The sequence below is a fragment of the uncultured Winogradskyella sp. genome, assembly GCF_947495255.1.
Classification (GTDB): domain Bacteria; phylum Bacteroidota; class Bacteroidia; order Flavobacteriales; family Flavobacteriaceae; genus Winogradskyella.
In genome coordinates, this window is the sequence record NZ_CANLYI010000004.1 from 288,358 (window position 1) to 403,700 (window position 115,343).

A 115,343-nucleotide genomic window follows, 5' to 3' on the forward strand; every position below is an offset into this window, starting at 1 on the left:
TATAATGACTGTACATCATTGGTAATTGTTTTGTTCATTACGTTCGCGAAAGCCACAGGGTTTACTACTTCGCCAGTAGAGTAACTTGGATATCCATAAACGTTACCATTCTTATCTGTTAATAAAGGTACATTGTTGGCTGTAGCGTTATCTAATACTGATTGTGGTACATCATCTAAACTGTCATAAAGCACAGGAGTTAAAGGGTCAATTATTAGCATATTTTGAATAACACCTCTCGTGTCGCTATTTTCTTGAATACCAAACCTATCAGAGAAAGAATATGTTGCATTTACACCTACCTCTAAGAATTTTGTTAGCTCACTTTTAAAGTTAAATCTAAATGTTTTTCTTTTATATGAAGAATTCTCTTGTCCTAAAATACCCTCTTGTTCTAAGTGACCCATAGATCCATAAAATGATGTTTTTTCATTTCCTCCAGAAATATTTAAATCATAACGGGTTAATGGCGCTTTATCGAAAGTAGAGTCTATCCAATCTGTGTCATATCCGTTATCTACAACAGAGCTTATACCTGCTTCATTCATATATTGTACAAATTGTGAAGCATTCATTAATTCCATATCAGTATTAACAAACTGCGTACCCAATTGCGTACTAAAACCAACTTTGATTTCACCGTTGCTACCTCCTTTAGTTCTAATAATTACAACACCATTAGCACCTTCTGTACCATAGATTGCAGCAGATGCAGCATCTTTTAAAACTTCCATACTTGCGATATCACTAGGAGCTAGAGTTGCTATTGATGACGATTTCATACCATCTACAATATATAATGGCTCAGACGACCCACTAGAACCTCCACCACGTATACGAATTTGAGCACCTTGACCAGGAGAACCAGATGAAGAGGTAACGGTAACACCAGATGTTCTACCTTGTAATACTTGTTCTACACGTTGATTAGAAGAACTTTTAATTTGTTTAGAATCTATGCTAGAGATGGCACCAGTTACTAAACTTTTTTTCTTGGTTCCGTAACCAACAACAACAACTTCTTCTAAAGAATTTTCATCTTCAATTAAAGTAACGTTAATAACGGATTGGTCTCCTACCACTATTTCTTGAGTAATGTAGCCTAAATAGCTAACTACCAATATGGCAGTCGAAGAGACGTTGTCAATGGTGAAATTTCCATCAAAATCTGTGGATGTTCCATTGGTGGTACCTTTCACTATAATGCTCGCGCCTGGAAGTGGCATGTCAGCACTATTTACTTTTCCTGTAACTGTTTGTGCCTGGGAAAAGACACCAAACAGAATGGTTAAAGTGAAAAATAATTTTTTGAGTAGTTTAAGCTTCATAAAATTGTTTGTTTTTAATTGTTAGTTTATTAGTTATTTAGTTTAAAAAATAAAAACTGCTAAAAAAATGATAAAGCAAATGATTGCAGTAATGAGAATTAACTCGCTAAAGAGTTTCCATTTAGATTTTTTAATTCCCATTAAACAAATGTTAAAAAAATATTAATTTATTAGTATTAATTTTAGAGCATCTGATGTAAATTTTGATGCGTTTTGGTATAAAAACCCTTTAAATTCAGCAAGTTTCTATTTTGTTGCAACATTTTTAATAGTATAATAACAGATTGGTATTTATTCGTAATTCGTAATTTTTGATGGGTTAAAATATGGAATTGACAGAATGTTAATATTTTTTACGGTGAGATAATTAGAGAAAAACGTGTCTTGTTTTGAAAGAATTTAAGATTGTTTATGTTCAATTTCTTTTGGTAAAATACCGAAGTAACTTTTAAAACATTTGGTGAAATATGAAGGAGACGAGAATCCTACTTTATAACAAACCTCGCTAATATTGCTATTACCCATTTCTATCATTTGTTTCGCTTTAAGAAGTCTGATATTTCGTATAAATTCGTTTGCAGTTTGATTGGTAAGTGCTTTAATTTTTCTGTAAAATTGACTTCTACTTAAATTTAGTTGCGAGGCGAGAGATTCTACATTTAAATCTGGATCTCCAATACTTTCGTTTATATAGCTTAATACTTTTTCAATAAACTCTTTATCCATTGAGGTTGTATTATTAGTTTCTACATCACTAATAACATTAAAGTATTTATTAAAAATTAATTGTCTACTTGTAATGAGTTGAGACAATCGAAGTTTTAATAGTCCCATATCAAAGGGTTTTACCATATAGGCATCAGCTCCGTTTTCAATACCTTCCATTCTGTTTTCAATTGTGGTTTTAGCAGTAAGCATTAACAATGGAATATGGCTTGTTTTAATGTCGCTTTTAATGTGTTTACAGAATAAGAAGCCATCCATCTCTGGCATTATAACATCTGTCATTATAATATCTGGAAGGAATTCTTTTGCCATCTGTAAGCCTTCTTTTCCATTTTTAGCTAACAGAATTTTGTATTGGCTTTTTAATTCGTTTTTTAAGTAATTTCTTAATTCAGTATTATCTTCTACAATGAGTAAGGTGTGAGAACTTAAGTTTGTTTCTTCACCTGCATTACTAGTAGATTCCGTGTTTGTTTTAGGAATGAAAAAGCTTTCTTCTTTTACTTGGTCTTCTACTTTTTCTGTTAGTGTCTCTTTTTCACTAAAATAGGCGTTTCCAGCGGGTAATATTATAGTAAACGTTGTGCCTGCACCTACCTCACTAGTTACTTTTATTTTTCCTTTATGTAATTTAACAAAGTTCTGTACCACTTCTAAGCCAATACCTGTGCCACCATAATAGGTTTTGTTTAAATTATCTACTTGGTAAAAGCGTTCAAATATATTAGCGATTTGTTCTTCCTTTAATCCAGGTCCAGTATCAGAAATTGATATTTCTATGGCTTTAATTTTCTCTTTGTCATTAGCTAAAGGTAAATCTACCAAGTCCTCTTTAGAGGAAATATCTATTGTAATTGCGCCACTTTCTGGTGTAACCTTAAATGCATTTGATAATATATTAAAGATTATTTTTTCTAACATGCCTTCATCTGCATAAATCGAAATGTCTTGTACGTCAGTATCAATGCTTAGATGGATATTTTTAATAAAAGCTTCTTCTTTAAAATAACTAGTTACATTTTTTGTAAATGACACTAGGTTTAATTCTCTTACTTTGATTCTTACTTTATCTAAGTCGAGTTTTCTAAAATCTAGTAATTCGTTAATTAATCTATAGAGTCTATTTGTGTTTTTATGAATTGTGTTGTGTTTATTTTTAACCCGATCAGGAAGATTATGGCTATCATTTTTAATTATATCTTCAAGTGGACCAATAATTAAGGAAAGGGGTGTTCTAAACTCATGAGATATATTTGTAAAAAACTGAAGTTTTTTTTCATTAAGCTCTTTTTCTAAAAGCCTATTGTTTCTTTCGTTTAATACAAGTTGTTTGTCTTTAATTCTATTTCTAGTTATTCTGTTTAAAAAATATAAACCTAAAAGAAATAAAAGAATATATGATAATATTGCCCAAACCGTTTTCCACCAAGGTGGTAAAATTGTAATTTTTAAATTCAAAGAAGACTCATTCCAAACACCATCATTGTTAGCCGCTTTTAGTTTAAAAGTATAAGTGCCAGGATCTAAATTAGTGTAAGTTGCGCTTCGTTTTTTACCAACATAATTCCAAGTTGTTTCATAACCTTCTAAATAATAAGCGTATTCATTTTTTTCGGGTCTAGTATGGTTAATACTCGAGTATTCAATTGTGAAAACAGACTGCCGATTTGTTAGTGTAATATCTTCGGTTTTAGAAATAACTTTTTTTAATGGAGAACCTTCCTCATTTGGAAGCATACTTTCGTTAAATAATTTAAAATCGGTAAAGTAAGATGAGGGTAAACTTTTATTAATCTTTATATCAATAGGGTTGAAGTAATCAATGCCTTGAAAATTTCCAAAATATAACAGACCTTCTTTGTCTATAAATGCAGAATTTATATTGTAGTCGTTTGATAATAGCCCATCATTAGAGGTATAGTTTGTAAATGTATTTGTTTTTATATCTAGCTTTGTGATACCAGAATTTCCAGCTATCCATATATTTCCATCTGCACTTTCTTCAATGCAGTTTACATTTTCTTCAACTAAGTTGTTTAATTTATTATACCACGTAAAGGTATCATCAAGTGGACTGTATTTACACATACCAGCTCCTCTTGTTCCTACCCAAATATTCTTATCTGAACTTTCAAAAAGAGATAAAATATTATCTGAGCTGTTGTGGTTATTAAAGTTTTTAGGCAATTTTTCGCGCATTGAAATCACTGAGAGTTTTCCGTTAGTTTCCTTTATAATTTTATAAAGGCCTATTTCTGTACCAATCCATATATTATCGTCGCTGTCAATTATTACTTTTCTTACTTCAATATTAGATAATCTATTTGCTGCAAATTCCCCAGAATTGTAATGTGTAAATTGTTTGGTTTTTGGATTGTATGAATGTAATCCGTTTGCGTAAGACCCTACCCAAATAATACCTTCTGAATCTTCAGCTAGTGTTAGGATAGTATTAGAGTTTAAATTGTTGACATTATTTTCTAAGTTATAATTGACGAATTTCTCCGCCCCCTTTTTTAAACAAAACAATCCCTTGTCCCAACTACCAGCCCAAATGTTTTGGTTACTATCAATTAATAAGGCTTCGATATAATCGCTGGTTAACCCTAGTTTTTCTTTATTACTTGAGTTAAAATGAGTAAATATATTTGTTCGTTTATCTAAAACGTCAATCCCACCACCATCCATGGCAATCCATAATTTATCGTTCTCATCTTGGTCAATGCCAGTTACAGAAACATGTTGTAGCGAATTTGGATTTTGAGAAAGGCTATTTATTTCATTAAACTTATCGTATAATTTATCGTAAACAGAAACACCTTTGTTATAATAACCAAGCCAGATTCTCTCATTGTTGTCAGTGTATAAAGACCAGATAGAGTTAGATAAAATACTATTGTTGTCTGTTTTGCTTGCTTGGTAATTGTTTAAAATATTACCATTATTATCAATGTGATAAAGACCATCATTTTCAGTACCGCATAATAACGTACCGTTTTTTAGATCTACAAGAGATAAGAATTGATTTGTTGAGAAATAAAAATGATTGATTGTAAAAAAGGACGAATTATCAGAGTTTTTAGTGGTGCTAATTTTAATTAATCCTTCAGTTTCTGTACCTACCCAAATATTATTTTGCTCATCTATAATTAATGACTCTATGGAGTTTTCTACATAAACATCACCTTGTTGGGTATTAAAAGCAGAAGGTTTTATGGTATTTGTATGATAATCATATTCTTTAAGACCTCTATCTGTAGCTGCATAAACCTTACCGGATTTATTAATTTGAATTGCTTTTACATTCAGCGGAATAGATTCTATGGATTCTTTGCTTATAACACGTTCTATTGTGGTGTTTTCCAAATTCATTTTAAACATGCCAGAGTTAAGCGTGCCTATAAAAAGATTACCCTTGTCATCTTCCATTAAGCTGTTAATGGAAATGTTTAATTCATTGTTTAAATTAAATGATGATTTAGGTATGCGTTTAAAACAATCGTTTTCACGGTTGTAATAATTTAGTCCGTTGTCGGTTCCGAACCAAAGTCTGTTTTTGCTGTCTAAATAAGAACTTTGAACTAAACTACTACTTAAAGAGGTAGAGTCATTTATAATATATTTATAAGATTCATAGTTAATACCATCATAACGATATAGGCCAGCACCATTAGTGCCTAACCATATGAAACCCAAATCATCTTGAATAATAGTGAAAATACCAACCTTAGAAATTCCTTCTTTTATGCTGACAAAATCATACTTTTGAAAAGACTCTTGAGCCCAAGAAACATGGGAATTCAAACATAAAAAAACTATAAAAAAACAATACCTTATTCTCATGTTTAATTTTATTTCTCGGGTGAGATTTATCCAAATTTACAGTTTTATTTTACATAAATAACAGCCTTTATTTAGCTTTTCTTCCAAAAGTCTTCAATCTCTTCAAGCGACTTTCCTTTGGTTTCAGGAATATATTTATAAGTCACATAAACAATGATAAGAATGAAGGCAATGAAAATAAAATAGGGTAATGAACCATTCCAAGGAGAGGCATTATTTAAATCGCTTCCCATCACCACCGGAAATGATTGAGATACTAAGGCATTTGCAGCCCATTGTGCTGCAACAGCAACAGACATCGCTACACTTCTAATTTTATTTGGGAACATTTCTGATAGTAAAACCCACACTACTGGTCCCATTGATAGGGCAAAAGAGCCAATAAATATTAATACACCTAGTAGTGATATTATTCCAACTGATTGCTGTTGTAGGCTAATACCTAAAAGTAGAAAACCAATAATCATACCTACAGAGCCAATATATAGTAATGGTTTTCTGCCAAATTTATCTACGGTAAACATGGCAACAAACGTGAATATTAAATTAACAAAAGCTAATAGAATTTGTTGTACTAGTATGTCTTCTTTTCCAAAGCCAAGAGCTTTTTCAAAAATATCTGCACCATAATATAGCACAGCATTTATTCCTGTAAATTGTTGTAACACTGATAATGCAGTTCCAATAGCTATTATTCCTATTATGGCTTTAGATAGATAATTGGTTTTAACTTCTGTGTTATCTTTACTTAAAGAACTTTTTATTTCTTGTAGCTCTTTACTAGCTTGACTCTCTTCGTGTATTTTAGAAAGAACTTCTAACGCTTCTTTTTCTTTTCCTTTTAAAACTAACCAACGTGGACTTTTAGGAACAAAAAATAAGAGTATTAAAAATAAAGCACTAGGAATTAACTCTGACCAAAACATACGTCTCCAACCAAATTGAATATTATCTGCTTCAGATAAATTATTACCAATAAAATAAGTTGCTAAAAAGACAATAAAGAAACCAATAACGATGGCTAATTGATAATAAGTCACCATTTTTCCACGTATATCACTAGGTGCAATTTCTGCAATATACATTGGTGCATTCATTGAAGCAATACCAATACCTAGTCCTCCTAAAATTCTAAAGAAAACTAAAGTTGAGACAGTTTGCGGAAACAGTTCTGGTAAGCCTGATCCAAATGCGGAAATAGAAAATAAAATGGCAGAGATAATTAAGGAATGTTTTCTTCCTAATTTTATACTTAAAGGTCCTGCGGCAATTGCGCCAAAGAGGCAGCCAATAAGTGCACTGCTTACAACCCAACCTTTCATGCCATCGGTGAGAAGAAAATATTTACTTAAATAGAATTGTGCTCCATTTATAACTCCAGTATCATAACCGAATAATAATCCACCTAGCGCAGAAACTGCAGTAATTAATAATAAAAAAGATTTTTTAGACATATAAATTGGCTTTGTAATTTGTTCTGTATTTTTTTACTAAATGTAATTCCATATAAGAATAGAAGTATTATATAAATCGAGCAATAAATGAAACAAATGAAGCACATTGCATTTTATAAGGATTACATAAACGATATACAGTTTTAATTTCTCTTTTTTTTCTAAATAAGTATGAGATGTGAGTTGTTTTATAACTGAGAATACATTAATTAATAAAGTAGTATCCTCAATATATTAAAGCTGAATTATTATTTCTATAATTATAGTAGTCACAATTTATTTTCTGTGTAAAAATCGAGGTGTTGATTTTTTAACTACAAAATATTCGTTATGTTTGATAGGATATAACGCTTAAATTAATATGATTTCAGTAAAAAACGCATTAGATATTATTGATAGTTTTCCTAAAATTTATACTTCAGAAAAAGTAAACCTTCAAGATGCGCTTAATTTGGTTTTGTTTGAAAATGTTTCATCGCCTATTAATATGCCACCATTTAGACAATCTGCTATGGATGGCTATGCAATTAAATATTCAGAACAAGAAAAATATACTGTCGTTAAAGAATCAAAAGCTGGTGATTCTGGTAATCACTCTTTAAAAGTAGGAGAAGCTGTTCGGATTTTTACAGGAGCTTTAGTGCCAGATGATGGAGATACTGTTGTGATGCAAGAGCATGTTGAGCGTAATGGTGATTCTATTCTAATTCAAAAAATGCCAGAACAATTTGCAAATATTCGCAAAACAGGAGAGCAGATTAAAGTTGGAGAAATTGCATTAAAAAAAGGAACAAAACTAAATGAAGCCGCAATTGGTTTTTTAGCCTGTTTAGGTATAACAACAGTTACGGTTTATAAAATACCAAAGGTAACTATTTTGGTTACTGGTAACGAATTACAAAAACCAGGAACAGATTTAGAAATCGGAAAAATATACGAAAGCAATTCTGTAATGCTAAAAGCAGTATTGCAAAAATCGGGAATAAAAGACGTCGAAATCATCGCTGTAAAAGACGATTACCAAGAGACTAAAACGAGTATAAAAAATGCTTTAGAGATAAATGATATCCTATTAGTTTCTGGTGGAATTTCAGTAGGCGATTACGATTTTGTAAAAGAAGCCTTATTAGAAAACAAAGTGGAAGAGTTGTTTTACAAAATCAACCAAAAACCGGGAAAACCTCTGTGGTTTGGTAAAAAACAAAATACTTATGTATTTGCATTACCAGGAAATCCGGCTTCTGCTTTAACCTGTTTCTATATTTATGCACTTCCATTAATAAGAAAAATGTGTGGTTATAAGAATAATCACTTACAAAAGGTAATAGCAAAAAGTAAATCAGTTATAAAAAACCCATCTCAAAAAACGCTGTTTCTAAAAGCGAATTTAGAAGGCGAATTTGTTGAGGTGCTTCAAGGTCAAAGTTCAGCGATGTTATACACCTACGCAATGAGTAATGTGTTGATTTGTGTAGCGTCAGAAACTGCTGAAATTAAAATAGGAGAGGAAGTTACATGCATAAAATTAGAAATGTAATGGATATAAAATCTAGACTTTGGATAGAAAAAGATGGCAAACCATTTATTGGTTATGGACGCATAAAATTATTGAAAGAAGTAGATAAAACGGCATCCATAAGTGCAGCTGCAAAAGCGTTAAAAATGTCTTATAAAAAAGCATGGAATTTACTCAATGATATTGAAACGTTAGCTACACAGCCTGTTTTAGTAAAAAATATAGGTGGAAAAAATGGAGGAGGAACACAGGTTACGGATTATGGTAAATCATTAATTGTTCAATTTGAAACCTTAAACGAAAACTGCATTAACTTTTTAGAAAACGAATATAAAAAGTTGGAATTATGAATGTAATGACACCAGAAATATGGGTCTTTTTTTCTGTTGCTTTAATAGCTATTGCTTTTCTGTACGCGAGCGTTGGTCATGGAGGAGCAAGTGGATATATTGCATTAATGGCAGCATTTTCATTTCCGGTTGATTATATAAAACCGACTGCTTTAATCTTAAATATTTTTATATCTGGAATTTCATTTTGGTATTTTAAAAAGCATAATCATTTTAAATGGACATTATTTTATCCATTTGCAATAGCATCTATGCCTGCTGCTTTTCTAGGTGGTTATATTACAATCGATGCACAATTGTATAAAATAATTTTAGCTATTTTTTTATTGATAGCTATTTTTAGAATTCTTTTTTCTTCAAAAGAAACTAGAGAAAATAAAACAGATTTTAAAATCCCTTTGGCCTTAGTTATTGGTTTTTTAATCGGCTTGTTTTCTGGTATGATTGGTATTGGTGGAGGCATTATTTTAAGTCCAATTATTATCCTTTTAGGTTGGGGAAATATGAAAGAAGCTGCTGCAGTTTCTGCACTATTTATTTTTGCAAATTCCATCGCAGCAATCGTAGGTTATTCCTTTAATCATACTATTGAAATGGATTCTTTTAAATTAATACCAATTGCTCTTGTTGGAGGTTTTTTTGGTGCTGTTTACGGAAGTCATAAAATCCCGAATACAGTTTTAAAATACATACTTGCATTTGTTTTATTAATCGCTTGTTTTAAATTAACACTGCTATAAATGAGTACTCAAAACAACATGTCAGTATATATTTTGTGTGGAGGTTTAAGCTCTCGGATGCAAGAAGAGAAAGGACTTGTTCTATTTAAAGGTAAGACTTTTATAGAATATATTTTAGAGGCTGTTCTTCTTGTAAGTACAAACATATTTTTAGTAACTAAAAATGATACATATAAGCAGTTTGGCTACCCTTTACTTGCCGATGTTTATGAAAATAAAGGTCCTGTTGGTGGTATTTATTCGGCTTTAAATCATTCGGAAAATACGTTTAACCTTATATTAAGTTGTGATATTCCTAATATTAATACAGCGGTTTTACAAACGTATTTGTTAGATAATAATAATGGTAACGCTATAACTTATTTAAAAGATGACGAGCAAGAATATCCATTAATTGGTGTTTATTCCAAGACCTTAACACCTTCATTTAAAGAGGCAATTTTAGCTGATAGATTAAAGCTTTTAAGCCTTATAAAATCATTAGATTATAAAACGATTCAGATAAAATCTAAAGACAAAAATGCCGTTAAAAATATAAATACAAAACAAGAATTAATCGCTCTAAGCCAATTAAAATAATGACAGAAACCATAAAACGACCTAAAGTTGTATTAGTTGGCGCAGGACCAGGAGATCCAGAATTGCTAACACTAAAAGCGGTCAAAGCACTTAAAAAAGCAAAAGCTGTTTTGTATGATGCTTTGGTTAATGAATCTATTTTAGAGCATGCACCAGACGCAGTAAAATTATTTGTAGGAAAACGCAAAGGTGAGCATGCATATTCTCAAGATGAGATTAATGATTTGTTAGTTGAGTATGCTGAAAAACACCAATATATTGTTCGATTAAAAGGTGGTGATCCTTTTGTTTTTGGAAGAGGAAAAGAAGAAACAGATTACTTAGAGTCTTTTGGGATTAGAACCGCAATTATACCAGGAATCACGTCTGCAATTGCTGTACCTGCAGCTATTGGTATTCCCGTAACACAACGAACGGTTACCGAAAGTTTTTGGGTAATTACAGGAACAACATCAAATAGAAAAATATCTGAAGACATAAAGCTTGCAGCCAAATCTTCTGCTACGGTTGTTATTTTAATGGGAATGGGGAAATTGGCTGAAATTGTTTCCATTTACAAACAAAACAATCGCGATAACCTTCCTATTGCAGTAATCCAAGATGGCACAAAAGAGGAAGAGAACTCAGGAGTTGGTACCATAAGTACTATCGAAAAAATTGTAGAAGAAAAGCAGCTCGCTAGTCCAGCGATTATCATTATTGGTGAGGTAGTCAATGGACATAAAAGTGCTCTTACTTATTTTAAAGAATCGTTTATGGAAGACGATTTTATTTATCAAAATTTAAACATAAATCCTTAATATGGAAAGAAACGAATTATACCCAGTATTTGTAAAAGTACACCAACTCAATGTCTTAATTGTTGGTGGAGGAAACGTTGGTTTAGAAAAACTATCTTTTCTTTTAAAGTCTAGTCCAAATGCTAATGTAGAAGTAATTTCTATTGAGTTTATGGAAGAGCTAATAGACTTGGCAAGCAAACATCCAACAGTAAAACTTACTGAGAAAGCTTATGATATTTCAGATTTAGAAAAAAGACATATGGTTATTGGATGTACCGATAATCTCGATGTGAACTTACAAATAAACAGAGAAGCCAAGGCCAAATATTTATTAGTAAACATTGCAGATACACCAGACCAATGCGATTATTATTTAGGAGGTATTGTAACCAAAGGTCATGTTAAGATAGCAATTTCTACAAATGGAAAGTCACCAACTACAGCAAAGCGAATTAGGCAGTTTTTAGAAGATGTGATTCCAGAGGATGTAAATGAAATGGTGCTTAATCTAAACGAATTTAGAAAATCAATTAAAGGAAACTTTGAGGAGAAAGTAGAAAAAATGAATCAGGTTACAAGAGACTTAGTAAACAAAAAAAAGTAATATGGCTGTTATAAAATATTATGGTGCAATTGCCGAAGAAACGAAATGCAGCGAAGAACAAATGGCTGTGTCAGATTTAAAGATTTCAGATTGTATGGCGCTTTTAAACAAAAAGTATAATCTTAATGCTTTTGAAGTTTCTATAGCGTTGAATCAAAATTTAGTAGAAATAGATAGTACAATTAAATTAAATGATAGTGATGAATTAGCATTACTACCACCATTTGCAGGAGGATAATTTTGGAAAGATATAAAAGACAAATACAATTGCCACAAGTAGGTAAAACAGGACAACAAAAACTTAAAGAATCAAAAATTTTGGTTGTTGGAGCTGGAGGTTTAGGTTGTGCTATTTTGCCATATTTAACTGCTTCTGGAATTGAAAATATTGGAATAATTGATGGTGATACCATTGAAGAAACCAACTTGCAACGTCAAATTTTGTATACAGAAAAGACGATTAGTCAACAAAAGGTTGTCGTCGCAAAACAACAATTAGAGGCTTTAAATTCTAATGTCAAAATTGAAATTTATAAGTGTTATTTACTTGGTAAAAATGCTTTAGAAATTTTCAAAAATTATGATATTATAGTAGACGCAACAGATAGTATACAAACGCGATATCTTATAAACGATGCATGTATTATTACTAACAAACCTTTTGTTTATGGTTCTGTTTATAGGTTTGAAGGACAGATTTCTGTATTCAATTATAAAAATGGCCCAACCTATCGTTGCTTATTTAAAAACGATAAAGCCAACACAACAAATTGTGAAACAGTTGGTGTTTTAGGTACAACAGTTGGTTTAATCGGTATGCTTCAAGCTAATGAAGTCATAAAAATGATATTACAAATTGGAGAAGTATTATCCGGACAATTACTTGTCTATAACGCATTAAATAACACACAGAATTGTATAAATTTCAATAAAACAGAAACAAATATAATTGATGAAGCTTTTTTTACTTCAACATATAAGAGTCATAAAATAGAAGATATTTCTTTCAACAAAACTATTTTAGAAAAAGCAACATTTATAGATGTAAGAGAGTTGCACGAAACGCCTAAAATCGAATTACATAACAGTATGCAAATACCTTTATCTGTTTTAAAAATTAGTGTAAAAGATTTGGATAAAAATAAGCCTTATGCTGTTTTCTGTCAAAGTGGAAAACGAAGTTTAGAAGCGATTAAAATATTAAAAGAGTACCAATTTAGTAATGTAAAGAACATTTCTGGTGGTGCGCTTAGCATTCAAAAAAGTATTGAAAATGAAGAGCATATTTATTAAAGGAGCTATACAGCCAGCATTTATAGCAGATTCTATTGCAAAGCACCAAACCAAACACAGTATTGGTGCGCACAATATTTTTTTAGGACAAGTAAGAGCAGATGTCATTAATGATAAAACGGTTGCTGCAATAGATTTTACGTGTTATGAGGAAATGGCGAATTCTATATTAGAAGATATTAGAGAAAAAGCATTTAAAACATTCAATTTAACCTGTATGCATATTTACCATAGTTTAGGTGAAATTAAAGCAGGTGAGGTTTGTTTTTTTGTATTTGTTTCTGCAAAACATAGTAAGGAAGTTTATGCAGCAACAGAATATTTGGTAAATATTGTAAAAAAGAAAGTGCCCTTATTTGGTAAAGAGATTTTTGAAGACGACTCACACCAATGGAAAGTTAATAAATAGAAGCAATGGTAGACATCACACATAAAATTAAAACACTCAGAGTAGCAACTGCAGAGGCAACGGTAAAAGTAAGCAAGCAGGAAACAATAGATGCACTAAACAACAATTCTGTACCAAAAGGGAATGTGTTTGAAATGGCAAAAACAGCAGGTTTATTTGCAGTTAAAACGACTCATAATGTCATACCAGATTGCCATCCTTTACCAATTGAATTCACTGCAATCACTTATAAAATTGAAGGTTTAGATGTGAAAATTAGCCTAACCATAAAAACCATTTACAAAACAGGAGTTGAGGTAGAAGCTATGCATGGTGCTTCTGTTGTCGCATTAACCATGTATGATATGTTGAAACCTATTGATAAGAAAATTGAAATAGGAAATATAAGATTGGTAGAAAAAAGTGGAGGCAAAAGTAGTTTTAAAACAAAGCATAGGTCGCAATTAACAGCAAGTGTTATTGTGTGTTCAGATTCTATTTCTGAAGGCAAAAAAGAAGATTTTGCAGGAAAAGCAATCATTGAAAAACTGAAGCAAAGTAATATTGAAATCAGTAATTATGATATTATTCCTGATGAGATAGAGGATATAAGAAACAAAGCAATGTCTTATTCTGAAACGTCAAATCTTGTCATATTTACAGGTGGAACAGGTTTATCATATAGAGATGTTACACCAGAAGCTTTAGAGCCAATTTTAGAACGACGAATTCCTGGTGTTGAAGAAGCAATAAGGAGTTATGGACAAGACCGAATGCCTTATGCTATGTTATCTAGAAGCGTTGCCGGAACAATTGGAGATAGCCTTATTTTGGCTTTGCCAGGTTCTACAAAAGGAGCAAAAGAATCTATGGATGCTGTTTTTCCGCATCTCACACATGTTTTTAAAATATTAAAAGGACAACAACATTAATAATGCAAAAACAAGACAACATTTTAACAGATACATTAGGTAGAAAACACAATTATCTAAGAATTTCTTTAACCGAAAAATGCAATTTGCGTTGTACATATTGTATGCCTTCTGAGGGTGTGCAATTAACACCGAGACAACATTTAATGAATGCAGATGAGGTTTATAAGATTGCAAAAGTGTTTGTTGCAAATGGTGTCGATAAAATTAGATTAACAGGAGGCGAACCATTAGTTAGAAAGGATTTTAAAGAAATTTTAAAGCGTTTAGAGACCTTAAAAACAACACTTTCTATTACTACTAACGGAATTCTAGTAGATAGATTTATTGACGATTTTAAAACCTATGGATTAAAAAACATTAATCTTAGTTTAGATACATTAAGTAAAGAGAAATTTCATCATATCACAAGGCGAAATCAATTTGATAAAGCCTATAATAATATGCATTTATTAATTGAAAATGGTTTTAAGGTAAAGCTAAATATTGTGCTGATTAAGGGATTTAATGATAATGAAATTGTTAATTTTATTAAACTTACGAAGGATTTACCTGTAGTAATTCGGTTTATAGAGTTTATGCCATTTGATGGAAACAATTGGAATAAATCAAAATTGGTTACACAAAATGAAATCCTAGAACAAACAACTAATTATTTTGGAGCTAATGAATTAATAAAGTTAGAAAACGAAAAAAACTTTACCTCTAGAGATTATAAAATTTCGGGTCATAGAGGTGAATTTGGTATTATAAGCTCTGTGAGTAATCCGTTTTGTGATGGATGTAATAGAATACGTTTAACCGCAAACGGGAAGGTTAAAAACTGTTTGTTTTCCAATAACGAAACAGATATTTTAACCGCATTCAGAAATCAAGAATCTATTGAGGAGTTGATAGCAAAAGCTATTTACAAAAAACTTCCAGTTCGCGGAGGAATGAATAGTTTTGAACAATTAAATGACCCAAAACAACACTCTAATAATAGAAGTATGATTACTATTGGAGGATAAGAGTTTAGTTCAGTTTCTTAATGAAAATTTTCTTTTCAAAATGAGATTTTGGTGCTTCACAAAGCGAACACGTATAAGTATCTTCTAAATCTTTAAAGGCTGTGTTTGGTTCAATATTTTGAGTGATGTCACCATACTCTAGGTTGTAAACCGTTAAGCAATCTTTACATTGATATACCTCAATTTCAATTTTTTCTTCAGCAACTTCTAAGGGTTCTAGTTCGTCAGCTTCAGAACCTAATTGTTCAAAATAAAGTCTACTTAATTCTAACAATAAACTTGGTAATTCAGCTTTGTCAACTTCTTGCACATGTATAATGTAATCTCTAGTATTTGGGTCGAAATTTTTAGCGTATAAGAGATTATACGTGTCTCGTATTTTAAAATCTTTGAGACCAGTTGGTGGTGTGTTTTTTTCAATCACAATAGAAGTAAAATAATAGGCTTTTTTTGCATATTCAGTTATCCCAAAGGTTAAGCCGTAAGTACTAATGTCATTGGTGTCAAAATAATCTACTAAATACTTTTTAAGCTTTAATGCGTCATCATTGGCTACTGGTAAATGCCAATTTAATTCTAGCATAGAGTGCCTAACATTGATTCCATATTTACCAAGAAATTTTTCCCAATGTAGTTTAGCGCTAACAGGAATGTCTTTTACAATAAATGATTTCCAAGGCGTGATTGAGATTTTACCAATTTTACAATCAGAACATAAATCGCACATTGCTTTTAAAAAGTCTAAATCATATCTATTATTTCTCCAATATAAACCTAACCAATATTTATCGCTACCAATTCTATTCATGCCTTCATAATAAGGAAATGGATGAAAAGGCACATGCAAAGGTTTGTCTATAGTTATGTTATTGGTCTGAATAGCATCATTAACCAAATCAAAAATCATTTCTACAGATTCAGGTTCTTCTTTTAATAAGTTTTCTATAACAGTTGCTACATTTGCCATATCCCAACTATAAATTAAAACTGGATAAACTTCCATTTTCCCCCAAAAAGGTAATCGAATATAAAGATACCAATAGTCTTCTTGTTCTGAGGCAATAAAATTTAGGTGTCCTGTAAATAATGGTACTAGTCTTTGTTTTGGGTCAGTGATATTAATTTTTAAATTATGAGTGTCTTTAAATTGTTCTAGCACATATAAATATTTATCTCCTGTAAGCCACGATGTACTTGGAAATATATCTGCAGAGACATAAGATGACATTATGTTTTCCGTGTTATTTTTTATAGGATTAACAACTTGAAAACTTTCAATCATATTAGTTTCATCATCATTTAAATCATCAGGAAACAAGATATCTTGTCTTGATCCAAATGAAATAATATCTGAACCCAAATCTTCTGCAGATTGGCAGATTAATTTTAATTCAGCAGGAGATAAAACACCACCTTTTATTATCAATCGCGTTAATTTGTTAATCATACTAATTCTTTTTGGGTATTAAGAATTTCTCTTACTTCTGTTTTACAGCTACCACAGCCTAAACCTGCACCTGTTTGTTTACATAAATCCGTAAAATTTGTGCAACCGTTTGTTATGGCTTCTGTTAAATTGCCTTCACCAACTTGGCTACAAGAGCAAATAAGTTTTCCTATTACTGGTTTGTCGTTAGAGGCACCTCTTAGTAAAGAATCGCGTTTATCTGATAATTCAACCTTACTTTCAATAAGTCCTTTAAATTCTGCAAACTCATTTTTGTCACCTACTAAAACAGCTCCAACTAGTAAATCATCTTTTACAATACATTTTTTATAATAACGCTTGCTCATGTCTGTGAAAATGATTTCCTCGTAACCCGTATCATTTTCTGGTACAATAATATTACCAATACTGCATAAGTCTAAGTCGCTAAATTTTAAAATATTCATGGCTACAGAGCCTTTGTAAATACTACTAATATCACCAAGTACAAAGTTTGCTAAAATCGATGCCTGTTCTTCTGCGGCAGAGGTTATACCTAATAAAGTACTTCTAAATTCAGCTATTTCTCCAATTGCAAAAATGTTTGGGTCTGAGGATTGTAAATGCTGATTTACTTTAATACCACGACCACAAGCAATTCCGCAAGATTTAGCGACTTCAATATTTGGTCTTGTTCCTATAGCGTAAACAATGGCATTAGATTTAAATGCTTTTCCACTTTTTAAAGTCACACCAAGTTCATCGGTATCTTCATCATTAAAAACAGTACTCACTTCGTTAGAAAAGTAAACTTGTATACCTAGTTCTTGTACATGCATAGCAAGTAATTTACTAGAGAGTTGATCAAGTTGTCTTTCCATTAGTCTTGATCCTCTTTGAATAATGGTGATGTTTATATTTTTATGCTTTAAAGCGGCAGCAAGTTCTAATCCTAATAATCCACCGCCAACAATAGTAACATGTTGCTCGTGAGCTGGCAGATGAGTTGCACTTAAGTAAGATTTAAATCTATCTGCATCTGTTTTGTTTCTTAGTGTAAATCTACCAGGTAATTCTAGTTGCACATCATTAGGAACAAAAGCACGACTTCCTGTTGCTAGAATAAGTTTATCATAAGGGTATTCTTCTCCGTTATTATCAATAGCGATTTTATTTTTTCTATCAATTTCAACAATAAAAGTCTTACCGAATAATTCTATTTTGAGCTTTTCTAACTCAATATCTTTAATTTTTTGTAATTGTTCCCATGATAATTCCTCAGTAACATATTCAGGCAATAAAACACGATTGTAAAATGGATTATCTTCTTTAGAAAAAACACTTATTTTATCGTTTTCATTATGGTCACGATAGTTTTGTACAAACCTAAAAGCAGCAGCGCCAGCACCAACTACTATAATTTTTTCTTCAGTTTTTTTGTATTTAGAAACGGAAACGCGAGTGTATTTAAAATCGGGTTCTTTTGATATTGGGTCAACAAGAGTATTGGTTAAATTATTTGCTCGGTTTAAGTCGCTTTGCAATTGTTTTCCCCAATGCATAGGTAAAAACACAACACCTAGCCTAACATTTTTTGTCAGTTTAGCGCGCACTCTAACAATACCATTTCCACTCTTTACTTCAACAACATCACCATCTTTAATTTTATTAACATAAGCATCTGCATTGTTGATTTCTAAAACAGGACTAGAGTAATGGGTTTTTAATCTCGAAACCTTACCTGTTTTTGTCATGGTATGCCATTGGTCTCTAATTCTACCTGTTGTTAGTATTAAAGGGAATTCTAAATTAGGATGTTCAGATGTGTTCTTTATAATGGGAGGAATATTGAATATCGCTTTTTGAGATGGTGTATAGAATTTTTTATCTTCAAAAAGCCTTGGTGTTCCCCTGTGTCCCGCTGAAGGTACTGGCCATTGAAAAGTGCCTTCATTTTTTAATCTCGAATAATTAAGGTGAGAAATATCAATATTTGAACCTTTAGTCATGGCACAATATTCTTGATAAATTTCGCTCGTAGAGTTATAATTAAAGCCGTTAAAACCCATTCTTTTTGCAAAATCACAAAGTATTTCTACGTCTGGTCTTGCTTCTCCTGGTGCTTCAATAGCTTTTGGTAAATATGAAATCCGTCGTTCAGAATTAGTCATTGTTCCTTCTTTCTCTAGCCATGCTGCTGCAGGAAGTACTAAATCTGCATAGTCTACCGTGTCTGCATTTTTTGAAATATCTTGAACAACGACAAACTTTGCATTTTTTAGCGCTTTCTCAATACGATGAGAATTGGGCATGCTCACCATTGGATTGGTACAAATAATCCAAATAGCTTTCATTTTACCGCTTTCTAATGCGTCAAACATTTCTGTTGCAGTCAGTCCAGGTTTTGGTGATATTTTATCTACATTCCAAAAATCCGCAACGTCATTTCTATCTTTTTCATTTAAAAGGTCTTTATGAACAGCTAGCAAATTTGCCATGCCTCCAACTTCTCGTCCACCCATTGCGTTTGGCTGACCGGTTAAAGAAAAGGGTCCCGAACCTGGTTTTCCTATTTGGCCAGTAATTAGTGATAAATTTATTAATGAGAAATTTTTATAGGTACCAATAGCGCTTTGGTTAAGTCCCATGGTCCACATGCTTATAAAACCAGTAGCATTGCCAATCATTGATGCTGCTTTTTTTATTTCCTCTACCGTTATTCCGCAGATTTCTGCAGATTCCTTAAGTGAAGTTGCTTGTACGTGTTTTTTGTATTTTTCAAAATCTTCGGTATGATTCTTAATGAAGTTTTTGTCTATCTTCTTCCTGTCAATTAAACGTCTTCCGATGGCATTATTAAGTACAATATCAGTTCCTGGAATAATCTGAAGATGCAAATCTGCAAAGTTAGCAGTGTCCGTTTTTCTTGGGTCTACAACTATGACTTTAACATCAGGATTTTTTTCCTTGTGCATTTCTAATCTTCTAAAAAGAATAGGATGACAGTAAGCTGGGTTTGCTCCTGTAATAAAAAAGCAATCCGCTAATTCAATATCTTCATAAGAAATTGGTACAGAGTCTTCACCAAATGCTTTTTTATACCCAACAACTGCTGAGCTCATGCATAACCTAGAGTTGGTGTCAATATTGTTAGTACCTAAAAACCCTTTTGTAAGCTTATTGGCTATGTAATATTCTTCGGTAAGGCATTGTCCAGAAACATAAAAACCAACGCTGTCTGGTCCGTATTTATTAATAATAGATTTAAAAACTCCAGCCGCACGATCTAGAGCAGTATCCCAAGAAACGCGTTCGTGAGGATGTGAGCGACTCCAACTCATTTGTGGGTATAAAAGTCTGTCTGAAGTGTCTTTTGCTACATAATGAAGATTCATACCTTTAGAGCAAAGCATACCTTTGTTTACAGGATGTTCTTTATCACCTTCAACAGTTATGTTGTTGTTTAAATCTTTCTTAACGATGATTCCACAACCTACACCACAATATGAACAGGTTGTTTTTATTTGATTTTGATGCACAAGACTTAATTTAATTATTTGTAAATTCAATTAAGATTTGATAGCCAATTTTGGTAGTCTTAATAGAGTTTAATGTTTATAAAAATAAGTATTAGTACGTAGTTTTTGTGTTAAATACTAGGTGTTTTTTTAAGGTTTTGTTAATATAGCAACGTAAGTTTGTTATTTTGGTTATTGTGTAATAAAGAGTCTATTATTTTATTAATTGAATCTAGTTGGTTTATTTGAAATTGAATTCAGCTGCTTTGTTAGAGAGTTCTATTAAGTTTTTTACCTTAAGTTTTTTCATTAAATTAAAACGATGAACTTCTGCGGTGCGCTTGCTAACTTCGAGTTCTGCGGCAATGTCTTTATTGCTATTTCCCTTTAAAACTAATCTTAAAATTTGCTTCTCTCTTTTTGTTAGTTGAAAAGGATTTTCATCTAATTGTTTTTTAGGGCTTTCAGTGGTAGATTTCTTATTTGTTAAGTTGTTTATTATTATGGCAGAAATATCACCCGAAAAATATTTACCTCCTGTTGCTATAGTGTTTAAAGCTTTTAGAAATTCTTCTTTACTTGCTCCTTTTAAAAGATAGCCATCTGCACCAGCTTCAATTGCACTTAAAACATATTCCTCAGAGTCGTGCATTGAAAGCATTAGGGTTTTAATTTCTGGGTATTTTTTTTTAACTTCTTTTACAAGCTCAATGCCGTTCATTTGAGGCATTCTAATATCAACAATTAATATATTGGGTTGCTGTTTTTTTAAAACAGTTAAAGCTTCTATTCCGTTTGATGCTTCGTCAATAACAGTTAGGCCTTGTGCCTCTTCTAAAAGTGCTTTTATACCATCTCTCACAAGAACATGGTCGTCAACAAGAATTATATTTAAGGTATTCATAAATACGTATTAATTTGAAGTCAAAAATAATATTTTTTAAGTAATTATACCTAATTAAGTGAGAGGTATATTAAGTGTAATTCTTGTGCCATTTTCAGGAGAAGAGGCTACAAAGAATCTCCCATTTATATAAGAAATACGCTCTTTCATAAACATCATTCCCATACCTCCAGATTCTTTTGAGGAATTTTTGGTATTGTTAGTATTAAATCCAATCCCATTATCGTCAATGATAATACTAAGTATCGTTGCACTATGTGATAATGTGACTACAATATGACTAGATTCTGCGTACTTAATGGCGTTATTAATGGCTTCTTGGGTTATTCTGTAAATATTGATTTCTACTAAAGAATCTAGTCTTTGGTCAAAGTCGGTCTTATTGTAGAACTCTATCTTTTTATTTGTAAATTTATTAAGCTCTTGTGTGAGTTTTGTAAGTGCTGGGATTATGCCATAATCACCTAATTCTGGTGGTGCTAAATTAAAAGTAGCGGTTCTTACTCCTTGAATTATATTTGAAGCGAGCTCCTTTAAGTATTCTACTTTTACGGTTGTTTTGTTTACATCTTTAGGATTAATACTTTCTAAATTAAATTTTAATCCTGTAAGCATCTGGCCAATACCATCGTGTATGTCTTTTGCAATTCTATTTTGTTCTTTTTCCTGGTTTTCAATAATCTTACTAGCGATTATTTTCTGTTGATTCATTTTTTCCTCATAGCGCTCATTAGTCAATTTTTCAACTTCTAATTGTGCATTTTTTCTTGTTGTAATATCTGAGGAGATAATTATAAATTCAGATTTTTCATTAACACTATAAAATGGAATAATGTACATCTCTAGCCAAACACTTTCCTTGTTTTTCTTGGTGCCTTTTACTTCGCCTTGCCAACCTATTTTACTGTTATGAGTAAGTAGGTTGTCTATAGCTTTTTGCTCGCTTTTATCTATTGTAATAGTTTCGGATAATTTTAGTCCTTTAGTAAAATGAGATACTTTAAATAATCTAGAGAATTTATCACCAATATGAATTATTGAACCATTAGCATCTACTCTTGCAAATAAAAGTGTGCGATCCATCACTTCATTTAATTTACGTAACTCCTTTACTGAGTTTTCGTTTTTTTCTCTAAGAATATCTGCATCTCTCGCTATTTTTAAAGCTTGGGTTTCTGATTTTAATAGTCGTTTTATAGTTGCTTTTACAAATTTTGCTGATGGCCAAAAGATAAATATAAATTCCCCTAATAATATGGTTAAAGTTATAATTACTAAAATCAATTCTAGGTTACGTAAACGGTCAACTTTTGCGTTTGCTTCTGTGTTATATTGATTTACTATTTTATCCATTAACTTAAGAAATGGACCTTCATTTTTTTTAATTAAATCGATGTTTTTGGTTAAGGGAAATCCAATAGCTTTGGGGTTGGTTTCTACGGTTTTTATTATCGATTTAGTTGCCTGAAGTATGTTTTGATGATAAGGATTAATAGATTTATACATTAATAAAATTGCCTCACTATTTTCTCCGGGTAAATTAATGCTGTCGTTACCTTTTTGTAGTCCGTTATGAGAGGTTTCCCATAAATTTAGTGTTTGAATTAATTTGTTTTTTAAAGCAATTTTACTCCGAATATTATTTTCTGTTGATATTAGTAAAACTTCTTTTGTAATTCTTTGGCTTAGCATTCGTTGTCTTCCTGCTACATTAATTACGGTAGAGTCACTTTGTTGGTCATCTAAATAATTTCGCACAAAGATTTGACTGATAAATACAGATAATGCAATAGCGCTAAGTGCTATTATATATAAACGTCTAAGTTTATTAAAAGTTCTATTATCTAATGAGCTAACATTAGTTGCCATTGTTCTTCGTTTTACTCTAGTGCCTTTGTTAATAAGTTAAGACTATTAGAGGATAAATTCGTTTTTAGTGCTAATTCTTGACCTTTAGTGGACATTTTGCCCCAAGTTTTTTGAAGAATATCAATTATTTTTTCATCAGTATGTTTTGCTATAAAATCTTCTAAGTAATATTGAAGAAAAACTAAACATGCAACGTCTTCTAAGGTTTGGGTTTCAGTATCTTTTTTAATTAGCTTTTTATTTATTAAAAATGAAGTACGATTAATAAATTCATCTGAATAACCAACTTTGTTTAGAATTTCACTAGTAAGTTCTGAGTGCATTTTTTTTAGATCATTTCTCCATTGAAAATAACCTATTTTGTCCATTGAATAGGACTTGCGTTTTATGGACCATCTGCAAATATGTTGTGCTCTTACTGCAATTTGAAGTTCTTCAGAAGCATTAGCTTCTATGTCTAGAAGTTTTGTTGTCATCCGTTGGGAATATAATAATTCTTTTGGGAATTCTGTATCTTCAAATATTACTGTGTTTGGGTCTTCAGAATTTTTTTGATCTATAAAGGCTATTGCTTTTTTAAATTTAGTACTCACGTCAAAAGGTTTTATTGTAATTTCTAAATCTATTCAGAAAAACCAATATACACAATGTTATTTTCAATTTTCACTGGGTAAATGGCTATTGGTTCTAAATCTCCGTTGAGGTTTTCGCCTGTTTCTAGAGAAAATGTTTTCTTATGAAGAGGGCAAGCAACCATAGGTATTCCGTTATGGTCACCAATCATCCCTCTGCTAAGAACCATTTCTTGTTTTTCGGGAGATAAATTTTGACTTGCATACCATGTGTTGAGCCTCTCAAAATTAAAAACAGCAATTTGTAAATCTTTATATTTTACGCAAGCCCCACCGTCTTTGGGAAAAGCGTCTACTGGTGCTGCTTTAAACCAAACGTTTACACCTTCTAATTTTGTGGTTTTATATTTTTTTAGAATTTCTTCCATTTTATATTAAATTTTAAGCTGTTTTGTTATTTCCAAGGTTCTGGCATTTTTTGTTCTCTTAAAGGAACAAAAACTAAATTGTCATCTTCATCTTCGCTATTTACAAAGTGATTAAAACGCTTCATCATTTCTGGGTCATTAACGGCTTGCGTCCATTCACATTCAAACTTATTAACTAAAGATTGCATTTCTTCATCTAAATCGGCCGCAATACCTAATTTATCTTCAATAATAACTTCTTTTAAATATTCTATTCCTCCTTCTAAACGATCTTGCCAAGCAGCAGTACGCTGTAAAGGTTTTGCTGTACGCATATAGAACATTAAATATCTGTCTATATATTTAATTACTGTTTCGTTATCAATTTGTTCTGCAAATAACTCTGCATGGCGTGGAGTCGCTCCACCATTTCCTCCAAGGTAAAGATTCCAGCCACCTTCAACAGCAATTAAACCAAAATCTTTTCCACGAGCCTCTGCACATTCACGAATACAGCCAGATACACCGCCTTTAATTTTGTGTGGCGCGCGAATGCCTCTATATCTATTTTCTAGTTCAATACCAAAACTTACACTTTCGTCCATTCCGTAACGACACCAAGTAGACCCTACACAGGTTTTTACTGTACGTAATGATTTCCCATACGCATGTCCGCTTTCAAAACCATGAGAAATTAATTCTTTCCAAATTAAAGGCAATTGATTTAGAGTTGCTCCAAATAAATCGATACGAACACCTCCTGTAACTTTAGTGTATAAATCGTATTTTTTAGCTATTTGCCCAAGTGCAATTAGTTTATCTGGTGTGATTTCTCCGCCTGGTACACGTGGAACAACAGAATATGTACCGTTTCGTTGAATGTTTGCTAAGAATCTATCGTTAGAATCTTGAATTGCATATTCTTTGTTTGCTGTATCTGCGTTTATACTTGCCATTAAGGAGGCAACTAAAGGTTTGCATAATTCGCAACCGTGACCACCAGTGCCATGATTATCTAGAACTTCGTTAAAAGTGGTATACCCTTTTACTTGAATAATTTTATAAAGATCTTGTCTGCTTAAGTCAAAGTGCTCGCAAACACCTTCTTTAACTTCAATACCTAATGCTTTTAAGGTTGCATTTGTTAGGTCTGTTACCATAGGTTTACAGCCTCCACAGCCAGTGCCTGCTTTTGTGTAACTCACTACACCTGTTACATCTGTGGCTTCTCCATTTTCGATAACATTACATATCTGTCCTTTAGTAACGCTTTCGCAAGAGCAAATCTGTGCTTCGTCTGGTAAATCTGTGACATCACCAAAAGTGGTACCACCTTCACTCGCAGGAAGTATTAATTGTGCAGGATCCTCTGGAATTGACATTCCGTTTAAATAAATTTGATGCAGCATGTTGTAATCTGCTGCATCACCAACTAAAATGCCTCCTAGTAGAGATTTTCCGTCAAGGCTAACGTTGATTCTTTTGTATAAATGTTGTGTTTTGTTTTCAAAAATAATAGAATGTCCTTTTGATGCTGGCATAAAAGGCTCACCAAAACTAGCGACATCTACACCAATAAGTTTTAATTTGGTAGACATATCTATTTCGTCTGGCATTAATGTTTCGGTTTGACCTAAAATTTGATTAGCTGCTACATCTGCCATATCATAGCCTGGTGCAACTAAACCGTAAATCATTTGATTATATAGTGCAACTTCGCCAATGGCATATATATCTGGGTCTGAAGTTTGCATTTTATTGTTAACTACGATGCCTCCTCTTACACCCATCTCTAAGTTGCATGTCTTTCCAAGCTCATCTCTAGGGCGAATACCTGCGGAAATTATAAGCATTTCAACATCTAACACGTCGTCTTCTCCAAACTCCATGCCTGTAATGTAACCATCATCTCCTAAGATTTGATTTGTGGCTTTGCTTAAATGAATATTTAAACCTATGGATTCTAATTTTAATTGTAATACTTGGCTACTTCTAGAATCTAGTTGTCTTGGCATTAACTTAGGCGCAAACTCTACAATATGTGGTTCTAAGCCCATATCCATTGCAGCTTTACCGGCTTCTAGTCCTAATAATCCACCACCAAGAACTGCTGCCTTAGCATTTGGGTTTTTCACTTTTAGTTTAGCTGCGTAGCTAAGCATGTCCTCTAAATCTTCTATTGTCCTGTAAACAAAGACACCTTTTTTTTCTACACCTTTTATAGGAGGAACAAAAGCAGAAGACCCAGTCGCTAGTACTAAGTAGTCGTAAGTGTATTGTTTTTCGTTGACGCTAGTTATTGTCTTTTTGTCTCTGTGAATATCAGTAATTCTTGTGTCTGTTATGAGTTCAATTCCGTTTTCTTCATACCATGATTGTGGTGCTAATTCTAGAGCTTTTGCATTTTGATTTTCAAAAAACTCGCTTAAATGTACGCGGTCATAAGCTGGCCTTGGTTCTTCACCAAAAACAATAACTTTATAATTACCAAGGTTTTCTTTGGTAACAAATTTTTCGCAAAACTTGAAGCCAACCATTCCATTTCCTATAACAACTATGGTTTTCATAAAATTTGAATTTAAATATTGAATTCAAAATTAAGTATAAATACGTAATTATGTATACTTAGTGTTAGGTATCTGATTGTTTAGTACTTATTTTTGCGAATAATAGAATATTAGTGTGTTTAAATAATAAAAATGATCAAAAAACCAATATAAAATTCAAAAATCTATGTATTTACTTTGGTTAATTTACAAAGGCTAGTTTCAGTCTTTATTGAATTTTTTGTATTTTAATTTGTAGAACAAACGATATTTTTAAAAATTCAACTTAGTATTTGTGTTATTGTAATTTCTTTAGGTTTTTTTTGATAAATACGTAATAAGTGCTTATAATACGTAGTTTTTGTAATATAATATTGCGTATAAATACTTAGTTGTGTAGTTTTGGCTTTATATATGAAGAACTTATGACAGATTATAAAGATCAAAAAGCTACAAAGCTTTCATTATTAAAATTTAATAATGTTTCTGTTAGAACATTCTGGATTACTTCTATAGCATTTTTCTTATGCTTTTTTGCGTGGTTTGGTATTGTTCCGTTCATGCCAGATGTGGTTAGGGACTTGGGCTTAACTCCTGATCAAAAATGGAATTCAATTATTTTGGCAGTTTCAGGAACTGTGTTTGCAAGACTACTCATAGGTAAGTTGTGTGATAAATATGGACCACGATTGTGTTATACCTGGTTATTAATGTTGGGATCTTTACCAGTTATTTTAATTGGTTTTGTGCAAACACCAATTCAATTTCTTATCTGTAGATTGTTTATTGGGTTTATAGGCGCTTCATTTGTTATTACTCAAGTGCATACGACATTAATGTTTGCTTCAAGTATTGTTGGGACAGCAAATGCAACGTCTGCAGGTTGGGGAAATTTGGGAGGTGGAGCGAATAGATTAGGGATGCCGATAATTGCGGCTGCTGTAGTTAGTTTTGGTATTGCTAATGAAGCCAATGCATGGAGGTATTCTATGATTATTGCTGGTGTTATCTGTTTTGCAATGGGAATTATATATTATTTCTTCACAACCGATACACCGAAAGGTAACTTTAGGGAGCTTAAGGCTAATGGAGATATGCCAAAAGCAAAAAAAGACCAAGTTGGTTTTAAGGAGGTGTTAAAAGATTATAGGGTTTGGATTCTCTTTCTTGTATATGCAGCGTGTTTTGGTATTGAACTTACTGTTTATGGAACTATGGATGATTATCTTCAAAATACATTTCAGCTATCGCGTTCTATGGCTGGTAATATAGTATTGTCCTTTGCTTTAATGAATATTTTTGCACGTACATTAGGTGGTGCTTTGGGTGATAAATTTGGTAGGTTAAAAGGTTTACGAGGTAGAGTATTATTTTTAGTGTTGATTCTTGCTGTGGAGGGTATTGTACTTTGTGCGTTTTCTAGTATTACCTATTTACCATTAGCTATTGTGTTTTTAATAGCATTTAGTTTAAGTGTTCAAATGGCTGAGGGCGCAACATTTTCTGTAGTTCCTTTTATAAATAAAAAAGCAATTGGTTCAATTTCTGGTATTGTGGGTGCAGGTGGTAATGTTGGTGCATTTTTGGCTGCCATGTTATTAAAATCTAAATCCGCAATTGCTGAAAAAACAGCAATATTAATAAATACTGGAGAATCTCAGGAGGTTATAAATGCAGCTCAGGCTTCAGCATCATCCGCAGCTGTTTCTAGTGGGTTTTTAATTATAGGTATTGCTATTATTTGCACTTCAATTTTAGCACTTACTATTAAATTTTCGTTGGACGCAGAAAATAAGGTAGTTAAAGATGTAAGCGGGTTACAGGTTTCAAATTAGATGATCTAAAAATATGGCTGTACCAAATATAAATTGCAAATCTTGTGTTAATCAAAATTGTTTGATAAAAAAGAATATCGCTCTAGATTCAATTCAAGAATTTATGGAAGATAGAAGTACAATCACATGCAAAAACGGACAGCAATTTGTTATGGAAGGCGCGCCAACCAATGGATTGTTTTTTGTTAATAAAGGTAAAGCTAAAGTTTTGAAAACGGGTATTTATGGAAAAGAGCAAATTTTGCGTTTTGTAAATGATGGTGAAATAATTGGACATAGAGGCTTTGGTATTCGTGAAAAATATTCCGTAAGTGCTGTTGCATTAGAGGATAGTGTTTTGTGTAATTTTACAGATGACACCTTAAAAAGAATGCTTAAAGTTATACCAGAATTGACATATGATCTCATGTTGTTTTATGCTTATGAATTAAATAAAACAGAATCTAAGGTAAAGGCCATCGCGCAAATGTCTGTAAGGGAGAAAGTAATTGATGCCCTCTTGTATATTAACAGGAAATTTGGTTGTAACCACAGAGGTTTACTAGACATAAAACTTAGCAGAAAAGAAATTGCAGGTTTTGCTGGTACAACTAATGAGCAAGTTACAAGGGTTATTTCGGTCTTAAAAAAAGAAGAATTGATCTTTACAATGGGGAAAAGAATTGGTATTGTAAATGTTGAGTTATTGAGTAAAGAAATCTCTGAACATAACTATTTTTTAGATAGTTAAATTAATAATAAATAGACTAGTAATTAAATACTTAGGCGAAGAAATTTGTCTAAGTATTTTTGTTTGACATAGTTAATTAGCTCGTTATAAGAGTATTGTGTTTTTTGTTTGCTTTTTGTCATGTTTTATTATTTAAAAGCACAAGTTTATTCAAATCTAAAAACTTGTTTTAACCATTTATAAATCAAGTCTTATCTAAAATTGCGCTTCTATATTTGTCTTAAATAAGTATTAATACTTAGCTAACTATAAAATCAAATAGAGATGAAAACATTATTATCAAAATCTACGTTTATTTTATCACTTGCAATTTTATTATTTGCATGTGGTGAAGACGAGAAAAAGAAAACTGCAGAAAAGGAGATTGTAGAGGTTTCAAAAACAAAAAGTTTAGAAATTGAGAAACCACAATTAACTTTTGGATTTATAAAACTTACAGATATGGCGCCTTTAGCAATTGCTAAGGAGAAAGGATTTTTTGAAGATGAAGGATTATTTGTTTCAGTCGAAGCGCAATCTAACTGGAAAAATGTATTAGATCGTGTAATTGATGGGCAATTAGATGGTTCGCACATGTTAGCTGGTCAGCCAATTGCAGCTGGAGCCGGTTTTGGTCGTCAAGCCAAATTAGTAACTGCGTTTTCTATGGATTTAAACGGAAATGGAATTACGGTTTCAAATGATGTTTGGTCAAAAATGAAGCCAAATGTACCAAAAGATGCTGATGGAAAACCAATTCATCCTATAAAAGCAGAAGCTTTAAAGCCAGTTATTAATCAATATAAGACAGATGGAAAAGCATTTAAAATGGGAATGGTGTTTCCTGTTTCGACACACAATTATGAAATTAGATATTGGTTAGCGGCTGCTGGTATTCATCCAGGAATGTATACTGCGGATAACGTACAAGGGCAAATTGATGCAGAAGTTTTATTATCTGTAACGCCTCCACCACAAATGCCAGCAACATTAGAGGCAGGAACTATTTTTGGATATTGTGTAGGTGAGCCTTGGAATCAACAAGCGGTTTTTAAAGGTATTGGTGTTCCGGTTGTAACAAATTATGATATATGGAAAAATAACCCAGAAAAAGTATTTGTTATGACAGAGAAGTTTGTTGAAGAAAATCCAAATACAGCAATCGCAGTAACTAAGGCATTAATAAGAGCTGGTAAATGGTTAGATGAGCCAAGTAACAGAGCAGAAGCGGTAAAGATTTTGTCAATGTCTCAATACGTAGGAGCTGACGAAGCTGTCTTAGCAAATTCAATGACAGGTACTTTTGAGTTTGAAAAAGGAGATAAAAGAGAAATGCCAGACTTTAATGTATTCTATAAGTACAATGCGACTTATCCATTTTATTCAGATGGTATTTGGTTTTTAACACAAATGAGAAGATGGGGACAAATTCCTGAAGCAAAATCTGCAGATTGGTATGCTAAAACAATTAAAAATATTTATAGACCAGACATTTGGAAAAAAGCTGCAACACTTTTAGTTGAAGAAGGTAATATTCCTGCAACGGATGTTCCAGAAACAGATGGTTATAAGCCAGCGACATCGGATTTTATAGATGGTACAACTTACGATGCTAAGGATCCTATTTCTTATATCAATAGTTTCAAAATTGGAAACAAAGATAATGTTGAGCAATAAATTGTAAATCGACAAAATAAAAAGTTATGAAGCAAAGTATAACATTAGGTAGAGTCACTAAATTTATGGGATTAGGTATTTTCAGTACAATAAAGGACTTGTTTACTGGGAAATTAGAAAAGGAAGATTTTAAAAATTTCTTACGTAAAACAATTGTACCTCTTGCTTCAATTCTTTTATTTATTGGCTTGTGGCATATGGGAGCAAAAGCACTCTACAATAAAGAAGCAGATTTTAAAATTGAAAAAGCGCTTAATGACCAAGGGCAAGAAGCTGCTGACGCCATGAAGGTATGTATTGCATCTGGTGATGTAAGTTGTAAGCCAAACACATTGCCTTCACCAGCCCAAGTGTGGGATTCCTATAAATCTTTATTAAGAGATCATAACATTATTGCTGCGGATAAAGCTGCTTTTAAAGATAAAACGGCAGCTTTAAACGAAAAACGTGTTGCTGAGGGTTTAGATGCAATTACTTATACTGGAAGACCATCTTTTGTGGACCAAATATTTAGAAGTTTAAAAACTGTTTTTGCAGGATTCTTATTGGCATTATTAATAGCCGTTCCATTGGGAATATTTATTGGGCTAAGCCCAACATTAAAAAGTTCATTCAACTGGTTTATTCAAATTTTTAAACCTGTGTCTCCAGTTGTTTGGTACTTGTTAGTGTTTATGATTGTAAAAACATTATTGATAGGCTCAAATGAAGATAGTTCATTTACTATTTCGTTTATAAGTGTTGGTTTGTGTTCAATGTGGGCAACATTAGTTAATACCGCAATGGGAGTTTCTTCTGTAGATAAAGATTACATCAATGTTGCTAAAGTATTAAAATTAGGACCTTTTCAGAAAATATTTAAAGTGGTTTTACCATCATCTTTACCATTAATATTTACGGGTTTAAAAATTACCCTATCTGTAGCCTGGATGGTACTAATTGCAATTGAATTATTGGCGCAAAGTCCTGGTTTAGGTTTATTTGTTTGGGAAGAGTTTCAGAATGGCGCAAATGACTCTAACGCAAAAATAATCGTTGCCATGTTTGTTATTGGAGTTATAGGATTCTTATTAGACCGAATAATGTTAACGATTCAAAATTGGGTGTCTTTTGATAAGACTGATGCTATTTAAAAATTAAACATCACAAGAAAATGGCATACTTAGAATTAAATAATATTTACAAAACATATGGACAAGGTGACAATGAAACCGAAATTCTATCTAATATAAATCTATCCATTGAAGAAGGTGAGTTTGTTGCAATTGTAGGTTTTACAGGAAGTGGAAAAACGACATTAGTCAATCTAATAAATGGATTATTAGAACCAACAAAAGGAGAGGTTTTATTTAAAGGAGAGCCCGTTATAGGAACGAGCCATGAGCGTGGTGTTATTTTTCAAAATTACTCCTTGTTACCTTGGTTAACTGTTGGACAGAATGTGTTTATGGCTGTTAAAGAAGCGTTTCCTAAAAAGAGTAAAAAGGAACTTCATGAGATTGTGGCAGATTATGTTGAAATGGTAAGTTTAACACCAGCAATAAATAAACGACCTAAAGAATTATCTGGCGGTATGCGTCAGCGTGTGGCTGTTGCTAGAGCTTTAGCTATGAAGCCAGAAATGATAATTATGGATGAACCTCTTGGCGCTTTAGATGCACTAACAAGGGGAAATCTTCAAGATGAAATTTTAAATATCTGGGGAAAAGATAAGCGAACAGCATTATTAATTACCAATGATGTTGATGAAGGAATTTATATGGCTGATCGCATTATTCCATTACGTCCAGGACCAAATGCAACTTTAGGACCAGAATTTAAAATAGATATTGATCGTCCTCGAGATAAAACCGAATTGAATGATAATGACAATTTTAAGAAAACAAGAAATGCTATTATTGAGTATTTAATGGATATTGGTGAGGAGCGAAAGTCTGAAGCTAATGAAGAGATAATACTTCCAGATTTAAGCCCTAAAGATTTTGTTAATCAGTTTAAATATAAAATATTATGAGTACTATAGTAGACACAAATAATACTAAGGTTATTGCTGATAATGGACTTTTTCCTTCGAATGAAGTGATGTTAGATTTAAAAAATCTAAAAAAAGTGTATCCAACACCAAAAGGAGATTACGTTGTTCTTGAAGATTTAAATCTTCAAATTAAAAAAGAAGAATTTGTTACAATCATTGGTCATTCGGGTTGTGGTAAAACAACAATGCTTTCAATGATTGCGGGTCTGAATCCTATCTCTGGAGGGCATATTTCAGTGTTAGGGAAGCAAATTAAAGGACCAGGTCCAGATCGTGGTGTAATCTTTCAGGCTCCGAGTTTAATGCCATGGATGACGGCTTTGCAGAATGTATTGCTAGGTGTTAATCAGGTGTTTCCACATGGTACTAAATCGCAACGAAACGATATTGCTAAATACTACTTGCAAAAAGTTGGTTTAGAAGATGCATTTAATAAAAGAGCTTCAGATTTATCTCAGGGAATGCAACAGCGCGTTGGTATTGCAAGAGCATTTGCTATTAAACCTAAAGTATTATTATTAGATGAACCTTTTGGTATGCTAGATTCACTTACTCGTGGCGAACTTCAAGATATACTGATTGAAATTTGGAACAAGGAAAAAATCACAGCTGTAATGATTACACACGATGTTGATGAAGCTATCTTTTTAGCCGATAGAGTAGTTATGATGACAAGTGGACCAAAAGCTAAAATTGGTGATATTCTAGATATTAATTTTGAAAGACCTAGAACGCGTAAGGCAGTTTTAGAACATAATGATTATTATAAATACAGAAAACACTTAATAGACTTTTTAGAGCATTAAAAAGTAAAAATAACAACAGTTTAGTTGGCTTAAAATAAGTTTTTGAAGATTAAATTTCTCAAAAGCACAGGAAAACTACAACCTAAACCAACCAATAAAATGAGGCATAATAACTTAAAAAATATTTCTAACTTAAAAACAAGAACCATGAAAAAACAATATGTTTTAATAGGATTGATGGCATTAATAGTACAATTTGCACAAGCTCAGTTTAGTCTAAACGGAGAATTTAGACCACGTACAGAATACAGAAACGGATTTGGAAGTATAATAACAGATGATGCAGATGCCGGATTTGGAATTTCAACAAGAGCAAGATTAAATGCAGGATTTAAAACTGACGCTTATAGCTTTTACTTAAGTTTACAAGATGTGCTAGTTTGGGGAGAAAACAGACAGATTTTGCCTTATGATCAAAATAATTCTTTTGCTGTATTCCAAGCTTGGGCAGATATTAAGTTAGGTGAAGGTTTCTCAACAAAAATTGGTCGTCAAATTTTGTCTTATGATGATCAGCGAATCTTAGGAGGTTTAGATTGGGCACAACAAGGGCGAAACCATGATGCAGCTTTATTAAAGTATACTAAGGATAGTTTTAAATTAGATTTTGCTTTAGCTTTTAATCAAGATTACAGCAACCCAACTGGTTTTGTTTCCTCTGGAACTTCATATGATACTACAGGTTTTTTCTCTTATAAAACAATGCAAATGTTGCATTTAAGTAAGAAATGGTCTAAGTTTTCAGGAAGTTTATTATTGATGAATAATGGTTTTCAGGAATATGAAGATGATGGTGTAACTGCTGATGGAACAAGTGGATTGCAAACAATTGGTACGCATTTAAAATACAATAGTGGCAAATTTGGTGTAGCTGCAAATGCCTATTTACAAACTGGCCAAAGACAAGGTGAAGTAGATGTAAAAGGAGCACATTTATTAAGTTTGGATTTGTCTTATAAATCATCGGATAAGGTGACTTTTGGAGCAGGTGTAGAAATTATTAGTGGTAATGATGGTGATGCGGGTGAAACAGGAGCGTTCTTTCCTTTATATGGAACAAATCATAAATTCAATGGATTTATGGATTATTTCTATGTCGGTAACCATGCTAATTCTATTGGCTTGGTGGATTTGCATGCTAGTGCAAACTTTAAATTAGGTGAGAAATCTAGTTTATTAGTAAAAGCATTAAATTTTAGTGGAGAACAAGAGTTAGCTAGTGGTGAAAAATCATTAGGAACTGAAGTTGATTTGGTTTTTAAACAAAAATTTAAGGGTTACGCATTAGTTTTGGGTTACTCTCAGATGTTTGCTAGTGATGGTATGTATGAATTAAAAGGAGTAGCAGAAAATGTAGCTTCAGGAAGTCAAAATTGGGCTTGGGCAATGCTAGTTATTAAGCCTAAGTTTCTTTAAGCTATAAATTCTTGGATACGGGTTTAAGAATTTAATTCTACCAGATGATTTAATTTTATAAACTTAAAGACTCTTTTTAACCATGTAATAGTTCTTAGTGTTGTTATTATTGAGTTTTCAAAAGTTATCCAAGAATTAAGTTAAACCTTTCAAGAAATTGAGAGGTTTTTCTCTTAGAAATTAATTGTGGTGTAACTTAAACTGAAGATTAGCGACAGATAATAATAAAAGCTATATTTTGAATATAACACCAATATCAATTTCTCCAGAAGATAAAGATGCTTTAGTCCAAGCTAAATCCGATATGCATAACTTAAGTTGGGCAATTAGGAATGTCAATAAAGTTGGCAATACAGTAGAAACAGGTGTTAAGTTTGTGCCAGAGAAAATACTGTTAAAAGTGCAAAAAATGACAGAATCAGTTTTAATAAAGATTGTAAAAGCTAACTTATTAACTATTCAGAAACATAAAACGTTTAAGAAGCCTTCAAAAAACACTTATAAAGGTATTGTGACTGGTACTGGTGTAATAAGTGGCTTTTTTGGGTCTTCCACAGGTTTTGGTACAGCGATTTTTGCATCAGAAGTAACGCTTACCACTAAGTTTTTAATGCGTACTATTATGGATATAGCGCGCAGTGAAGGTGAGGATATTTATACGTTAGAAGGGCAAATGGCATGCTTACAAGTTTTTGCTTTAGGAGGAGGTTCTAAAAACGATGATGATTTAGAAGCTAGTTACTATACCACGAGATTAGCTTTAAATTCTACTATTAATAATGTGTCTGCTTCTGGAATTAAAATTACTTTAGATAGTTTGGCTAAAGGTGCAGGTGTTTTGGGCTCTAATGCAATTGGTAATTTTTTGTCTAAAATAGCCACAAGATTAAGTCTTTTAATTAGTGAAAAATTTTTAGCGCAAGCTGTACCTGTAATTGGAGCGATTGGAGGAGGAGGATTAAACTATGTATTTGTAAATCACTTTCAGAAAATGGCAACAGCTTATTTTACCATAAGACGATTAGAACGAAAATATGGTGAAGCCGAAATTAAATCAGTTTTCCAAAGTATTAATGTTTAAGAGTATTGTTGTTATTAAGTTTTAATGAAATAAATAAGCGTATATATTGTTATCTAAATAGTTTAATGCGATTATATCCGTTATTTTAATTTAAACACCTTTTCTTTTTTCGTTTAAATGCCTTTTATAGTGTTTATTGTAAGTAAAAATAGTATTATATTTGCGCAGAAATTTGAAGAAAAATGTAGATATCTTCCCTAAAAAACTACATTTTTTGGCATTTTATCGATAAATTTTACCGTTCAAAGATGTTTTTTATACGAATTAATTTTGTATGCTGATTTTTTTTAATACTTTTACACCATATTTAATAGAATGCAGAACAAAAATATGTTAGCCTCAGTCTTAGTTTTTTTCGTTGCTTTCGCATCTATGGCGCAAGGAGCTACGCCTCCACCGCCTTTGCCACCACCACCACCAGGACTCCCAATTGATAGTGGAATTGTTGTGTTGTTGGTCATTGCCCTAGGTTATGGAGCTTATAAAATGTACAGTTTTTCTAAAAAGGCAGTTTAACTTCTAAGGTCATTTAATCGTTTTACGTATTTTCCAATAACATCAAATTCTAGATTTACCTTATCTCCAATTTTTAATGTTTTAAAAGTTGTATTATTATAGGTGTATGGAATAATTGCTACAGAAAATTGGTTTAATTGAGAATTTACAACGGTTAAGCTAACACCATTCACAGTAATAGAACCTTTTTCTATTGTAATATTGTTTAGATTTTTATCGTATTCAAAGGTAAAAACCCAACTTCCGTTTTCTTCTAAAACACTAATGCAATTTGCCGTTTGGTCAACATGGCCTTGCACAATATGTCCATCTAATCGGTCACCTAACTTCATGCCACGCTCAATATTAACCAGTTGATTGTTAGTTAATGAACCAATATTGGTTTTGTCTAAAGTTTCTTGTATAGCCGTAACAGTATAAGTATCGTCTTCAATATTAACAACAGTTAAGCAGACACCATTATGGGCAACACTTTGGTCGATTTTTAGTTCATTTGTAATAGAAGATTGTACTGTAATATGAAGATTGCTTCCTTCTTTTACCAACTTATTAATCGTAGCTAGATTTTCAATAATTCCTGTAAACATAATATGTACTTTATTTAGTTTAAATTTGCATCCACAAAGTTAAACCCAATTTATTTAATAAACTTTGTTAGTAATAGGAAACGGTACATAATTATATGTGCTTTTTAGTTTCTAAAAGATAGTTACCATATATATGAAACGAAAAGAATCAGTTATTGTTGGCATTTCAGTTGGAGACCTCAATGGTATTGGTCCAGAAATTATAATAAAAGCTTATGAAGACCCAAGGTCTTTAGAGTTAAGTACGCCAGTAATTTTTGCATCAGATAAAACTATGCAGTTTTTTAAAAACCATTTTAAAAGTAAAATTAATTTTTTTAGCATAGATAGTCCTGAAAAAGTAGCAATAGGAAAAGTTAATGTTGTTAATGTTTGGAAAGAAGCTGTAAAAATAGATTTTGGTAAAGAAGATAAGAAAACAGGTGAATATGCAATAAAATCGCTTGAAGCAGCAACCAATGCATTAAAAGACGGGGCTATTGATGTATTAGTTACAGCACCCATTAATAAACATAATATTCAGTCAGAGAAATTTAATTTCCCAGGGCACACAGACTATTTAGCCAAAGCACTTAATGGTAAGAGTCTTATGTTTATGGTTTCTAATTCGCTGCGCGTTGGTCTATTAACCGATCATGTGCCATTAAAAGATGCTAGCGAGACCATTACTACAGACTTAATAAATGAAAAGATTGCTACAGTAATCAAATCATTAAAACAAGATTTTGGAATCATTAGACCTAAAGTTGCAGTTTTGGCAATAAATCCGCACGCTGGAGATAATGGTGTTATTGGCAATGAAGACGATCTTGTATTAAAGCCTGCATTAGAAAAAATAAAGTCTGAAGGTCATTTAGTTTACGGACCTTATTCTGCAGATAGCTTTTTTGGTTCTAATACCTATAAAAAGTTTGACGCTATCATAGCATCTTATCATGATCAAGGATTAATTCCGTTTAAAACCATAGCATTCGGAGAGGGTGTTAATTATACGGCTGGTTTAAGTAAAGTTAGAACATCGCCAGATCACGGAACGGCATATGAAATTGCAGGAAAAGGTATTGCTGACGAAGGTTCTATGAAGCAAGCAATATTTACAGCGATTCAAATTTTTAGGAGTCGAGAAGACTATGATTTTTACGGTAAAAATCCCCTAAAAAAGCAATCTAGATAGTTATAAACAAAATTTGTTGATATCTAGGCTTTAAATAATTAAAAATTTATATATTTGCAGGCTCAAATTGAGTGGAGTAATGAAGGCATTAAAATCTTATACAATTCCTTTTGTAGGGTTAAAAATAGGAGAGCATCATTTTGACTATCAAATTGATAATACGTTCTTTCAACATTTTGAGTACGATGAATTCAACTCAGTTGATGTTAAAATTGACCTGAAATTCGAAAAAAAATCAACCCTTTTAGAGTTGTATTTTTCGGCAAAAGGTGTTGTTAATGTTAATTGTGATATCACAAATGAACATTATGACCAGGCTATTGATGACGCTTTTAAGTTAGTTGTTAAGTTTGGAAATGAGTATAATAATGATAATGAAGACATATTAATTGTACCGCACGGAGATTATGAAATTAATGTAGCTCAGTATATTTATGAGCTTATTATTTTAGCGGTTCCAATTAAACGGATTCATCCAGGTATAGAAGATGGCACATTAGAATCGGATATACTTTCAAAATTAGAAGAATTAAGTCCGCAAGAGGACATAAAAAATAAATCATCAGAGGATATTGATCCTCGTTGGAATAATTTAAAAAAACTATTAACGGATAAATAACATTTAAAATGGCACATCCAAAGCGTAAAATATCGAAAACAAGAAGAGATAAAAGAAGAACACATTATAAAGCTTCTGTACCTCAAATAGCAACTTGCCCAACAACTGGTGAGCCACACTTATACCACCGAGCTCATTGGCACGAAGGTAAATTATATTACAGAGGTCAAATTTTAATTGACAAGTCTGTTGAAGAAGAAAATGTTGCATAAGTATTATGCATGCATATAAGAAAACGCTCACTTGTGAGCGTTTTTTTTGTTATTATTTTTTGAATAGCGCAAAAACCACTTACTTTGCGTAATTATTTGCGATAAATTGATAAAAATTGAATTAAACACATCAAATTTTATCAATTTTCGATACATTTAATCTTCTAAATCCTAATAATGAGTAAAATCACAGCGGCAATTACAGCAGTCGGAGGCTATGTTCCAGACTTTGTTTTAACCAATAAAGTACTTGAAACCATGGTCGAGACTAACGATGAATGGATTACTTCAAGAACAGGTATTAAAGAGCGTAGAATTCTTAAAGAAGAAGGAAAAGGAACTTCTTTCTTAGCTATAAAAGCAGCCGAAGATTTAATTGAGAAAAAAGGACTAGATCCAAAAGAGATTGATTTGGTTATTGTTTGTACAGCAACACCAGACATGAAAGCTGCTGCAACTGCATCTTACACAGCAACTCAAATTGGAGCCGTTAATGCATTTGCTTACGATCTAGAAGCAGCATGTTCTAGTTTCCTTTTTGGTATGTCTACAGCATCAGCTTATATAGAATCTGGTCGTTACAAAAAAATACTTCTTATTGGAGCTGATAAAAATTCCTCTTTTATAAATTATAAAGACAGAGCTACGTGTATCATTTTTGGTGATGGTGCAGGTGCAGTACTTTTTGAACCTAATGAAGAAGGTTTAGGATTACAAGACGAACTACTGAGGAGTAATGGTGAAGGAAGAGAATTTCTTCAAGCAACTTATGGAGGTTCTGCATATCCAATTAATGAAGATACATTTAAAGAAGGAAAGCATTATATTTTTCAAGATGGGAAAACGGTATTTAAAAATGCTGTTTTTAACATGGCTGACGTTACAGAACGAGTTATGAAGAAAAACAATCTTAAAAATGATGATATTCAATGGTTGGCGGCACATCAGGCTAACAAACGTATCATTGATGCAACTGCAAACAGAATAAACTTAGAAGAAGAAAAGGTAATGATGAATATACAGAAGTATGGAAATACAACTTCTGCAACCTTACCGTTATTATTATACGATTACGAATCACAACTTAAAAAAGGTGATAAAATAATATTTGCTGCTTTCGGTGGCGGATTTACTTGGGGCTCTATATATTTTAAATGGGCTTATAATTCCTAAAACAATTAATTAATTAACTAATTAATATCTAAAATTATGGATATAAAAGAAATACAAAACTTAATTAGATTTGTAGCCAAATCAGGTGCGAGTGAAGTTAAGTTGGAAATGGATGATGTAAAAATTACCATTAGAACTGGTTCAGATGATACAACAATTGTTCAACAAGTACCAATGCAACAAGCTCCTGTGATGCATCAACAAGTACCAATGCAACAAGCTGTACCTGTGCAAGAAGTACCTGCGGCTGATACTTCGGCAGAAGATTCTAAATATATTACTATAAAATCACCAATTATTGGTACGTTTTATCGTAAGCCATCTCCAGACAAACCTGTTTTCGTAGAAGTTGGTACTGATATTAAAGAAGGTGATGTTCTTTGTGTTATAGAAGCAATGAAGTTATTCAACGAGATTGAATCAGAAGTTTCAGGAAAAATTGTAAAAGTGTTGGTTGATGATTCTTCTCCAGTAGAATTTGATCAACCTTTGTTTTTAGTTGATCCTTCGTAAACTTTAAGTTTAGAAGTTTAAGTTTTAAGTTTAAATAGAACGCATTTAAACAAAAACGGCTAAACAATAAATTCTTAAACTCAAAAGACATGTTTAAAAAAATACTAATTGCAAATAGAGGGGAAATAGCACTTAGAGTTATTAGAACCTGTAAAGAAATGGGTATCCGAACTGTTGCAGTTTATTCTACAGCAGATGCAGAAAGTCTTCATGTTAAATTCGCAGATGAAGCTGTATGTATAGGACCACCAGCTAGTAGTGATTCATACCTTAAGATATCTAATATTATTGCTGCGGCAGAAATCACAAATGCAGATGCTATACATCCTGGCTATGGATTTTTGTCTGAAAACGCAAAATTCTCTAAAATATGTGAGGAGCATGGTATAAAATTCATTGGTGCATCTGAAGAGATGATTGACCGTATGGGTGATAAAGCTAATGCAAAAGCAACAATGAAAGCGGCTGGTGTACCATGTGTACCTGGAAGTGATGGTATAATTGAGACTTTTGAAGACTGTGTAAAAGTCGCAAAAGAAACAGGTTATCCAGTAATGTTAAAAGCATCAGCAGGTGGTGGTGGAAAAGGCATGCGTGCTGTATGGAAACCAGAAGATTTACAAAATGCTTGGGAATCTGCAAGATCAGAATCTAAAGCTGCATTTGGAAATGATGATATGTATATGGAGAAGCTTATTGAAGAGCCTCGTCATATCGAAATACAAATTGTAGGTGATTCTCGTGGAAAAGCCTGTCATTTATCAGAACGTGATTGTTCAATTCAAAGACGTCATCAAAAATTAACGGAAGAAGTACCTTCTCCTTTTATGACAGATAAATTGAGAACTAAAATGGGTAAAGCAGCAGTAAAAGCTGCTGAATTCATAAAATATGAAGGAGCTGGAACTGTTGAATTTCTTGTAGATAAGCATAGAAATTTCTACTTCATGGAAATGAATACGCGTATCCAAGTAGAGCACCCAATTACAGAACAAGTAATTGATTTCGATTTAATTCGTGAACAAATATTAGTTGCTGCAGGTGTGCCAATTTCTGGAAAAAATTATTTACCACAATTACACTCTATTGAATGTAGAATTAACGCTGAAGATCCGTTTAATGATTTTAGACCTTCACCAGGAAAAATTACTACACTTCATGCACCAGGAGGTCATGGTGTAAGATTAGATACTCATGTATATGCTGGTTATAGTATTCCTCCAAATTATGATTCTATGATAGCTAAGTTGATTACAACGGCTCAAACAAGAGAAGAAGCAATCAATAAAATGAAACGTGCTTTAGATGAATTTGTAATTGAAGGTATCAAAACTACAATTCCATTCCATCGACAATTGATGGATCATCCAGATTATTTAGCTGGTAATTATACTACAAAATTTATGGAAGATTTTAAGATTCAAGACGAAATTGAATAATAAAAAAAACCCAAACCGAAAGGTTTGGGTTTTTTATTTGACCAAGTTGATATGTTCGTTTCTCAACATCATTTTAAAAGAGATTATGGCTTTTTTTGATAATCGAATAAATACAAGTAACTTTAAGGATTGAAAAAATAGTAACTATGAATAAACACTACTTTATTAAAACAGCAATTGTTTTCATTTTGTTATTCACTTTATCAGCTAGTTCGCAGAATTCTAATGAATTATGGTCTAGTGTAAGTGAAACTAAGGCAATACAATCAGAACAGGTTTTTAGAAAAATTTCACTAAAGACAGAAAAATTCTTCAAACTAAATCTCGAAGAATTAAAAAATACATTACAAAATGTTGGTGACAGAGAACATCAAGGAAATACAATTATTGCTTTTCCAAACTCTAATGGAGAGTTAAATAACTTTAGAGTATTTGAAACTCCAATGATGGAGTCTGAGCTTCAAGCAGAATATCCTAATACAAAAACCTATGCTGGTCAAGGCATTGAAAACCCTTCAGAAATCATAAGGTTTAGTATAACGTCTAAAGGATTTCATGCTATGTTTTTAAACACAGCAAATGGTACACAATTTATTGACCCATTTTCAACTGATGGGAATATTTACACGGTATACTCAAGAAAAAATTTAGAAGATTTAAATTTTGAATTTGAATGTGGCGTAATTGATGACCCAAGATTAAGTAGTACTTTAGAAAGTGATTCTTTTTTCGCTAAAAATGCTGATGATGGTATGTTAAGAAATTATAGACTTGCCGTTGCTTGTACCGGAGAATATACGGCATTTCATGGAGGAACTGTGGCAGATGCTTTGGCTGCTGTTGTTGTAACAATAAACAGGGTAAATGGTATTTACGAGAGAGACCTCTCAATAACTATGACTTTAGTTGCTAATAACTCGAGTCTTATTTATACAGATGGTACAACAGATCCTTTTGAAAATGATAGTACCAATACATTAATTAACCAAAGTCAGAGTATTATAAACGGTACTATTGGGTCTGGAAATTATGATATTGGTCACACCTTTAGTACAGGAGCTGGTGGATTAGCTGGTTTGGGAGTTACATGTAATAATAACAATAAGGCGAGAGGAGTTACTGGTATTGGTCAACCTGTTGGAGATTCTTTTGATATTGATTATGTTGCTCATGAATTAGGTCATCAATTTGGTGGTCCACATACGTTTAATGGTTCAGTTGGGAGTTGTGCAGGCGGAAATAGGTCTTCATCAAATGCATATGAACCAGGAAGTGGGTCTACTATAATGGCTTATGCTGGTATTTGTGGATCAGATAATATTCAAATAGGTAGTGATGCTTATTTTCACCGCAATAGTATTTTCAGAATTTGGAGCCATGTATCAAGTACAGGTTCTTGTCCTGTAAACAGAACTGCAACTGGAAATACAGAGCCTGTTGCAAACGCTGGTTCTAATTATGCTATTCCGCAAGGAACACCATACAAATTAGACGGAAGTAGTTCTACAGATGTTGATGGGATGGCATCTCTTACTTATACTTGGGAACAATATGATTTAGGTGCTGCAGGAGTTCCAACGGAGACAACTTTTACAGGCCCATTAGTGCGATCTTATGAGGGTACTACAAACCCTATTAGATATATACCAAGACTTGCGGATGTCGTAGCAAATGGAGGGACATCTACAACATGGGAAAAACTTTCATCTGTTAGTAGATTTTTAAATTTCGTTTTAACGGTTAGAGATAATGACGCTAGTGGAGGACAAACAGATTCAGATCAAATGTTGGCCTCAGTAACAACCTCTGCAGGACCTTTTACTGTAACCTCTCAAAATACCAGTGGAGTTTCTTGGGAAGTAGGTACATCACAAACAGTAACTTGGGATGTAGCAGGTACAACAGGTAATGGTGTAGACGAAGCCAATGTAAATATTTTATTATCTACTGATGGAGGTTTAAATTTTGATACTGTTTTAGCGAGTAATACGCCAAATGATGGCTCGCATAATATTACAGTACCTAATGTTTCTTCTTCAAACTGTAGAATAATGGTAGAAGCAGCAAATGGTATATTTTTTAATGTTAATAGTAGTAGTTTTGCGATTGGAGTTGATATTATATGTACAACTTATGCTTCTGGAGATATAGCTTTAGCAATTCCTGATGGAGGTGGTGAAAATGTTCAAGGAACTGTAGTCGCTAACACCATTAATGTACCAGATTCTGGAACGATAACAGATTTTAGAGTATCAATTGATGTTTCACATACTTATATCGGAGATTTAATATTACAATTACAACATCCTAATGGGACAGATTTTGTTAATATTTGGAATAGAACTTGTAATTCAGGTGATTTTGATAACATTGATGTCACCTTTAAAGATGGAGAACCAGTAATTTCTTGTGCGAGCCCAACAGCTGGTCTCTATGAAGCGGCAAGTCCATTAAGTGTTTTTAATGGCTTAGAAATGAGTGGTGATTGGACGCTTTTAGCCGTTGATTTTTTTACGGGTGATACAGGTACTTTAAACAACTGGTCAATGGAATTTTGTACAGAATCCTTAGGTATTCCAGAAAACGAATTAGATAACTTAAGCGTATATCCAAACCCAAATAATGGTGAATTTAATATAGGCTTTAATCCAAAATCGAGTGAGGCTATTACAATAGATGTTTTCGATATAAGAGGGCGTACTATTTATAACCAGGTGTATAGTAGTGTAGGTCGTTTTGAAGAAACAATTCAACTTAATAATGCACAAGCAGGAGTTTATTTGTTAACTATTTCAGATGGTTTACAGAAAGTGACTAAGAAAATTGTAGTAGAATAAAAATTTAATTTATACATTAAAAGCTCCTATTTTTAGGAGCTTTTTTTATTTAAAATGAGTTCAGTATGAATCTATCTTATTGGGAAATAAAAACGTGGTTAACTGACATCGATTTTACAATTGTTGGTAGCGGAATTGTTGGTCTTAATTGTGCACTTCAATTAAAGCAACGATTCCCTAAGTCAAAGATTTTAATTCTCGAAAAAGGAATTCTACCGCAAGGCGCAAGTACAAAAAACGCTGGTTTTGCATGTTTTGGAAGCTTAAGCGAGATTATAGACGACTTAAAAAAACACTCTGAAAAGGAAGTTGTAGAATTGATTAAGAAGCGTATTAAAGGTCTTAATATGCTTCGTGAAACCTTGGGTGATAAAGCCATAGATTATCAAAATTTGGGTGGTTATGAATTATTTTTAGAATCGGATAAAGCACTTTATGATTTATGTAGAAATAAACAGGAAGAAATCAATCGGCTTTTACATCCTGTTTTTAAGTCTGATGTGTTTACGTTTAAAGAAAACAATTTTGGATTTAAAAACATAAAACCTCATTATAGCTTTAATCCGTTTGAAGGGCAGATTAATACAGGTAAAATGATGGAAGCCTTGTTATGTAAGGTACAATCATTAGGAGTAAAAATATTGAATAATATAACAGTTCAAAGTTTCTCTGAAGATTCAAATACAGTAAACGTTAAAACCAATCATTTTGAAATCAATACAAAGCAACTATTAATTGCTACAAATGGCTTTGCTCAGCAGCTTGATATTCCTAAGGTGAAACCAGCTAGAGCCCAAGTTTTAATTACAAAACCTATTAATGATTTAAAAATTAAAGGAACATTCCATTTAGATGAAGGTTATTATTATTTCAGAAATATGGATAATAGAATTTTACTAGGAGGTGGACGACATCTCGATTTTAAAACCGAAGAAACCACGGAATTTGGCCAAACAGAAATCATTCAAAATAAGCTTGAAGAACTTTTAAAAACTACCATTTTGCCACAAACAAATTTTGAAATTGAGCATCGCTGGTCTGGTATTATGGGAGTTGGAAAACAAAAAAAAGCGATTGTAAAGCAAATTTCAAATCATGTGTTTTGTGGTGTAAGGTTAGGCGGAATGGGAATTGCAATTGGCAGTTTAGTTGGTAGAGGATTAGCCGATTTAGCATAATTAATGGTGATGAAATTAATAAAACGATTATTTCGATTCCTTTTTAAAATCCTATTCTGGCTTGTTGTTTTTTCTGTTGCAATTGTTTTTTTATTTAAGTGGGTTCCTGTACCACTAACACCTTTAATGTTGATTCGTAATGTAGAACAAACAGATGCTAACAAAAAAGGTTGGGAGCATAAATGGGTTTCTATTGAAACTATTTCAATAAATCTACAAAAGGCAGTAATCTGTAGTGAAGATCAATTCTTTTTAAACCATAATGGTTTTGATATTAAAGCTATTGAAAGAGCATACGAGAATAATAAAAAGGGAAAGAAACTAAAAGGAGCAAGCACTATTTCTCAACAAACATCAAAGAATGTATTTCTTTGGCCAGACAGAAGTTGGTTGCGCAAAGGATTAGAAACCTATTTTACGTTTTTAATAGAACTCATTTGGACTAAAAAACGCATTATGGAAGTCTATCTTAATAGTATAGAAATGGGGCCAGGTATTTATGGAGCAGAAGCAGCAGCTCAGTATTGGTTTAAAAAATCAGCTTCAAATTTATCTAAATACGAGGCAGCAGCCATTGCTTCTATTCTGCCTAGCCCTTTGAGATATAGGGCAAATCCGGCAACACAATATATTGAAGGTAGAAAATCTTGGATTGTAAACCAAATGGGTTATTTAGGAACTTTAAATTATTCAGAATCAGAAGATGAACAGAAATAAAGTATAAAATTGAAACTATACTTGTAACATGATAACGGTTTCTTAGACTTATTAGTGATTATTATTGGGTTTAATCTTAAAGCCCTTATAATTATTATTACTTTTGAAGTCAATTATGCCTTTTAAGATAATATTAGCCCAATCAAATCAAGACCTAAACATGAAAAGATTTTTCAACTTTTTTATAATAATATTAAGTTTAACCTTGTTTTCAAGTTGTTTTGAAATTCTTGAGGAAATTAGCTTAAATACAGACGGAAGTGGAGAAATGTTGGTGACATTTAATCTAAGTAAAAGCAAATCTAAAATTGCATCGATTATGCTTTTAGATAGTGTTAATGGTTATAAAGTTCCTTCAAAAGAAGATATAGGTAAAGCATTAAAAGAGGCAAAAAACCATTTAAAAACTATTGATGGTATTTCTAATATAGCAACTACTTCTGATTTCGATAATTATATCTTTACAATTTCTTGTGATTTTAGTTCTACAGCGAATTTAGATTCTGTTTTTAAAGATTTAATTAGTAAGCATAATAAGAAGAGTAAAACAAATTTTAATACTACCAATTTTTCATACAGTGCCAATAGCTTTAAACGCTTATTTTCTTATGACGAGAGTATTAAAAGAAACTTTTATAAATTAAATAGTGAGGATCGTAAAATTTTTGAAGATGCTAACTATACTAGTATTTATAGATTTGAAAATGAAGTAGAAAAGGTAACTAATGCAAATGCTAAAGTGTCTCCTAATAAAAAAGCAGTCTTCCTAAAAGTAGATTTAATGTCATTAATTTTAGGAGAAAAAAATATTACAAATTCAATTCAACTATCTAAATAATATAACGACCCAATCCAATCTTACACATGAAAAAAATACTACTATTTACTTATCTTTTTTGCGTTGCATTATCAATTAACGCTCAAGACTTGGTGACTAAAATACCAAAAGACGCTAAAGCAGTTGTTGCTATAAAAGGAAGCAATGTTACCGACTTAGTTTCTGTAGCTGAGTTTGAAAACTCTAAAATCGGAAAATTATTTTTAAAAGAGATGATTAAAGAGACTGATGGTAGAGTTTCTAATATAAATGAATTAGGAATTGATTTAAAACGGGATTTCTATTACTTTATGATATCTGATTCATTGAGTTTAAAACATAACTTTTTGGTTCCTTTAAAGGATAAAGTTGGTTTTGAAAAATTAATGCCAGAGAGACAAAAGAAGAAAATAATCACAGATGGAGATCTATCTTATTTTGTAGACTCTTATGATAATATGGTTATGATGTGGAATAATAATATGTTGCTAATGACAATGTCTCAAGAGACATATAGTGACGATTATTATGGCTATAACGATTACAATGTAGAAGAATTAACTGAGGAAGTTGTAGTCGAAGCTGTTGAAGCATATTATCCTATAATGACTTTTGTTGAAAGAGATCATGATTTTGGAACTATCATTCAAGGAAGTGTAGTAACCCATTCATTTGAATTTACTAATACTGGTGATTCAGATTTGGTAATAACAGATGCCAGAGCTAGTTGTGGTTGTACAGTTCCTGATTATCCAGAAACGGCTATTAGTCCTGGTCAATCTGGTGAAATTACGGTGAAGTTTAATAGTAAAAACAGATCTGGTTCTCAATATAAAACTATAACCTTAACGACTAACACAGAAAATGGTGTAGAAAAGTTGACAATAAACTCTTATGTAAATGATGAAGAAACTATTATAGAAGAGACTGAAATAGAAGAAGCAGTTATAGAATCTACAGAAGTAGAGATTGAAGAAACGGTTATAGAATCTACAGAGTCTTATAGTAATAATGATGATTATTATGAGAACTTAAGAAAAGAAAGAGAAGCTAAAAAATTAATAGCAGACAAAGCCTTAGTTGCCTATGCAAAATTAACAATTCAAGGTAATTACGCTAATGGTTCTATTTTAAAAAATAGTAAATATGTAAAAGCAATTGGCAATAGTAAAGATGAAGCTACAGCTTGGATTGCTGATCTTAGTTCTATTTATTCAGATTTGTTACAACAGGCATCTTATGGTTTAGGACCTAATTACTTAGGGCTATATGATGGCTTACAAAATTTTTATGGAGATATGTCGCTTACGTCTAAGCTTAATTTCGAAAAAACTCAGGTGTCTCTAAAAACAATTTACACCATGAATAGTGACATGGCTAAATACACTGAAGCCATGTATAATGGTAAAATGAACTCTAATTTTTTTAAATTCTTTAATGAAGATAAAATGTTAGGTTATTTTTCGGTGAATATGAGCACACAAGGCATTTTAGAAGCTTATCCAGAAATGATGAGTAAAATGTTTGAAGGTTATGAGGATGACGAAGTTGCAGCATTTGTACCTATTGGTATGAGAATTTTGTCATTATTGATTGATGAAGAAGGTGCAGCAAAAATATTAAGGGGAGATATGCTTTTTGTTCTTACAGAAATGAAGGAAAGAGAATTAAGTTACACAACTTATGAGTATGATGAAAATTATGAAAGAGAAGAAGTAACTAAAACTAAAAAAGAAACGCTACCAGGTTTTTTAATGATGTTAACATCATCTGAAGGTGATTTGTTTCATCAATTAATGAAAATAGCTGTAAAAGAAAGTAGAGGAGAAGTAACTTTAAATGCTAACGGAATCTACCAATTAAATACAAATGAGTTGCCTTTTGCTTTAAATGTTATGTTTAAGAATGATGCCATTCTTATCGGAACTTCTTTTGAAGATATGGTTGCAATTAAAAACGGTAAATTCAACAGTAAAGTTGGTGGGAAACATAAAAACCTAATTAAAAAGAACTCTAGTGCGATTTATGTAAACGGACAAGAAATTGCTTCAACATTCCCAAGAGAAATTATGCCTAATGATTTTAAAGAAAAAATAGATTTTATTGCTGAAAATACAGAGGATGTAATTTTCAAAACAGGAAAAGTTAAGAAGAATGCCATGGAAGGTGAGATGATTTTAAATACACCAGAGAAAGGACATAACAACAGTTTAGCATATTTTTTAAATATGATTACTGCACTAATGGATTAATTATTTAAACTAAAATCTTTTGAAAAAATCTCTAAAAATAACCCTATCGATACTTCTATTAGTATTGGTAGGGTATTTTGGTTACACCCATTTTAAAAAGACGTCTGTTTTACTTAACGTTATACATGAAGACGCAGAAAGTGTAATTAAAGTTGGTGTGCATGACATTACAAAAACAATAGTTTTAGATGCACTTTCATCACCAAGCTATTACTGGAAAAACACAAAAACATATAAGGACAATAAAAAAGACGATTCAAAAGAGGACGATGGTATTGGTGTAGATTTAAAACCATACGCAATGGCGTTTTATACGATAAAACACATCGATAACACCATTTTTACCACCTTCAAAATTGACGATATAGAAGCTTTTAAAAAGTATATAGATAAATACGCTAAAGAGAAATCAAGTGTAATTACAAACGATGCAAAAGGCTATAAGAAGCTTACTTTAGAAAAGTCTAAACTAATGCTAGCTTGGAACTCAGAAAAAATAGCAGTAGCTCTGACCTTAGATACGCCTTTAGATAAATTAAAAACTGTTTTTGAAGATGTATTATTAAGAGACAAGCTTATTTCGGATAAGAATCATGACATTATTAAAAAACTAAGCAGCACATCTGACCATATTGTTTTTGTAAATAAGGAAAGTTTAATAACGCTTAACTTTAAAGACAAAGGAGCAATTGTACATGGTGATATTTATACAAAAGACTCAGAGATATATAAGACAAGTACAACTTATAATAGTTTGCCAGAAGCGTCTCTACAACTTTATTTTGATGCTAATTTTAACAATAAAGAGAACGAAAAAGCATTTTCTAAAAACTTTGAAAACGTATCTTTCTTCTCCAAAAATAATATAGAAGTCGCTGAACTAGCTAATAGAACTAACGGTTTTTTTAGTGCAGCAATTATAGGAAGAACAACACAATTAGACACAATTATTAGTTATGACTACGATGATAATTTTGAAAAAGTAGCTGTAAAAAAACGGCAAGAAAAGGAGGTGCCTAAAATAACGATTAACCTAGGAGTCAATGAGAATGAAAGTTTAGATACTTACTTAAAAAACAATGGTGCTATAGCAAATGATGTATTATTAAGTATTCCTTATTATACATTTTATGCTAAAGAAAATAATCAAATAGTATCATTTAATACAACTAAAGAAAAGCTTAAGACTGAAGAAAAAAATAGCGCTAGTTTCTTCAAACTAGATGTTGATTTTAATCATTTACAAAAAGATATTACAATTTCAAGAGCGAATGACGTATTTGCTTTATTGGAGACATTAAATATTGAAGCAAATCAATTAAAAGGCACTAATAAAATTAAAATAGTAGGTAATCTTTTAGGGAAGAATGAAGATGTAAATATCATCTCTCAAATATTCTTTGGGTTACAAAAAATAGAAGCAGAAGAAAACTCAAGCAACGAGAATATTTAATTTTACTAATAGCTCTTTAAATTACCATATACGCCATCTAAATGACCAATAAGATAAAACAAGAATTGTATGCTCAATGTCAATCTTTTATAGATACTCGTTTACAGGCGATAACAAATACTATTCATGAAATTCAAGTGTCTCTAACCTCAGAGACCAAAAGTAGTGCAGGTGATAAGCATGAAACCGGAAGAGCAATGCTACAATTAGAACGCGAAAAAGCGGGTCATCAGTTAGCAGAAATTGAAAAACAAAAGCAAATTCTTCATAAGGTAAATGTGGAATCTAAACACCAAAAAGTGGCATTAGGTTCTGTAATAAAAACAACACAAGCCAATTATTTTATTGCTGTTAGTACTGGCGAAATAGTAATAGATAAAACTACTTATTATGCTATTTCTGCCGCGACACCTATTGCGCAATTATTATTGTCAAAAGATGTTGGTGATGAGATTTTTTTTAGAGGTAATGGGTTTAGGGTAATTGATGTTTTTTAAAATTAAAAAGCAGACCAACCAAAGCCAGTCCACTTTTCCCTTTCTAAAAATTATTTTTTATTTCGTTTTTTATCCTGTCTTCGACGAACTTTCCAAGGTGCATTTTTCTGCCAATCACCAGCCATAATACAACCGTAAGGCATCACTTCGTCAATGACGGTTCCTAAATTGAATTCATCCATTTGCTGTCTTACCGCTTTTGCATTTTTATAAGCAGAAGGCAACTCAGTAATATCAATTTCCTTTGAAAAAAATCGGATATCTAATCCACGCGTTTCCTCTTTAAAAATTTGCATTGTGGTTCCTATTTTGCTTTTTCTATGTTGTGTTCTACTCACGTTTCTACCTGCTCCATGTGGCGCAAAACCTAAATTGGTGTTTGTGGTATTGCCTTCAACAATAAGCACAGGTTCAGACATATTTAACGGAATTAATCTTGGTCCTGTAATATCTGGCATAAACTTAGTATCCAATGGTGTTGCACCTTTAGCGTGGTAAAATAAATCACCATCTTTAAAAACAAAGTTATGTTCGTTCCAGTATCTGTTTTCAATTTCAATTTCTAAAGCTTCTGCGACTGAATTATGCAATACTTCGTGATTGGTTTTTGTCCAGTCTCTTATAATTTGCAAAGCGTCCCAATAGGCCTGGCCTTCTTCAGTTTCAAAAGGTATCCACGCATTTTGTTTCTTGGTGTCTGGTGATAATTCTTGTCTAAAACGTTCGGCGATTTTCATACCTTTAGTGTACAAACGTGCACCTGGACCTCTAGAACCATGATGCGTTACCATCATTGTGTTTCCTGTTTTTTTAGAGATTCCTACAAACAAGAAATGATTACCATCGCCTTGAGTTCCTAAATGGGATCGTGCAATCTGCAACATGTTGCCATCCTTTAAAAAATAGTTAGACTCAAAAGCCTCTAATAGTGTTTTTGGAAATCTAAATTGCGAATCTCTATCTCGTCCACCAGGACCAAAATGTGTATTAGCATGCGCTGCATTTAAAATATCTTTTGGGTCTGTTTTACCAAAATCGGTTAACATTACAGAACAACAAATATCTGCACTATGCATTCCAGGATGAATGGCATTTTTTGCTACCGCTACGCCTCCAACTGGGATTGTTCCGTCTGGACCAGCAGGACATGCATCTGGCATAATCGCTCCATCAACTAATGTTGGTGTTTTCATTAAGGTTTGCATAGAGTTAATTACCTTATCTACGTTGCCTTGTTCTTCTTCATTTTCTGCTTTAATGTTTATTGAAAAATCAATTGTTCTTTTATGCAATCCTATTGGGTCTGGTGATTTAAATTGCTCTAAATAGGTTTCCATAACGTCATCTGCCAATTTGTTTTCATTGATATACGCAATGGCTTCTTTCATCCATTTTCCTTGTCTGTAACCTAATGCTTTTAATGTATGGCCTGTTACTTTTGTGTTCATGTTTTCTAATTTCTTAATTACACCACAAATATTATAGTGTGTTACGCAGTGTTTTTGCGTACTTTATTTTTTTATCATGCAAGGTCTTTTTTTTACCTTTTAGGTTTGACTACTTAATTATAATACCTACAAGGTTTTGAAACCTTGCAGGATTATAGAATTTACTTATTCACAGAGAAAATATCTTTTAATTGTTCAATGACGTTACCGTTGCCAGCAACTGTGATTTCGCCAATTTTATCAGCAATTTTCTCAACATATTCCATCTCTTTTAATTTAAACAACATGCTGTTGTCTTCCATTAATTTCGCGGTATTCAACAAGCTACGAGTAGAAGCTGTTTCTTCTCGTCTTGTCACCACATTAGCTTGCGCTTTTTTGTGAGCAATCAAAACTTGGTTCATAATGTCTTTCATATCACCTGGTAAAATGACGTCTCTAATACCAGAATGTAATACATTAACACCTAATTTGGTGGCTTGTGTTTTTACGTTTTTCAAAACAGCTTCGGCAATGGTTTCCTTTTGCTCTAACAATTCGTCTAAAGTGTAAGCACCAACAAATGCTCTTAATGCCAATTGTAAAATTGTGTACAATTGTTTTTCGTAATCTTTGTTATGCATTAACGCTGTTTCAACGTCTGTAACTTTATATTGTGCATAAAAGTTAATACGAACTGTTGCTTTGTCTTTGGTCAATAATTCTTGACCAGCAACTTCTAATTGTAATTGACGCATATCGGCTTTTGCGATCTTAATGGTTTGCTCGTTTTTCCAGAAATGATAAGTACCATGCTCTAGGATTTTAACAAACGTATCATTAACAATCATAATAGCTTTCTCAAAAGCGGCAACTTCAAAAGTTCTAATGTATTGACGCAATTGCATGTTGCTATACAAAGCTTTACTGATATCTTCTGTAATTTCGATTTTACTTAAATCGGCAGTTACAAATTTGTAGTCAATTAAGCTGTTCCAAAATGCATAACGACCAGCAGTTAAGATGCGTTTAAAGTTATTGTTTTCGTAAACCAAAACAATCTCATTATCCTTTACATTAATTATAGTTAACATTGCTGCTAAGACTTCATCTTTAAGCAAGATTTCTAATGCTTTTGGTGCACTGAAAGCTTGTGATAAGTCGAACCTTAAGACTTGCTCACTAAATTTTATCCAATGTTTTCCTGCCGTAATAACACGCGTGTAATTACCATTTTTAAACACTAAACCTACTGTACCTGCATGAATTCTTTCTCTATACATGATTTCTAATTTTTTGTCCTTAAGTTTTCTTTTTTTTACTTCAGAACGGTTATACATTTATAATAGAATTCTCTTTTTGAGAATGACTATTCGGTTAAAACAAAGTGAAAGAAAACCATCTTTCTAACTACGGAAATACAACAGATTTTAAGTGTTTTTAGAATTGTTTTGCAGATGATTTATCAATACAGAAACGACAATTGCCGAAACTATAATTGAAAAATGAATCTTTAAAAGAATACCTAAAGCGACCTACAATACAATTTGTATGTCAAGGTGTTTTCTAGACTGCTCAAGCAACGAATTGCTTTTGCGAGTTTTAGTTCACTTTGTTTTTGCCATTTAAAGTGTGACGCACTTGGTGGTTAGTTTTGTGAGTTAACCAGCTCTGGGATATGGATTATGAGTCCATTTCAAACTGTAACCGAAATACAGAGCGTCTGCCAGTTCCGCCACAAACCGAATGTCGGTTTGGTAGGATTCGAACCTACATATTGAATCTATTGCTATAACCGCTTTAGCTACTTCCCGTTAGAGAAGACAGGATTCGAACCTGTGTACATAGATGGTGGTTATTCTTTTGGCAAATAACCCGAAGCCTTCAAGTCAAGTTGAATATAAAAACCTCATACCAATTGGTAAGGATTTATACAATAGTGCTATACCGAAACACTTAACAAGACTTGCTTGATGTGGAAGCAGTAGGACTCGAACCTACAAGCTATAATAGACCTGATTTACAGTCAGGCGAGCCAACCAATTGCTCAATGCTTCCGTTTTTTGTTATGTTAAAGAACTTTTATTAAGCTCTGCTAGACTCCTTTTTCTAGCAGAGCGCTACTTTTAAAGTCTGATTCCAAAAAGACTTCTAATTAATTACACTGCAAATATTCTGAGCTGTTGCGCAATCTTTTTGCGTAGTTAAATTATTTTTTGTTTTTCTTCTTTTTTTTCTTCTTGCTCTTAGTTTTTTTAGTCTTTTCAGGTTTCATTTTATCTTTAACTCTTTTAATTTCAGAATCGATGAAGCTGATAAAACTGTTATTGTAAACGTGCTTTTTTGCAGGCTTTAAAGTCTTTAATGCTTTCTTGTAATTTTGAAGAATCTCAAAAAGTTGCCCTTGGAATAAATACACTTCTCCTTTGTTTAACCCTTTTACGGTTAGAGAAAAGTCAATTAATTTTTGAGCTTCTTCGTAATCTTCATTCCACATTAAAACCAGAATGTATTTTGAATACACTTTGTGATAATCTAGTTTGCTTGCTAAAGCCTCTGCATAATATTGCTTTGCTTTTTCGTAATCACCAAATTGTTCAGCTTGCAAACGTCCCATTAAATACAAAGCATAAGCGTTGTCTGCTTCGTAGGATAAGGCGTAGTTTAGATTTTCTACAGTTTCTTCTAGTTCGTATGGATAAGCATCTATGGCTTTAAGCACGTAATTGTTTAACAAATTCGTGTCCATGTTTTTTATTTTTTTTCCTGAAACAGTTTCAGGATTTATTTTTAGTTTGAACTCACATGAGACATTTAGACTGCGCTCAACGTGACAGATAAGTCCAGATTTTAATTCTTACTGTTTGTGGAAATGTGTTTAGCAGGTTTGCTAATGACTGAAAACAAAAAATCCGAAACAGTTTTTAATTGGCTTCGGATTTTTCATCTATAAATTTGAAAAGTTTATCTAACGATAATCACGAAGCATCACAAAAGGAGGTATTCCTTCTGGACGGTTTTGATATGTTATAAATAAACTCATAGTTTCTAATTTTTAATTCAACTTCTGTTTTGGTTGAAATGCGATGCAAATATTTGGCTTTTTTTTCGACTTTACAAAATTTATTTTTTCAATTCCTGAAAATTTAGACCCATAATACGAAGTATTATATTTTTTTTTAAAAAGCAAATAATTTTGATTTAAAAGTTGGTTTTCTGGTTTTGGGCAGCGTTTTTATGTGCTTGATTTCTTGATTTTTGTCAAGTAAATCTAAGAACAAAACTTCTTTTTTGTCGTCAATAGTTTTACAGTTTTTTAAGCTTTCTAAGACGATTTTTGCGTAGGTAACTGTTCTAGAATTTATTTCCTTTAGTGAGCCTTTTGTGTAATTTGTGTAGTCATAACCATCAAATGAAAAATATAAACTATAAAATTCTTCATATACCGTTGATTCTATTTCAAAATTAAAATCTTCAATAATGTTAAACACATATTTTTCTAAATGTTTTGCTGTATTTGAGTTCACAATTTTTCTGCAATTCACTTCAATTTTCATAACGGCTAAATGCTCTTCATTAAATAGAGTTGAAGCTATATATTTGAGGTCTTTTAGTGCAGTTTTTTTTCTGTAATTGATAGTTATAACTTCAAATATTAGTGAGTTTTCTTTTAAATTTTCATTTAATAAATCTGACTTATATAACCATGTTTCAAATTCTTCAATGGTAATATCATTGACTAAGACTTCGAATATTTTCAACTTTAAAGTTTCCATTTTATTAATTTTAATCAAATGTCTTTAGATGTTGCGCAATCTTTTTGCGTAGTGTTTTTTTTGTTTTAAATTAGACAAGGCGTTATTATAAAATATAAGTTGTTTTACTCAGGCATTAAAGTTGTGGTGTATGTAGTGATTTAAGTTTTAAACCCTCATCAATGATATGAAATACATTTTATGTTTTAGCCTTTTATTTTTATGTAGTTTTCAATGTATAAATGCACAATTAAAAACATCAGATAAAGAAAAATTATCAGAGATTTTAACGGAAAAAATTAATGAATTAAGAAAAGCAAAAGGGAAACATCCACTTAAAAGAAATCCTGATTTAGCCAAAGCAGCACAATTACATACTGATTATATGGTAAGCCGTAATTCGCTTAATCATGTGGAGTATAATACTGATTTTCCCAACCCAAAAGAGCGCGTTTTTCATTACAACAAGTCATTCACTAATATTGGAGAAAACATTCTTTATACAAGACCTAAAAAACTACCATTTAGTAAAGCTGAATTAGAACGATTGGCGTACGAAATGTTCAAGTCTTGGCGTAATTCGCCTGGTCATTATGCCAATATGATTTCGGATTCATTTTACTATGCCGATTTTGGATTTGGCTATCATACAACTACTAAACGTGTTTTTGCGACACATGTTTTTTGTAAAAAAGGTTATATAATTGATGGTCAACTTTCTGATAATGCATTTGCTGTTCAGAGCACTGATGCTACTTGCGACGACCTTGTAGGGAATAAAAGTAATATTATAATAAACATTGGTAATGGATTAACAATTATTAATAATGAAGTGATAATGGGTTATCATAGTGCTGATAATCTTCATGAAATTATTGAAAATAAAAATGATGGTTTCGCTATAGATTTAATAGATAGAAATCAATTGATGTGTGGCCAAGAAAATAGACTAGATGCTTCCGATATTTACGAAGGTGTAATGTTAAAACCTGTTTATAGAGATGAATTATTTGCGAATAACACAGCAGAAAACCCAAAAAGGATAATTGTATCTCTAGGAGAAATTCCGGAACATCTTAGAGGTAAAACACTCAGTGCAAATATTATTTTAATTAAAGACGGAAAAAAATGTAGTTACAACGTTCCTTGTCATATACCAAGCAAAAGGTATGAGTTAAGAGATATTAAACCAGAGATTTACACACCTAAAATTGCGTTAAAAACGAAGGGTGTAAATGGAATTTATGAAGTGAGTTTTGATTTTAAAAGCGGAAAAATTATTCCGGTTACAAATCCAATGCTTGAGATTGAACCTGAGCAGATTCATTCAATAGACATAAAGAGTTATACCTCTGTAGATGGTAATTCAAAAACGAACAACATGCTTCACAGTAAACGTGCAGATTATATAAAGAACTTTTTACAAGACAAACTAAATATTAAACCTGAAGCCTTTAAGATTGATGCCAAAGAAAATTGGGAATTATGTTATTACCAAACCGAATTATTGGGATTAGAAAATACTTTAGGTAACGATAAACCTAAAATAAAACGATACTTAGCTGATAATAAAAATGAATTCTGGAAAGAAGCACTCAGCTTACAACGACGTTCTAAAGCAATTATTTACCTCAATGGAAATTGGAAAATAGACGACCCATTAGTGCTACATTATAACTTAGTAGATGCCATATTAAATGAAAACTATGATTTAGTAAATAAAGTATTGGCAGAGATGTATTTAAAGGAGGAAAGCAATCTTTTTTTAAATGAAGAATTTGTATTAGATAATTTATTTGATGAACCAGAATTGGTGCAAAATGTATCAGCATTACTATTAAAGAACGTATACTTTTATTCCTTAGATAATATTGTGTTTTTTGTTAGAAATTGGTTGTCTAAACCTGAGTTATTATCTGAGGCTGCTCAAAAAAATCTACTTAATCTTTACGCAATAACCTCGAGACGATTACTAAGTGATTGGGATACTAATTTAGATGATTTTTCTAAAGTTATGCATCCTGAAAAGGTAGAACCTTTATTTGAAAGTTATAAAAATGAAGACAAAGTAAATCCTTTGTTTTTGAACTACCATATGGCTAGTATTCAGTATTATGCTCAAATAAACTTTAGTTCAAAAATTGAAGAATCCTTCAAGTTCATTACAGATTATTTTAGAAGTCAAGCGCAAAATATTGAAGATGAAACAGACTTAAGTTTGTTCTTCAACAGATGGAGTATGTATCATTTAACTATTAATAATCTTGCAGAAAGATTTGACAATAACAAATTAGATGAAAGCTCAGCTTTTGTATTTGTAAAAACATTTGTTGCTTATCAAAATGACTCTGATGAAAGCTTGTTAGTAAGGGTTCATAAACGAGCCATTAAATTTAATAAAGAAAGATGGTGTAAATGGATAGATAAAGATTTTCAGAATTTAAGAAAAGATGGAGTTAAAAATCTGTATTGTAATACATGTAATCAATAATTATGGCAGTAAATAAAAACGCATTAATAAGATATAAAACCATTGATATATGTCTTCAGAATCAGTTTAGACAATGGACGCTTAACGACTTAATTGAAGCGGTTTCAGATGCTTTACACGAATACGAAGGCAAAGATATTGATGTCAGTAAAAGAACTGTTCAGTTAGATATACAAATGATGCGAAGTGACAAGTTAGGTTACAATGCTCCCATTGTAGTTTATGACCGTAAGTTTTATAAATATGAAGATGCTGATTATAGTATTATTAATATTCCTGTAACAGATAAGGATATTAAAGTAATGAATGAGGCAATTCAGTTACTGAGACAGTTCAAAGATTTTTCGTTATTTAAAGAAATGGATGGTGTTTTACAACGTTTAGAAGACTCGGTAAATTCATCACAGAAAGACAAACGAGCCATTATTCATTTAGATAAAAATGAACAGCTAAAAGGGCTTGAATTTATCGATGTTTTATACGATGCTATTCAAACTAAAAAGGTGATTGAAGTATCTTATCAATCTTTTAAAGCTCGTAATGCTAATGTGCAGAAAGTTCATCCACAATTACTAAAAGAATTTAATAATCGATGGTTTTTATTAGCAAGTCAAAAAGGAAAATTTATCACTTTGGCTTTAGACAGAATGACTGAAATTGTAATGCTTGAAAATGAAAATTATGAGGATTTTCAAATTGATGGTGATGTGTATTACAGAGACGTTGTTGGTGTTACAGTTTCAAATTCTAGAGCAGAACGCATTCAGTTTAAAATAGACAATAAAAACGCTCCTTACGTCATTACAAAGCCTTTTCATGCATCACAACGTATCATTGAAAGAACAAACAATGGTGTGATTTTCAATATTTTTGTGCAAATTAATTTTGAATTGGAACGCTTAATTTTAGGATTTGGTGATAGTATTGAAGTTTTAAAACCTTTAAAACTGAGGAATAGAATGCTTAAAAAATTGAAAACTTCAGTAAGAAATTATGAGGAAATTGAAAATTGAATTTCTTCATCTTTTTTTAACTCTGAGTCGTGCTCAATAAAAAGAGATTCCGAATTATATTCAGCCTCAATCAACCAAGAGTTTCCATTAAAATAAGACGTTTTAACCACAGCTTTTAAATCGGATTGTGCTACAATTTTAATTTGATTGGCATATACAATTCCAAAAGGTTCAATGACATTAAACTCTCCAAAAAACGAGGCTATTAGAGGTGTTTTTGGGTTATGGTAAATGTATTGTGGTGTGTCTTTTTCTATGATTTTAGAATCATGAATTACTAATAGTTGGTCTGCAAAACCAAGGACATCATTTTTGTCGTGTGTGGCAACAACACAGGCAATATTGTTTTCTTTTAGATATTTAAAAACACTTCGTCTTAGTGATTGTTTTTTAAAATTATCTATATGACTAAAAGGTTCGTCTAGTAAAAGAATTTCGGGTTGTTTGGCTAAGGCTCTCGCGATAGCTACGCGCTGTTTTTGCCCTCCACTTAGTAATTTTACTTTGGTGTTGGCAAAGGCTTCCAATTCTACAACTTTTATAAGTTCTTCTGTTCGTTTTTGTTTTTCTTCAGGATAAAAGCGAGACAGGTATTTGCCTATATTTTCTTCAACCGTAATGAAAGGCATAAGGTCAAATTCTTGGGTCACGTATTTCATAAAATCGTAACCAATTACAAGATTATGTTTAGGTCCTAAGATTTCTTCATCTTTCCAAAAAATATGACCTTGTTTTAAATCGTATTCGCCATAAATTAATTTTAAAAGAGTGCTTTTTCCTGAGCCACTTTCGCCAATAATCGCTAGATTTTCTCCTGCTTCAACATTAAAGTCAATAGCCTTTAAAACCTTAGTTTTTGAATATCCAAAAGAGACGTTTTCTACCTTTAACATAATGCAAAAATAACACAAAAAAACCGCTTGGTTTCTCAAACGGTTTTCAAAAAAATATGGTTATAAATTATTTCTTTATGAACTTTCGTTTCATCGTTTTTCCTTCAGATTCTAATCTTAAAAAGTAAATTCCAGTTGTTAAACTTGAAACATCAACACTATTAGATTCTAATTTTAAATTAAGAACACGTTTTCCATTAATATCAAAAACCGTTGCTATTTTATTGATAACGTCTGCTGAGGTTTTAATTGTTAATTCATCTTCAACTGGATTAGGGAAGATTGTAAGGTCTACTAAAGTGTTGTCTGTAACAGTTAATGCAGAGCCTTCAGTAATATTATGTGTAGTGTCTATTGCTGGATTTTCTATATAGTCTATAGTGCCAGATGGCCAATAAATGGTTAAACTATTAATTGAATTTTCAGTACCAATACCGAAATGAGCAGTTAGAGAACTCATAAACTCAAATCCTTCACCACTTCTAACATCTCTAATTTGTGTGCCTGATGGTGTTTCTATTTCTATTCTTGCTCCAATACCATTGATGTTACTGCTTGTTCCAATGGTGTTTATTTTAATCCAATGATTTGCATTAGTATTATTGAGGTAAATATTACCACTTCTAAAAACATCTAAAAAACCATCGTTATTGGTATCACCAATTGCACCACTTGGTGGCATATTTGTTGAGAAATTTGTGAATGTAAAATCACCATTATTAAACAGAATATCACCATTAGAAAGCACATCAATAAAACCGTCATTATTAAAATCTGCTGGTGCATTTTCTATTCCCATTGAAGCTGCTCCTACTCCTGATCCAGAAGTAACATCTGTAAAAGTGCCATCACCATTGTTTTGCATTAATTTAGAAAGTCCGTTAGAACTACTACTTGCGCCAACGTAAACATCCATATCACCATCGTTATCAAAATCTGCCCAAGCTGAAGACCAGGTTTGTACGTTATCTCCTAAATTAGAAGAATTATTGTGTCCTGCACTTGGGTAATTTGTATTGTACCAGCCATTACTGTCTGCAACATTAGTAAATACACCATTACCATCGTTTCTCCATAATTCGTTAGTACTAATAGTTGTTGAACCACCTCTGCATTTTGCGATAAATAAATCCATATCTCTATCGTTATCAAAATCTATCCAAACAGTTCCATAGTTTCCACCTCCAGGCGTTAGTCCTAACCCATTTGGCACAACACCAGCACTTTCACCTTGATAAAAAGTTAAATTACCAGAACCATCATTAATATAATAAACGTTAGCTTCAACATCATGACAAACAAAAGCATCTAAATGACCGTCGTTATTAATGTCCACAAAGTTTGAACGTTGAGAAAATACATAGTCGGAACCTGAAATTTCAGAATAAGCTGTACCTGTGCTATTAGCTTGCATAAATGTTACTCCACCATAACCACCATATAATAAATCATTATATCCATTTCTATCAAAGTCACCAGCTGCTAAGCTCCAATTTGGTGCAAAATCTGCTTGTGATGTCGCAATATTTGCAACATTAAAACCACCTGAAGCGGATTGATAATGCACATTAATATTGTCAGCACTTACAGAGACAACATCATCTAAATAGTCACCATTTAAATCAACAAGTGCAATGTCGTATGTTCCAGTTGTATTAATAGGGTTTGTTGTAAATGTTATTGGAAAGCTAGATGTATCAATACCTGTTGTAAAGTTTTGGCATTCCCAACCGCTAAAACCTTCAACATTACAATCCACTCTAACGCAGACTATATAGTCTGTTTCAGGTAATAAGTTGGTAATAACGTATGGATTGCTGGTTGTTGGGTCTCCAGAAGCAGGAACCGTTTCTGTAGCAAGGTAAACAGCTACCTCCCAATTTGTTTCTGTACCGTCTGAAACCCAGTTAACAAGGGCAGTTGTATCTGTAACGTTACTTACAGCTATTGAGCTAACATTAGGACAAGCAGGAGGAATTGAAGATATGATGGCTACAGAATTAATACAAAATCCCCAACCAAATGAATTATTGTCATTATATAAAATACGATATTTAAAACCTGTTAATTGTGCGTTAGAAAAAGAGGATATATCTAATCCACTGCTTATAAAAGTGGTTGGTATATCATTACAAAAACCAACGGTCGTACTTGAATTTTCTGTAAGCGGATTTCCCCAATCGTCCCATTCATTTGTGGTGTCATTCCAATATTGAAGATGTAAGGATTCATTTTGGTAAATATTAAGACCATACTGAAAGCTTACCGTTAATTCTGTTTCATTAGCACCAAAAGCAGCACTTAAATCAATTATAGGAGATTCTGCTGCTACAGTATTAACGGAAGCACCACCAGCAAGGTTATCATCAAATGAAAATGAACTACTACTTGATGTAGGATCTTCCAAGAGATAGGTTGCATTATAAGTTCCAGAAAGGGTCCATTGATTGTTTGGCCAATTGGCTGGCTGATTTAGTTGTTGAGCGTAGCTATAAGCGCAAAACAGGCTTAATAAAAGTGTAGATAGTAGAAGTTTTTTCATATTGGTTGGTTTAGTTACAGTCTGTATTTAAGGAGTTAATCCATTCTTCAATTAATTGAACACCTTCAACATGCACAATGGTTCTTGCCATTAATGGCATTCTGTTTGAAGGTTCAATAGAGCTTAATCTGTAGTACAATACAGAATTTCTAGCATCACCTGGTTCTATAATATGGCCAAGGTCAAAACCAAGGTCTGTGTCTGCATCAACGCATACGCCTAAGTTAGTTAAGTTTTGTGTATCTGTAAAATCTAGTCGTAAAGGTCTATAAGCGCAATGCGTTTCTTCTGAGTGGCAATGTGCACAATTAATATCTACATAGGCTCTTACTCTACGTTCTAAAGTTTCACTAGTGTCATTATAATCTGGTAATTGAGCTATAGTATTAGGAAGTGTGTTTTCTAAATAACCTATATCTACTAACTTGTTTAATTGGTTAGATGAGCCTTCGTTATAATTGTAAATTAAATTTAAGTTTCTGGGTTTAGGACCAATAGGTTTTGGTGTTTCCATTACTTTGTGACACGTGTGGCATTCTGCTCCAGAAGGTATTCTGTATTGAACAGTTTTTACTTCACCTGCTTGTTGCCATTGCATATCTACGTAGCTTCCATCCATATCTAAAGTAGCCTCGGTTTGTTCACTATTCCATGCGTAATTAGCAAAAATCCAACCCTCTTCCTTTTTGATTAGTAATCTTGTTTCTAGATTTTTAGTTTCGTTTTCTGGTAATACGTTATCATAATAAAAGCTTTTTATTAAAATTGTACCCACCGGAAAGTCTAAATTTTCGCCATCATTTACAAAAGTCGCTTTACTATTATTTGGCATCCAAACAAAACGCTTTTTATTAGCATAATCACTAAATAAAGTTGAATTTAAAGTATATGGCATTACCCCAAACGTAGGTTCTAGATTTTTTAATTCGTTTTCAAATAATTGATAATCTGAAAGCGATTGATATGGCATTTCATCTAAATTAAAAACTACATTTGAATTCGTAGAAATAGTAACTGTAACTGTTTCTGTTTCGCAATCGCCTGACGAATTACAAATTATATATTCAAAAGTATCGACTCCAATTTCATTAGCATTTGTTATATACTTTATAACGTCATCACTAATATCATTAGGTGTATTATTTACATCCAATAAGGAAGCACTTCCTTTTGTAGGATTGCTAAACGTTACCTCTCCATTTGAAGGAATATTGGTGTCATTTGAAAAAATGAAAACTTCAATCTCAGAATTCTGGCTTATAATAACAGAATCTGGATTAGTTTCAATAACAAGAGGCGTTAAGCCATCATCTTTACCACAAGAAAATAGAAATAGAGTAATAAATAAAAATAGAAAGTAGTTTTTTTTCATAAGCTACTGTTATACAACATAAATAAGACAGTTGAATACTTAAAAACCCTACCTTAAAAATGATTCTTCACCGATATGAAACTATCCTTTCACTTTTTCTTCAGTTTTTGATGGTAATACTTCAAAGCCCATATTATATAGTGTAAAGCCATATATGTCAGCATACTGCTCAATAGTTTTACTTACAGGTGTACCAGCTCCATGACCAGCGTCCGTTTCTATTCTAATAAGCGTTGGGTTATTACCCGTTTGCTTACTCTGTAATTCGGCAGCAAATTTAAAACTATGAGCAGGTACAACTCTATCATCATGATCACCTGTAGTGACCAAGGTTGCAGGATATTCCACACCTTCTTTTACATTATGAACAGGAGAGTAGCCTTTAAGGTAGTTAAACATTTCTTTACTGTCTTCTGCTGTTCCGTAATCGTAAGCCCAACCAGCACCAGCTGTAAATGTATGATAACGCAACATATCTAAAACTCCAACAGCAGGCAATGCTACTTTCATTAAATCTGGACGTTGTGTCATTGTTGCTCCAACTAATAATCCACCATTAGAACCACCTCTAACTGCTAAATAATCTGAAGACGTATAGTTCTCTGAAATAAGGTATTCTGCTGCTGCAATGAAATCGTCAAATACATTTTGCTTTTGCAGTTTTGTACCTGCATCATGCCATGCTTTTCCGTATTCTCCACCACCTCTTAGGTTTGGTACAGCGTAAATTCCGCCTTGTTCCATCCAAACTGCATTTGCAATACTAAAACTTGGTGTTAAACTAATATTGAATCCACCATAACCATATAGAATGGTTGGATTTTTACCATTAAGCTCTAATCCTTTTTTATGCGTTATAATCATTGGCACTTTAGTACCATCCTTAGATTTGTAAAACACTTGTTTGCTTTCATAATCTTCAGGATTAAAATCAATGTCTGGTTTTCTGTATAATTCTGAAGTTCCGTTTTCAATGTCATATTTATAGATACTTCCTGGAGTCACATAATTTGTGAATGAGTAGTATAACTCTTTTTCTTCTTTCTTTGCTCCAAAACCGCCTGCACTTCCTACACCAGGGAGTTCAACGTCTCTAACTAATTTACCATCGTAATCATATTGTAATATTTTTGAAACTGCATCAACCATGTAATTAGCAAAAAAGTAACCACCAGCAGTTGATGGACTTAATACATTTTTAGTTTCAGGTATGAAATCTACCCAATTTTCTGGAGTTGGATTTGAAGCATCAACTGTTACAACTCTTTTGTTTGGAGCGTTTAAGTTTGTAGATAAATAAAGTTTAGTACCTACATTTTCTAAAATGCCTGTATCACTATCTGTATGATTTAAAATAGTTATAAGCTTGCTATTTGGTTTAGTTAAGTCTTTAATAAAAAGCTTGTTACCAGAGGTAGAAACACTAGCGGAAATAATTAAGTATTTATCATCTTCGGTAACGCCTCCACCAATATATCTGTGTTTTTGTTCTGGAGTACCTCCAAATATTAACTCATCTTCAGACTGTTTTGTTCCCAACTTGTGATAGTAAACTTTATGTTGGTCTGTTTTGGCAGAGAGTTCGCTTCCTTTTGGCTTATCGTAGCTAGAATAATAAAAGCCTTCGTTTTTATACCAAGACATGCCACTGAATTTAATATCTACTAAAGTATCTTCTACAATTTCTTTAGTTTCAGTATTCATAATTAGAATTTTTCTCCAATCACTTCCACCTTCAGAAATAGAATAGGCTAGCGTTTTACCATCTTTAGAAAAACTTGTTCCTCCTAAAGAAATTGTACCATCTTCTTTAAATGTATTTGGGTCTAAGAATACTTCAGCTGCACTTGGGTCATTTCCTGTTTTATATCTGTAAATGACATATTGATTTTGTAAGCCATCATTTTTATAAAAGTAAGTGTAATCTCCTTCTTTAAATGGCGAACCTATTTTTTCGTAATTCCAAAGTTTTGTAAGTCGTTCTTTTAATTCTTTTCTATAAGGAATGTTATCTAAATAACCGTAAGTTGCTTCATTTTCAGCTTTTACCCAAGCTTCAGTTTCTGGACTTCGGTCATCTTCTAACCAACGGTAAGGATCAGATACAGCTTCACCAAATATAGTGTCAATAACTTCAATTTTATTTGTTTTTGGATAGTCTACAGAAATTGTTTTCAAAGTTTCAGTTTCGTTTTTACATGATACAAAAATACTTAGTACTAAGGAAAGGAGAAGTAATTTTTTCATAATTAGAATGATTGAGATTAAAGAACATTTCTTTCAAATATAAGACTTTCGGAATAAGTAAAAAGATGAAAAAAGTTAAGATATGCATTTAGGCAATAAAAAATACGCTATTTCAATTAACAACATAATTGAAAAAGCGTATTTTATAATAGGTTGAATAACTTCTAGTTTATAAATTACACTAGATTATTTTTTATAAGGTATTCTGCAATTTGAACAGTGTTTGTTGCTGCTCCTTTTCTAAGATTATCACTTACAACCCACATATTTAAAGTATTTGGTTGTGAACCATCTCGTCTTATACGACCAACAAAAACATCATCTTTACCATGTGCAAACATCGGCATTGGATAAGAGTTAGTCTTTAAATTATCTTGAACAGTAATACCATCCGTAACATTTAAAAGTTCTCTTACTTCAGCAACATCGTAATCGTTTTCAAACTCTACATTAATTGCTTCACTATGTCCACCAGCTGTAGGTATTCTAACTGCAGTTGCGGTTACAGCAATAGTACGATCACCTAATATTTTTTGAGTTTCATTAACCAATTTCATTTCTTCTTTGGTATAACCGTTGTCCTCAAAAACATCACAATGTGGAATTGCATTTTTATGAATTGGGTAAGGGTAAGCCATGTCACCTTCTTTACCTACAATTTCATTTTCCATCTGTTCAACAGCTTTTACGCCAGTACCAGAAACGGATTGATATGTAGAAACGATGATTCGTTTAATTTTATATTTTTTATGAAGTGGTGCTAATGCCATTACCATTTGAATGGTAGAGCAATTTGGATTAGCTATAATTTTATCAGTTTTGGTTAATTCGCTCGCATTAATTTCTGGTACTATTAATTTTTTGGTGCCATCCATTCTCCAAGCCGAAGAATTATCTATTACTGTTGTTCCAACTTCAGCAAATTTTGGAGCCCATTCTAATGATGTGTTACCACCAGCAGAGAAAAGTGCAATATCTGGTTTTGCTTCAATAGCAGAAGGAATACTAATTACAGAAATATCTTTTCCTTTGAATTTTATCTTTTTACCTACCGAACGCTCAGAAGCGACTAATAATAATTCATCTACAGGGAAATTACGCTCTTCTAAAATATTAAGCATTACATTTCCTACTAAACCTGTTGCACCTACAATAGCTACTTTCATGTTGTTTATATTTATTGGTTTTCAAAGAACTCAAAATTAGAGTATTTCTTTAAGTCTAGCCTTGTCAATAGGCTTAAAAATGTCATAAAAATAAGGTGATTAAATTATTGGTTTAGCAATAAACTGTCTAAAAAACAGAAAAACCCAGACTTCTCAGTCTGGGTTTAATTAAAAATAATAGTGTAGCGATGACGCTAAACGTGTTTTATTTTTTTAATGAATCTCTGATTTCTTTTAAGATATCAAGCTCAGAAGGTCCTGCTGGAGCTGGCTCTTCAACTGGCTTTTTAGTTTTGTTATAAGCCTTTACAAGCATAAACATAACAAGGCCAACTACAAGTAAGCTAACAATAGTATCAATCCATGCGCCATATTCTACTGCAGCAACACCAGCTTCTTTAGCAGCTGCAACCGTAGCGTAAACCTCATCTCCTGGAGTCCAAAACATATCCGAGAAACTTTTTCCACCAGTTACTAAACCAATAAGAGGCATAGCAATTTTAGAAACGAAACCGTTTATCACTGCTCCAAGAGCACCAGCCATAATTACAGCAACAGCGAAATCAATCACGTTACCTGTCATAATAAAATTCTTAAATTCTTTTAACATAATTTAATGTTTTAATAGTTAGTTAATCTGTTAGTTAAGACACAAAGTTAGTTCAAAAAGTCACATTATGTTAAAAAAAACCAAAATTATGGCAAAAAAATACGTTTAACACGTTGAGAAACAGCGGTTATTATTTCGTAAGAAATGGTTTTAGCAGATTCAGATAAGTTGCTTGCTCTGTATTCAGAATTGAAAATAATGACCTCATCTCCTTCAACACAATTTATGTTTGTAATGTTTACCATAATCATATCCATACAGACATTTCCAATGATTGGTGCCTTTTCACCATTGATAACTACAAATCCGTTACCATTACCATAAATTCTGTTAATGCCATCTGCATGACCAATAGGTACTGTTGCAGTTCTTTCCGTACCTATAGAGGTATAAGCTCTATTGTAACCTACAGTTTCTCCTTTTTCAATTGTATGAATTTGAGAAATTACGGATTTTAAACTCGCAATAGGTTTTAGATTTTTGTCTTCTTCTACAGAGTTCCCAAAGCCATAAATTCCTATACCAGAGCGCACCATATTGAAATGAGCTTCTGGATAATTGATGATTCCGGAAGTGTTACAAAGATGTAACCAAGGTTTTTGACCAGATACATCTTCAAACTTTTTAGCTATAGTTTTAAATTTTTCAATTTGAAGATTAGTAAAATCTAATTCTTTTGCATCTTCACTAGCTGCTAAATGCGAAAACAGCGATTTTACTTTTATTGATGCTGTGCTTTTTAGTTTAGAAACAACAGTATCGATTTCATTTTCTTCAAAGCCAAGCCGGTTTAAACCTGTATTGAATTTTATATGAATAGGATAGTTTTTTTGAGCTTGTGTTTCGGTTATTTTTATAAATTCATCTAACACATGAGCACTATAAATACTTGGTTCTAAACAACGTTCAATAAGTGTTTTAAAATTTATAGATTGAGGATGAAGCACTAAAATAGGTGTCTTAATGCCTGCGTCTCTTAGAGCAACACCTTCTTTTACGTAGGCCACAGCGAAATAATCTATATCTAATTTTTCAAGATGTTTTGCAATGGCGACAGAATCACTGCCATAAGCAAAAGCTTTAACCACAGCTAAAAATTTGGTTTGTGGTTGTAATTTAGATTTTAAGTAATTGAAATTATGGGTAAGCGCACTTAAATCAATTTCGAGAACAGTTTCTTGAGCTTTAGACATTTCGATTTTGGTCTTTAGAATCTATTTCCTCAGCATCATTCACTTTCATCTGTCTTACTTTATCGCGTTGCATACTTTTATAATAGGCAGCTCTGCTTAAAGGTTCGTATTCATCAACCTCACCAAGCAAAACCAAATCATCACTCAATGCTTTTCTATAACTGTATTGCGCTAAATTTCCTGTTTTTGTACAAACGGCATGCACTTTGGTTACATACTCTGCAGTTGCCATTAAATTTGGCATTGGTCCAAACGGATTACCTTTAAAATCCATATCTAAACCAGCGACAATAACACGAATGCCTTTATTGGCTAAGTCATTACAAATTCTAACAATTTCATCATCAAAAAACTGTGCTTCGTCAATTCCAACCACATCACACCCATCTGCTAAAATTGGAATATTAGCAGCAGCAGGTACTGGAGTAGAGCGAATTTCATTAGAATCGTGAGAAACCACCATCTCTTCATCATAACGTGTGTCTACGGCAGGTTTAAAAATTTCAACCTTTTGTTTTGCAAATTGCGCACGTTTTAGTCGTCGGATTAATTCTTCGGTCTTACCTGAGAACATGGATCCGCAGATGACTTCAATCCACCCAAATTGTTCTTTCTGATTTACTGTATTTTCGAGAAACATTTTGTAATTTTAGCACTAAATCGAAGTATCACTTCGTTTTTTATAAAGGTCTCGCAAATTTATTAAAAATCAAAAGTAAAACTTACGAAAAGATGAAAAAGAAATTAGAATCAGAATTAGTTAGCATTGCACATAGGATTCTAAAACTAAAAGGAAGAGAAGATGTAGATCAATTACACTCTGAAGTTTCTAAACTTTACGAAAAGTTGACGGTTTTAAAATTTGCTCAAGAAAACTTTGAAGAAACGATGCCAACCATTGGTCACGACTCTTCGTTTTTTGGAATGTTAGATACCGCTTTTAACAATAAAGTAAGCGATAACGTTGAAGTTGAAGACCGAACATACATAAACGTAGACGAGGTTGAGCATGATGATATTATGGAGCCTGTGATGACTAAAATAAAGGATATGTTTGAGCATATGCCTAAAGAAACAGAACCAGTAGACCCTATATTAGAAAAAGTTTTAGCTAAAGAAGTGGAAACTCCAAAAACCACTGTAGAGTTTGAAACTCTAACTTCTGGTTTTGAAGCAATGCCAGAATTTGAACCTATTGAAGAGGCTCAAAAACGCGACGAAGAATCACAAAAGAAATCTTTAAACGATAAATTAAAAGGAAAGCGACTAAATATTGGACTCAACGATAAATTAGCTTTTATTAAACATTTGTTTGAAGGTAAAAACGAAGATTACGATCGTGTAATTTCTCAAATTAATACCATGAATTCTTTAGACGAAACCAGACTACTTATCCTAGAAATGGTAAAACCAGATTATAATAATTGGGTTGGAAAAGAAGCATATGAAGTTCGTTTTATGGAGTTGGTAGAAGGAAAGTTTAGTTAGTTTTAAAATGAGAATACTAATAACATTTGTAATAGTATTTTTTTTCAACAATGTTTTTGCTGACCAACCACGACTTAGGTATTCGTTTAAAAGTTCGAATGGATTTTATGAATTAAAACCATCTGATACAATTTTTTCAGATAATAAAACTTACATAGATTCAACATTTAATCCATTAACCAAAAAATATGAGTTGTTTTCATACACCTATCCTGATCGATATTTTTGGGGGTTATATGACTTACGAGCTAATGAAAAACTTTATACCTTAAAAAATGATAGCTTGTTTATTGAGTTTAAAACGGCTAGAATCTCTGATAACGGAGAACAAATAATAATTGTTGATGACTTTAGTAGCAAATTTGGATTTCCGCAATTTAATGCTGTTCAATTTCACAAGAAAAATAAATTAATTAAAACATTACGTTTAGGGGATTTATTGGACAATATGTGCAGTATTTCTTATTCTGTAAGTCATATGAGATGGTGTTTCGATTTTGATTTTATAGATGATAATAAGTTTGAAATTAAGACATACGAATATTTTAATTACATATTTGATATTGAAGGTAATTTGGTGGAAAAAAAAATATGATGTTAGAATAAAATCAATAGATGATATATTAGTAGGTAAAATAAAACGATTAAAGAAGGGCAAATATTCCTTCAAGATTAATAAGTCTATTCGAAACAAGTATGAACCAGAAACTGAACTGATAATTAAAGTATCTGATAAAACGATGCGAAAAATTCACGGAAAGTTTTATGATTTGCTTCCTGCAAGAAACAAAAGAATGGAATCTGAATTTTATGCAACAGTTTTATTTAGAAATAATGAACCAATTTTCTCTGAAATTAGATTTCCAAGTTATAATAGAAATAATTCTTGTAATATAATAAATAAAAGAAAAACTGAATTCTACTCTCAATAATTCAAATAAACATAACCCACAAAAGCATCATTAAAACCATTGATTTCTAGTATATAGAAATAAGTCCCAATAGGTAATAATTTTGAGCTTTTTAAAAGTCCCATGTTGGCCTTACCTTCCCAAGTATTCATGTAGTTGCTAGCTTCATAGATTTGTGTGCCATAACGATTAAAAATCTTAAGCGTATTATTAGAATAATCTTCAATACAAGGAATTACAAAGTAATCGTTTGAGTTATCATTATTTGGTGAAATCCCTTGAGGAATGGTTAAACAATTATTGATGTCTACAGTTGCGTCATCCTCATTATTATTTAAATTTCTATCAGGTTCATTAGTGCTATTTAGAAATGCAACATTGGTTAGATCTGTTGAGGAAATTACTTTTGCTGTTAAGATTAAAGTTGCATAAGTGTTAGCATCTAGATTTGGGATTGTCCAAATAAGTGTAGTATCGTCAAAATCACCATAGCTTGTAGCAGCAGATATAAACTCAAAACCTTGTGGTAAGGCATCAATAACTTCTATAAAAGTGGCATTTGTAGTACCTAAGTTGGTTGCAGTAATTGTAAAATCTACATTTTGACCATAAAAAGCTTCTGTTGGTTCAGCCGTTTTTATGATTTCAATATCAACATCAGAAGTATCAACAGTAACGTTAAGTGTAGCACTAGTTTGGGATGTGTTTATATTGTTATTGTTTGTGAAATTTTCAAAATTATTAAGATAACCTCCAATAGTGTTAGAAGTGACCATGACCGAAAACGTGCAACTTTCTACACCATCAGGAAAGACTAAATCTTCAACGCCAACAAAAACATCTCCTAGTGTTCCTATAAAATTCGCTGAACAACCGTTAGACTCAATCCAATTTGGTACACTAGAAAGTGTGATGCCTATTGGTAAATTATCTGTAAATGAAATGTTACTTTGGGTAGGATTTGAAGCCACATTATAAACCGTAAAAGTTAATTCACTTTGACCACCTTCAATAATAGTATTTGGTGTAAATGTTTTTTGTAAAACAGGCGCAATAACCTGTACACTGTTAATAGAAATGTTAGAATCTGGTGTTAATTCTTGGTTGTTTGTAGCATCTGGTATGGCTTCAGCAATATTATTAAAAGCGCCTCCAAAACTTGGAGCAGAAACCGGAATACTAATTCTAACTGTAGAACCAGCTTCCATGGTTGGTATTGTTCCTGTTATAAAATTACCAACCGTACTAAAACTAGTCATACAAGTTGCATTTCCGGAGGTGACCGTACATGTTGGGTCTCCAAGGATTGTGAAAACAGGATTTACAGTGTCTTCAAAAAGAACATCTACAGCATCAGAACTTGTGGTACTATTGCTAATATCAACAATCCAATTAAATGTTTGGTTGATATCTACTTGGGTAAATTCAGGATAGGTTTGTACTATTAAATCTAAACATGGTGCAAAATATGTGTTTACGGAAGCAGAATTATTTCCGGGATTACTATCTACTAAATTATTTGCATAATCTACGTTAACAATGTTGGTGCCAACCATTGGATCAAAAGAACATTCTGGTAACCAATCTATAGTAACACTAAAAGTTACAGAACTATTAGCTGGTAATAACCAGTTGTCTTCGGCTGTAATTTGCCAAAATGTATCGTTTTCACCATTGTCGGAAATTCCATCTAACGTAACGCCTAAATTTGAATTGTTTATAGTAAAGCAAGCTGCGTTTCCTGTAGTTTCAATACATTCTAAGTTGGTTAGTGTTGCTAAAATTTGAGGGTCAGTGTCATCAATTATAGGTCTATAATCTTGTAGTTCAATAAAACTATCTTCTTCACCAATATTACTAACGGTAATTTCATAGGTAATTAATCCCCAAGCAGCAGTGTTTGCGCTAGAATTTCCAATTGGTAATTCAGGATTTACTTGCGTTTTAGTTACCAGTAAATCATTAGACTCTTCTCCTCCACAAGGAACAGTTGGTATTGGGAGTTCAACAAAATTAGAAAAGTAATTATTATCAATGTTGCTATCTAATAATTGGGTGTCTAAAATATTGGTAGCGCTTCTTATATTTACTGTAATAGGTGCGTCTCCACAAGGTTCTGAAAACCGAACTACGGTTTCTAAGGTAATTGTTGTGTTTGGTAGTAAAACGAAATCACTACTTGTCCAGAGTTGACCATTATCAGATAAAGTGAAATCATTGCAAGTCACTGCACCAGTTGTATTAATGCAGTTAACGGAAACAATTTCCCAATCTACAACAGATGATAAATTTTGAAAGAAGAATCGCATTGGTGCTTCTAAGGGACCACTATTGCAAACTGTAGTTTCAAAAGTAATATCCTCATTATAGTTTAAATCGACCGAAGTTAACGGATTTGTCTGTACGCTTTCGATACATAAATCTGTTTGAACACAAACTTCAGCCAACAACAAATTTGTTGTTACATTATTAGAGTCTATTGAAGTAATATTTGCTGTATTCAACTCTATGTTAATAACGCTATTTACATCAATTGGTAATGGATTTGTGGAGCAAGAAAAGTTAGTGTATCTATAAACTAATTGAAAAGTAATGCTTCCTCCAGAAGTGATTACATTATCGTCATCACTAATAAACATAGAACTGGTAGAGGTGATAGTGTCCGAGTTACCATTAAAATCAGTTAAATCTGGGCATACAGTTCCATTGGTTGTTTCAATACATTCAATCGAAATAAATTCAGCAAAAGGTTGACCGTTTGCATTAGGAGAACTTAAACTTAATTTGCCTTTTATAGATGAAACCGGAAAATCAATAGTACTATTATTTGTGATGGTAAATTGATACGTCACCAAATCTCCCCAAGCACTAATTGCAGTGCCTTCTACAGGATTAATTTGAGTGTGTGTTATTGAGAAATCGACAACAACATCTAACACATCAATAGATATAATGGCTTGATTATTACTTGTATTTGTGTCTTGTGTATTTGTTGGTGGATTTACTGTTCCGTTTGCGGTAATACCTCCTAAATTTGTTGGTGCTGTAACTAAAACTAACAACTCTACGCTAGAGTTATTAGGCATGGAAGCAATAGAAGCGGTTAAAACATTACTTATAACGTCTATATTTGAGAAGTCAGATGCACCTGCATTACTATTTTGTGAATTATAAGAAAGGATGGTTAAATCTGCATCAAAATTTACTGAAATGCTAGCATTATCAACAGCGTTTCCAGAATTTAAAACGGTAACTACATACTGAAAATCCTGATAAATATCAACTTGAGAAATTGCAGTACCAGTTAAATCTTGGGCTTCAATAGAAATAGATAAATCTGTAGTTTGACTATGTAATTGTAATCCTAAAAGAAATATAACCAATAAGCGGAATGGTTTTCCAATCATAAAATAATAGTTTTGATTAATGCAATAATCTCAATTATAGAACAAGTAAGTTAATAATTTTCCTACTTAATTCTCTAACTTATTATAAAGATGCTAAATATCCCAAATGGTTGCGTCGATATAGTTAGAAACATTGTAAATTTGAAAAGAAACCGCATACAATGAGTAAACTTTACCTGGTTCCAACACCAATAGGAAACTTAAAAGACATGACTTTTAGAGGAGTAGAAGTGCTAAAGGAAGCTGATTTAATTTTGGCTGAAGACACTAGAACTTCTGGAAAACTTTTAAAGCATTTTGAAATTACTACGCAAATGCAAAGTCATCACATGCATAACGAGCATAAAACGGTGAATCATTTAATTGAAAAACTAAAATCAGGATTAACCATTGCCGTAATCAGTGATGCTGGTACACCAGCCATTTCAGACCCAGGATTTTTATTGGTTAGAGCATGTGTAGAAAACAATATTGAAGTCGATTGTTTACCTGGAGCAACAGCTTTTGTGCCAGCTTTGGTTAATAGTGGTTTGCCAAATGATAAGTTTGTGTTTGAAGGATTTTTACCTGTTAAAAAAGGAAGACAAACACGATTTTTATTATTAGCGGAAGAAACCAGAACTATGATTTTTTATGAAAGCCCTCACAAATTAGTAAAAACTTTAGGACATTTCTGTGAGTATTTTGGAGAAGACAGACCTGTTTCTGTATCTAGAGAAATAACTAAACTTTACGAAGAAACTATAAGAGGAACAGCAAAAGAAGTTTTAGAACATTATACTAACAAACCACCAAAAGGCGAGATTGTTATTATCGTTGGCGGAAAGAGTAAATAACATGACTTTAAACGAATTTAAAAATAAATTGAAGTCGAATTCAGAACAGATTGAGTTTACTGAAACAATCGCTGTAATTGAAGAAAATTATGAGTTTACTCCAACTCCTTTTACCAATGGCACTTTAAAAAATGACGAAGGACAAAATTCAGGGTCTTGTAAATTATTTGCTTTTGCAAAAGACCAAAATTTAACAAAAGAAGAAACCTTAACCTGTTTTGGTAGCTATTATTTTGAAGATGTTTTGAAAGACCCAAAAGGAACAGGACACCAAAACATAAGAAATTTTATGACTTCAGGTTTTGAAGGATTAAAATTTATTAGTTTTCCTTTAAGAAAGAAGTGATTATCTGTATTCTGAATTTATTTACTGCAACGTCAGTTCGAGTGTCAAGCTTTTTGCTTGATGTAGCGAGAACCACATTACTATGGAAGAATTACTACACAATATAAGCCAATGTACTATCTGTAAAGTACACCTTCCATTAGGTCCAAGACCTGTTGCTACAGCACATATTAATTCTAAAATTGTAATTATTGGTCAGGCACCAGGAACAAAAGTTCACAACTCTGGAATTCCGTGGGACGACCAAAGTGGAAAGAAATTAAGACAATGGCTTAATGTCACAGATGAGCAGTTTTACAATACCGAAAACTTTGCCATTATACCTATGGGATTTTGTTATCCAGGAAAAGGAAAAACAGGCGATTTACCGCCAAGGCCAGAATGTGCACCACAATGGCACACGCCATTATTAGATAAAATGCCAAATGTGGAGTTAATTATTTTAATTGGCGCTTACGCGCAGAAATATTACTTAAAAGATAAAGCGAAACGCACATTAACAGAAACGGTTGGAGATTACAAGGAATATTTACCAAAGTATTTTCCGATTCCGCATCCATCACCAACCAATCGTTTTTGGAGGAGTAAAAACCCTTGGTTTGAGGAGTTGATTGTGCCTGAACTTCAGAAGACGGTTGGAAGATTAGTTGTTTGAAAAAGCACTAGTATTCGAGGCAAAAAAACCTCACTTCCAAAATTTCGGAAGCAAGGTTTCAACCAACCATAACACCATATAATGAACTTTAATCTGCAATCTCAAGGACATTCCCAGAAATCCAAGTTTTATTTTCATCACCATAATACAAATACACAGTACTTGCAGGTGCTTTGTAATTTCCAGCGATATCTGCTTTTAAGTCGAGTCTAATCTCTTTGGTTTCTGAAGCTCTAAATTCTCGCCAATAAAAGACTAAATAATTGTCGAAAATTTCATAATAAGCCACTTTATTTTCCTCAACAATTTGTTTAAGTTGCCATGGTTGTGCTGTGGTACCAGATGGTAGACCAATAATCGCTGTCGTCATAGAAAGAGGTTCTTTTTTTGTATTGGTAACAGCGATATTAAAACTTACATTATCACCAACTGCATAAGCTTTATCTAAAATAGTTGTTTCTAATTCTAAAGGACAAATCTCAGAACTATTAGGTAAAGTGCTATCCCATTTCACATTTAAAGAATAAGGGAATTCAGCTTTTGGGTTATTGAATTTAACCGTTACGTTTTGCTTTCCAGTTGTTAAATACGATTCAAAATCACGAATCGCAATTTTACCATCATTGGTGATTTCTAATTTTCTCGTTAATGATTTTCCATTCACAATTAACGTGATGTTATCATTTTCGCTTATCATTTTTTGTTTCTGCTTTTTTGTGTAATTAATAAGTGCTTTTAAAGTCATTGCAGTGGCTTGGGTAGAACCAAATCTGTTGTGTTTTCTTTGTTTTACTAAATAATCGATGCCTTCCGCAATTAAAGTATCATTTGGAGTGGTTTCATCCATTAAAGCTAATAAAGTTAATGCTGTGGTTTCTATGTTTTTTGATTCTCCATAAGAACGTGTAATCGTATTTTCTACAGGAAGTTTTTTAAATCCATATTCAGCGATATTATTCTTAATTTTTTCAATTAGAATTTTAGCCTTTTCTATCTGATTTAGGTTAAAACTGGTCATAGTTAGCAATGCCATTTTATAGGTGTCGTTACTCTGTATGGCATCGTTGTAAGCTGTGTTATATTCTAGTGAAATATCGGCATCAATTTTAGCTTCGCTTAAAGCATAAACAATATAAGCATTTGCAACATCTGATGGCGAACTCGCAAAACTGTCATAACCTTTTTTACTCTTTTTAAAGCCACCTTTTCCGTCTTTTCTACTTAGTAACCAATCGACCGTTCTTGCAATCATTTTATCATCTACGCCTTCATACACTTCTTTCATTTCAGTAAATTCTAAAATACCATAAGCGGTTAAAGTTTCGTGAGGAGGTGTGTGCCCAAACCATTCAAATCCACCTTGAGAGGTTTCAAAACTGATTAGTCTTTTGTAACCTTTTTTAATAAAATCTAAGGCTTTAGCTTCAATCTCAGGATTACTTTTTCCGGCTTCTTTTAAATATTTTAAAACCATAATATTTGGGTAAGTTGACGATGAGGTTTGCTCAAAACAGCCGTAAGGTTGGCGGATTAAAGATTCAATACCATTCATAACATCACCAACAACATCTGTATAAATATTAAATTCTGTTGTGATAGTATTTTCTACTGCGTGATTAATATTAAATTTAAAGCTTTCAGATTTTGAACCAGAAATAGATAATTCCGTTGGGAAGTAAGGACTTAAAATTGTGGCTTGTTTTTTTACAATATCCTTATGATTTTCAGATGTTGCCAGAATTGTTATTTCTACGTTGTCACCTTTCTCAATTGGAGTCACTTTTATGTTTTTTGTGAAGGCACTTTTAGCACCAATTTTAATGTTATCATCAAAAGCTTCAACTATTTTTAAATGCTTTGGAAGCTGAATTTCTAATTTAGTTTCAATTGATTTTTCAGTCTCATTAGTTATGGTAATTGGCAATGTAATGATGTCATTTAATACCATGTAATTAGGCGATTTAAAATCGACGCTCAATAGTTTTTTAGTCGCATAGAAGTGGCCTTTTTTGCCAATAAGTCCATTAAATCCAATCCCTTCAGCGATAATTTTAAAAGAAGTTATAGCATCCGAATTGTAAAACTCAAGTTCTGCAATTCCTTCACTATTGGTTTGTACAACAGGATTCCAATATATGGTTTGTCTAAAATCGGTACGTTCTTCAGGAAGACTTTCGCCTTCATATTTTGGCATATAAAACGTATTTGGCGTATTGGTATAAACTGGACTATTGTTATAAAATTGATGGATAGCGTAGTTGTTGAATTTAGCATTATTCAGTTTCTTTTTGTTACCATAACTTCTAAAATCTCGTCCACTTTTTGTGTTAATAAGTATCACGCCATTTGTACCACGGCATCCATAAATAGATTGTGCAGCTGCATCTTTTAAAACAGTAACGCTAGACACTTGTTGAGGATCCACATCACTTAAAGCAGATTGTTCATAAGGCACACCATCTACCACAATTAAAGGCTCAACGTTTCCAGAAACCGAACCAAATCCTCTTATTCTAATGGTTGTTGGGCTTCCTGGTTGTCCGTTTGCATTAACAATATTTACACCTGCAACGCGTCCTTCTAAAACATTTAAAATAGAGTTCTCATTAGTTGAAATATCTTCTGCTCTAACCTGAACAACAGAACCTGTAAGTGCTTGTTTTTTCATAGTGCCATAACCAACAACAACGACTTCATCTAGGTTACTACTATCTTCTTCCAAATTGATTGCCACGACTGCTTTTTCTTTAATAGGTTGTTTTAAAAGTCTTTCGTTTTTTGAGAATTCTTTAAAGCCATCCTTATTTTCTACAGTATTGTTTTGTGTTTGATTGTTATAATTTCCCTTTTTAAATTCAGTTTTTTCAATGGTTAAGCTTTCGCCATTATCTTTATAAGCCATTAATGTAAGATGAATGTTTTTATCGTATTTGAATAAAAACGAACCATCTTCAGCCGTATCAAAAACTAAAACTTTGGTACCAAAACTATCAAATAGTAAAAGGTGTGCTTGTGTTGGCTTTCCTTTTTTATCTAAAACTACACCAGTTTGGATGGCACTTTGTTCGGGAATAAATTGCGCATTCTCCTTGGTAACCGTTGGCTTATCAATATAGGTTCTCCAACCTTGCGTTAGCATTAAATAATCTAATGCTTCTTTAGATTTTGGTTCTTTAGAGTTTAGGTAAAAATCGGGTTTATGAATCTTTCCTTTGAGTTCTGATGAGAGTAATAAATACGATAAAATATGGTCTTGTTTATCGTCTGCAAAAGACAGTAATTTGTTATCTGCAATAGCAATAGATAAGTTTGCAGGTATTGGATTGTTAGCATTATCATAAGTCTTAATCACTAGTTTTACCTTTTCTCTGGTATTGAAGTTTTCCTTTTCTAAACTCAAATCTATATTGAGTTGTTTGTGAGGATTTAGAAATACCAAACGTTCTGCAAAAGTACTGTCGTAAGCATTTTTTATGCTGAATTTTGAAATTCCGATTGGAAAATCTTTAGTATCTAAAACCATATTTTTTTGGTTAGAAATCGGTTTTTTAAGAAGTAAGCCACTTGCGTTTGAAACTTCTAGAAACAAATCTGTTGAATAGGTTGAAAACAGATTGATATATGTTTTTAAACTATCACTTACCACTGAAAAACAAACACCATTTTCATAAACTTTTGGAAGTGGTATTAATTCATCTGACACAAATGGTTCTGTTAGTTTTGCGTAATATGTTTTGTTATTTAGTGCATTAAGATTGAAGCTTCCCATGCCATCGTGAAAACTTTCTAACGTTGAAACCACAGCATTATTCTCATCTAAAATATCACCTTTTACATCGACTGGTTTCCCAAATTCATTTATAGCTTTAATAGCTATTTTGTTTATAGTACCTGCGACTATTTTTCCGCTTTCTGGTAAAAATTGTAAATCAATAGTATTTAAAACGACAGGAACCGCTCTAGAAATAGATTCTGTTGTGCCTTTATAATCTACCAAAACGTTTAAAACCACATCAGAAGATTCTAAAGTATCTGGAAGATTAAAAGTGGGTTTAAATTTTCCTTCCTCATCTGTGATTGCAGATTCGGTTAAAATAATGTTGCCTTTTACACTTACTGTAAAATCGATTTTGGTATTAGAAAGTGGATTGTTTTTTAAATCTTTCGCTTCAAAATTAGAGATGACTTGAGATGATTTTCCGTAACCTTCTTTTTCAAATTTTAAGTTTAAAAGTAGGTTTGGTTTTACCACTTTTTGAACTGTAATTTTTTTAGTAAAAAAGACTTCATCTCCAAAATTATTCTGCCAATTGGTATAGCATTTTAGCGTGTAAATACCACCAACCCAATTTTTGTCAATTATAAAATCGCCATAAGTATAACCTTGTTTTATACTGAGTGTTAGGGATTTTACAACGGCACCTTTTGGCGAGATTAATTCGGCATGCATTATGTCACTTAATGTAGAAATGGTATTGTCTGTCCCAACCACATAAGATTTAAACCAGATGGTTTCACTAGGAAAATAAAATGGTCTATCCGTTTGGGTATAGATTTTTTCTAAGGGATTCTGTAACGATTTGTAGGCTTTAAATGATAATAAAGACAAAACACTAGTAGCTACAAGTATCAAAATTTTGGTATGTTTTAGTATACGTTTCATAAGATTTATATTTTAAGTTGAGCTTTAAAACCAACTTCTGTGATTAGAGGTGTGTTAAAAAAGTTGAGGTTATTGCCAGAGTTTGTATCAAAAAGAGAAGACTGAGGCGATGCACCTCTATATTTTGTAAATGTGAAAAGATTATTGGCATAGAAACCGATTTCAAATTGTCTAAAAAATGAATCGTTGTCCTTACCAAAATCGTAAGAAATCTGTATGCTTTTTAAATTAAGATAACTGGCATCTTCAATGGCATCTTCAGCAACACCTTCAAATCCGTAACGCACAAATCGGTTGTTTTCAATACCATTTTCAGGATTGTAAAAATCTACAATAGTTGTATTGGGATTGCCTTGTTGGGTTAAACCGTTAAACACATAATTGGTAATACGTCTTTGGTCAGCTGATTGTTGTGAGGTTCCAAAATAGTTAAGAACGTTTTGTGTGCCATTCCAAACATCACCTCCTTTTTGATAGTTAAGTGTAAAATTAAATTTGAAATTGTTCCATTCTAAAGAATTATAGAAACCAAACGTAAAATCTGGTGTAGGGTCGCCAATAATTTGTTGCTGAGCATCAACCATTGGGTAACCGTTAGAATCAATAATTATATTATTTTGCTCATCTCTTGCATAAGCAGAACCAACTATAATTCCTGCAGGTTGGCCAACAATAAGATTTTTAGAAACTGAATTAAAACCAGCAATAGCAATGCGTTCTTCGGAATTGTAAAGTTTTAAAACTTCGGTGTTATTGGTGAAAAAGTTAATGCTAGCATTCCAGTTTAATTCATTATAATAATTTGAGGCTTCTAATTCAAATTCAAAACCTTTGTTACTGATATCTGCTATATTTTGAAGTTGAAACGCATTATTTTCTAAAACAGGAAACACGCTTCCTTCAGTTTTAGAATTGAAATAATTGGCTTCAAAATTCCAATTGATATTAAATACGCTGAACCCAATTTGAGTACCAAAGTTATAGTCTTGTTTTTCTTCGAATTCTATACTTTCATTGGCGAACAAATCAATATTACTAGTGTAGTTTAAACTTTCTAAAGGTGATAATGTTAAACTATTATGACTTTGATTAGCATAGAATAAAGGCATTTCATTGATACCAGAAGCACTACTTACAAAAAATGTAATGTATCTAAAATCATAGATATCTAAGACATCTAAAAGTTCAAAAGTTAATCTAGACGTTGGTAAAAACCATTTGTTTCCTTGGATAGATGACAAGTAAGAATCCGTATTAAAACTGACTTCCAATCCTTTTGAATAAGAAAGAGATAAGTATTGTTTTAAGCTTACTGAATTTTTGTGAAGCTGATTTTCTATAGTAGTTGAAATAGCTGGATTTGAAAATGAAAAATCACCAAACCCTTCAGATTCCTTAAACGTATAATTTAAGTTGTCGTGGCTATAATTGGTAACGGAATTTAATTTCAATTCAATGTCACCAAATTGCTTTTCGTAATCAAAAACTAACGTACCATTAAAAGTGTTTTTTTTAATGGTTTTGTTGCTTAGATAACCATCTTCAAACCCAATAGTGTTAGCGACCAACCCAAAATTTTGTTCATTTCCGGTCGTTTTAAAGTTGATATGAGTTTTGATTTTGAACTCATCAAAAGGCTCTATATCATTTTGAATGCTAACCACAAATAAATCATTAGCATCATAATTTCTGTTATTATTTAAAAGCCATTCTGGATTGTTATAGTTTGAAGGACTAAAACTTCGTTGCGTATTATCCGCAAGAATACTACCTTGAGAATTAGAGAAAGTGGTTGGCGTCACCCAAGAATTTAAGAGTAAATTATTAGTAAAACCATTAATGTTGGGTTGGTTGTTATTTCGTTTGCCGTATTTAATAAAGGTGTTCCAATTCAATTTTTTTTCTGCATGCTTTGTCGTTTTGTAACTCAACATTACATCATTGGTTTTACTACGATTATGGCCAAAAATGTCTTCAGAATTTTTAGTGATATAATCTATGTTGGCTATCCATTTGTTAGTTTCAACATTGAAATATATATTGTTAGACGTGTTAATTGCTGTATTAAAAAGCGTGTTATTATAAGCGTATGCTTGTTTGCCATTTCCGTCTCCTAAAGGAACTAATTGTCCATTAGAATCGAAGCTGTAATTAGTGCCATCGAATTCTAAAATAGTTAAGTTAGGACCATAAGAAAATACGTTACTTGTTTCTGGACCAAGAAAAGTTAATTCGCTATTTTGAGTAGCACCTTGGCTAAATTTATTTTGTAATTCTGGTAGATTGTTATCCTTTACAAATTGAAAACTTAAAGTGGAGTTTACGCCAACTTCAAAATAAATATCTGGGTCGAAATAAGTGAGATTTACATTTTCTGGTTTAATAGCAATAGCTTTAATACGCTGGAATTGATTATAAGTTCCATTGTCGTTAAATGTGTGTTTAGAATTTTCTATATCAGGAATATTAAAGCTTGTCTTTTTTACCGATTTTAATGCCTTGCTGTACGCGTCACTTTCAATGGTTTTTACAGGAATACGCTCAACAAAAAGACGTTGTTCTACACCAAACATTGCTGGAGTTACTTTGATTTCTCTTGGTGCCATGCCTACATAGTTAACAACTAAAACATCACCAACATTGCAAGTAATACTATAGTTGCCATCAAAGTCTGTTTGCACGCCTTTTGATATTCCTTTAATTACAATAGATGCTCCAGGTAATGGTAAGCCGTCAGTTTCCGTGGTTAAAACACCTTTAACAATACCTTGTTGTGCAAGACTTAATAAAGGTAAGAGGAGAAGAAATAAAATGGTTTTTAATGGTACTTTGTCCATGAGTAAAAGTTGTTGGTTTACTCAAATGTATGTGTGAAGAAGTGGATTAAAAACGTATAATGAGTGAATGCGCCAAATGAGTGAGTAAAGTATATAAAATGGAAAACCAATCACATCTACGATTTTAGATAAGATTGGTTTTTAATTATAATTTTATGTATTGCAGAATACTAGAAGAAGAGTTTACTGAACACTAAATTTTATTGAAAATACGAAGCATATTTAAAGGCCTCTTGCGGATTAGCTTTTAAATCTATACGTTTAATTTCATTTCCATTTTCGTCTAATTCTAAAACATACATGGTCTCATTTTCTACAACTTGTTGTAAGTAAATTTTAGTACTTCCATCTTCGTTAAAAAACTTCATAGTTTCATAACTGTCGTAATTTGAAGACACCATTTCTGAGTAGATTTTTCCTTCAACAATTTTTTGAGTTATGGTTCGTCCATCTCTAATAAAGCTTTGAGAAATGATGTTGCCTAATAAATCAAAATGCTGTGTTTCTACAGATTCGCCATCTTCAATTTTAGATTCAGATTGTATTTTTCCAGTTTCATAATAAGTGAATTTACTTCCTGTAAGTATATCATTATTAAACGTGCTTTTACTATTTAAAACACCATCAGGAAAATACATTGATTCTTCACCATGCTTTTTGCCATTACTATATTGAGTGTGAGAAAACATTTCACCATTTGGATGAAAAATAATATAATCGCCATTTAATAAACCTTCTTTAAATTCAAACTCTTCCCATTTAGACATTTCATTGCCAACGACATAATAGCCATCCATAAACTCTTTGGTTTTATTGAGTCTGTAGTAGGCTAAACCATTATAGGTGTTAATAGTGTAAGAGCCTTTTTCAATAAACGTAAAGCTTTCATCTTTTTTGTCTTTTCCTGAAGAATTACAGCATAAGAAAAATAATGACGTAACGGTTAGAATTATAATTTGTTTAATTTTTTTCATTCTGATTAATTACTACTAATACTGCGACCCATCATGCTTACCAACTTCATAACCATGCTTACCTAAATATTTGTTACCACTTTCTACAGCGCCTTCTTCAATAGAAGTTCCCATAGAATCATTCCAACGATTTAAATAGCCAAAGAGAGAAATTACACCAAGCATTTCTACAATTTCGCCTTCATCCCAATGTTGGTATAAACGTTCTTTTATTTCAACATTTACAGCATTTGGTACTTGGCTAGCAGCCAAACTAAAATCTAGTGCAGCACGTTCTGCTTCAGAAAAAGCAGCATGTGTTCGGTATTCCCAAATGTTATCTAATTGTTCTTGTTCTGCACCATAACGTTCTGCAGCTCTAATAGCATGTGCTTGGCAATATCTACAGCCTGTTGCGTTGCTGCTTACCCAAGCAATCATTCGTTTTAATGCTGAGGTTACTTTACCTTCATTTGCCATTACGGCTTTATTTAAGTTTATAAATGCTTTTGATATTGCAGGTCTGCGTTGCATGGTTAATACCGAATTTGGACAAAAGCCTAGGGTTTCATTAAAGAATTCTGCTAATTCTTTAGTTTCTAAATCGTGTTCTGAAGACAAAGGTGTTACAAGTGCCATAGTTATTTTTTTAAGTAGTATTTTTGATTGAACAAGATAGGAGTTCTAATTTTTAAACTAAAATAAAATGGCTGATAAAATAACAACACACTGGAGAGGTAACATGACCTTTGAATCTGATAATCCACGATGGCCGTCTATAATGATGGATGCTTCTGAAGAGTTTGGAGGAACAGGGTCTGGTATGGCACCAAAAGCAATGATGCTTTCATCTTTAGCTGGTTGTTCTGGTTTAGATGTAGTGTCTACTTTGGACAAAATGAAAGTAGAAATAGATGATTTTAAAATTGAAGTTTCTGGCGAATTAACAGAGGAACACCCTAAATACTACCATACAGTAACTGTAGATTATCATTTTTATGGTTCAGATTTAAATGAAAAAAAATGCGAACGTGCTGTAAACTTATCCGTTGAAAAATATTGTGGTGTAATGGAAATGTTTAGGAAATTTGCAACCGTTAAAACGGCAATTCACTTTCATAATAAGTGATTTGTTAGATTCGGAATTATGAATTTTTTTATGAAAAAAAAGCTATGAATTTTAATAAAGTAAAGACTATTAGATTAAGTCAAATACTGTTGTGTGGTCTTTTCATCTTTCTTTTTGTTGGTTGTTCTTCGGACGATACAACATCAGATAGTGAAGACGAGCAAGATATTTCGGATGATGATCCCATAATAGATGATGAGCCTTCAGATCTTGAAGAGCGTTATGTTTTTGGTGAGAATTTGGTGATAGAGCATAGTTGGGATACAGATGGTTGCGATAGTCCTCCTTGTAGCACTAATCAAGACAATCTAAATGCTGTTTTTGAAAACACATTACCAAACGACCCATATTTTTATATGGATGATGATGAGATAGAATTAAACCTAGTATGTCAATTAGAAAAGGGAAGACGAGTAGAGTTTAAGCAGACTACAGAAGGACCTCTAACATCGTATTCAAAGATGGAATTTGAAGGTGTGTATTATAGCATTCCAGATGGTGGTATGACCATTGCTCAGGTACATAATAGAGGAGGTAATTCTAATAAACCATTTTTTAGATTAGAACTTCATTCAGATAAATTAGAAACTGTAATCCGTAAAGATCCAGAAGTAAGCTCTAGTCAAACCTCGTTTATTAAAATGGATTTCCCTTTTGTTAATAACGGTAATTATACTTTATTTCCGCTTAAAGTTACTTTAGAAAAGAATAACGGATTTGTAAGTGTAAAAGTTATGCAAGATGATATTGTTATTGTTGATGAAGATTTTCAGGCAGATACAACCACAGATTGGGCAAACGATACTGGTATTGCCAATGGTTTTTACCTAAAAGCAGGCTTGTATAACGCAGCTACCACTCATACAGAAAATTTAACTCTTGGTTACACTACATTTATGTTTGAAACTGATGACACCAATTAATAAGCTAAATCTATTGTTATAATAATGCGTTGGACATTAAAACCAAAACCAGATGCAACACAAGTAGCATCAATGAAAAAAGCGCTTGGCGTTGATGATATCGTTGCAACCTTATTATTGCAACGTGGCATTGATACTTTTGAAGATGCCAAAACATTTTTTAGACCTAGTTTTAGTGAACTTCACGATCCATACTTAATGAAAGATATGGATATTGCAGTTGCTAGAATCGAAAAGGCAATTCAGAATGGCGAAAACATAATGGTTTATGGTGATTATGATGTGGATGGAACAACGTCTGTTGCGTTAATGTCATCGTATTTAAAAACAAGAATTGATTCTGTTGCAACTTACATACCTGATCGCTATGACGAAGGTTATGGTGTTTCTTATAAAGGGATAGACTTTGCTCACGATAATGATTTCTCATTAATTATTGCTTTAGATTGTGGTGTGAAGGCGATAGATAAAGTCGCTTATGCAAAAGAAAAAGGTATAGATTTTATTATCTGTGATCACCACAGACCAGGTAATGAAATTCCAGATGCAGTTGCCGTTTTAGACCCAAAACGAGACGATTGTAATTATCCTTTTAAAGAATTATGTGGTTGTGGTGTAGGTTTTAAATTAATAACTGCGTTAGCTGCAAACCAAGGGCAAGGCGTTGAAGATTTAATAGAATATCTCGATTTGGTAGCTACCGCAATTGGAGCAGATATTGTACCTATTGTAGATGAAAACAGAGCTTTGGCTTATATTGGCTTACATGTTATAAATACCAATCCAAGACCAGGAATGAAAGCAATTATTGCTGAGGTAAAAAAAGATATTCTTACTATTACAGATGTTGTTTTTATTATTGCACCAAGAATCAATGCTGCAGGTCGAATGAAACACGGAAATCACGCAGTGACCCTATTAACTGAAACCGATTTTAATTTAGCGGCAAAATATGGTGTAGATATTGACGAATTTAATACGGATCGTCGCGAAACTGATAAGCGGATTACTAAAGAAGCTTTAATTCAAATAGAAGAAAATAACGAACAAGAAGGTTTTACAACTGTAGTTTATGATGAAACTTGGCACAAAGGTGTTATCGGTATTGTGGCTTCTCGCTTAATAGAAACTTACTACAGACCAACCTTAGTTTTTACAAAAAGTGGCGATAAACTAGCAGCATCAGCAAGATCAGTTTCTGGTTTCGATGTTTATAATGCATTAGAGGCATGTTCAGAACATATAGAACAATTTGGAGGTCATAAATATGCAGCAGGATTAACGTTACTACCAGAAAATTATGAAGCCTTTAAAGCTAAGTTTGAAAGTGTTGTTAAAGGAACCATAGACCCAAAACTCCTAACACGAGAACTTAAAATAGATTTAGAAATAGAATTAGGAGAAATCAACGATAAACTTATGCGAATCTTAAAACAGTTCGCGCCATTTGGTCCAGGTAATATGTCACCAACCTTCATGACGCAAAATATTAAAGATACTGGTTATGGTAAATGTGTTGGAGAAGATGATAAACATTTACGATTTACAGCGACACAATCTTTTAATGATAAGATAGTTTGTATAGGCTTTGGGCTTGGTGATAAAATTAATATAATTAAAAGTAAAAGGCCTTTTAGTGCGGCTTACGCTATAGATGAAAATCATTGGAATGGTAATGTAAGCTTACAGTTGAAGTTGAAAGATATAAAGGAATAAAAATTGGCAAAAAATGATCCATACGCAGCATTAAGAATTAAAGAATTCAATATCTTTTTATTAGTGAGATTTGCCCTAGTTTTTGGCTGGTCTATGCAATTTGTCGTAATTGAATGGCAGGTTTATGCTTTAACAAAAGACCCTTTATCACTTGGTATTATTGGTTTAATGGAAATAATACCAGCGTTAAGTATGGCTTTATTTGCAGGTCATATTGTGGATCAACGTGAAAAAAGAAACCTTTTAGCACTTTGTATTGCTGCTTTTTCATTGATTAGTTTCGGTTTATTTTGGTTGACTTCACCACAGATTACAGCATCATGGTCTACTAAAATGATTCTATATTCCATATATGGATTAGTGTTTTTTGGTGGCTTTTTACGTTCCTTTTTTGGTCCTTCAATATTTTCATTAGTGGCATTAATTGTTCCTAAAAAAATCTATCCAAATGCTGCAACTTGGAATAGCTCAACATGGCAAATGGCACGAGTTTTAGGTGTTGGTTTTGCTGGTTTCTCTATTAGTTGGATAGGTGTACATTGGTCGTTATGTATCATTTTTGGATTAATAATATTTGCATTTTTGGTTTTATTTCAGGTAAAAAAGAAACCAATATTAAATCCGAATATAGGAGAACCTATGCTGCAAAGTTTAAAAGAAGGTGTCAATTTTGTATTTAAAACCAAAGCGGTTTTAGGTGCTTTAACTTTAGATATGGTTTCTGTTTTATTTGGAGGAGCAGTAGCACTTTTAGCTGTTTTTGCTGAAGATATATTAAAAGTGGGACCAAGAGGTTTCGGAATTTTAGTAGCTGCACCTTCTGTTGGTGCATTTTTAACGATGTTGGTTACAGCTTATATTCCAATTAGTAAAAATGCTGGTATGAAGTTACTCATTGCTATTTTTGGGTTTGGGATTTGTATTGTCGTATTCGGGTTATCATCAGCCTTTTGGGTTTCTGTAGTTGCACTTTTTTTTAGTGGAGTTACAGATGGTGTTTCAATGGTAATTAGGCAAACTATTCTGCAGCTAAAAACACCAGATCATATGCGTGGACGTGTATCTTCTGTAAATTCTATGTTTGTTGGGTCATCTAACGAATTGGGTGCTTTTGAAAGTGGCTTAACTGCAAAATTAATGGGAACCGCAACTGCAGTTGTTTTTGGAGGTACTATGACGTTAATTACTGTTGTAACAACTGCAATAGTTTCTCCTTCCTTTAGAAAATTAGATTTAAGAAAGGATGTTGAAGAACATGAAAAAGAGGAATAGGTCGTTTAATATTTCTTCAATTCTAAGGTTCTACCATCAAAAACACCGTACGTATAATACTGAATCCAGTCTCCTAAATTGATGTATTTCGATTTGTTGTTTAGTTCAATTTCTAATGGTAAATGCCTGTGGCCAAAAACAAAGAAATCTCTATGTTTTTCTTCAAGTTTACGTTTGGCGTAAATGGCCAGCCATTCGTTCTCTTTACCTAAAAATGTAGCATCATCATCGCCTGAAATCATTTTGTTTTTTACAGACATATATTGACCAATTTTTAACCCAATATCTGGATGCATCCATTTAAACAACCACTTAAATAAAGGATTGGTAAACACTTTTTTCATGCGTTTGTAGCCTTTGTCTTTTGGACCTAAACCATCACCATGGCCTATAAAAAAAGACGTATCATTAAAGGTGAATTCTTGTGGTTTATGAAAAACAGGAATTCCTAATTCGGTTTCAAAATAATCATTCATCCATAGATCATGATTGCCAACAAAGAAGTAAATCGGGATTCCAGAATCGGCAATTTCTGCTAATTTACCTAAAGTTCTAGTGAATCCTTTAGGAACAACGGTTTTATACTCAAACCAAAAATCGAACAAATCACCTAATAGAAAAATGGCAGCAGCATCATTTTTTATTTCATCCAACCAAGCCACGAATTTTTTTTCACGAGGACGAGATGCTTCACCAGTTGGTGCGCCTAAATGATTGTCTGATGAGAAATAGATTTTTTTTCCTTCAGTAAGTGTTATGTGGTTTTGTTTATCCATTATCAGAAGCGTACCACTCAGCAAAACTAGATGTTGTTTCAGAAAGTCTTAAAGAATGTAATGCTATGTTTTCTGGTAAGCGTTGTTTTATTTTTTCGGCAAAATCAATCACCATCATTTCACTCGTTGGTTGGTAATCTACTAATAAAACATTATGGTCTCTATCTGCTAATTCTTTCGCTAGCTCAACATGTGGTGTGTTTTTATTGAAAACAGTAGCGTGGTCAAAAACATCAACAATTTCTTCCTTTACTATTTTCTTAAGGTCACCGAAATCGATAACCATACCAAATTTTACATTGTTAGAATCTGAGATAGGTTTACCAATTACAGTTACATTTAAATGATAACTGTGACCATGTACGTTTTTACACTTGCCGTCGTAGCCGTAAAGGGCATGACCTGTTTCAAATGAAAATTGTTTTGTAATGCGAATGTTGCTCATTATCGTCTTTTGTTTCGGTTATAGAAATATACAATAATAAGTACCAATCCTAAGATTAGGAATAAACCGTTTCCGCCTAAAAAGCCAAGAATATCCATATTAATTGTCTTTATATCTGTTTTTATTATATCTATAAATTACAAATGCTATTATAACCAAAACCACAAAAGGTAAAAGTGTACCAATAAAGATACCAATGCCATAGCTGTCGTCTGGTGCATTCTTTAGTTTTTCGTCTATTTTAACGTCTTGAAGTAAGGTAATAAGTAAGCTCATTTATAGAAATTTTATTTCTCGACCAAATTTAAGTCTTTTGAGCAAGAGGAATAAATGTTTTCCTGAATTTTATAATTAATGGTAATCCACGTGCAATCATCCAAAGGGTAAACGCAATAAAAATACCATACAATTTGTAGTTTTGCGCATCTGTCCAAAAAATAACTGGAACAAATATTACAAGTGTAGAAAACAACAATACGTTTCTAAGATATTTCATTTTACCAAGCCCTTTAAAAACACCATCAAAAATGAAAGCTAAAGCACATAAGGGTTGCATAGCTAACACAATCCAAAACACGTTGTAAAACTCACTAAGTACCTTTTCATCATTACTGAATAAGTTGCCAATGGAATAGTAAAATAAGGTTCCTATTAGGCCAATAACAATTCCGATGAAAATGCCATATTTAATAAGTTTATTGCTTAATTCAACGAGATTTTTATAATCTTTTGCTCCAAATAATTTTCCTGATAAAATATTACCAGCACTTGCATAACCATCAATTAGAAAAGCACCTAAAAACCACAAATTAATCGCGATAGTATAAGCTGCAATATAGCTTTCACCATATTTAGTGGCAAAACTAGTACCAAAATATAAAGCAATATTTAAAGCAATGGTTCTAATAAATAAATTGAGAATCATTAATGTGAAACGTTTCATTTCCGGATTAAAAGGCAATTTTACTAATAACGGAATGTCTGTTTTTTTAAGTAAATAATAAGCAGAGAGTACGGCCATAATAACTTGAGCAATAACACTTGCATAAGCAGCACCTTTTATATGCATTGCAGGAATGTAACCTTCAATGCCATAAACAAAAATAAAGTCGAGAATAATATTTGCTAATGCACCCGAAATAGCAATAAGCATGGGGAAATATGTGTTTTGAAGCCCTCTAAAAGTACCAAAAACAGCAATGGTAAATAAGGTAAACGGAAAACCAAAAACACGAATACGGTAATAGTCTACACTATAATTTAGAATGCTATCGGAAGCATTATAAAGCTTAAAAATCTGCGAAGCTAAAGGATAGGTAACTGCTATAATTATTAAGCTCAAGGCTGTAATGACAAAAATGGCCTGAGCAGGTAAGTTTTTAACGGCTTCAATATTTCCGGCACCTAAGTATTGCGAAATTATAGATGAAATAGCACTTCGAGTTTGTCCCAACACCCATATGAGCATAGACAAAAATGTAGTTACAATACCAACAGCAGCCAAAGATGTTGTGGCATTATGTTCCATATTACCAATAATTGCAGCATCAGTTAAAGACAATATGGGTTCAGACACACCAGAAATTAATGCTGGAATTGCTAATTTATTAATTTGTTTTAAAGTTATACTCAAAATACTAATTCGTAACAATGAAAGGGGAATTCACTTTGTTTTGGAAAATGAATATCGCCTAATTTTTTATAACCGCGAAGTTCGTAAAACTTTTGGTTTCTTTTGTTCTTAGAGAAGGTGTCTAATCTAATAGAGCTATAATTATTATCTATAGTAAATTGTTCTGCAAAATTCATTAGCTGTTGCGCATAACCTTTGCCTTGCATATTTGGGTGAACAGCTAAGCGATGAATATAAATTGCATTGTTAGTTGAAGTTAACCATTTTATAGGTTTGTATTCTGAATCCATAAAGGTGGATATGACAACACTGCCTATTATTTTTGAATCAATTTCTAAAGCATAAAGTTCATTGTGTTTTACATCATTTTTAAAGGCCGCAACGTTTGGATAGGGCTCGTTCCATTGATAAATCTTATTAGCAATCATTGCCTTAGCACAAGCTTTTGTAATGCTAATAATACAGTCAATATCTTTTTCTTCTGCTATACGAATCATTAATAATGTTTATTTTTGTGGTAATATAAATTACAATTTTCTAATTATGAAGACAATATTAGTTCCTGTTGGATCCTCAAAAAACGCGCAATCTCATTTACAATATGCTGTTGATTTCGCAAAAGCATTTGGTGCTAAAGTTTATGTGATTCAAATATATAATGTTTATACCAAAGCAGGAACAATGATAAAGATTGACCATATTTTGGAGGCTGAATCTAAATCGTTTTTAGAAAATCATATTGCATCAATTGACACAAAAGGTGTTGATGTTGTGGCTAGAACGTTTAAAGGAAAATTGATTAATACGTTAGAGAAAGTATGTGATGCTTTAGATGTTGATTTAATAATTTTAGAACCACGTACCAACTCTATTAAAGACGAAGTGTATTTAGGAAAAACATCTGGTAAGATTATAAAGCAAACTCAGATTCCGGCTTTAATTGTACCAGAAGATTATACTTTTAAGCCCTTAAAAAAGCTTTTATTAGCTTTAAAATCTGCAACAATTAAAAAAGAGAATGTATTATATCCTTTACAGTCTATAAAAACACAATTTAATGCTGCAGTTACTTTGCTTTTAGTGAAGACGCCACATCATAAAAAGCACGATTTTGATGTTAATGAAGAACTACAGTCGCTTATTTCTACAACTAAAAAGGCTGATAGCCCAACAACTTTTATGGCATTTTTAGAACATCATAAAGAGAATAATCCAGATTTGTTATGTGTTGTAAGACGTAAAAGAGGTTTCTTTAAAAAGCTATGGGAAAAGAATACAATCTTAAAGAAAGACTTTCACAGCACTACAATTCCTGTTTTAGTATTGAGCGGATTAAAATAAAATTATATAATTTTGGGGATGTAGCTCAGTTGGCTAGAGCGCTTGACTGGCAGTCAAGAGGTCGTGAGTTCGAATCTCATCTTCTCCACAGCAAGTACGTTATAGAATTATTCTAGAAAACGAACAGAATTTTCAACAACTAAATTTAATTCTTGAGAAAGGTCATTGTTATTCCAGGGATGTTTAATATTAAACACATGATCTGCATTTTCAATAATTTTAAATTCACTTTTAGGATTCCACCGATGTAAAGCTTCTGCTTCATTTATTTTTACGGAAGTATCGTTAGAACCATGAATAATTAAATGCGGAATTTTTAATTGTTTTTCTGCAGATTCAATATGTAGTCGTTTTTCATTTACTTTAAAATCCTCAAAGAACTGATAGTAATGTGGCATTTGCTGTTTTGTCCTTCCGTTTAAGACGTACTTAATACCTTCTTGTTTCCACTCTTCTAAATTGCCAATTGTTGAGGTGCGTTTTCCAAAGTCACAAACACTGGCTAATGTAATAAGTTTAGTAATTCGGATATCTTCTGAAGCTTTTAAAATGGTAATTCCACCGCCACGACTATGACCAATTAACGAGATATTAGCTGTGTTAATATTAGAGTTATTTTTAAAATGGCCTTGAGACCAAGAGATAATGTCATCTAAATCATCGAGTTCTTTGGTATAATTATTATGACCAAAAGCGTCTAAATCTGGGAAATCAATTGGGTTTTCCATGGTTCCACCATTATGAGAAAAGTTGAACTTTATAAAACAAAATCCTGCCTTAGCAAAATCCTCTGCCATAAGGTTCCAACTTCCCCAATCTTTAAAACCTTTGTAGCCATGGCAAAATATAACTATGGATTGATTGTTTTTCTCTTCAGAATAAAACGTATCAATTAAGATGGGTTTGTTATCCTTTCGTTCTAAAATTATGTTTTTTTCAATGGTCATTAGTCGAGTTCTTTTTCAGTGAAATTTATCTTTGGATTACAGATTTCGGTGATGAGTTTTTTGAGTTCAATTTCAAAATCATCTAATGTTTCTTGAGTTATAAGTTGGTCTTTAGAACGTGCATGTGAAGATGCTTTTTTACCAAATTTAAGGAAACCTTCATTGAGGTTTTTAAACGAAATTATGCCAGCTTCAATAGGTAACTCTATTCTGTTTTGCTGTTTCATCATATACGCATAACACAATACTTGAAATGATTTACTATACTTATCATAATCAGTGGTTAGATCTTCCCAATTAACAACCTCGACTTTGTTTTGTTCAACCTTTCCAGACTTATAATCTATAACTCTGGTAATACCATTAAAACTATCAACTCTGTCAACTTTTCCTTTTAGTCTAATAGGAAAATCTAAGCCTTCAATTTTAATTTCAATAGTTTCATCTGCTTCAATAGATAATATTTTTATTTCATTTCCACTCTTTACACTTTCAATCTCTTGATTTAGAAAATTAGAAATGTAACGTTGAGCGATTTCAAAAATGATTAGATTTTTTCCACTTGAAAAACCCCCTTTATTGTAGAGTATTTCAAAATGTTTAGTCACCATATTTTTGGTTTGGCTTTTAAACGCTTTAAGATGTTCTACGGTTAAAACAGAACTTTCTAATGGTTTATAAAAATCTTCTAAAGAATTATGAATCACAGAGCCTAAAGTGTTAGCAGCAATATTTTCTTCAACTTCATCAAACTCTTTAATACCTAATATTTTATCGTAATAAAAATCAATAGGATTCCGCATGTAATTAGTTAAGGAGGACGGTGAATAGCCTTTATTAGATAGTACTTTTAGTTGTTCAATTACAGAAGGTGTTTTAATGATTTCTTGCAGGTTTTGTTCTACAGTTGGTACGTCTGGTGAAATTATTTTATGTTCAATATTATGAATTCCTTCAATATCTAATTGTGTAATAAATCTACTTTTTTCTCCGCCTTTTAAGGCATCTACTTCTGTGTTATATAAGATATAAACATTTTTTGCGCGTTGTAAAAGCCTATAAAAGTGATACGTATATACGGCATCTTTATCTTTATATGTAGGTAGTCCTTTTTGAATTTTAACATCAAACGGAATAAAAGAATTATTTGTTTTTCCTGAGGGTAGAATACCTTCATTAACAGAACTAATAATTACAGTATCAAAATCTAAAACTCTAGATTCTAACATTCCCATAATTTGAAGACCTTCTAAAGGTTCTCCCTTAAAGTCTAAAGTTTCTGAGCTTAAAAGTTCTTTGTATATTGTTTGTAACGCGACTATTGAATTTAGGTATTTGTAATTTGAATTTAATTCAGTCAGTTGATTAAATAAGGTATTAAAACGGTAGAGATATTCTAATTCTAGACTGTGAATTTGCTTATTGTCATCTAAGTTAGACTTCATTTTAAAAATAAGGTCTGAACATTGTTTTAACGCCATTTTGGGCTCGTCATTCCAAGAACCTAAAAGTAAATCTAAAATATCTAAATGTGAAGTGGCTATTTGTTTTAAATCAGATACAGTGAGATATACTAAATTATTTTTTTGAATATAAGCTACTATTTCACTTGAAACATTTTTAGTTTCTGTCTCAAATAATCCGTAAACAGATGGGTGAGAAAGTAAACTTACGACATCTTTAAAGTAGAACTGTTTCGGATTTAATTTATGAGTTATAAAAAGTTGTTCAAAAAATGAAGCTAAGGGAACCAAATGTAATGGTAAGCCCATGGTTACATTAAGCTTAGTAATGTCTTTTGGTATTGAATTAAGTACGGGTAGTAATAGTTCTTCTTCTCCCAAAACCACAGCTATTTTAGAAAGGTTGGTTTCCGTTAGGGTTAATTCTTCTAATATCTGACCAATGTATTTGGCTTGTCCTACAAGTTTAGGAATACCTATAGCTTGGATGTTTTTTGCTTCAGCATAATGCGATGTTACCCAATTAAAGGGATTGGTTTTAAAATAATTCCATTGGCTTCTATGCTGTCTAGTAAACCAACCAGCATCATGAATGTTGTCATCGATAAATGCTTTATCAATATCCCAATAAATGTGAGCTAAATCATTTTTAAGTAAACCTTGAATAATTTGAGATTCTGATGTGTTTAGGGCATTAAACCCTAAAAATATATGTGTTTTATTATTAGTGTTTTTTATATAGGATTCTAGTTTATCTGCCGCTTCTCTGTATATAAGACCTTGGTAACCTTGTTTAGTTTGTAAAAGGTTTTTAGTAAAGGCAGAATAATACGTTTTGAGCTGTTTCCAGAACTTTAAATGGTTTGTAATAAGTTCTGTTTGATTAATTTCTAAAGACCAATGATTAATCTCTTTAATTGCATTTAGATAATCAAAAATGTGTTCTTGAGGAATTAAGTAACGGTCAATCTCGTTAAAGTCTTGCAATAGTATTTGAGCCCAATTTGAAAAGGATTCAAATGTTTCTTGTTCGCTTTCTGGTGTTAAATGTTTATATGTTTCGTAAAGTCTAAATAATAAGTCTGCATTTGGTAAAGTTTGTATTCCAGATAACTCTTCAACAAATTCTTCAATACTAAGAATATCTGGTGTAAAAATGGGTCTATCTATTAATGTAGATAGATGATGCTTAAGAAAGACACCAGCACGTTTACTAGGGAGAATGAAATGTAAATCTTCGAGGTTTAACTTTTTTACTTGTAAATCTAGAAGTACTGTTTTTATAAAACTTATCATTTTATAAAAATAAAAAACGCTCCGAATTTCGGAGCGTTTTTAAAATATATTTTAGATGTGATTGTGATTAGTTTTTCAACTTCACTTCTACACGTCTGTTTTCTTTTCTACCAGCTGCTGTTCTGTTGTTAGCAATTGGATTAGATTCACCAAAACCTGCTGCAGTTAATCTGCTTGCAGAAATACCATTAGAAATTAAGTAATCTCTAACTGCATTTGCTCTTCTTTCAGATAACGCTTGGTTACTAGCTTTAGGACCTTGACTATCAGTATGACCTTCAATTCCGAAATCAGCTTTTGGGTATTCTTTAAAGATTACAACCATAGCTTGTAATACTTGATCAGTTTGTTTTTGGAAAGATGCCTTACCAGAATCAAATAAGATAGATCTTGCATAAGTATTTAAAGCTTTAACAACTTCTTCAGTTGGCTTAACTTCAGGACAACCATTGTTTGCAACAGTACCAGCTTCGTTAACACATTTATCATCTTTGTCTAAAACACCATCACCATCAGTATCAGGCCAAGGACATCCACTATTTGCAGCAGGACCAGCTTCGTTAGCACATTTGTCATCACCATCAGCAACACCGTCACCATCAGCATCTGGACAACCAGCTAAAGTTTTTAAACCTGCAACAGTAGGACATTTATCATCTTTATCTACTACACCGTCACCATCAGAATCAGGACAACCGTTGAATTCAGCTAAACCTGCAGTATTAGGACAATCGTCTTTAGAATCTTGGATACCATCATTATCAGAATCAGGACAACCATTAAAGATTTCTAATCCAGCTTCTTCAGGACAAGCATCATCTTGATCATATACACCATCACCATCAGTATCAGTACCACCAAACTTGAAAGTAAGACCTACTGAATGTTGGAAATGCTTTTTCGTAGAATTTTCAAAAGCATGCTTGTAAGTTGATTGTATATCGAAACCTAATTGCTCAGAAATCCAAATTTTAAAACCTAAAGTTCCGTTTAATGTACCAGCACCTGATTCATCTAACCAAGTGTAACCACCACCAATACCTACGTAAGGATCGATTGTTTTAGATTTAATAACTTCCATTAAGCTGTAAGAAACTCTACCGTCTAGACCAAAATAAGTAAGGTCATCTACTTTATTTGTAGTTTCTACACCAAAACTATCTGTATTTGAGCCGAATTTATCTATTTTATTTAAAGAACCAGTAGCAGTGAATGTGAAACCATCACTAAGGTATCTCGAAACTGAAATAGTAGAAAGCGAAGGAAAAACATTCCAATGATCTTCTGCGTTAAAGTATTCGTCAAAATAATCACCTTGAGGTGCATCTTCTCCTACAGGATAAAAGTCAACAGCGTTAGCTCCAACCGTAATAGCCCATGGATTGTTTTTGTCTTGAGCATTAGAAGTGCTAAAACTTGCAATAAGTACTGCAACAAAAAATAATCTGCTAAGATTTTTCATATTCTAATTAATTTAATTTTTAAGTGTTAATTAAAGACAAAAGTAAGTTGTTAAATTTTATTAACAAAGTAAATTTTATAAAATTATTGAGATATAGCCCTAAAAATGAGAGTTTGTAACGATTTTAAATAACATCTAGTGCTTTGCCTACTTTAGTAAAAGCAGAAATTGCTTTGTCTAATTGGTTTTTGTCATGAGCAGCAGATAGTTGCACTCTGATTCTTGCTTTGTCTTTTGGTACTACAGGATAAAAGAAACCAATAACGTATATGCCTTCTTCTAATAGCATATTCGCCATATTTTGCGATAATTTTGCATCATATAACATTACGGGTACAATTGCAGAATCACCATCCACAATATCAAATCCTGCTGCTTTCATACCTTTTTTGAAGTATTTTGTATTCCAGTCGACCTTGTCTCTTAGCGTTGTATCATTTTTAAGCATATCGAACACTTTAATAGATGCACCAACAATAGCAGGAGCTAAAGAGTTTGAGAATAAATAAGGACGAGAGCGTTGACGTAGAAGTTCAATAATTTCTTTTTTAGCTGTAGTATAACCACCCATTGCGCCACCTAAAGCTTTTCCTAAAGTACCTGTGATAATATCGATTCTGCCAAGAACACCTTTTTCTTCTAATGTTCCAATTCCTGTCTCACCTATAAAACCTGTTGCATGACATTCGTCTATCATAACCATAGCATCATACTTGTCTGCTAAATCACATATTTTATCTAAAGGAGCAACCAAGCCATCCATAGAAAAAACACCATCTGTTACAATAATTTTGAAACGTGCACCATTAGCATTAGCTTCAATTAGTTGTGTTTCTAAATCTGCCATATCATTATTTTGGTAACGATATCTTGCTGCTTTACATAATCTTACACCATCTATAATAGAAGCGTGATTTAAGGAATCTGAAATTATAGCATCTTCTTTAGTCAATAAAGGTTCAAAAACACCACCATTTGCATCAAAAGCGGCTGCATATAATATAGTATCTTCAGTACCATAGAAATCAGCAATTTTTTGCTCTAATTCTTTGTGGATATCTTGAGTACCACAAATAAAACGAACAGAAGACATCCCAAAACCATGTGTATCCATAGTATCTTTTGCTGCTTGTATAACATCTGGGTGCGATGATAATCCTAAATAATTATTAGCGCAGAAATTTAATACTTTCTTACCAGTATTTAGTGTTATCTCAGCACCTTGAGGTGAAGTAATTATACGCTCTTCCTTAAAAAGACCTGCTTGTTTTATAGACTCTATCTCTTCTTGTAAGTGATTTTTTATATTTCCGTACATGGTTTTATTTTTGAATTGAAACAAAGATACTATGAAAAATCAGACTTCAATAACTTCAATTGTGTCATTTATATAAACCAATAATTTATGAGTTACTTTTAAATTCATATTATTTAAAACCGATTCATAATCCTTAAGTTGTGTTTTATGAGATGATTTAGCATCACCTGTTTTGTAGTCTATAATTATTGCTTCATTTTTTGAATTGATATTCAATCGGTCTGGCCTTAAAAGTTGACCAGAACTAGTGATGATATCACGTTCATTATATATCTTGAAATTGTCTTTGAAATAATGTTCTAATTTGGTATGGTTTATAACCTCTAGAACTAAGTTCTTTAAAACTTTACTGTTTTCGGCAGTTACATCACCAGAAATTATTAATTCATTGAAGGCGAAATCAACATCTTCAATTGTTTTTATTTTTGATAAAACTAAATGCACCAAATTTCCACGTTCTATGGCAGCTTCTTGTTCCGTATTCCAAAGCAATCCAGATTTGGTCACAATATTTAAATTATGGTCTTCTTTAGGAACAGATATTAATTTTAAGGGATTTGAAGTTATTTCTTGTTGTGATTCGTTTTCGTTTGGTGTAAAAGTACCGTAACTATAGCTTAGTTGGTTTTCGTTCCATTTGTTTTCCTTAATCAAGAAATTTATAAACTTACCAGCATAAGAATTCCCGTTAATCACACCTTTTGTGCTAATATCTTTTTTTGATATAATATACAACTGCTCAACAGCTCTAGTTAAAACCACATAAAGTAGATTCATGTTATCTAGTTCTAATTGCGATTGATGTGTATTATAAAGTTGAGTTCCGATGACACCAAAATGCTCAACATCTTTGTTGTAATTAAGAAGCAATGTGTCAAAACCATTATAATCTTCTGAATTTACAGGAAACCAAACCTTAGGCTCTAACTCTTTATAAATATTAAGGTCTGCATATGGAAATATTACAACCGGAAATTCTAAACCCTTAGATTTATGAATAGTCATAATCTCGACGGCGTTCATGTTTTCAGGTGTAACAACACTTAATTTATCGGCTTTCTTTTCAAAATAATTAATAAAACCAGCTAAATCGGAATTTTGCTTTTGTGTAAATTCTAAAACAACATCTAGATAAAATTGAAGATAAGCATCTGAAGTTTCGTTTAAACTAAATAGTCTAACGACATGTTCTACCAATTCATAAAGTGGTAACTGAAGGCATTTGTTTTTATCAATGTAAATATTCAGTTGTTTTAATTCTGAAAACATTTCATCTAAATCTTGCCTTAGATAGGTTACAAAAAATAAGTGCTTGTCTTTAGTTTCATGTTGTTCTGCTATATAAGAAAGCACTTCAACTTTTAAGCTATCATTAGTTGGTTGAACAAGAAGTTTTAAAAATGAATTAATAAAATTAACCTTATCAGAATTTTTTAAAAGCAAGGTTTCAGAAGAAGTAATCTTAATTCCATTTTCATTGAGGTAATTCGCGATAGCAACACCTTCTTTCCGTTTTCTTACCAAAACACAAATGTCATCTAAGGGAAATCCGTTGTCCTCACATTTTTTAATGGTTTCTAAAACCTCACGAGCATACATTTCATTAATATTATCTTCTTTTTGAACATCTAAAAAATTAAGGTTTACATAACCTTTAGACGTGTTATGAGGCTGTTGTTTTGCTTTTTTGAAGAGTTCAGCATAAGCATCATCGCTAAATGAAGTTTCACTTAAAAACTCAAATAACGAATTATTAAATTCAATAATAGCCTTTGCACTTCTGTAATTAGTTTCAAGAGGAAGGACTTCGGCTTCAATTTGAAAAGGATTCTCCACCTTATTATAAAGGTTAATAAATTGTTCTGCCTCACCACCTCGCCATCTGTAAATGGCTTGTTTGGCGTCACCAACCAACATTGTATCACCATTTGCTGCGGAAAGGGCATTTTCTAATAATGGCACCAAATTTTCCCATTGCATTTTTGAGGTGTCTTGAAATTCATCAATAAAGTAATGTTTAAATTTTTCACCTAAACGTTCATAAATAAAAGGAGTTGGTTGATTTTTAATCTCTTCACTTATAATAGTGTTGAATTCTGAAATTAACATTTTATTCTGGTCAGATTTTAAAATGTCTAATTCATTTTTAATAGCATTTAAAACCGAAAGTGGCGTGATGTTTTTATAAAATCCTTTTTTAAGTTTTAATTTGAAAATAGATTCTTTTGAAGCAACATAATATTCCGCTAATTGAGGTTGAATACTTTCTATGGTTGAAGCAACATCTTCAGAAACTCGTTTTGGATATATTGTATTACCTTCAATTAAATCATTTTGCCAAGCCGCATCGAATCCAACCGAAAATTGCTTTGCAGCTAACTTTTCAAAATGTTTTGGAAGTGAACCTCTATTAAAATCATTAAATTGTAAGCTAGATTGCTCAATAAGAGTTAAAGCTGTATTTGCTTCATTAATAATGTTTTCTTCAATTTTAATTATTTCCTTAGATAGCTGTTGTTTTAGAAGCTTAAAATCTTCAAGTGTTTTTTCTTTTAAAGTTCTTACTGCTACGAGGTCATTCTCGTTCACTAATAATTTCCCAATCTTATTAAAGTCAAAACTAATGTCCCAGCTTTTATCATCATCTGCTTTTTCTATCGCAAAATCTACCAATACCTTCGTTAAGGTTTTGTCGCTTCCGGCTTTGGAGATGAGACTATCCACTGCCTCATTCAATAAGCGTTCTTGGTCTAGTTCTACTTCAAAATTTACTGGTAATTTTAAATCGTGGGCAAAAGTTCTAATCACTCTGTGTGTAAACCCATCAATGGTAGAAATATCAAATGCGCCATAATTATGAATTATATGTTTTAAGATGTGTTTTGATTTGCTATGAAGAACTTCTGGCTTTAAATCTAACTCTTCACATATTGCCTCAAACATTGGGTGAGGTTTGGTTAGGCTTTCTTGTTGCGAAAAAGATTGAAGCATATTAATAATACGTTCTTTCATTTCACCAACAGCTTTGTTAGTAAATGTAATAGCTAAAATGGACTTAAACTGGTCGTAACTTTTAGATTGGATAAGTATTTTTAGATACGCTTTTGCTAGTGTAAACGTTTTTCCGCTTCCTGCTGAAGCATTGTATATTTTAAAGGCTGAATTTTGCAAGAGATAATTTTTATACCAAAATAGGGAATCTTAATAGTTTATTAAGAGAAAATAGCGACCAAAATTGTAAATTTGAATTGAAAACAATTATTAACCAATAAAATAAAAACGATTATGGCTTTCGACTTACCGAAATTACAATATGCTTATGATGCTTTAGAACCAAACATTGACGCACGCACAATGGAGATTCATTATACAAAACATCACCAAGGCTACACAAATAAATTAAATGCTGCGATTGAAGGAACTGATTTAGATGGTAAATCAATCGAAGATATCCTTACTAATTTAGATATGGATAATAAAGGTGTTAGAAATAATGGTGGAGGTTTTTATAATCACTCATTATTTTGGGAGGTTATGAATCCTGAAGGAAAAGGACGTTTGTCAGGTGACTTAAAAGATGCAATTGAAGCAGAATTTGGTTCTGTTGATGCTTTTAAAGATGCATTTTCTAAAGCTGCTGCAACTCAATTTGGTTCAGGTTGGGCTTGGTTATGTGTTCATAAAGGTGGAAAAGTAGAAGTTTGTTCTACACCAAACCAAGATAACCCATTAATGCCAGGTGTTACTTGCCAAGGGACTCCAATTTTAGGTTTAGATGTTTGGGAACACGCTTATTATTTAAATTACCAAAACAGAAGACCAGATTATATTGAAGCTTTCTTTAATGTAATTAACTGGAACGAAGTAGAAAGAAGATACGCTGAAGCTAAGTAAGTTATAGCAATTTTATATTATTAGAAAACCGAGCCTTAAATTAAGGCTCGGTTTTTTTATACGCTTATTTAAAATATGTTTTGACATTTGGGTATGAAAAAGGGCGAACAGATGCTCACCCTTTTTGCCCCAAATCTACCATAAACTTAACCTACTTATGTTATGGTGTCTCAAATATAAGAGGACATTATAAACGTATTCAATTTTTTGGACAAACGACCTATATATTAGTCTAAGCGTGGAAACAGCATTGTATCTGAGCTAATAAGTGATAAATAAAGGACTTTTGTAAGGTTGGAGTAGAAAGTTTGGCGTTAATTTAAGTCCATAAAAAAAGGTGAACGAAGTTCACCTTTTTTTGCCCCAAATCTACCATGAACTTAACCTACTTATGTTATGGTAGTACCAATGTATATTTAATTTGTTAAATCGAACGCAAATACTGGATGAAATGCATAATTTTTGGATAAAATGATTATTTTATCGGTTAAAGCGTTGAAACGCAGACTGTTTTAGTATGCTCTTTCTTTATTTCCTTCGTAAAAATTGATAAATGCTCTGTTAACAACTCTGTTTCCTCCAGGAGTTGGATAATTACCTGTAAAGTACCAATCACCTAAGTTTTTTGGACAAGCTTTATGTAAGTTATCAACAGGTTGAAAAATAATTTTAACTTCAGCATTTATAGATTCTCCACCTAATAATTCTGAAATTTTATCTGAAATTTGTTCATCTGTAAAACTATCATAAACCTCTTTTACATGATTTACAACATCGACGTCTTTTAAATCAACTTGCTTAATACACTTTTTATAAACGTCGTCTATAATATGATATTTATTATGATCTTTTAATAGTTCTAATGTTGCTCTAAAAGCAATTAAAGATTCGAGATTTGCCATATCTATTCCGTAGCAATCAGGATAACGAATTTGAGGTGCAGAAGAAACTACTACTATTTTTTTAGGGTTTAGTCTGTCCATCATCTTAATGATACTTTTCTTAAGTGTTGTACCTCTTACAATACTATCGTCAATGATGACGAGATTATCGGTTGGTTTAATAACTCCATAAGTAACATCATAAACATGGGCTACCAAATCATCTCTACTACTATCTTCGGTAATAAAGGTTCTTAGTTTAACATCTTTAATTGCTATTTTTTCAATTCTTGGAAATTCAGATAAAATCTCGGTAACTTTTTCTGCAGAAAGTTTACCGCCACCGTTTAAGATAGATTTTGTTTTCTTTTCGTTAAGATGCTCCTCTACACTTTCTATCATTCCATAAAAGGAAGTTTCTGCTGTATTTGGAATATACGAGAACACACTATTTTTAGTATCGTTATTAATAGCCTTTAGTACTTTAGGCATGAGTAATCTGCCTAGCATTTTTCGTTCTTGGTAAATTTCTGCATCACTACCACGAGAAAAATAGATGCGCTCAAAAGAACATGCTTTTCGCTCTAATGGCTCTAATATTTTTTTAATTTTAGTTTCACCAGATTTTTTAGTGATAATAGCATGTCCTGGATCTAGTTCTTTAACCGATTCAAAAGGAACATTAAAAACGGTTTGAATAACAGGTCGCTCTGAAGCAACCACAACAATTTCATCATCTTTATAATAGTAAGCAGGTCTTATGCCTGAAGGATCTCTTAAAACAAAAGAATCTCCATGGCCTAATAATCCTGCCATAGCATAACCACCATCCCAATTTTTTGCAGCTCGTTTTAATATTTTGCCAACTTTTAAACGTTCTGCTATTAAAGGTGAGCATTCATTTTTATTATAACCTTCTTTTTTAAGGTCTCTGTAAATTTTAGAAACAGCATCATCTAAAAAATGTCCAATTTTTTCCATTACAGTAATGGTATCTGCTTTTTCTTTTGGATGCTGACCTATTTCGATAAGATTATCAAAGAGTTCGTTAACATTGGTCATGTTAAAATTACCAGCTACAATAAGATTTCTATGCATCCAGTTGTTTTGTCTTAAAAACGGATGAACACTTTCTACACTGTTTTTCCCGAATGTACCATAACGCACATGTCCTAATAACACTTCTCCTATATAAGGAATGTGTTTTTTCTGTAGGTCAACGTTATCTTGGTATTCAGGGTGATTAGTTAATTTATCATTAATGCGCTCATTAATTTGAGCAAAAATATCCTGAATGGGTTGCTGTGCAATTGACCTTACACGGCTGATGTAGCGTTCTCCTGGTTCAACATCTAACTTTATACTAGCAAAACCAGCACCATCTTGTCCTCGGTTGTGCTGTTTTTCCATCATTAAATACATCTTATTAACACCGTAAAAAGCACTTCCGTACTTTTCTTTATAATATTCTAAAGGTTTTAATAGTCTGATGAGTGCAATTCCGCATTCATGTTTTAAAGCATCGCTCATGTTGTGTTATCTGCTAGTGTTTATTATAATCGTTTTATCTCGATTGCTGCCGAGATGGAATAAAAAAACGCGCTCAATTTTGAGCGCGTTTTTTTTAATTTAATTCTATATCAAATTGCGTTAGACTCTTAAACTGGTCTAATCGTTTGTAAATTTCTTTGTCAGTTAAGGTTTGCATACGCTCTGTGCCAAACTTCTCCACACAGAAAGAGGCTAGTGTTGAGCCATAGATGACGGCAGTTTTCATATTTTCAAAAGAAAAGTCACCTGTTTTTGCTAAATAACCAGCAAAGCCACCAGCGAATGTATCACCAGCACCAGTTGGGTCAAAGACTTCCTCTAAAGGAAGAGCAGGAGCGTAGAAAACACTATCATCATGAAACAATAATGCGCCATGTTCGCCTTTTTTAATTACTACATATTTTGGACCCATTTCATGAATCTTCCTTGCAGCAACAACTAAAGAGTATTCTCCAGTTAATTGTCTTGCCTCTTCATCATTAATGGTTATAACGTCAACCTTTTTAATAACAGAAAGTAAATCGTCTAAAGCAATATCCATCCAGAAATTCATGGTATCTAAAATGGCTAACTTTGGTTTTTTAGTCATTTGGTCTAAAACACCTTGTTGTACCATAGGGTGTAAGTTTCCAAGCATCACAACTTCTGCATCTCTATAATTCTCAGGAACAACAGGATTAAAATGCTCTAAAACATTTAGCTCTGTAGCAAGGGTATCGCGAGAGTTCATGTCATTATGATATTTTCCACTCCAAAAGAAAGTTTTACCTTCTTTTACAATTTCTATACCTTCTATATCAATATTTCTATTCTTTAATAAATCTAAATACTCTTGTGGAAAATCACCTCCTACAACAGAAACTGCCGCGGAATCTACATTAAAATTTGAAGCTGATAAGCCTATGTATGTGGCTGCTCCACCAAGGATTTTGTCAGTTTTACCAAAAGGCGTTTCAATAGCATCAAAGGCTACAGTACCAACAATCACTAATTTACTCATAAAAGAAGTTTGAATTAAGGTGCAAATTTACGTAAAATATATTCCTTTTTAAAAATGAATTATAACAATACTTTCTATTTTTATTTCCTTCCAAAATCAGCCGGAATTTCTCCCCAAGCCTTAGTTTCCCATTTAACAATTGTAGTGGTATAGGTGTTGTTTTTTAGCCACTCAACAGCGCGATCAACTAAATCGTAAACAGGTTTGTTTTTGGCGCTTCGTTTTAGTTTAGAATTACACGTTTTTTTACGTACCCAACTCATGGCTGTTCTAGAGTCTGTATACATAATTCGGTCGCTATTGTGCTGTTTTAAAAAAGCTAAACCATGTACCAGCGCTAAGAATTCACCTATATTATTTGTTCCTTGTTCAAAAGGGCCTTGAATAAATAATTGTTTTTTTGTCTTTGTATCAACACCTCTATATTCCATTATTCCCGGATTTCCGCTAGATGCAGCATCAACAGATATGGAGTTATAATTAGGTAGTCCTATTTTTTTAAGTTCGGCATCAGTGAGTCCACTTTTAAACGATTTATTTTTTCCTATGTAGTCAAAGTAATTACCTTCTAATGCTTTTTTAGCTTCTTCAATTGTGGTAAAAGATTTGTATTGTGCACCTTGAAAGTCTTTTATTTGTTTTTTACAATCATTCCAAGACTCAAAAACACCTGTTTTATTCCCTTTCCAAACGGTGTAATATTTTTTCTTCTTTTTACTCATTGTTGTCATTTCTGTTTAAGGCAGAAATCTAGTTAGATAGACTGTTTAGTAATTTATTTACTGTTAAAGGGAAGTGCTCCATCTCTAATAAATGTATCTTTTTAGCCACGTCTTCGGCAGAATCCGTAGGTAAAACTTTACATTTTGCTTGAAAAATAATAGCGCCTTCGTCATAATTCTCGTTTACATAATGAATAGTAATACCAGTTTCTGATTCTTTATTTTCAACAATAGCATTATGTACATTCATTCCGTACATACCTTTTCCACCATAATTTGGAAGTAGAGCAGGATGAATATTTATTACCTTATTTGGAAATTCTTTTAGAATAAATTCTGGAAATTTCCATAAAAAACCAGCTAGAACAATGATATCTGGTTTAGCAATCTTTAAAATATTGAGTACATCATTAGATTTTGAAAATGCAATTCTGTTAAATGATAAGGCGCTAACATTCAATTTTTTACAACGGTCTAAGACTTTGGCATGAGGATTGTTAGTTAGTACCTGAATAACAGACTCATTATCGCTGTTGTGAAAAAACTTAATTAAATTTTCAGCATTAGAGCCGCTTCCGGACGCAAAAATTACAACACGTTTCATTTACAGGTATATTTCTTCTATTATTCAAACAAAAAAAAGAATAATAATTAACAATTAGTAGCAAAAACCAAATACTTTATATTTATTTTTACTAAAATTAAAAACACATTTTATCGGTAAAGATGAATATTCAAATAAAGTTTTTTATTTTTGCCATCTAATTAAAACTTAAAATTAAAAAATTATGTCAGACATTGCATCACGAGTAAAAGCGATTATCGTAGATAAATTAGGTGTTGATGAAAACGAAGTTGTAACTGAAGCTAGCTTCACAAACGATTTAGGAGCGGATTCATTAGATACTGTTGAATTAATAATGGAATTTGAAAAAGAATTCGATATTCAAATCCCGGACGATCAAGCTGAGAACATTGCAACAGTTGGTCAAGCTATTTCTTATATAGAAGCAGCAAAATAATAACTCTATTTTTATGGAATTAAAGCGAGTCGTAGTAACGGGTTTAGGTGCACTTACACCAATAGGAAATACAATAGATGAATATTGGGAAGCTCTTATTAGTGGTAAAAGTGGTGCAGCACCAGTAACACATTTTGATGCTGAAAAGTTCAAGACGAAGTTCGCTTGTGAAATAAAAAACTTTGAGGTTACTGACTTTATTGATAAAAAGTTATCGCGTCAAATGGATAAGTTTTCGCAGTATGCAATGGTTGCTTCAGATGAAGCAATTGCAGACTCAAAACTAGACCTAGATGGGATAAATAAATTGAGAGTGGGTGTAATTTGGGGCGCAGGAATTGGTGGTTTGGAAACATTTCAAGAAGAAGTGTTAAACTTTGCCGCTGGTGACGGAACGCCTAGATTTAGTCCACGATTCATTCCAAAAATGATTGCTGATATAGCACCAGGAAACATATCAATAAAATATGGTTTTATGGGTCCTAACTATACTACAGTATCTGCTTGTGCATCCTCTGCAAATTCAATGATTGATGCCTTAAACACTATTCGTTTAGGACATTGTGACGTGATTATTACAGGAGGAAGTGAAGCTGCAGTTACTATAGCTGGTATGGGAGGATTTAACGCTATGCACGCAATGAGTACTCGAAATGAAAGCCCAGAAACGGCTTCTAGACCGTTTGATGCTACCAGAGATGGTTTTGTATTAGGTGAAGGAGCAGGTGCTATTGTTTTAGAAGAGTATGAACATGCAAAAGCAAGAGGAGCAAAAATCTATGCAGAAGTTGTAGGTGGTGGTTTATCTTCTGATGCGTATCATATGACAGCGCCTCATCCAGAAGGCATAGGTGTTGTTGCGGTAATGAAAAATTGTTTAGAAAATGCTGGTTTAAATCCGGAAGATGTAGATCATATTAATACCCACGGTACGTCTACACCATTAGGTGATGTTGCCGAGTTAAAAGCTATATCAGAAGTATTTGGCAGTCATGCTAAGAACATAAATATTAATTCTACGAAATCTATGACAGGTCACTTGTTGGGTGCTGCTGGAGCTATTGAGGCAATTGCTTCTATATTAGCTATGGAGCATGGTATTGTACCACCAACAATTAACCATGAAACGGTTGACGAAAACATAGACCCAGAATTAAATTTAACTCTTAATAAAGCTCAGAAACGAGATATTAAAGTCGCAATGAGTAATACATTTGGATTTGGCGGTCACAACGCTTGTGTAGTATTCAAAAAATTAGATTAAATCCCGAATGAGCTTCATTCGTAACATATTAAATTCCCGTTCTCAAGAAGACGGGAATTTTTTTTTACAACTTAAAGAAATCCTTGGTTTTAAGCCCAAAACGAAATCATTTTATATAAAGGCATTTACTCATCGTTCTATGAATTTAAAGGACGATCTAGGAAATGCTGTTAATTATGAACGTTTAGAATTTGTAGGAGATGCTATGCTAAGTTCTGTTATAGCGGCATATTTGTTTGAACAAGTTCCGCATGGAGATGAAGGTTATCTTACAAAAATGAGATCTAAAGTAGTAAGTAGAGAACATTTAAATAAGTTGGGAGAAGAATTAAGACTAATAGATTTAGTGCAAAGCAGAATACCAACCTCTAATTTTGGTGACAATATTCACGGAAATCTTTTTGAAGCTTTAGTTGGCGCTATATATTTAGATAAAGGTTATAATACCTGTGAAAAATTTATATTTAGAAGTGTCATAAATCCTCATGTAGATATAGAAATGCTAGAGGGTAAGGTAATTAGTTATAAGAGTTTGCTTATAGAATGGTGCCAAAAGGAGAAAAATACTTTTGATTATCAAGTTTACGAGGATACCGGAAATGATGAATTAAAACATTTTTCTGTAAAACTTACTATTAACGATAAAGTGGTTTCAAAAGCAAGAGCTACATCAAAAAAGAAAGCTGAAGAAAAAGCGTCTAAACGTGCATTTTTTGCTTTTCAAAATCAAATTACCAAGCTTCCTTAATATAATTTTTGTTTTAAGAATTAAATAAATCTACGATAACGTTTTCGTAGATTTTATAGACTAAGATTAACGGTATCTTAATAAAACTAAGCATAGTTTATACTATATTTACCAAATTATACCAGTTAAACGTTCAAATTTTTAATGCATTATTTAAGAATTTAAATAAGTAATAAGGTTATAACTGTATGGCTTTACACAAACTTCAGGTAGATGATTTTTATGATGATTCCTATAAATTAATGGCAATTCATTGTAGAGTAGAAGATTATCGATTAGCATATTTGCTGAACAAGCATCTAGGGCTTAAGCTAGAACGTAAGGAAAAAGATATTGACTTTAAATATTTGGAGTCTTCATATAGTATTTTTGAATGGGATAATGAAACTGAATATGTACTATGGAATTTAATTTCTAACGTATGTAAAAAGGAAGAGGATAGTTTATCTAGTACAGGTACTTTATTTGATAGGCCTGAAAAAGTTTTAAAAACCTTTAATTTAATCTCAGAGTATAAAAAGGTAGATTTTTTTCTAAAAATCTCTGATGAAATACAGAATGTAAACGAAAAGCAAGTATTAAGTAAATTACAAGCTATTCCACAAATAATAACAAGTTACGCGGTAGATCCGTTACAAATAAAGTCGAAAGACCATTTAATTTTTTGAATTTATGTCAAATAAGAAAACAAAAATAGTAGCTACATTAGGTCCAGCAACAAGTACAAAAGAAGTACTAAAAGCTATGCTAGATGAAGGCTGTAATGTATTTAGAATTAATTTCTCGCATGCAGATTATAAAGACGTTGAAGAACGTATTAAAATGATTAGAGAGCTTAATGAAGAATATGGTTATAACGCTTCAATTTTAGGGGATTTACAAGGCCCTAAATTGCGAGTTGGAGTGATGAAAGGTGAAGTTATAGTTAATGAAGGTGATGAAATAATTTTTGCTACTGGTGAACGTTTTGAAGGTACAAAGGAACGTGTTTACATGACCTATGATAATTTTCCTCAAGATGCAAAACCTGGTGAACGTATCTTATTAGATGACGGGAAACTTATTTTTGAAGTTGTTTCTTCTGATAAAAAGAAAGAAGTAAAAGCAAGAGTTATCCAAGGCGGTCCTTTAAAATCTAAAAAAGGTGTAAACCTTCCTAATACAAATATTTCTCAACCAGCTTTAACTGAAAAAGATATTGAAGATGCTATTTTCGCTATTGGTCAGAAAGTTGATTGGATTGCTTTATCATTTGTTCGTCATGCTGAAGATTTAATGCAACTTGAAAGCTTAATTAATGAGCATAGTGATCATAAAATTCCAATTATTGCTAAGATAGAAAAGCCTGAGGCTGTTGAGAATATTGATAAAATTGTTGCGTATTGTGATGGTTTAATGGTAGCTC

94 protein-coding genes and 2 tRNA genes (2 of these 96 only partly in view) are annotated in these 115,343 nt (G+C 32.3%); 53 read left to right on the forward strand and 43 right to left on the reverse strand.

Translation table 11 applies throughout. The annotated features are described in order from the left end of the window. The 3 genes from Q0807_RS08130 to Q0807_RS08140 all read right to left on the reverse strand — a co-directional run. Positions 1-1,328: the start of a TonB-dependent receptor gene (locus tag Q0807_RS08130; protein WP_299108454.1), read on the reverse strand. 1,702 nt of this gene lie to the left of the window's left edge; only the first 1,328 of its 3,030 coding nucleotides appear in the window; its start codon is at positions 1,326-1,328; the stop codon falls past the left edge of the window. A gap of 399 nt (positions 1,329-1,727) precedes the next feature. Further along, positions 1,728-5,858: a two-component regulator propeller domain-containing protein gene (locus Q0807_RS08135; RefSeq protein WP_299108456.1), complete on the reverse strand. Its 4,131-nt coding sequence runs from the start codon at positions 5,856-5,858 to the stop codon at positions 1,728-1,730. A gap of 110 nt (positions 5,859-5,968) precedes the next feature. Further along, on the reverse strand, positions 5,969-7,351 hold the full coding sequence (locus Q0807_RS08140) for a sugar porter family MFS transporter (protein ID WP_299108458.1): 1,383 nt from the start codon (positions 7,349-7,351) through the stop codon (positions 5,969-5,971). Positions 7,352-7,712: 361 nt separating this feature from the next. Here Q0807_RS08140 and glp point away from each other — a divergent pair, with 361 nt between their 5' ends. Genes glp through moaA form a run of 11 tightly spaced genes read left to right on the forward strand, consistent with a single transcriptional unit; the run spans position 7,713 to position 15,545 of the window. Further along, positions 7,713-8,888: a gephyrin-like molybdotransferase Glp gene (gene glp / locus Q0807_RS08145; protein WP_299108460.1), complete on the forward strand. Its 1,176-nt coding sequence runs from the start codon at positions 7,713-7,715 to the stop codon at positions 8,886-8,888. Next, a complete protein-coding gene (locus Q0807_RS08150) occupies positions 8,888-9,217 on the forward strand; it encodes a winged helix-turn-helix domain-containing protein (RefSeq protein WP_299108463.1) in 330 nt (109 codons plus the stop codon). The genes glp and Q0807_RS08150 overlap by 1 nt, the downstream gene beginning before the upstream one ends. Next, positions 9,214-9,957, forward strand: coding sequence for a sulfite exporter TauE/SafE family protein (locus Q0807_RS08155; RefSeq protein ID WP_299108465.1), 744 nt, complete (start codon positions 9,214-9,216; stop codon positions 9,955-9,957). The genes Q0807_RS08150 and Q0807_RS08155 overlap by 4 nt, the downstream gene beginning before the upstream one ends. A gap of 18 nt (positions 9,958-9,975) precedes the next feature. Continuing rightward, on the forward strand, positions 9,976-10,536 hold the full coding sequence (locus Q0807_RS08160; RefSeq protein ID WP_299108468.1) for a molybdenum cofactor guanylyltransferase: 561 nt from the start codon (positions 9,976-9,978) through the stop codon (positions 10,534-10,536). Further along, the gene (gene cobA / locus Q0807_RS08165) at positions 10,536-11,336 is read left to right on the forward strand and encodes a uroporphyrinogen-III C-methyltransferase (protein WP_299108470.1); all 801 of its coding nucleotides are present in this window, start codon (positions 10,536-10,538) and stop codon (positions 11,334-11,336) included. Before Q0807_RS08160 ends, cobA begins: the two co-directional genes overlap by 1 nt. 1 nt (position 11,337) lies before the next feature. Continuing rightward, positions 11,338-11,922: a bifunctional precorrin-2 dehydrogenase/sirohydrochlorin ferrochelatase gene (locus tag Q0807_RS08170; RefSeq protein ID WP_299108472.1), complete on the forward strand. Its 585-nt coding sequence runs from the start codon at positions 11,338-11,340 to the stop codon at positions 11,920-11,922. A 1-nt stretch (position 11,923) separates the two neighbouring features. After that, positions 11,924-12,160, forward strand: a complete 237-nt coding sequence (locus Q0807_RS08175; protein WP_299108474.1) for a MoaD/ThiS family protein — start codon at positions 11,924-11,926, stop codon at positions 12,158-12,160. Between the two features lie 2 nt (positions 12,161-12,162). Then, positions 12,163-13,215 (forward strand): HesA/MoeB/ThiF family protein, encoded by a 1,053-nt coding sequence (locus Q0807_RS08180; RefSeq protein WP_299108476.1) that lies wholly within the window; start codon positions 12,163-12,165, stop codon positions 13,213-13,215. Continuing rightward, entirely contained in the window at positions 13,196-13,624 is a 429-nt protein-coding gene (locus Q0807_RS08185; RefSeq protein ID WP_299108478.1) for a molybdenum cofactor biosynthesis protein MoaE, read from the forward strand. The genes Q0807_RS08180 and Q0807_RS08185 overlap by 20 nt, the downstream gene beginning before the upstream one ends. A 5-nt stretch (positions 13,625-13,629) precedes the next feature. Next, positions 13,630-14,535 carry a bifunctional molybdenum cofactor biosynthesis protein MoaC/MoaB gene (gene moaCB, locus Q0807_RS08190; protein WP_299108480.1) on the forward strand — a complete coding sequence of 302 codons (906 nt, stop codon included), beginning with the start codon at positions 13,630-13,632 and terminating at the stop codon, positions 14,533-14,535. A gap of 2 nt (positions 14,536-14,537) precedes the next feature. Then, the gene (moaA, locus tag Q0807_RS08195) at positions 14,538-15,545 is read left to right on the forward strand and encodes a GTP 3',8-cyclase MoaA (protein ID WP_299108482.1); all 1,008 of its coding nucleotides are present in this window, start codon (positions 14,538-14,540) and stop codon (positions 15,543-15,545) included. Between the two features lie 4 nt (positions 15,546-15,549). On the opposite strand, the gene Q0807_RS08200 is transcribed toward moaA, so the two are convergent. From Q0807_RS08200 to nirB, 7 genes are all read right to left on the reverse strand, one after another. Then, the gene (locus Q0807_RS08200; RefSeq protein ID WP_299108484.1) at positions 15,550-16,992 is read right to left on the reverse strand and encodes a rubredoxin; all 1,443 of its coding nucleotides are present in this window, start codon (positions 16,990-16,992) and stop codon (positions 15,550-15,552) included. Continuing rightward, the gene (locus tag Q0807_RS08205) at positions 16,989-20,510 is read right to left on the reverse strand and encodes a nitrate reductase (RefSeq protein WP_299108661.1); all 3,522 of its coding nucleotides are present in this window, start codon (positions 20,508-20,510) and stop codon (positions 16,989-16,991) included. Before Q0807_RS08205 ends, Q0807_RS08200 begins: the two co-directional genes overlap by 4 nt. A gap of 220 nt (positions 20,511-20,730) precedes the next feature. Continuing rightward, positions 20,731-21,393: a response regulator transcription factor gene (locus tag Q0807_RS08210; protein ID WP_299108486.1), complete on the reverse strand. Its 663-nt coding sequence runs from the start codon at positions 21,391-21,393 to the stop codon at positions 20,731-20,733. Positions 21,394-21,447: 54 nt separating this feature from the next. Further along, entirely contained in the window at positions 21,448-23,262 is a 1,815-nt protein-coding gene (locus tag Q0807_RS08215; RefSeq protein ID WP_299108488.1) for a type IV pili methyl-accepting chemotaxis transducer N-terminal domain-containing protein, read from the reverse strand. Positions 23,263-23,273: 11 nt separating this feature from the next. Beyond that, entirely contained in the window at positions 23,274-23,855 is a 582-nt protein-coding gene (locus Q0807_RS08220; RefSeq protein WP_299108490.1) for a DUF4202 domain-containing protein, read from the reverse strand. Positions 23,856-23,884: 29 nt separating this feature from the next. Further along, entirely contained in the window at positions 23,885-24,262 is a 378-nt protein-coding gene (nirD, locus tag Q0807_RS08225; RefSeq protein WP_299108492.1) for a nitrite reductase small subunit NirD, read from the reverse strand. A 26-nt stretch (positions 24,263-24,288) separates the two neighbouring features. After that, the gene (gene nirB, locus Q0807_RS08230) at positions 24,289-26,808 is read right to left on the reverse strand and encodes a nitrite reductase large subunit NirB (RefSeq protein ID WP_299108495.1); all 2,520 of its coding nucleotides are present in this window, start codon (positions 26,806-26,808) and stop codon (positions 24,289-24,291) included. Between the two features lie 404 nt (positions 26,809-27,212). Here nirB and Q0807_RS08235 point away from each other — a divergent pair, with 404 nt between their 5' ends. The 9 genes from Q0807_RS08235 (at position 27,213) to Q0807_RS08275 (ending at position 36,862) form a co-directional block, all read left to right on the forward strand. Further along, a complete protein-coding gene (locus Q0807_RS08235; protein WP_299108497.1) occupies positions 27,213-28,622 on the forward strand; it encodes an MFS transporter in 1,410 nt (469 codons plus the stop codon). Positions 28,623-28,683: 61 nt separating this feature from the next. Further along, entirely contained in the window at positions 28,684-29,352 is a 669-nt protein-coding gene (locus Q0807_RS08240; protein WP_299108499.1) for a Crp/Fnr family transcriptional regulator, read from the forward strand. Between the two features lie 264 nt (positions 29,353-29,616). Then, positions 29,617-31,008, forward strand: coding sequence for a CmpA/NrtA family ABC transporter substrate-binding protein (locus tag Q0807_RS08245; RefSeq protein ID WP_299108500.1), 1,392 nt, complete (start codon positions 29,617-29,619; stop codon positions 31,006-31,008). A gap of 26 nt (positions 31,009-31,034) precedes the next feature. Further along, positions 31,035-32,141 (forward strand): ABC transporter permease, encoded by a 1,107-nt coding sequence (locus tag Q0807_RS08250; protein WP_299108501.1) that lies wholly within the window; start codon positions 31,035-31,037, stop codon positions 32,139-32,141. A gap of 20 nt (positions 32,142-32,161) precedes the next feature. Continuing rightward, complete coding sequence (locus Q0807_RS08255; RefSeq protein ID WP_299108502.1) at positions 32,162-33,022, forward strand: ABC transporter ATP-binding protein; 861 nt, start codon at positions 32,162-32,164, stop codon at positions 33,020-33,022. Further along, entirely contained in the window at positions 33,019-33,849 is an 831-nt protein-coding gene (locus Q0807_RS08260) for an ABC transporter ATP-binding protein (protein WP_299108503.1), read from the forward strand. The genes Q0807_RS08255 and Q0807_RS08260 overlap by 4 nt, the downstream gene beginning before the upstream one ends. A 147-nt stretch (positions 33,850-33,996) precedes the next feature. Then, positions 33,997-35,265, forward strand: coding sequence for an alginate export family protein (locus Q0807_RS08265; RefSeq protein WP_299108504.1), 1,269 nt, complete (start codon positions 33,997-33,999; stop codon positions 35,263-35,265). A gap of 238 nt (positions 35,266-35,503) precedes the next feature. Then, on the forward strand, positions 35,504-36,346 hold the full coding sequence (locus tag Q0807_RS08270) for an EcsC family protein (protein ID WP_299108506.1): 843 nt from the start codon (positions 35,504-35,506) through the stop codon (positions 36,344-36,346). 315 nt (positions 36,347-36,661) lie between these two features. Continuing rightward, positions 36,662-36,862: a PID-CTERM protein-sorting domain-containing protein gene (locus tag Q0807_RS08275; protein WP_299108508.1), complete on the forward strand. Its 201-nt coding sequence runs from the start codon at positions 36,662-36,664 to the stop codon at positions 36,860-36,862. Here the strand turns inward: Q0807_RS08275 and Q0807_RS08280 are convergent. Next, a complete protein-coding gene (locus tag Q0807_RS08280) occupies positions 36,859-37,449 on the reverse strand; it encodes a riboflavin synthase (RefSeq protein WP_299108510.1) in 591 nt (196 codons plus the stop codon). The two genes, Q0807_RS08275 and Q0807_RS08280, sit on opposite strands and share 4 nt — an antisense overlap. A gap of 133 nt (positions 37,450-37,582) precedes the next feature. Here Q0807_RS08280 and pdxA point away from each other — a divergent pair, with 133 nt between their 5' ends. The 13 genes from pdxA to Q0807_RS08345 all read left to right on the forward strand — a co-directional run bounded on the left by pdxA (position 37,583) and on the right by Q0807_RS08345 (position 52,330). After that, positions 37,583-38,623, forward strand: a complete 1,041-nt coding sequence (gene pdxA / locus Q0807_RS08285; RefSeq protein ID WP_299108512.1) for a 4-hydroxythreonine-4-phosphate dehydrogenase PdxA — start codon at positions 37,583-37,585, stop codon at positions 38,621-38,623. A 79-nt stretch (positions 38,624-38,702) separates the two neighbouring features. Continuing rightward, positions 38,703-39,242 (forward strand): DUF177 domain-containing protein, encoded by a 540-nt coding sequence (locus Q0807_RS08290; protein WP_299108515.1) that lies wholly within the window; start codon positions 38,703-38,705, stop codon positions 39,240-39,242. 8 nt (positions 39,243-39,250) lie between these two features. Continuing rightward, the gene (rpmF, locus tag Q0807_RS08295; RefSeq protein ID WP_157364235.1) at positions 39,251-39,454 is read left to right on the forward strand and encodes a 50S ribosomal protein L32; all 204 of its coding nucleotides are present in this window, start codon (positions 39,251-39,253) and stop codon (positions 39,452-39,454) included. Between the two features lie 177 nt (positions 39,455-39,631). Next, on the forward strand, positions 39,632-40,627 hold the full coding sequence (locus tag Q0807_RS08300) for a beta-ketoacyl-ACP synthase III (RefSeq protein ID WP_299108519.1): 996 nt from the start codon (positions 39,632-39,634) through the stop codon (positions 40,625-40,627). Between the two features lie 36 nt (positions 40,628-40,663). Further along, positions 40,664-41,140 carry an acetyl-CoA carboxylase biotin carboxyl carrier protein gene (gene accB, locus Q0807_RS08305; RefSeq protein ID WP_299108521.1) on the forward strand — a complete coding sequence of 159 codons (477 nt, stop codon included), beginning with the start codon at positions 40,664-40,666 and terminating at the stop codon, positions 41,138-41,140. An 89-nt stretch (positions 41,141-41,229) separates the two neighbouring features. Beyond that, positions 41,230-42,579 (forward strand): acetyl-CoA carboxylase biotin carboxylase subunit, encoded by a 1,350-nt coding sequence (accC, locus tag Q0807_RS08310; protein ID WP_299108522.1) that lies wholly within the window; start codon positions 41,230-41,232, stop codon positions 42,577-42,579. A gap of 146 nt (positions 42,580-42,725) precedes the next feature. Next, a complete protein-coding gene (locus tag Q0807_RS08315) occupies positions 42,726-45,416 on the forward strand; it encodes a reprolysin-like metallopeptidase (RefSeq protein ID WP_299108524.1) in 2,691 nt (896 codons plus the stop codon). A 65-nt stretch (positions 45,417-45,481) separates the two neighbouring features. Next, positions 45,482-46,594, forward strand: coding sequence for an FAD-binding oxidoreductase (locus Q0807_RS08320; RefSeq protein ID WP_299108526.1), 1,113 nt, complete (start codon positions 45,482-45,484; stop codon positions 46,592-46,594). A gap of 9 nt (positions 46,595-46,603) precedes the next feature. Beyond that, positions 46,604-47,311 (forward strand): monofunctional biosynthetic peptidoglycan transglycosylase, encoded by a 708-nt coding sequence (gene mtgA, locus Q0807_RS08325; protein WP_299108528.1) that lies wholly within the window; start codon positions 46,604-46,606, stop codon positions 47,309-47,311. 160 nt (positions 47,312-47,471) lie between these two features. Beyond that, positions 47,472-48,149, forward strand: coding sequence for a hypothetical protein (locus Q0807_RS08330; protein ID WP_299108530.1), 678 nt, complete (start codon positions 47,472-47,474; stop codon positions 48,147-48,149). A gap of 26 nt (positions 48,150-48,175) precedes the next feature. After that, positions 48,176-50,380 carry a DUF1573 domain-containing protein gene (locus tag Q0807_RS08335; RefSeq protein ID WP_299108533.1) on the forward strand — a complete coding sequence of 735 codons (2,205 nt, stop codon included), beginning with the start codon at positions 48,176-48,178 and terminating at the stop codon, positions 50,378-50,380. 19 nt (positions 50,381-50,399) lie between these two features. Next, positions 50,400-51,833, forward strand: coding sequence for a hypothetical protein (locus Q0807_RS08340; protein WP_299108536.1), 1,434 nt, complete (start codon positions 50,400-50,402; stop codon positions 51,831-51,833). A gap of 41 nt (positions 51,834-51,874) precedes the next feature. Continuing rightward, on the forward strand, positions 51,875-52,330 hold the full coding sequence (locus Q0807_RS08345; RefSeq protein WP_299108539.1) for a 3-oxoacyl-ACP synthase: 456 nt from the start codon (positions 51,875-51,877) through the stop codon (positions 52,328-52,330). A gap of 50 nt (positions 52,331-52,380) precedes the next feature. Here the strand turns inward: Q0807_RS08345 and Q0807_RS08350 are convergent, their stop codons facing one another. From Q0807_RS08350 to Q0807_RS08370, 5 genes are all read right to left on the reverse strand, one after another. After that, entirely contained in the window at positions 52,381-53,778 is a 1,398-nt protein-coding gene (locus Q0807_RS08350; RefSeq protein WP_299108542.1) for an RtcB family protein, read from the reverse strand. 161 nt (positions 53,779-53,939) lie between these two features. Then, on the reverse strand, positions 53,940-55,040 hold the full coding sequence (locus tag Q0807_RS08355; RefSeq protein ID WP_299108545.1) for a slipin family protein: 1,101 nt from the start codon (positions 55,038-55,040) through the stop codon (positions 53,940-53,942). A 693-nt stretch (positions 55,041-55,733) separates the two neighbouring features. Beyond that, positions 55,734-55,815: transfer RNA gene (locus tag Q0807_RS08360), tRNA-Tyr, on the reverse strand. Positions 55,816-55,966: 151 nt separating this feature from the next. Further along, positions 55,967-56,506, reverse strand: a complete 540-nt coding sequence (locus Q0807_RS08365) for a hypothetical protein (RefSeq protein ID WP_299108548.1) — start codon at positions 56,504-56,506, stop codon at positions 55,967-55,969. Positions 56,507-56,936: 430 nt separating this feature from the next. Continuing rightward, entirely contained in the window at positions 56,937-57,533 is a 597-nt protein-coding gene (locus Q0807_RS08370; protein WP_299108550.1) for a hypothetical protein, read from the reverse strand. Between the two features lie 166 nt (positions 57,534-57,699). On the opposite strand from Q0807_RS08370, the gene Q0807_RS08375 reads away from it, so the two are divergent. Both Q0807_RS08375 and Q0807_RS08380 read left to right on the forward strand, forming a co-directional pair. After that, the gene (locus Q0807_RS08375; protein WP_299108552.1) at positions 57,700-60,003 is read left to right on the forward strand and encodes a CAP domain-containing protein; all 2,304 of its coding nucleotides are present in this window, start codon (positions 57,700-57,702) and stop codon (positions 60,001-60,003) included. Positions 60,004-60,005: 2 nt separating this feature from the next. After that, a complete protein-coding gene (locus Q0807_RS08380; RefSeq protein ID WP_299108554.1) occupies positions 60,006-61,016 on the forward strand; it encodes a YafY family protein in 1,011 nt (336 codons plus the stop codon). Here Q0807_RS08380 and Q0807_RS08385 read toward each other — a convergent pair. The 8 genes from Q0807_RS08385 to Q0807_RS08420 form a co-directional block, all read right to left on the reverse strand. Then, positions 60,995-61,909 carry an ABC transporter ATP-binding protein gene (locus tag Q0807_RS08385; protein WP_299108555.1) on the reverse strand — a complete coding sequence of 305 codons (915 nt, stop codon included), beginning with the start codon at positions 61,907-61,909 and terminating at the stop codon, positions 60,995-60,997. The two genes, Q0807_RS08380 and Q0807_RS08385, sit on opposite strands and share 22 nt — an antisense overlap. Positions 61,910-61,976: 67 nt before the next feature. Beyond that, on the reverse strand, positions 61,977-64,451 hold the full coding sequence (locus tag Q0807_RS08390; RefSeq protein ID WP_299108557.1) for an FG-GAP-like repeat-containing protein: 2,475 nt from the start codon (positions 64,449-64,451) through the stop codon (positions 61,977-61,979). A 10-nt stretch (positions 64,452-64,461) separates the two neighbouring features. Beyond that, positions 64,462-65,823 carry a hypothetical protein gene (locus Q0807_RS08395; protein ID WP_299108559.1) on the reverse strand — a complete coding sequence of 454 codons (1,362 nt, stop codon included), beginning with the start codon at positions 65,821-65,823 and terminating at the stop codon, positions 64,462-64,464. Between the two features lie 81 nt (positions 65,824-65,904). Continuing rightward, complete coding sequence (locus Q0807_RS08400; RefSeq protein WP_299108561.1) at positions 65,905-68,070, reverse strand: prolyl oligopeptidase family serine peptidase; 2,166 nt, start codon at positions 68,068-68,070, stop codon at positions 65,905-65,907. A gap of 176 nt (positions 68,071-68,246) precedes the next feature. Next, positions 68,247-69,236 carry an aspartate-semialdehyde dehydrogenase gene (locus Q0807_RS08405; protein ID WP_299108563.1) on the reverse strand — a complete coding sequence of 330 codons (990 nt, stop codon included), beginning with the start codon at positions 69,234-69,236 and terminating at the stop codon, positions 68,247-68,249. A gap of 205 nt (positions 69,237-69,441) precedes the next feature. Further along, positions 69,442-69,846: a large conductance mechanosensitive channel protein MscL gene (gene mscL / locus Q0807_RS08410; RefSeq protein ID WP_299108565.1), complete on the reverse strand. Its 405-nt coding sequence runs from the start codon at positions 69,844-69,846 to the stop codon at positions 69,442-69,444. A gap of 86 nt (positions 69,847-69,932) precedes the next feature. Further along, positions 69,933-71,039, reverse strand: coding sequence for an alanine racemase (alr, locus tag Q0807_RS08415; protein WP_299108567.1), 1,107 nt, complete (start codon positions 71,037-71,039; stop codon positions 69,933-69,935). Continuing rightward, complete coding sequence (locus tag Q0807_RS08420; RefSeq protein WP_299108570.1) at positions 71,032-71,679, reverse strand: thymidine kinase; 648 nt, start codon at positions 71,677-71,679, stop codon at positions 71,032-71,034. Before Q0807_RS08420 ends, alr begins: the two co-directional genes overlap by 8 nt. 92 nt (positions 71,680-71,771) lie before the next feature. Between Q0807_RS08420 and Q0807_RS08425 the strand changes: the two genes are divergently transcribed. The 3 genes from Q0807_RS08425 (at position 71,772) to Q0807_RS08435 (ending at position 73,459) form a co-directional block, all read left to right on the forward strand. Further along, a complete protein-coding gene (locus Q0807_RS08425; RefSeq protein WP_299108573.1) occupies positions 71,772-72,527 on the forward strand; it encodes a hypothetical protein in 756 nt (251 codons plus the stop codon). A gap of 7 nt (positions 72,528-72,534) precedes the next feature. Next, positions 72,535-73,122 (forward strand): hypothetical protein, encoded by a 588-nt coding sequence (locus Q0807_RS08430; protein WP_299108575.1) that lies wholly within the window; start codon positions 72,535-72,537, stop codon positions 73,120-73,122. Positions 73,123-73,267: 145 nt separating this feature from the next. Next, entirely contained in the window at positions 73,268-73,459 is a 192-nt protein-coding gene (locus tag Q0807_RS08435) for a hypothetical protein (protein WP_299108578.1), read from the forward strand. Here Q0807_RS08435 and Q0807_RS08440 read toward each other — a convergent pair. Further along, positions 73,453-76,845 carry a gliding motility-associated C-terminal domain-containing protein gene (locus Q0807_RS08440; RefSeq protein ID WP_299108580.1) on the reverse strand — a complete coding sequence of 1,131 codons (3,393 nt, stop codon included), beginning with the start codon at positions 76,843-76,845 and terminating at the stop codon, positions 73,453-73,455. The genes Q0807_RS08435 and Q0807_RS08440 overlap by 7 nt on opposite strands. A 161-nt stretch (positions 76,846-77,006) precedes the next feature. Here Q0807_RS08440 and rsmI point away from each other — a divergent pair, with 161 nt between their 5' ends. From rsmI to Q0807_RS08455, 3 genes are all read left to right on the forward strand, one after another. Then, complete coding sequence (gene rsmI / locus Q0807_RS08445; protein WP_299108582.1) at positions 77,007-77,681, forward strand: 16S rRNA (cytidine(1402)-2'-O)-methyltransferase; 675 nt, start codon at positions 77,007-77,009, stop codon at positions 77,679-77,681. Between the two features lies 1 nt (position 77,682). Beyond that, positions 77,683-78,027: a HopJ type III effector protein gene (locus Q0807_RS08450; protein WP_299108584.1), complete on the forward strand. Its 345-nt coding sequence runs from the start codon at positions 77,683-77,685 to the stop codon at positions 78,025-78,027. Between the two features lie 82 nt (positions 78,028-78,109). Continuing rightward, positions 78,110-78,682, forward strand: coding sequence for a uracil-DNA glycosylase family protein (locus tag Q0807_RS08455; RefSeq protein ID WP_299108586.1), 573 nt, complete (start codon positions 78,110-78,112; stop codon positions 78,680-78,682). 88 nt (positions 78,683-78,770) lie between these two features. Here Q0807_RS08455 and Q0807_RS08460 read toward each other — a convergent pair whose 3' ends face one another. The 4 genes from Q0807_RS08460 to Q0807_RS08475 all read right to left on the reverse strand — a co-directional run bounded on the left by Q0807_RS08460 (position 78,771) and on the right by Q0807_RS08475 (position 87,774). Continuing rightward, positions 78,771-83,345, reverse strand: coding sequence for a TonB-dependent receptor plug domain-containing protein (locus Q0807_RS08460; RefSeq protein ID WP_299108588.1), 4,575 nt, complete (start codon positions 83,343-83,345; stop codon positions 78,771-78,773). 5 nt (positions 83,346-83,350) lie between these two features. Further along, on the reverse strand, positions 83,351-86,182 hold the full coding sequence (locus tag Q0807_RS08465) for a carboxypeptidase-like regulatory domain-containing protein (protein WP_299108590.1): 2,832 nt from the start codon (positions 86,180-86,182) through the stop codon (positions 83,351-83,353). Between the two features lie 200 nt (positions 86,183-86,382). Beyond that, positions 86,383-87,156 (reverse strand): toxin-antitoxin system YwqK family antitoxin, encoded by a 774-nt coding sequence (locus Q0807_RS08470; RefSeq protein ID WP_299108592.1) that lies wholly within the window; start codon positions 87,154-87,156, stop codon positions 86,383-86,385. Between the two features lie 15 nt (positions 87,157-87,171). After that, complete coding sequence (locus Q0807_RS08475) at positions 87,172-87,774, reverse strand: carboxymuconolactone decarboxylase family protein (protein WP_299108594.1); 603 nt, start codon at positions 87,772-87,774, stop codon at positions 87,172-87,174. Positions 87,775-87,841: 67 nt separating this feature from the next. On the opposite strand from Q0807_RS08475, the gene Q0807_RS08480 reads away from it, so the two are divergent. The 4 genes from Q0807_RS08480 to Q0807_RS08495 are packed head-to-tail and all read left to right on the forward strand — an operon-like array spanning position 87,842 to position 92,175. Next, positions 87,842-88,264 (forward strand): OsmC family protein, encoded by a 423-nt coding sequence (locus Q0807_RS08480; RefSeq protein ID WP_299108596.1) that lies wholly within the window; start codon positions 87,842-87,844, stop codon positions 88,262-88,264. Positions 88,265-88,308: 44 nt separating this feature from the next. Beyond that, positions 88,309-89,187 carry a polysaccharide lyase family 7 protein gene (locus Q0807_RS08485; RefSeq protein WP_299108598.1) on the forward strand — a complete coding sequence of 293 codons (879 nt, stop codon included), beginning with the start codon at positions 88,309-88,311 and terminating at the stop codon, positions 89,185-89,187. A gap of 24 nt (positions 89,188-89,211) precedes the next feature. Further along, positions 89,212-90,903 carry a single-stranded-DNA-specific exonuclease RecJ gene (gene recJ, locus Q0807_RS08490; protein ID WP_299108600.1) on the forward strand — a complete coding sequence of 564 codons (1,692 nt, stop codon included), beginning with the start codon at positions 89,212-89,214 and terminating at the stop codon, positions 90,901-90,903. A gap of 3 nt (positions 90,904-90,906) precedes the next feature. Then, entirely contained in the window at positions 90,907-92,175 is a 1,269-nt protein-coding gene (locus Q0807_RS08495) for an MFS transporter (RefSeq protein ID WP_299108602.1), read from the forward strand. 5 nt (positions 92,176-92,180) lie between these two features. Here the strand turns inward: Q0807_RS08495 and Q0807_RS08500 are convergent, their stop codons facing one another. From Q0807_RS08500 to Q0807_RS08520, 5 genes are all read right to left on the reverse strand, one after another. Beyond that, positions 92,181-92,933 (reverse strand): UDP-2,3-diacylglucosamine diphosphatase, encoded by a 753-nt coding sequence (locus Q0807_RS08500; RefSeq protein ID WP_299108662.1) that lies wholly within the window; start codon positions 92,931-92,933, stop codon positions 92,181-92,183. 10 nt (positions 92,934-92,943) lie between these two features. Beyond that, positions 92,944-93,396 (reverse strand): 6-carboxytetrahydropterin synthase, encoded by a 453-nt coding sequence (locus Q0807_RS08505; RefSeq protein WP_299108604.1) that lies wholly within the window; start codon positions 93,394-93,396, stop codon positions 92,944-92,946. Between the two features lie 99 nt (positions 93,397-93,495). Beyond that, positions 93,496-93,672 (reverse strand): hypothetical protein, encoded by a 177-nt coding sequence (locus Q0807_RS08510; protein WP_299108606.1) that lies wholly within the window; start codon positions 93,670-93,672, stop codon positions 93,496-93,498. 28 nt (positions 93,673-93,700) lie between these two features. After that, complete coding sequence (locus Q0807_RS08515; protein ID WP_299108608.1) at positions 93,701-95,029, reverse strand: MATE family efflux transporter; 1,329 nt, start codon at positions 95,027-95,029, stop codon at positions 93,701-93,703. Further along, on the reverse strand, positions 95,026-95,526 hold the full coding sequence (locus Q0807_RS08520) for a GNAT family N-acetyltransferase (protein ID WP_299108610.1): 501 nt from the start codon (positions 95,524-95,526) through the stop codon (positions 95,026-95,028). Before Q0807_RS08520 ends, Q0807_RS08515 begins: the two co-directional genes overlap by 4 nt. A gap of 46 nt (positions 95,527-95,572) precedes the next feature. Here Q0807_RS08520 and Q0807_RS08525 point away from each other — a divergent pair, with 46 nt between their 5' ends. Beyond that, a complete protein-coding gene (locus tag Q0807_RS08525) occupies positions 95,573-96,370 on the forward strand; it encodes a universal stress protein (RefSeq protein ID WP_299108612.1) in 798 nt (265 codons plus the stop codon). 14 nt (positions 96,371-96,384) lie between these two features. Then, positions 96,385-96,458: transfer RNA gene (locus Q0807_RS08530), tRNA-Ala, on the forward strand. A 19-nt stretch (positions 96,459-96,477) separates the two neighbouring features. On the opposite strand, the gene Q0807_RS08535 is transcribed toward Q0807_RS08530, so the two are convergent. The 5 genes from Q0807_RS08535 to Q0807_RS08555 form a co-directional block, all read right to left on the reverse strand. After that, entirely contained in the window at positions 96,478-97,317 is an 840-nt protein-coding gene (locus Q0807_RS08535; protein WP_299108614.1) for a S9 family peptidase, read from the reverse strand. Beyond that, complete coding sequence (locus Q0807_RS08540) at positions 97,317-100,076, reverse strand: PD-(D/E)XK nuclease family protein (RefSeq protein WP_299108616.1); 2,760 nt, start codon at positions 100,074-100,076, stop codon at positions 97,317-97,319. The genes Q0807_RS08535 and Q0807_RS08540 overlap by 1 nt, the downstream gene beginning before the upstream one ends. A gap of 67 nt (positions 100,077-100,143) precedes the next feature. After that, positions 100,144-101,538 (reverse strand): OmpA family protein, encoded by a 1,395-nt coding sequence (locus tag Q0807_RS08545; RefSeq protein ID WP_299108618.1) that lies wholly within the window; start codon positions 101,536-101,538, stop codon positions 100,144-100,146. Positions 101,539-101,662: 124 nt separating this feature from the next. Continuing rightward, positions 101,663-102,856 carry a glycine C-acetyltransferase gene (gene kbl, locus Q0807_RS08550; protein ID WP_299108620.1) on the reverse strand — a complete coding sequence of 398 codons (1,194 nt, stop codon included), beginning with the start codon at positions 102,854-102,856 and terminating at the stop codon, positions 101,663-101,665. A 39-nt stretch (positions 102,857-102,895) separates the two neighbouring features. After that, entirely contained in the window at positions 102,896-106,027 is a 3,132-nt protein-coding gene (locus tag Q0807_RS08555; RefSeq protein ID WP_299108622.1) for an exodeoxyribonuclease V subunit beta, read from the reverse strand. A 114-nt stretch (positions 106,028-106,141) separates the two neighbouring features. On the opposite strand from Q0807_RS08555, the gene Q0807_RS08560 reads away from it, so the two are divergent. After that, a complete protein-coding gene (locus Q0807_RS08560; RefSeq protein ID WP_299108624.1) occupies positions 106,142-106,750 on the forward strand; it encodes a superoxide dismutase in 609 nt (202 codons plus the stop codon). Between the two features lie 512 nt (positions 106,751-107,262). On the opposite strand, the gene Q0807_RS08565 is transcribed toward Q0807_RS08560, so the two are convergent. The 4 genes from Q0807_RS08565 to Q0807_RS08580 form a co-directional block, all read right to left on the reverse strand. Beyond that, positions 107,263-109,161 carry an amidophosphoribosyltransferase gene (locus Q0807_RS08565; RefSeq protein ID WP_299108626.1) on the reverse strand — a complete coding sequence of 633 codons (1,899 nt, stop codon included), beginning with the start codon at positions 109,159-109,161 and terminating at the stop codon, positions 107,263-107,265. Between the two features lie 94 nt (positions 109,162-109,255). After that, positions 109,256-110,182: a PfkB family carbohydrate kinase gene (locus tag Q0807_RS08570; protein ID WP_299108628.1), complete on the reverse strand. Its 927-nt coding sequence runs from the start codon at positions 110,180-110,182 to the stop codon at positions 109,256-109,258. Between the two features lie 80 nt (positions 110,183-110,262). Then, on the reverse strand, positions 110,263-110,904 hold the full coding sequence (locus Q0807_RS08575; RefSeq protein WP_299108630.1) for a ribonuclease H family protein: 642 nt from the start codon (positions 110,902-110,904) through the stop codon (positions 110,263-110,265). Between the two features lie 28 nt (positions 110,905-110,932). Next, the gene (locus Q0807_RS08580; protein WP_299108632.1) at positions 110,933-111,508 is read right to left on the reverse strand and encodes a phosphoribosylglycinamide formyltransferase; all 576 of its coding nucleotides are present in this window, start codon (positions 111,506-111,508) and stop codon (positions 110,933-110,935) included. A 184-nt stretch (positions 111,509-111,692) separates the two neighbouring features. Here Q0807_RS08580 and Q0807_RS08585 point away from each other — a divergent pair, with 184 nt between their 5' ends. The 5 genes from Q0807_RS08585 to pyk all read left to right on the forward strand — a co-directional run. After that, positions 111,693-111,926 carry an acyl carrier protein gene (locus Q0807_RS08585; protein WP_007647141.1) on the forward strand — a complete coding sequence of 78 codons (234 nt, stop codon included), beginning with the start codon at positions 111,693-111,695 and terminating at the stop codon, positions 111,924-111,926. 13 nt (positions 111,927-111,939) lie between these two features. Beyond that, the gene (gene fabF / locus Q0807_RS08590; protein WP_299108634.1) at positions 111,940-113,190 is read left to right on the forward strand and encodes a beta-ketoacyl-ACP synthase II; all 1,251 of its coding nucleotides are present in this window, start codon (positions 111,940-111,942) and stop codon (positions 113,188-113,190) included. A 7-nt stretch (positions 113,191-113,197) separates the two neighbouring features. Beyond that, positions 113,198-113,938 carry a ribonuclease III gene (rnc, locus tag Q0807_RS08595; RefSeq protein WP_299108636.1) on the forward strand — a complete coding sequence of 247 codons (741 nt, stop codon included), beginning with the start codon at positions 113,198-113,200 and terminating at the stop codon, positions 113,936-113,938. A gap of 188 nt (positions 113,939-114,126) precedes the next feature. Beyond that, complete coding sequence (locus Q0807_RS08600) at positions 114,127-114,606, forward strand: IPExxxVDY family protein (RefSeq protein WP_299108638.1); 480 nt, start codon at positions 114,127-114,129, stop codon at positions 114,604-114,606. Between the two features lie 4 nt (positions 114,607-114,610). Beyond that, positions 114,611-115,343 carry the 5' portion of a pyruvate kinase gene (pyk, locus tag Q0807_RS08605; RefSeq protein WP_299108640.1) on the forward strand. The gene runs 707 nt beyond the window's last position, so the window shows 733 of its 1,440 coding nt (coding positions 1-733); the start codon lies at positions 114,611-114,613; the stop codon falls past the right edge of the window.

Bases quoted from the DNA above. Each gene is read 5' to 3' on its own strand.
- Q0807_RS08140 (WP_299108458.1), bottom strand. From the start codon at position 7,351: ATGTCTAAAAAATCTTTTTTATTATTAATTACTGCAGTTTCTGCGCTA.
- glp (WP_299108460.1), top strand. From the start codon at position 7,713: ATGATTTCAGTAAAAAACGCATTAGATATTATTGATAGTTTTCCTAAA.
- Q0807_RS08150 (WP_299108463.1), top strand. From the start codon at position 8,888: ATGGATATAAAATCTAGACTTTGGATAGAAAAAGATGGCAAACCATTT.
- Q0807_RS08155 (WP_299108465.1), top strand. From the start codon at position 9,214: ATGAATGTAATGACACCAGAAATATGGGTCTTTTTTTCTGTTGCTTTA.
- Q0807_RS08160 (WP_299108468.1), top strand. From the start codon at position 9,976: ATGTCAGTATATATTTTGTGTGGAGGTTTAAGCTCTCGGATGCAAGAA.
- cobA (WP_299108470.1), top strand. From the start codon at position 10,536: ATGACAGAAACCATAAAACGACCTAAAGTTGTATTAGTTGGCGCAGGA.
- Q0807_RS08170 (WP_299108472.1), top strand. From the start codon at position 11,338: ATGGAAAGAAACGAATTATACCCAGTATTTGTAAAAGTACACCAACTC.
- Q0807_RS08175 (WP_299108474.1), top strand. From the start codon at position 11,924: ATGGCTGTTATAAAATATTATGGTGCAATTGCCGAAGAAACGAAATGC.
- Q0807_RS08185 (WP_299108478.1), top strand. From the start codon at position 13,196: ATGAAGAGCATATTTATTAAAGGAGCTATACAGCCAGCATTTATAGCA.
- moaCB (WP_299108480.1), top strand. From the start codon at position 13,630: ATGGTAGACATCACACATAAAATTAAAACACTCAGAGTAGCAACTGCA.
- moaA (WP_299108482.1), top strand. From the start codon at position 14,538: ATGCAAAAACAAGACAACATTTTAACAGATACATTAGGTAGAAAACAC.
- Q0807_RS08200 (WP_299108484.1), bottom strand. From the start codon at position 16,992: ATGATTAACAAATTAACGCGATTGATAATAAAAGGTGGTGTTTTATCT.
- Q0807_RS08210 (WP_299108486.1), bottom strand. From the start codon at position 21,393: ATGAATACCTTAAATATAATTCTTGTTGACGACCATGTTCTTGTGAGA.
- Q0807_RS08215 (WP_299108488.1), bottom strand. From the start codon at position 23,262: ATGGCAACTAATGTTAGCTCATTAGATAATAGAACTTTTAATAAACTT.
- nirD (WP_299108492.1), bottom strand. From the start codon at position 24,262: ATGGAAGAAATTCTAAAAAAATATAAAACCACAAAATTAGAAGGTGTA.
- nirB (WP_299108495.1), bottom strand. From the start codon at position 26,808: ATGAAAACCATAGTTGTTATAGGAAATGGAATGGTTGGCTTCAAGTTT.
- Q0807_RS08235 (WP_299108497.1), top strand. From the start codon at position 27,213: ATGACAGATTATAAAGATCAAAAAGCTACAAAGCTTTCATTATTAAAA.
- Q0807_RS08245 (WP_299108500.1), top strand. From the start codon at position 29,617: ATGAAAACATTATTATCAAAATCTACGTTTATTTTATCACTTGCAATT.
- Q0807_RS08250 (WP_299108501.1), top strand. From the start codon at position 31,035: ATGAAGCAAAGTATAACATTAGGTAGAGTCACTAAATTTATGGGATTA.
- Q0807_RS08255 (WP_299108502.1), top strand. From the start codon at position 32,162: ATGGCATACTTAGAATTAAATAATATTTACAAAACATATGGACAAGGT.
- Q0807_RS08260 (WP_299108503.1), top strand. From the start codon at position 33,019: ATGAGTACTATAGTAGACACAAATAATACTAAGGTTATTGCTGATAAT.
- Q0807_RS08265 (WP_299108504.1), top strand. From the start codon at position 33,997: ATGAAAAAACAATATGTTTTAATAGGATTGATGGCATTAATAGTACAA.
- Q0807_RS08275 (WP_299108508.1), top strand. From the start codon at position 36,662: ATGCAGAACAAAAATATGTTAGCCTCAGTCTTAGTTTTTTTCGTTGCT.
- Q0807_RS08280 (WP_299108510.1), bottom strand. From the start codon at position 37,449: ATGTTTACAGGAATTATTGAAAATCTAGCTACGATTAATAAGTTGGTA.
- pdxA (WP_299108512.1), top strand. From the start codon at position 37,583: ATGAAACGAAAAGAATCAGTTATTGTTGGCATTTCAGTTGGAGACCTC.
- Q0807_RS08290 (WP_299108515.1), top strand. From the start codon at position 38,703: ATGAAGGCATTAAAATCTTATACAATTCCTTTTGTAGGGTTAAAAATA.
- rpmF (WP_157364235.1), top strand. From the start codon at position 39,251: ATGGCACATCCAAAGCGTAAAATATCGAAAACAAGAAGAGATAAAAGA.
- Q0807_RS08300 (WP_299108519.1), top strand. From the start codon at position 39,632: ATGAGTAAAATCACAGCGGCAATTACAGCAGTCGGAGGCTATGTTCCA.
- accB (WP_299108521.1), top strand. From the start codon at position 40,664: ATGGATATAAAAGAAATACAAAACTTAATTAGATTTGTAGCCAAATCA.
- accC (WP_299108522.1), top strand. From the start codon at position 41,230: ATGTTTAAAAAAATACTAATTGCAAATAGAGGGGAAATAGCACTTAGA.
- Q0807_RS08315 (WP_299108524.1), top strand. From the start codon at position 42,726: ATGAATAAACACTACTTTATTAAAACAGCAATTGTTTTCATTTTGTTA.
- Q0807_RS08320 (WP_299108526.1), top strand. From the start codon at position 45,482: ATGAATCTATCTTATTGGGAAATAAAAACGTGGTTAACTGACATCGAT.
- mtgA (WP_299108528.1), top strand. From the start codon at position 46,604: ATGAAATTAATAAAACGATTATTTCGATTCCTTTTTAAAATCCTATTC.
- Q0807_RS08330 (WP_299108530.1), top strand. From the start codon at position 47,472: ATGAAAAGATTTTTCAACTTTTTTATAATAATATTAAGTTTAACCTTG.
- Q0807_RS08335 (WP_299108533.1), top strand. From the start codon at position 48,176: ATGAAAAAAATACTACTATTTACTTATCTTTTTTGCGTTGCATTATCA.
- Q0807_RS08345 (WP_299108539.1), top strand. From the start codon at position 51,875: ATGACCAATAAGATAAAACAAGAATTGTATGCTCAATGTCAATCTTTT.
- Q0807_RS08350 (WP_299108542.1), bottom strand. From the start codon at position 53,778: ATGAACACAAAAGTAACAGGCCATACATTAAAAGCATTAGGTTACAGA.
- Q0807_RS08355 (WP_299108545.1), bottom strand. From the start codon at position 55,040: ATGTATAGAGAAAGAATTCATGCAGGTACAGTAGGTTTAGTGTTTAAA.
- Q0807_RS08365 (WP_299108548.1), bottom strand. From the start codon at position 56,506: ATGGACACGAATTTGTTAAACAATTACGTGCTTAAAGCCATAGATGCT.
- Q0807_RS08370 (WP_299108550.1), bottom strand. From the start codon at position 57,533: ATGGAAACTTTAAAGTTGAAAATATTCGAAGTCTTAGTCAATGATATT.
- Q0807_RS08375 (WP_299108552.1), top strand. From the start codon at position 57,700: ATGAAATACATTTTATGTTTTAGCCTTTTATTTTTATGTAGTTTTCAA.
- Q0807_RS08380 (WP_299108554.1), top strand. From the start codon at position 60,006: ATGGCAGTAAATAAAAACGCATTAATAAGATATAAAACCATTGATATA.
- Q0807_RS08385 (WP_299108555.1), bottom strand. From the start codon at position 61,909: ATGTTAAAGGTAGAAAACGTCTCTTTTGGATATTCAAAAACTAAGGTT.
- Q0807_RS08390 (WP_299108557.1), bottom strand. From the start codon at position 64,451: ATGAAAAAACTTCTACTATCTACACTTTTATTAAGCCTGTTTTGCGCT.
- Q0807_RS08395 (WP_299108559.1), bottom strand. From the start codon at position 65,823: ATGAAAAAAAACTACTTTCTATTTTTATTTATTACTCTATTTCTATTT.
- Q0807_RS08400 (WP_299108561.1), bottom strand. From the start codon at position 68,070: ATGAAAAAATTACTTCTCCTTTCCTTAGTACTAAGTATTTTTGTATCA.
- Q0807_RS08405 (WP_299108563.1), bottom strand. From the start codon at position 69,236: ATGAAAGTAGCTATTGTAGGTGCAACAGGTTTAGTAGGAAATGTAATG.
- mscL (WP_299108565.1), bottom strand. From the start codon at position 69,846: ATGTTAAAAGAATTTAAGAATTTTATTATGACAGGTAACGTGATTGAT.
- alr (WP_299108567.1), bottom strand. From the start codon at position 71,039: ATGTCTAAAGCTCAAGAAACTGTTCTCGAAATTGATTTAAGTGCGCTT.
- Q0807_RS08420 (WP_299108570.1), bottom strand. From the start codon at position 71,679: ATGTTTCTCGAAAATACAGTAAATCAGAAAGAACAATTTGGGTGGATT.
- Q0807_RS08425 (WP_299108573.1), top strand. From the start codon at position 71,772: ATGAAAAAGAAATTAGAATCAGAATTAGTTAGCATTGCACATAGGATT.
- Q0807_RS08430 (WP_299108575.1), top strand. From the start codon at position 72,535: ATGAGAATACTAATAACATTTGTAATAGTATTTTTTTTCAACAATGTT.
- Q0807_RS08435 (WP_299108578.1), top strand. From the start codon at position 73,268: ATGCGAAAAATTCACGGAAAGTTTTATGATTTGCTTCCTGCAAGAAAC.
- Q0807_RS08440 (WP_299108580.1), bottom strand. From the start codon at position 76,845: ATGATTGGAAAACCATTCCGCTTATTGGTTATATTTCTTTTAGGATTA.
- rsmI (WP_299108582.1), top strand. From the start codon at position 77,007: ATGAGTAAACTTTACCTGGTTCCAACACCAATAGGAAACTTAAAAGAC.
- Q0807_RS08450 (WP_299108584.1), top strand. From the start codon at position 77,683: ATGACTTTAAACGAATTTAAAAATAAATTGAAGTCGAATTCAGAACAG.
- Q0807_RS08455 (WP_299108586.1), top strand. From the start codon at position 78,110: ATGGAAGAATTACTACACAATATAAGCCAATGTACTATCTGTAAAGTA.
- Q0807_RS08460 (WP_299108588.1), bottom strand. From the start codon at position 83,345: ATGAAACGTATACTAAAACATACCAAAATTTTGATACTTGTAGCTACT.
- Q0807_RS08465 (WP_299108590.1), bottom strand. From the start codon at position 86,182: ATGGACAAAGTACCATTAAAAACCATTTTATTTCTTCTCCTCTTACCT.
- Q0807_RS08470 (WP_299108592.1), bottom strand. From the start codon at position 87,156: ATGAAAAAAATTAAACAAATTATAATTCTAACCGTTACGTCATTATTT.
- Q0807_RS08475 (WP_299108594.1), bottom strand. From the start codon at position 87,774: ATGGCACTTGTAACACCTTTGTCTTCAGAACACGATTTAGAAACTAAA.
- Q0807_RS08480 (WP_299108596.1), top strand. From the start codon at position 87,842: ATGGCTGATAAAATAACAACACACTGGAGAGGTAACATGACCTTTGAA.
- Q0807_RS08485 (WP_299108598.1), top strand. From the start codon at position 88,309: ATGAATTTTAATAAAGTAAAGACTATTAGATTAAGTCAAATACTGTTG.
- recJ (WP_299108600.1), top strand. From the start codon at position 89,212: ATGCGTTGGACATTAAAACCAAAACCAGATGCAACACAAGTAGCATCA.
- Q0807_RS08505 (WP_299108604.1), bottom strand. From the start codon at position 93,396: ATGAGCAACATTCGCATTACAAAACAATTTTCATTTGAAACAGGTCAT.
- Q0807_RS08510 (WP_299108606.1), bottom strand. From the start codon at position 93,672: ATGAGCTTACTTATTACCTTACTTCAAGACGTTAAAATAGACGAAAAA.
- Q0807_RS08520 (WP_299108610.1), bottom strand. From the start codon at position 95,526: ATGATTCGTATAGCAGAAGAAAAAGATATTGACTGTATTATTAGCATT.
- Q0807_RS08525 (WP_299108612.1), top strand. From the start codon at position 95,573: ATGAAGACAATATTAGTTCCTGTTGGATCCTCAAAAAACGCGCAATCT.
- Q0807_RS08535 (WP_299108614.1), bottom strand. From the start codon at position 97,317: ATGACCATTGAAAAAAACATAATTTTAGAACGAAAGGATAACAAACCC.
- Q0807_RS08540 (WP_299108616.1), bottom strand. From the start codon at position 100,076: ATGATAAGTTTTATAAAAACAGTACTTCTAGATTTACAAGTAAAAAAG.
- Q0807_RS08545 (WP_299108618.1), bottom strand. From the start codon at position 101,538: ATGAAAAATCTTAGCAGATTATTTTTTGTTGCAGTACTTATTGCAAGT.
- kbl (WP_299108620.1), bottom strand. From the start codon at position 102,856: ATGTACGGAAATATAAAAAATCACTTACAAGAAGAGATAGAGTCTATA.
- Q0807_RS08560 (WP_299108624.1), top strand. From the start codon at position 106,142: ATGGCTTTCGACTTACCGAAATTACAATATGCTTATGATGCTTTAGAA.
- Q0807_RS08565 (WP_299108626.1), bottom strand. From the start codon at position 109,161: ATGAGCGATGCTTTAAAACATGAATGCGGAATTGCACTCATCAGACTA.
- Q0807_RS08570 (WP_299108628.1), bottom strand. From the start codon at position 110,182: ATGAGTAAATTAGTGATTGTTGGTACTGTAGCCTTTGATGCTATTGAA.
- Q0807_RS08575 (WP_299108630.1), bottom strand. From the start codon at position 110,904: ATGAGTAAAAAGAAGAAAAAATATTACACCGTTTGGAAAGGGAATAAA.
- Q0807_RS08580 (WP_299108632.1), bottom strand. From the start codon at position 111,508: ATGAAACGTGTTGTAATTTTTGCGTCCGGAAGCGGCTCTAATGCTGAA.
- Q0807_RS08585 (WP_007647141.1), top strand. From the start codon at position 111,693: ATGTCAGACATTGCATCACGAGTAAAAGCGATTATCGTAGATAAATTA.
- fabF (WP_299108634.1), top strand. From the start codon at position 111,940: ATGGAATTAAAGCGAGTCGTAGTAACGGGTTTAGGTGCACTTACACCA.
- rnc (WP_299108636.1), top strand. From the start codon at position 113,198: ATGAGCTTCATTCGTAACATATTAAATTCCCGTTCTCAAGAAGACGGG.
- Q0807_RS08600 (WP_299108638.1), top strand. From the start codon at position 114,127: ATGGCTTTACACAAACTTCAGGTAGATGATTTTTATGATGATTCCTAT.